Genomic DNA, 112,162 nt, shown 5'->3' on the forward strand with positions numbered 1-112,162 from the left:
TGAGCTCGCCCTTTTCCTGCTCCAACTGCACGGTCCTCTGCTGGAGCTTCTCCACGCTGCCGGGGGCGCCGAGCCCGGAGTCCTTCCAGGTCTGCTCACCCATCAACTGCGACAGCCGCTGTTCGAGCAAGCTGATCCGGCCCATCAGCCGGGCATTGCGCTCACCTGCGGCTGCCAGGTCCGCCATCAGCGAGGCCCGTGAGACCCCGGCTCCCGCCACGGCGCCTTCGGCCGGCGCCTGCTCGGCCGTGTGGACCTGGGCCAGCAGATCGCGGTGGCGGTAGAGGAACGTGCGGTCCACGCCCGCCCGCCGGGCGACCGCGGCCACCGACACTTCCTCGCCGGCGGCCTGCAGGTCGCCGAGCGCCTTTTCGACCCGGACGCGACGTCGCTCGGTGTCGGCCTGCCGGCCACGGACCATCGCCTCGGTGCGGCGGGAACCGGGCTTGCTCATTATGGTCAAGGCCTCTCGATCCGAACGTCCGGCACCGGTTGGCCGACGCGGGGCATGCCGAGCATGACAGCCCGGCTCTTGCGAATGGTCACCATCGCCTCCTGCACCTGGTCCTGCTCATCCGGCTCAAGCTCGGCGAGCGTGTCCTTCACCGTCGCGATCAGCCGCCGGACCCGGGCGATCTCCTCCTGCGAAGGCATCGCCTCCGCTTTCGCCCACTCATCCGCCGTGCTCAGCGCGGCAATACGCTCCCTCGACTGCAGCAGGTCGGACAGGTAGCGCTCCAGGTCCGGCAGATAGGACACATCCGTGGTGTAGTGGTCGCAGCCCATGCAGCGGAACCGGATCGGACACTCGCCCCCTCCGGCCTGGACGTTGGAGGGCTCCTGGCAGCCGCCGAACGCCACAGGCACCGATTCGAGACCCCGCCGCACGTGCTCGGACTCCAGCAGCTGCCTCGCCTCACGCCAGGTGCGGTTGCCGTGCCGGTCGAAGTGGAACCGGGCGACCGTGTCGACGGCCTTGCGGGTCCGTTCCTCCGTCACCCGGTAGTACCGGCGCGTCGACTCCATAAGATCGTGGTCCATGAGCTTGCGGAGCTGGTCGATCGGGACACCGGCGTCCGCGTGGCGCTGGGCATAGCTGTGCCGGTAGGAATACATCACCACCTTGGACCGGTCGAACTGCGTCTTGCCGTCCTCCATCACGATCGGCGGCATCGCCGCGACCCACTCTGAATGCCGTTCCTGGATCGTGCCCAATGCGACCGACCGCGTGCCGCGTGGGTTGCGGATCGAGCCAGGCAGCAGCACGAGCTCCGACAACGGCGTGTCCGGGAACCGGGCGCGGACCCGCTGCTGCTGCTCCCGGATCACATCAGCGGTGGCCTGGGGTATCGGCAGCCGCAGGCCCAAGCGGTTGCACTTGAAGTTCGTCCAGATCAGCTCGTACTTCCCCCTCGGATCGGTGGCCAGGCAGTCCCAAGTCAGCTTGCAGATCTCATCCGGACGCCGGCCGGTGTCGATCATCACGTCGATGGCCACCCGCACCTCCCGTGAAGCGGCCTCCTCCAGCCGGTCCAGCTGCCCGCAAACCTGCCGCAGCACGACGGCCGGCAGATCGCGGGGCTTCCTGCGCTTGTCTTCCTTGGGGATGTCGGACTCCCGCAGCGCGAAGTCCTCCGAGACGCCCGCCATCGGGCCGCCCGGTCGGGAGGCGCCTAGCGCCCGGGTCCGGTTCAGCAGCTTGCGGAGCATCCGCAGCGTGTTGCGCCGCAGGCTCTCGGTCATGTCATCGTCGACCTGGGCGACCTGGAACGTCAGCCGACCCATGAAGTTCTCCATGTCCGCCCGGTCCACTGCCGTCGCGACGTCGCCACCGTCCTCGCGGAAAGCTCGCAGGCTCTTCGACAGCCGGGCCGCCGCGCCAACGTGAGCCTGCAGGAACCGGGTCGCGCTCTTGCCGTAGTGCCGTGGCAACTCGTCCACCAGCCACATCATCACCGCCTCGCGCAGCCACTTCTGGCTGATGCCCTTGAAATCCAGCACCCCGCGGTGACCCCACGCGCGGGCATCCCACTGGTCGGGCTTCCGCCGCTCCACCTCCGGGTCCAGGAAAGCCCGCACCACGTGGTCCCGCAGCAGCCGGGCATGCAGGGCGGCGGTGTTCTTGATCCTCTTGTCGTCCAGATCCGGCACGTCCATCAGAGACGGCACTTCCTGCCGCCGGAGCCAGTTGACCGTCGACCGCAGCTTCTGCGGCGACACCTTCACCTCCTGCCCGATCCGCTCCTGCGTCGCGAACAGCACCTCCACGACCAGCAGCGGGGACAGCCCCGCCAGCGGCACCGCCCCCGGATGATCCGGCGCCGGAGCCTCCGTCCGCGCCCAGCGCGTCTCGTCCGCGGCCTCCGGCTCGCCGTCACGGACCAGCCGTTTCCACTTCATCATGTGCGCCTGGCAGTACGGGCTCGTCGTCAGCTCCCGCTCCCGCGAGCATGCAACCACCCCACAGATCCCCAGTGGCGGCATCGGCTTGACCAGCGGATGAGCGAAGAACTCCTCCCTCGAAAGACCCAGGTTGCGGAACCGGGAGCGGTGCGGTTCACACAGCTTCTGAACGGAACTCGCCCACATCCGGGCGCACTGCGGAACCACGCAGCGCTGCCGCGGCTTCTTCTTATCCGCCTCCACGCTGCCCAAGAACTCCTCGAAGCCCAGCCCGGACCGGTTCCACCTGGTCTGGCAGGCGTGGCACAGCCCCGAGAGCAACGTCGCGCCGGAGACACACGCCGGATTGACGCACCGCGTCCAAGCCAGCAACGGATGACCCGCAGGGATCATCAACGTCAAGGTGCCCTCGTCCCAGCCCGCCTCTGCCAGGAACTGGGGGTCCAGACGCGCCCGCAGCCGCTCCACCTCAGGATCGGAGCCGGTGAGCTGCTCGGCCTCACGCACCGCAGTGATCGTCATCGCGATGTCCTCTCCGCACCGGTGACCAACTGCCGCGGCGAGGGAACCCGCTCGACGGCGTCCCGCAGAACCTGCGAATCAACATGCAAGTAAGGGGTCAAAGACTCCGGCGACTCGTGGCCCATCAGCTCCGACAGCTCATCCCACTCCGCCCCAGCAGCCCGGGCATTGCTGGCAAAAGCGTGACGCAGCTGATGCGGCCGGACCCTGCGCGGCAGGCAGGCCCGCTCGCTGAGCGCAGTCAGCAGCTCGTTCACCGCCCGCGGCGGCATCGGCGCTCCCAGCGGCTCACGCTGCAGGTTCACCAGCACGAAATCGCAGGCCGCCGCCGCGCGGCAGGCCATCCGCTCCATCACATACCGGTCGTGCGCCTGCACCAGCAGCCGATCGACCGGAACCACCCGCTCCCGCCTCGACTTCGCCCACGCCCCGTTCGGATTCAATTCCCGGCGCACCACATGCAGATGCGCACCCGCCACCGAGCAGCCCAGCGACACCGAACTGAGCAGGAAATGCATGTCCTCGCGGCGAAGCCCCACCAGCTCACCGCGCCGCAGACCACCGCGGCCCATGAACAGCAGCATCATCCGATCCCGAGCCGTCCGGCAGGCCCGCAGCAGCCCCAGGATCTCCTCGTCACTGGCCCGGTCCACCGGCCGTTTCGGCTCCCGCATCCGATGCCTCACCCCCAGACGCAGCCCCGTCCCGGCGGCCTCGCCCCGAGCCGCGGCCGGCAGATCCTGCGTCAAGGCGATCTCGAACAGCACCGGCAGCACCGACGCGGGCACCTCACCATGTGTCACCGCGTGCGCGAGCATCCCGCGCACCGCGCTCAACACCCCGTTGACCCGCTTCTCACTGCGGACCGGCTTGCGCCCCGGCCCCGCCATCACCACCGACCCCGACAACGCCTCGACACCCGAAACGCCCTTCGGCGCGTAACGCAGCCACGTCATGAACAGACCCAAGTCCGGCGCCGCCGTACGCCAGTCCCGCTCCGTACGCACACACCACCGTAAGAACAGCGCGATCGCGTACGCGTACGTCTGCGTCGTCGACTCCGCCTTGCCCTTCCCGAACCGCACGTGCTGCAAATACCGATCCGCAGCCGCCACCGGGATCAACTGACCGTCCAACACCGTCCAGTACCGCTGCCCCGACGGCAGGGTCACATGAAACGCCCTCAACCTGGTGCTCTCTCTCATCTGATGTACGCCACGCCACATGCACGACACCCATACAGAGGTGTTGTGTACAGGCCGCGCAAGAGACTTTCATGCAACGTCACACGACAGAGCACCCACCCCAACAAAACGCCGCGCTCACCCGCGGCACGGTCGTGGTCGAGGCGGAGCTGCGCAGCGGCTCCCTCGTCACGGCGCGACGGGCCAGGGAGCTGCACCGGACGGTCATGGGGGTGCCGGGCCCGGTCACGTCGGGGTTGTCCTCGGGAGTGCACCGGCTCCTGCGGGCCGACGGCGCACTCGTCACCGACCCCGACGAGGTGATCGAACTCGTCGGGCACATCGGGGAGCTGGCCCCCGAACGCAGGGGACCGGCCTTGCCCCGCGACCTGCTGCCCCCGGCGGCGGCGCGGGTCCTGGAGGCGATGCCTGCGCGGAACGCCGTTCCGGTGGGGAAATTGGCGCGTGCCGCGGGCACGCCGAGTGAGCTCACGCTCGTGCGCCTCCACGAACTGAGATCACTCGGATTCGTCGAACGGAAGGGCGACCACTGGTGGTTGCTGCCGCCCGCACCGGCCGGGGCCAGACACCCCAACGTGTGACGGTGCGGTCCTTGACCCGCGGCTGCGGGGTGAAAGGGTGAGCGTAGCCCGCTGGTTCAGCCGGTATCCGCTCCGCAACCCATGGAACGTGCCTGCCTGCGGCGTAACCCAGGGGTGCGTGCAGCGGAACGTATCTGCGCATACCTGATCGAGTGCTCATCGCGCATGGCGATCAGGCGGTCACGCTACGCTCACCTCATTCTGACTCCCCAGTAGAACGGCTCAAGGCGACGAATGCCCCAGCACAATTCCGGGCCCGACCGTACGGCCACCGCCGAGGCGCCGGTCGCTGTCGAGGCCGTCGCGCCCAGCACCGGCCCCAGCGCGCTGGACAAGCTGTGGCGGTCGTACAAGGGCACGGGCGACGGTCGGCTGCGGGAACAGCTCATCCTCCACTACTCGCCGCTGGTCAAGTACGTCGCCGGGCGCGTCAGCGTGGGCCTGCCACCGAACGTGGAGCAGGCGGACTTCGTCTCCTCCGGTGTCTTCGGGCTCATCGACGCCATCGAGAAGTTCGACCCGGACCGCGCCATCAAGTTCGAGACCTACGCGATCACCCGTATCCGCGGGGCGATGATCGACGAACTGCGGGCCATGGACTGGATTCCCCGCTCCGTACGGCAGAAGGCGCGCGCGGTCGAGCGGGCGTACGCCACGTTGGAGGCGTCCCTGCGGCGAACGCCCTCGGAGGCCGAGGTCGCCGCCGAGATGGAGATCTCCGTCGAGGAACTGCACGGGGTCTTCAGCCAGTTGTCGCTGGCGAACGTCGTCGCGCTGGAGGAGTTGTCGCACGCGGGCGGCGAGGGCGGGGACGGCCTCAGCCTGATGGACAAGCTGGAGGACACCGCCGCCGACGACCCGGTGGAGATCGCGGAGGACAGGGAGCTGCGGCGGCTCCTGGCGCGGGCCATCAACACCCTGCCGGACCGGGAGAAGACGGTCGTCACCCTCTACTACTACGAGGGCCTCACGCTCGCCGAGATCGGGCACGTACTGGGCGTGACCGAGAGCCGGGTCAGCCAGATCCACACCAAGTCGGTCCTCCAGCTCCGGGGGAAGCTTGCGGAGATGGGTCGCTGAATCGGTACTGCCGTCCGTAGAGTGGACGGGTGCCCAGGATTCGAGCGGCCTCGGTGGCCGAGCACCGGACCTTGCAGCGTGGCGCCCTGCTGGACGCGGCGCGTTCCCTCCTCTCCGAAGGCGGCACGGAGGCGTTGACGTTCCCGGCGCTCGCGCGGCGCACGGGTCTCGCGCGGTCCTCCGTGTACGAGTACTTCCGTTCGCGTGCCGCCGTCGTCGAGGAGCTGTGCGCGGTCGACTTCCCGGTGTGGGCGGCCGAGGTCGAGTTCGCCATGGCGGAGGCCGACGGACCCGAGGCGAAGGTCGAGGCGTACGTGCGGCAGCAGTTGGCGCTCGTCGGTGACCGCCGACACCGCGCGGTCGTCGCGATCTCCGCCGGGGAACTCGACGCCGCCGCCCGCGAGCAGATCCGCGCCGCGCACGGCGGCCTGGTCGCGATGGTCGTCGAGGCCCTCGCCGACCTCGGCCACACCCAGCCCCGGCTCGCCGCGATGCTCCTCCAAGGGGTGGTCGACGCGGCGGTACGGCGGATCGAACTCGGTGCCGCCGAGGACCCCGTACGAGTCACCGAGGCCGCGGTGTCGATGGTGCTGAACGGCGTGCGCGGCTGAACCGTCGCCGGGGCGTCGGGCGCGTGCTGGCTGCGGCCGCGACCGTCGGTCTCCGCCCTTCCCGTAGCTTCCGGCGCGCCTGGAACGCGGCGCCGGCCAGGGCCGCCGCGGCGGTGAGCGGTGCGGCGCCACCGCCCGACGGTGCGCTGGTGCGGGACGTTCTGGCGGTGAGTGAGCCCTCGCCGGAGAGCCGTACGCCGTCCGCGCTCACGTCCGCGCCTCCGCCCCCGTCTCCGGCGTCCTCCCGTGGCTCCGGCACGTCGGCATACGGCAGCAGCCGAGCCGGCCCCCCACGGAGCATGTGCGGTGGCAGCAGCGACAGCGGGTCCAGGTAACGGTCGCCGCGCAGCAGACCCCAGTGCAGGCAGGCGGAGCGGCAGTGGAACGCCACCGGCCGCCCCGGCCGCCCCGACTTCCCGGAGCGTGCCCGCTGCACCGTCCCGACCACGTCGCCCGCCCGCACCCGTTCGCCCTTCGCGACGGACGCGCGCACGGGCTCGTACGTGGTGCGCAGCGGCGGATCGCCCGTGCCCGAGAGCTCGGTCGCGACCACTCCCCGCCCGGCGACCGGCCCGGCGAACGAGACCGTGCCCGCCCCGGCCGCGCGAACGGCCTGTCCCGCGCGGGCCGCGAGGTCCACGCCACGGTGACCCGCGGCCCACGGTGCGGGCGGCGGCTCCCAGCCGCGCACGACCACGGGCCGGACGCCCCCGGCGGCACCCTCGACGGGCCAACCGCGGGACGGTTCACGCCCGTCGGCCTTCGTCGCGCCGACGGATGCGGCGGCGGGCGCGGGCACCCGGGCGGCGCCCGGATCGGTGCCGCCGCGGGACGGTGGCCGCGTCATCGTGAGCAGCGCCAGTGTCGCCACGAACAGCACGGCCAGCGCCAGCGTAAGTGCCGACGGGCGGCAGGCGGGCGAGGACGGCAGATCGGCGCGTACGGAATGTCGGTTTCGCATGGGCAGAGCGTGACGGCTCCGGCGGCCTCCTTGTGGATCATGGTGGGGAACGGTGGACAACCCGCGGGTTGTGGACAACTCGCTCACCCCGGCGCGTGAATCCACCCGGTCCCGGCCGCCTCCGCCGCCACCCCGGGGGCCGCGACCACCGCCCGTGAACGCCCCGTCCCGGTCCTCCCGGAGCCGGTCGCACGCCGCTTCCCCGGTCCCGTACACTTCTGCTGGCGATCCGGGTCATCGGGTCGACTTCGCACGCCCCGCCACCCTCACCCGGTGGCCGCGTACCTCGGTCCTCGGAAGCCTCCCCGCACGTACGGGACTCCGCAGGCACAGCGCGTCAGGGGCGTCAGGCGCGCGGGTCGTACGGCCCGCGTGAGACAACCGAGCACCTCAAGGAGAACGGCCATGGCCGTCGTCACGATGCGGGAGCTGCTGGAGAGCGGCGTCCACTTCGGGCACCAGACCCGTCGCTGGAACCCGAAGATGAAGCGCTTCATCTTCACCGAGCGCAACGGTATCTACATCATCGACCTGCTCCAGTCGCTGTCGTACATCGACCGCGCCTACGAGTTCGTCAAGGAGACCGTCGCGCACGGCGGCTCCATCATGTTCGTCGGCACGAAGAAGCAGGCGCAGGAGGCCATCGCGGAGCAGGCCACCCGCGTGGGCATGCCCTACGTGAACCAGCGCTGGCTCGGCGGCATGCTGACCAACTTCTCGACCGTCTACAAGCGCCTCCAGCGCCTGAAGGAACTCGAGCAGATCGACTTCGAGGACGTGGCCGCCTCCGGCCTCACCAAGAAGGAACTGCTGGTCCTCTCGCGGGAGAAGGCCAAGCTCGAGAAGACCCTCGGCGGTATCCGCGAGATGCAGAAGGTGCCCAGCGCCGTCTGGATCGTGGACACCAAGAAGGAGCACATCGCCGTCGGCGAGGCGCGGAAGCTCAACATCCCCGTCGTCGCGATCCTGGACACGAACTGCGACCCCGACGAGGTCGACTACAAGATCCCGGGCAACGACGACGCGATCCGTTCCGTCACCCTGCTCACCCGCGTGATCGCCGACGCCGCCGCGGAGGGCCTGATCGCCCGCTCGGCCGGTTCCGGTGAGGGCAAGGGCGAGAAGGCCGCCGGTGAGCCGCTGGCCGAGTGGGAGCGCGAGCTGCTCGAGGGCGAGAAGGCCGAGGCCCCCAAGCCGGACGAGGCGAAGGCCGAGGACAAGGCCGACGAGAAGCCGGCCGACGAGGCCGTCCAGGCCGCCGAGCCCGAGGCCGCCGCGGCCCCGGCCGAGGCCGAGAAGCCCGCCGACGCCTGACGCTCCACACGTGTGAACGCCCGGCGGAGGGGACCCGTTTCCCACCGCCGGGCGTACGGCGGACCAGCCCGGCTGAGCGGTGCGAAACCGCTCGCCCGGCCCGCCACCACAGCGACCTCATGACGGACAGCCCCGCCCGGCGCACAGCGCGCGGCGGGGCCGAGTGCACAGAAGGAAAGAAGGATGGCGAACTACACCGCCGCTGACGTCAAGAAGCTGCGCGAGCTCACCGGCGCCGGCATGATGGACTGCAAGAAGGCGCTGGACGAGGCCGAGGGCGACGTCGACAAGGCCGTCGAGTTCCTCCGCGTCAAGGGCCAGAAGGGCGTCGCCAAGCGCGAGTCGCGTACGGCGTCCAACGGCGCGGTCGTCGCCCGTATCGCCGACGGCAACACCTCGGGTGTGCTCGTCGAGCTGAAGTGCGAGACCGACTTCGTGGCGAAGGGTGACAAGTTCACCGTCGTCGCCGACGCGATCGCCCTCCACGTCGACAACACCGACCCGGCCGACACCCCGACCCTGCTCGCCTCGGAGATCGAGAGCGGCAAGACCGTGCAGGCGTACGTGGACGAGGCCAACGCCACGCTCGGCGAGAAGATCGTGCTGGACCGCTTCGCGAAGTTCTCCGACGGCTACGTCGCCACGTACCTGCACCGCACCAGCCCGGACCTGCCCCCGCAGGTCGGCGTGCTCGTGGAGCTGGACGCCGGTTCGGTCTCGGACGACGCCGCGAAGGCCGGTATCGCCAAGGACGTGGCGCAGCACATCGCCGCGTTCTCGCCGAAGTTCCTCTCCCGTGACGACGTCCCGGCCGAGACGGTGGCGAGCGAGCGCCGTATCGCCGAGGAGACCGCGCGCGAGGAGGGCAAGCCCGAGCAGGCCCTGCCGAAGATCGTCGAGGGCCGTGTGAACGGCTTCTACAAGGAGAACTGCCTCCTCGACCAGCCCTTCGCCAAGGACAACAAGAAGTCCGTGGCGAAGGTGCTCGAAGAGGCCGGTGTCTCGCTGAAGCAGTTCGCGCGCTTCCGCGTCGGCGCCTGACCCACCCCGCCGATTCCGGTGCCCCCTACCTGGTCCGCGAGCCGGGAAGGCACCCGTTAGGGTCGGGCACACGGCAGTTCTGACGAGGAGGCCATTGCCAAGAGGAGCCGACAGGGTCCACCGGCAGTGGCCTCCTTCGTATGCACGAGGAGATCTCCATGAGCAATGACACCGACACCGACAAAGACCACGGACGGCGTCGCTTCCTGCTGAAACTCTCCGGCGAGGCGTTCGCCGGTGGCGGGGGGCTGGGGGTCGATCCCGACGTCGTGCACAAGATGGCACGGGAGATCGCCTCCGTGGTCCGCGAGGGTGCGGAGATCGCCGTCGTGATCGGCGGAGGCAACTTCTTCCGCGGCGCCGAGTTGCAGCAGCGGGGCATGGACCGGGCGCGCTCCGACTACATGGGCATGCTCGGGACGGTCATGAACTGCCTCGCGCTCCAGGACTTCCTGGAGAAGGAGGGCATCGACTCCCGCGTCCAGACCGCCATCACCATGGGCCAGGTCGCGGAGTCGTACATCCCGCTGCGTGCCGTACGGCACCTGGAGAAGGGACGCGTCGTCATCTTCGGCGCCGGGATGGGCATGCCGTACTTCTCCACCGACACCACCGCCGCGCAGCGCGCCCTGGAGATCGACGCCGAGGCGCTGCTCATGGGCAAGAACGGTGTGGACGGGGTCTACGACGCCGACCCGGCGACGAACCCGGACGCCGTGAAGTTCGACGCCCTGGAGTACGGCGAGGTCATCACCAGGAACCTCAAGGTGGCCGACGCCACCGCCGTCACCCTCTGCCGGGACAACGAACTGCCGATCCTCGTCTTCGAGCTGCTGGCCGAGGGCAATATCGGCCGTGCGGTGAAAGGTGAGAAGATCGGCACCCTGGTGAGCAGCCGGAGCACCAGGGACTGACCGGCTCCCCGGCCGCGTGACGTCACCTGAAGTCGCCCGCGACGGCGTGCCGTTGGGGTGGCCGGAACGGCGCGGTACGGGGATGGACAACAGCCTGCCGGTCGGACACCGTGCAGGGAATCAGGGCACTGCTCGCCTCCGGCAGCCGTTACCGGAGCAGGCAGGCAGCCCCTCAGGCTCATTCATCGAACCAGGAGCACGTGGTGATCGAAGAGACCCTCCTCGAGGCCGAGGAGAAGATGGAGAAGGCGGTCGTCGTCGCCAAGGAGGACTTCGCCGCGATCCGCACCGGTCGTGCGCACCCGGCGATGTTCAACAAGATCGTGGCGGAGTACTACGGCACGATGACCCCGATCAACCAGCTGGCGTCGTTCTCGGTGCCGGAGCCGCGGATGGCGGTGGTCACCCCGTTCGACAAGAGCTCGCTGCGCAACATCGAGCAGGCGATCCGCGACTCCGACCTGGGCGTCAACCCGTCGAACGACGGGCACCTCATCCGGGTGGTGCTGCCGGAGCTGACGGAGGAGCGCCGCAGGGAGTTCATCAAGGTCGCGAAGACCAAGAGCGAGGACGCCAAGATCTCCATCCGGAGCGTGCGCCGCAAGGCCAAGGAGAGCCTCGACAAGGCGATCAAGGACGGCGAGATCGGCGAGGACGAGGGCCGCCGCGGCGAGCGTGAGCTGGACGACACGACCGCGAAGTACGTCGGGCAGGTGGACGAGCTGCTCAAGCACAAGGAAGCCGAGCTGCTCGAAGTCTGAGGCTGTGATCCGTGACTGACTCATCGCGGGGGTTCCCGCCACCGGGCAGCGGCTTCCGGGGCGCCCCCGACCGGCCACCCGGCATGCCGGGACACCCCCCGCAGCGAAGCGAGGCGGGCGGTCCCGCGCGCCTGGACGGCGACCTGGCGGACGCGTCGCAGACTCGGCCCATGCCCATCGTGCCCGACACGCCTGACCGGGGTGGCCCCGGCGGCGACGACGCAGGACGCCGTGGCCCCGGACCGTGGGACCACGCGTCGCCCCCCGACCCGTCCGGTCGGCCGGGCCGACCCGACGACCCCGGGGGTTCCGGCCCGCCCGCGCCCCCGCCGGGCCGCCGGGCCCGCGCGCGTGCCGGGGGAGCGGAGCAGGAGAAGGAGCAGCGGAAGGCGGCGGGCAAGCAGCGTGCCGGTCGTGACCTGGGGGCGGCGATAGGGGTCGGCCTCGCCCTCGGCGCCCTGATCGTGGTCTCCCTCTTCGTCTACAAGGCGGCGTTCGTCGTCGTGGTCGCCGGTGCCGTCTGCGTCGGGCTGTGGGAGCTGACGACGCGGCTGGCCGAACGCAAGGACATCCGCGTCCCGTTGGTCCCGTTGGCCGTCGGCGGCGCCGCGATGATCTTCGCGGGGTACGCCCGTGGTGCGGAGGGCGCCTGGGTGGCGATGGCCATGACGGCGCTCGCGGTGCTGGTGTGGCGGATGACGGATGCGCCCGACCAGTATCTGCGGGACGTGACGGCGGCGGTGTTCGTCGCGTTCTACGTCCCGTTCCTGGCGACGTTCGTGGCCCTGATGCTCGCGGCCGACGACGGCCCTCAGCGGGTGATGACGTTCCTGGTGCTCACCGTCGTGAGCGACACCGGCGCGTACGCCGTCGGTTGGCGCTTCGGCACGCACAAGCTCGCCCCGCGGATCAGCCCCGGCAAGACCCGCGAGGGCCTGTTCGGCGCGATCGGCTTCGCCATGGTGGCGGGCGCCCTGTGCATGCAGTTCGCCGTGGACGGCGGCGTGTGGTGGCAGGGGATCGTCCTCGGGCTGGCGGTCGCGGTCAGCGCGACCCTCGGTGACCTGGGCGAGTCCATGATCAAACGGGATCTGGGCATCAAGGACATGGGCACGTTGCTGCCGGGCCACGGCGGCATCATGGACCGGCTGGACTCGCTGCTGCCGACCGCCCCCGTCGCCTGGCTGCTGCTGGTGGCCTTCGTCGGCTCCGGCTGACCGGAACCGAACCGTACGGCCGGTCCTCCCGCACCGGCCGTACGGGAGTCGGCCCCCCCGGCCGTCGCGGGCTCGGGCGGCGCCCCTACCCGCTCCGCGCGTCTGCGACACTGGTGGGGTTATGCCTGCACCCGGAGAGTTGACCTTCACCGCGCCCCGCGGCGCCGCCAAGCCGCCGCGGCACCTCGCCGACCTCACCCCCGCGGAGCGCCGCGAGGCGGTCGCGGCGCTCGGCGAGAAACCGTTCCGCGCCAAGCAGTTGTCGCAGCACTACTTCGCGCGCTACGCCCATGACCCCGCGCAGTGGACGGACATCCCCGCGGCCGCGCGCGAGCGGCTCGCGACGGAGCTGCTGCCTCCGCTGATGTCGGTCGTACGGCACATCAGCTGCGACGACGACACCACCCGCAAGACGCTGTGGAAGCTGCACGACGGCACCCTCGTGGAGTCGGTGCTGATGCGCTACCCGGACCGGGTGACCATGTGCATCAGCTCGCAGGCGGGCTGCGGCATGAACTGCCCGTTCTGCGCCACGGGTCAGGCGGGCCTCGACCGCAACCTGTCGACCGCCGAGATCGTGCACCAGATCGTCGACGGCATGCGGGCGTTGCGCGACGGCGAGGTCCCCGGCGGTCCCGCCCGGCTCTCCAACATCGTCTTCATGGGCATGGGCGAGCCCCTCGCCAACTACAACCGCGTCGTCGGTGCCATCCGCCGCCTGACCGACCCGGAGCCGGACGGTGTCGGCATCTCCCAGCGCGGCATCACGGTGTCGACGGTGGGTCTCGTTCCGGCCATGCTGCGCTTCGCGGACGAGGGCTTCACGTGCCGCCTCGCGGTCTCGCTGCACGCGCCCGACGACGAGCTGCGCGACACCCTCGTCCCGGTGAACACCCGCTGGAAGGTACGGGAGGTGCTGGACGCCGCCTGGGAGTACGCGGAGCGTTCCGGCCGCCGTGTCTCCATCGAGTACGCGCTGATCCGCGACATCAACGACCAGGCGTGGCGCGCCGATCTCCTCGGCCGCCTCCTCAAGGGCAAGCGGGTGCACGTCAACCTCATCCCGCTCAACCCGACGCCCGGTTCGAAGTGGACCGCGTCCCGGCCGGAGGACGAGCGGGAGTTCGTACGGGCGTTGGAGGCGCACCGGGTGCCGGTGACCGTACGGGACACCCGCGGCCAGGAGATCGACGGCGCCTGCGGGCAGCTGGCGGCCACCGAACGCTGAGAGCTGACCGGCCGCCGTACGGTCGCGGCCGGGCATCCGTCGGTCACGCGGGTCATCCGCCGGGCGCTGACCGGGGCCGTCACGGCCGGGCTGGTACTGTTCGAAAGAACGTACACACCGACAGGGGAGCGCGAGCAGCGCTGAGAGTGCGGCACCAGCCGCAGACCCTCGAACCTCGCCCAGGTCATGCTGGGTAGGAAGTTCGGCCAATCTCTTGTGCTGCCCACGTGCGCCCGCGTACCCGTACCGAGGGCGGCAGTATGAGACAGACCGTGACCACCGGCCTCGCCGTCGCGCTGGGCGCCTCGCTGCTCGCGGGCTGCGGCTCGGGCGGCTCCGGCGACGGCGAGGCGTCGAAGACCGTCACGCTCGTCACGCACGACTCGTTCGCGGCGTCGAAGAAGGTGCTGGCCGCCTTCACCGAACGCACCGGGTACGAGGTGCGGGTCCTGCGGGGCGGCGACGCGGGCTCGGCCGTCAACCAGGCGGTGCTCAACAAGGACAACCCGCAGGGCGACGTCTTCTTCGGCGTCGACAACACCCTGCTGTCCCGCGCGCTCGACAACGGCGTCTTCACCCCGTACGAGGCGAAGGGCCTCGACAAGGTCCCGGCGGCCCTGCGGGACGGCACCGGCGGGCACCGGGTGACGCCCGTCGACACCGGTGACATCTGCGTCAACTACGACCGCGACTGGTTCGCCCGCGAGAAGCTGGCCCCGCCGCGCTCGCTCGACGACCTGGCGAAGCCCGCGTACAAGGACCTCCTCGTCACCGAGAACGCCGCCACCTCCTCACCCGGCCTCGGCTTCCTCCTCGCCACCGTCGAGACGTACGGCGACGACGGCTGGGAGGGCTACTGGAAGAAGCTCCGGGCCAACGGTGTCGAGGTCGTCGACGGCTGGGAGCAGGCGTACAACGACCGCTTCAGCGGCTCGGCCGCCGGCAAGGGCAAGGGCGACCGCCCGCTCGTCGTCTCGTACGCCTCCAGCCCGCCCGTCGAGGTGCTGGGCAAGGAGCCGCTGCCGAAGGAGGCGCCCACGGGGGTCGCGGAGGGGACGTGCTTCCGGCAGACGGAATTCGCCGGGCTGCTGTCGGGCGCGCGCAACGAGAAGGGCGGGAAGGCGCTGCTGGACTTCCTGCTCGGCAGGGAGTTCCAGGAGGACCTGCCGCTCCAGATGTTCGTGAAGCCCGCGCGCGCGGACGCGAAGCTGCCGGAGCTGTTCACCCGTTACGGTGCGACCGCCGACCGGCCGGTGGTGATGGAGCCGGAGCGGATCGGTGCGGGCAGGGAGCAGTGGGTGAAGTCGTGGACCTCGCTCGTGCTGAAGTGACCGTACGGGGCGCGGAACCGCCCGCCGGAGCGCCCCCCGGCCCCGACGGACCCGCCCCGCGCCCGTACGCCCCCCGCCGCGCCGCCGCCGTACGGCTCGCGCTGATGGCCGTGCCCGCCGCCTTCTTCGCCCTCTTCTTCGGCTACCCCGTCGCCGCGATCGTCGGCCGCGGCCTGCGCGACGGCGGGCACTGGCAGTGGGCGCGCGCCGGGGAGGTGCTGTCCGACCCGGACGTGCTGCACGTCCTGTGGTTCACGGTGTGGCAGGCCGCGGCGTCCACCGGGTTGACGCTGCTGCTGGCGCTGCCCGGCGCGTACGTCTTCGCCCGCTTCGACTTCCCCGGCAAGCGGCTGCTGCGCGCGCTGGTGACGGTGCCGTTCGTGCTGCCGACGGTCGTCGTCGGCTCCGCGTTCCTGGCGCTGCTGGGTCGGGGCGGCGCGCTGGACGAGGCGTTCGGGCTGCGGCTGGACACCTCGGTGTGGGCGATCCTGCTGGCGCACGTGTTCTTCAACTACGCCGTCGTCGTACGGACGGTGGGCGGCCTGTGGTCCCAGCTGGACCCGCGTCAGGAGGAGGCCGCGCGCGTCCTGGGCGCCGGGCGACTCGCCGCCTGGCGGAAGGTGACGCTGCGGGCGCTGACCCCGTCGGTCGCGGCGGCGGCGCTGATGGTGTTCCTGTTCACGTTCACGTCGTTCGGCGTCGTGCAGGTCCTCGGCGGGCCGCGCTACGCCACATTGGAGGTCGAGATCTACCGGCAGACCGCCGGTCTCCTCGACCTGCCGACCGCCGCCGTGCTCACCCTGCTCCAGTTCGCCGCCGTCGGCGCGCTGCTCGCCGTGCACGCCTGGTCCGTACGCCGCCGGGAGACCGCCCTCGGCCTGGTCGACGCCCGGCACACCGCGCGCCGCCCCGAGGGCGTGGGGCAGTGGGCGCTGCTCTGGTCGGTGCTGGCGGTCGTCGCCGTACTGCTGCTGGCGCCGCTCGCCGTCCTCGTCGAACGCTCCCTGCGCGCCTCCGACGGCTCCCACGGGCTGATGTTCTACCGCGCGTTGGGCAGGCTCGACGCCGACGGCACGTTCCTCGTACCGCCCGTCGAGGCGGTCGGCAACTCCCTCGCGTACGCCGCCGTCGCGACGCTTGTCGCCCTCGTCGTCGGTGGTCTCGCGGCCGCCGCGCTCACCCGCCGCGCCGGACGTCTCGTCCGCGGCTTCGACGCGCTGCTGATGCTGCCGCTGGGCACGTCCGCCGTGACCGTCGGCTTCGGCTTCCTCATCGCGCTGGACGAGCCGCCGCTCGACCTGCGTACGTCGTGGCTGCTGGTGCCGCTCGCGCAGGCGCTGGTGGGCGTGCCGTTCGTGCTCCGTACGCTGCTGCCGGTGCTGCGCGCCGTGGACGTACGGCTGCGGGAGGCCGCCGCCGTGCTCGGCGCCTCGCCGTGGCGGGCGTGGCGGGCGGTCGAACTGCCGCTGGTGGGGCGGGCGTTGCTGGTCGCGGCGGGTTTCGCGTTCGCCGTGTCGCTCGGTGAGTTCGGCGCGACGGTCTTCATCGCCCGCCCGGACAGCCCCACCCTGCCCGTCGCCGTGTCCCGTTTCCTGGGCCGCGCCGGGGAGTTGAACTACGGGCAGGCGATGGCCCTGAGCACGATCCTGATGCTGGTGTGCGCGGTGACGCTGCTCGCGTTGGAACGCGTACGCACCGACCCGCGGGGGAGTTCTGATGCTGCGCCTGGAGGGCGTGACCGTACGGTACGGGGCGCGGGCCGCGCTGGACGCCGTCGACCTGACCGTCGCCGCGCACGAGACCGTGTGCGTGCTCGGGCCGAGCGGCAGCGGGAAGTCGACGCTGCTGCGCGTCGTCGCCGGGCTCCAACAGCCGGACGCGGGGCGGGTCCGGCTGTCCGGGCGCGACCAGGCCGGGGTGCCCGCGCACCGGCGCGGACTGGGGCTGATGTTCCAGGACCACCAGCTGTTCCCGCAGCGGGACGCGGGCGCGAACGTCGCGTTCGGGCTGGAGATGCGGCGGCTCGGGCGGCACGCGGTGGAGGAGCGCGTCGTCGAACTCCTCGACCTGGTCGGCCTCCCCGGCGCCGCCCGCCGCGCGATCCCCTCCCTGTCGGGCGGCGAGCAGCAGCGCGTGGCGCTGGCCCGCGCGCTCGCGCCGGAGCCGCGCCTGCTGATGCTCGACGAGCCGCTGGGGCAGCTCGACCGAGGCCTGCGCGAACGCCTCGTCGTCGAACTCCGCGCCCTCTTCCGTCGCCTGGGCACCACCGTGCTCGCCGTGACCCACGACCAGGGTGAGGCGTTCGCGCTCGCCGACCGGGTCGTCGTCATGCGGGACGGGCGGATCGCGCAGGCCGGTACGCCGCTGGAGGTGTGGCGGCGCCCCGCCTCGGAGTTCGTCGCCCGCTTCCTCGGCTTCGACAACGTCGTACGCGCCGACGTCGCGGGCCGCACCGCAGTGACCCCGTGGGGCCCGGTACCGGTGCCGGACGGTACGCCCGGCGGCCCCCGTACGCTGCTGGTCCGCCCCACCGGCGTACGCCTCACCGCGCCCGCCGACGGCCTGCCGTGCCGGGTGACCGGGCGGACGTTCCGCGGTGGCGCGTCGTCGTCGGTGGCGCTGCTGCTGGCGCCGGAGCAGGGGCCGCCGCTGGAGGCGAGCTGCGACCTGCGGGACGCCCCGGACACGGACGCGGAGGTCGGTGTCGCCTTCGCCGCGGACGACGTGGTGGTGCTGCCGGAGGAGCGGTAGGCGCGACCGGCGTCCGGTTACGCGCCGTCGCCGCCGCCGTGCCCCAGCCGCTCCAGGGTGTCCGGCACCTCGTCGACCGAGTCGACCAGCGCGATGCGCCCGGCCATCGGGCGGCCCTCCGCGAGCGCGCACAGCAGCGGCCAGGCGGGCAGCGTACGCGTCCAGTGCTCCTCGCCGACGAGTACCATGGGGGTCGGCCCGCCGCGCGACTGGTAGTAGTTGGGCGTCGCGTTGTCGAAGATCTCCTGCAACGTGCCCGCCGCGCCCGGCAGGAAGACCACGCCGGCGTTGGAACGGGCGAGGAGGCCGTCCTCGCGTACGGCGTTCACGAAGTACTTCGCGATGTGCGACGCGAACACGTTGGGCGGCTCGTGCCCGTAGAACCAGGTCGGGATGCCCACCGAACGCCCGCCGTCGGGCCACCCGTCGCGCACCGCGAACCCGGCCTCCGCCCACGCGCCCACCGACGGCGTGAACGAGGGGGAGCCCGCGAGGATCTCCAGGGCCTTGCCGAGCACGCCGTCCTCGAACGGGGCGGTGTACGCGCCGAGGTTCGCCGCCTCCATGGCCCCCGGTCCGCCGCCGGTCGCGACGGTGAGACCGGAACGCGCCAGGGTGCGGCCCAGCCGGGCCGCGTCCGCGAACGCGTCCGAGCCGCGCTTCAGCGCGTGGCCGCCCATGACGCCCACGACGCGGGCGCCGACGAGGAGTTCGTCGAGGGCGTCGTTGACGGAGTCGTCGTGGATGGCGCGCAGCATGGAGCTGAAGATGTCGCCGTCGCCGCCGGTCTCCCGGAACCAGGCGTACGCGCGGGCGTCCGGCGTCCCCTCGTAGCCCGCGGACAGGTTCTCGAACAGCTCGTGCGCGTCGTACAGCAGCCCGCGGTACGGGTCGAACGGCAGGTCCGGCACGGGCGGGAAGACCAGCGCGCCGCCCGCGCGCGCGGCCGCGGCGGCCTCCGGCTCCATCGGGCAGCCGAGGAAGACGGCGCCGTCGGTGGCCACGCCGCGCAGCGCGGCGGTCCGTTCGCGGAGGTCGACCGACTGGACGCGCCAGCCCGCCAGCGAACCGGCGGAGGCGAGCACCCGGTCGAACTCCTCCAGCGTCTCCATCTCCCAGTCGTGGTCGACGGGGCCGAGTGCTTCGGGAGCGCCCGCGGCTTCGGGGCCGTGCGCGGCGGGGGAGGGGTCGTGGGGCTGCATGCCGTCAGCCTAGATGAATGAGTCCGATGTCTTCAGTGGTCGTAGGCGATCAGTGATCGTTTGATGGGTGCGCCGGTGGTCCAGTTGTGCCAGATGCCGGCGGCGAGGGCGAGGAGTCGTTGTCCGGTGCGGGCGAAGACTCCGGCCGGGGTTCTGCCGCCGTGTTGTTCGAGGCTGAGCTGGCCTTTGAGGGTGTCGATGACGGCTTCGATCCACTGGCGGACCCGGGCGATCTTCCCGTGCCGGACCGGTTCGTCCTTGCGGTCCGGCCGCACCAGGTGTGCGCCGAGCCGCTCGGCGACGAACGCTTCGAACTCCTTGCCCGCGAAGCCCTTGTCCGCGAGGATCACCTGCCCTTGGCGGACGAGGTGGTGTTCGCGTTCCAGGAGCGCGGTCATCACCTCCCGTTCGCCGAGTTTCGGGTTGGCCAGGCACCAGGTGACAGGCATGCCCTCGGCGGTGGTGACCAGGTAGAGGCGGAAGCCCCAGAAGAAGCGGGAGTGGCTGCGGCAGAAGCCGTAGCCGCAGTGCCCGGCCAGGTCGGAGCGTTTGACGGTCTCGCGGGAGGCCGCGCAGGGCAGCGGGGTGGAGTCGATCAGCCGCAGGTCGTCGTTCCAGGTCGGCACCTGCCTGGCCAGTGCCTCGATCACGCGGCTGATGAGCGGACCTGCGGCGTTGAGGCGCTTGTTGTAGGCGGACTGTTGGGGCAGGTAGCGGAAGAGGTGGCCGAGGCGGGCGTGGGCGAAGCGGATCCAGTGCCGGGTCGAGGGGAACCCGAGGAGGACCTGGGCCACGGCCAGGCACATCAGTTCGGCGTCCGTCAGCTTCGGCGGTCGCCCGATCCGGCGACAAGGCGCCACGTGGTCGTCGATGAACACGTACAGTGCCGCCAGAAGGGCGTCCAGGTTTGTCTTCACACACTGACCAACGGGCGCCCTTCGCCATGGTCGCGACCAGGACGGACATCGGACTCACTCATCTAGGGGCTGCCCGGCGAGGGGTTCGGGGAGGGGGAACGTACGGCCGCCGCACGGCACTTGCCGCGCTCCCGCCCCGCGTCGGCTCAGCCCACGGCCTGGTGCAGCGGCAGCGCCGCCAGCACGCCGACGCCCCAGGTCACCGGGGCCAGTACGGCGAGGAGCACCGCGCCGCGCAGCGCCGCCGCCCCGCGCAGCAGTCCGCGCGGGGCGCCGAGCCGCAGCAGCGTCGCGGTGACCGGCGCCCGTTCCGCGCGGCACGCGGTCGCGGCGGTCAGCGCGCTCGCGGTGGCGCAGCACACGACGAGGGCCGCGCCCAGCGCCGTCAGCGGCCCGAACGCCCGCGCGCCGCCGTCCGGCGCCGTGCCGTACAGTTCCGCCGCCGCCAGCGCCCCGGACGCCACCGCGCACAGCACGCCGAGCGGCCGCCCGACGCGTACGGCCTCCTGCTGGAGCACCCGTCCCGACAGCAGCCGCAGCGCGCCGGGACGGCCCAGGCTGATCAACCGGCCGCACAGGTGGGCGAGTCCGGGCCCGGCGAGGACCAGGCCGACCGCAGCGAGCAGCCATCCGCCGAGCACGGCGGGCGGGCTGCCGTCCACGGTGCCGGGCAGCGGCAGCAGCGCCGCGTCGCCGCCCTTCACGGGCGCGGAGCGCCGGGCGAGGGCCACCACCGTGATGCCGGTCGCGGTCAGCGCCGCGCCCCAGGGCAGCCCGGACATCGCCGCCGCGCGGGCCGCCTCCGTCGTACGCGAACCCGTACGCGCCCGGGATCGTACGGCGAGGGCGCTCGCCCCGGCGGCGACGGCCGGGGTCAGGCACAGCAGGGTCAGTACGGCGGCGGCGGGCAGTGGCCGGTCGCCGCCGAGGACGTCGGCGGCGGCACCGTCGAACGGCAGCCTGCCGCTGCCGCCGCGCAGCTGGAGGAAGACGAGCAGCGCCAGCGCACTGCCGAACGCGCCGGTCACCGCCGTCGAACCGGCCGCCAGCAGCGGCAGCCGCGCGGCCCCCACCCCCGCCGTGTCCAGCGCGGACGGCTGCCGTGGCGGTGTCTCCGTACGGGCGACGGCGGCGGCGAACTGCGCGGCGGCCGCGAGCGGTACGAGGCACCACAGGAGGCGTACGGAGGCGTCGCCGGAGTCGCGGGGGTGCGCCAGGCCGTAGCCGAGCGCGCTGAGGAGCAGGAAACCGGCGACGGCGATCGCGCACGCCACGGACAGCCGCCGCAGCAGCGTCCACGGGCGCGCGCCGCGGACTAGGCGGAGAGCGAGCACGCGGCGCTGCCCTCCGCTTCGGTGACCGGGCGGGGAGCGGTGGGGGTGCGGCGGCCGTCGACGAGGGGGACGCACCGGTCGACGAGCGACGTGCCGGTGGAGTCGTCCGTCTCGGCGGGCGCGGGCTCGGGCGAGGTGAGCACCACCGTGATGCCGTGCGAGCGGGCGGCGCTGGTGAGCGTGCGCAGCGCCTGCATACGGTCCAACTGGTGCAGCGGCGCGGTCGGTTCGTCCGCGAACAGCACGGTCGGTCCGGGTGCCAACGCCCGTGCGATGGCGACCCGTTGGCGCTGCGACTGGAGCAGGTCCGCGGGGCGCCGCCGCGCGCAGTCCCCGATGTCGAGGCGGTCCAGCCACTCGTACGCGGCTGCCCGCGCCGTGCGCTGCCGGGCGCCGGTCAGCAGCAGCGGCAGGGCGGCGTTCTCCCAGGCGGTCAGCTCCGGCACCAGCTCCGGCGCGCTGCCGATCCAGCCGAAGCGGTCGCGGCGGAGCCGCTCGCGCGAGGCGCGGCCCAGGGAGTGCAGGGGCACGCCGTCGAACCACACCTCGCCCTCCGTCGGGACCAGCCGCCCCGACAGGCAGCCCAGCAGCGTGCTCTTGCCGCTGCCGCGTGGGCCCGACACGGAAACGATCTCCTCCGGGCGTACTCCGAGGGTGATCCCCTGGAGGGCCGGGGAGCCGTCGTACGAGTAGTGCAGTCCGCGTGCCCAGAGCACGTCGTCGTCCGGCGGGGCAGCCATCGAAGGCACCTCCCACTCACCTCTGCTCCGTCTGCTCTGCTGATCGCCATCCCCCGAGGTGCGAACGACCGGCGGGGGGTTCGGTCACTGGCACCGTAGGGACAGCGTGGCGGGGGAGCGGCGCAGGCTCGGCGCGGGGGCGCGCAGGAACGTCCGTATGGAGGCGTCCGCGCCGAGCCGTGCAGTCGGGGTGACGGGGGTCAGAGCAGCTTCCACGCCTCCGTGAGGACGCCGCGGAGGATCTGCTCGATCTCGTCGAAGACCGCCTGGTCCGCGATGAGCGGCGGCGCCAGCTGTACGACGGGGTCACCGCGGTCGTCGGCGCGGCAGTACAGGCCCGCCTCGAAGAGGGCGCCGGAGAGGAAGCCGTACAGGACGCGTTCGCACTCCTCGTCGGTGAACGTCTCCTTCGTCGCCCGGTCCTTGACCAGCTCGATGCCGTAGAAGAAGCCGTCGCCGCGCACGTCGCCGACGATCGGCAGGTCGAGCAGCTTCTCCAGGGTGGCGCGGAAGGCGCCCTCCTGGTCGAGCACGTGGCGGTACAGGCCCTCGCGTTCCATCAGGTCGAGGTTGGCGAGGCCGACGGCGGCGGACACGGGGTGGCCGCCGAAGGTGTAGCCGTGGAGGAACGTGTCGTCGCCGCGGAAGAACGGCTCGGCCACCCGGTCGGAGATCACGGCCGCGCCGATCGGGGAGTACCCGGAGGTCATGCCCTTGGCGCAGGTGATGATGTCCGGCACGTAGCCGAACTTGTCGCAGGCGAAGACCGTGCCCAGCCTGCCGAACGCGCAGATCACCTCGTCCGAGACGAGCAGCACGCCGTACCGGTCGCAGATCTCGCGGACGCGGTCGAAGTAGCCGGGCGGCGGCGGGAAGCAGCCGCCCGCGTTCTGCACCGGCTCCAGGAAGACGGCGGCGACCGTCTCCGGGCCCTCGAAGAGGATCTCCTGCTCGATCTGGTCGGCCGCCCAGCGCCCGAAGGCCACCGGGTCGTCGCCGTGCAGCGGGGCGCGGTAGATGTTGGTGTTCGGCACCTTGTGGGCGCCGGGTACGAGCGGCTCGAACGGCGCCTTGAGGGCCGGGAGCCCGGTGATGGACAGCGCGCCCTGCGGGGTGCCGTGGTAGGCGACGGCGCGGGAGATCACCTTGTACTTCGTGTGGTTGCCGGTGAGCTTGTGGTACTGCTTCGCCAGCTTCCACGCGGTCTCCACGGCCTCGCCGCCGCCGGTGGTGAAGAAGACCTTGTTCAGGTCGCCCGGCGCGTGCCCGGCGAGCCGCTCGGCCAGTTCGACGGCGCTCGGGTGGGCGTAGCTCCAGATCGGGAAGAACGCCAGCTCCCGCGCCTGCTTCGCGGCGGCCTCGGCCAGTTCCGTACGGCCGTGCCCGGCCTGTACGACGAAGAGTCCGGCGAGGCCGTCGAGGTAGCGCTTGCCGTCGGTGTCGAAGACGTACGCGCCCTCGCCGCGCACGATGGTGGGTACGGGCGCGTGCTCGTACGACGACATGCGGGTGAAGTGCATCCACAGGTGGTCGTACGCGGTACGGGACAGGTCGTTGCTCACGGCTATCGGGTTCCCCATGCGTAGGTCTGCTTGCGCAGCTTGAGGTAGACGAAGCTCTCGGTCGAGCGCACCCCCGGCACGGTGCGGATGCGTTTGGTGAGCATCTCCAGGAGGTGCTCGTCGTCCTCGCAGACGACCTCGACCAGGAGGTCGAACGAGCCCGCCGACACCACCACGTAGTCGACCTCGTCGATCGCGGCGAGCGCGTCGGCCACGGGGTCGATGTCGCCGTCCACCGTGATCCCGACCATCGCCTGGCGCATGAAGCCGACGGTGAGCGGGTCGGTCACGGCGACGATCTGCATGACGCCCTGGTCGAGCAGCTTCTGCACCCGCTGCCGTACGGCCGCCTCGGACAGGCCGACGGCCTTGCCGATCGCGCCGTACGGGCGGCGTCCGTCCTCCTGGAGCTGTTCGATGATGGCCAGGGAGACGGCGTCGATCGACGACGGGCCGTGGGTGTTCTTGGAGTCGCGAGCCACAGGCACACCCTGCACGAGGACTCGACACTCTGGCAACCCTGGAGCGATGTAATCCGTTGTCTTGGTGGCTCTGGGATGCTGAATTCGTTGTACCAGGGTGTTGGGTGTATCGAAAGCGTCACCCTCCTGGTTAGGGTGGTCGTCTCACCCAATGGACAGCGGACAGGAGGGGTGCGAAGTGACCGCCGAGCTGCGTCGACTGCGCAACTACATCGACGGGGAGTTCCGGGATGCCGCGGACGGCCGGACGACCGAGGTGGTCGACCCGGTGACCGGCGAGGCGTACGCGACCGCGCCGCTCTCCGGGGCCGCGGACGTCGACGCCGCCATGGCCGCCGCCGCGAAGGCGTTCCCCGTCTGGCGGGACGCGACGCCCGCCACCCGCCAGCGCGTGATCCTGAAGATCGCGGACGTGCTGGAGGCGCGGCAGGACGAGCTGCTCGCCGCCGAGTGCGAGAACACGGGCAAGCCCCTGGAGCTGACCCGGCAGGAGGAGCTGCCGATGATGCTCGACCAGATCCGCTTCTTCGCGGGCGCCGCGCGGATGCTGGAGGGCAAGTCCGCGGGCGAGTACATGGACGGGCTCACCTCGTTCGTACGCCGGGAGCCGGTCGGCGTCTGCGCGCAGGTCGCGCCGTGGAACTACCCGATGATGATGGCCGTGTGGAAGTTCGCCCCGGCCCTCGCCGCGGGCAACGCCGTGGTGCTGAAGCCGTCCGACACCACGCCCGCGTCGACCGTCCTGCTGGCCGAGGTGATCGGCGGTGTGCTCGCCGAACTGGAGCTGCCCGCCGGGGTGTTCAACATCGTCTGCGGCGACCGCGACACCGGCCGCCTGATGGTCGAGCACGACGTGCCCGCCATGGCCTCCATCACCGGCTCCGTCCGCGCGGGCACCGAGGTCGCGGGCAGCGCGGCCAAGGACCTCAAGCGGGTGCACCTGGAGCTGGGCGGCAAGGCGCCCTGCGTGGTCTTCGAGGACGCCGACATCCCGGCGGCCGTCGAGGGCATCCGCGACGGCGGCTTCTTCAACGCGGGCCAGGACTGCACCGCCGCCACCCGCGTGCTGGTGCACGAGTCGGTGCACGACGACTTCGTCACCGCGCTCGCCAAGGCCGCGGCCGAGGTGAAGACCGGCGACCCGACGGACGAGGACTGCTTCTACGGTCCGCTGAACAACGCCGACCACCTCGCGAAGGTCGCCGGGTTCGTCGACCGGCTGCCCGCCCACGCGAAGGTCGAGGCGGGCGGTGAACGGGTCGGGGACAAGGGCTACTTCTACGCCCCGACCGTCGTCTCCGGCCTCCGTCAGGACGACGAGATCATCCAGAACGAGGTCTTCGGACCCGTCATCACCGTCCAGTCGTTCTCCTCCGAGGAGGAGGCGGTGACCTGGGCGAACGACGTGGAGTACGCGCTGGCGTCCTCGGTGTGGACCACGGACCACGCGCGCGCGATGCGGATGTCCAAGGTGCTGGACTTCGGCTGCGTGTGGATCAACACGCACATCCCGCTGGTCGCGGAGATGCCGCACGGCGGCTTCAAGAAGTCCGGCTACGGCAAGGACCTGTCGGCGTACGGCTTCGACGACTACACCCGGGTGAAGCACGTGATGACGGCGCTGTAGCGGGTGGCGTACGGGCCGGTCCGAGGGGTTCGTTCGGAGTGGTTCGGAGTTGTGACCTTCCGGGCTTGACGCACGGTGTGCGGGCGGTGGTTCCCTTGTCGGGGGCCCCGCCCGTTCCCGTTCCGCCCCCTCCGCTCCCCGAGAGGCACCGTCGTGATCATCTTCGGTATGTCGTCCAAGCTGGTCCAGTTGGCCATGCTCAACCTGCTGTGCGGCTACTGCGGCAACCCGTCCGCGCACGGCCTGCGCAAGCTCGTCCGGAAGTTCTCGCTGTTCTTCGTCCCCCTCTTCCCGGTCGCGCCCGCGAAGTACCGGCTCCAGTGCACCTTCTGCGGCGCGGAGAGCGAGATCAGCAAGGAGAACGCCGAGCAGCTGCTCGCGCAGGCGGGCGGCCAGGGCCCGCAGCCGGGTACGGGCGCGCCCCAGCAGCAGGGCGGCGGCAACCCGTTCGCCGGTCAGCCGCAGCAGCCGGGCGGCCCGTACGGCCAGAACCCGTACCAGTCCTGAGCCGCGCGGGCGCCCGGCCCCGTACGCCGTCCGCGCCCCGTGCGTACGTGCCGCTCAGCGCGTACGGGCCGGCCCCGGCGGGGTGCGGCGCAGCACGCGGCAGAGGGCGTCCACGCGGTTGGTCGTGACGGACTCCACGCCCATCGCGACCAGCGCGCGCATGTTCCGGCCGGTGTCCGGGGTCCAGGCCGAGACGCGGTAGCCGTCGGCCCGCGCGCGGTCGACCAGCTCCGGGGTGAGCAGTGTGAAGCGGAAGTTGAGCCACCGCGGGCGTACGTCCGCCAGCAGCGTCGCGCGGGGCGGCGCCGTACGCGACCAGGTCAGCGCGATCTCCGCGTCCCCGTCGGCCGCCCGTACGCCGCGCATCGCGACGGGCCCGCCGCAGTAGTACACCCGGTCCGCCGCGCCCGCCTCGCGCGCCGCCCGCACGGCGGTGGACGCCGCGGCCGGGTCCGGCAGGTCGACGAGCGTCCGCACGGCGGCCGTCGCCGCCAGCGCCTCCGCCAGCGTCGGCACCTCCCCGCCGGTCAGCTCACGCAGCCGGTCCGCGGTGAGGGCGCCGACCTCCTCCGGGCGCTCCCAGAGCCGTTCCAGGGTGCGGTCGTGCACCACGACGGGCACGCCGTCGCGGGTGAGCCGCACGTCCAGTTCGACGGCGTCGGCGCCCGCGGCGACGGCGGCGGCGAACGACGGCAGGGTGTTCTCCCGCGCGACGTACGGTGCGCCGCGGTGCGCCACCGCCGTGACACGCGCCGTACCCGCTCCCTCCGGCGCGCTCACCGCTGCCACGCGGCCACGTACGCGTCGATCTCGTCGCACAGCGCGCCCTTGGCGGGCGCGTCGAGGAACGACATGCGGACGGCGTTCCGCGCGAGGTCGGCCACGCCGGTCTCGTCCAGGTCGAGCAGCTGCGCGGCGACGGCGTACTCGGTGTTGAGGTCGGTGCCGAACATCGGCGGGTCGTCGCTGTTGATCGACACCTGTACGCCCGCCTCGACCAACCGCCGCAACGGGTGCGCCTCCAGCGACTCGACGGCGCGCGTCGCGACGTTCGACGTGGGGCACACCTCCAGCGGGATGCCGCGCTCCGCGAGGTGCGCCAGCAGCGCCGGGTCCTCCGCGGCGCTGGTGCCGTGGCCGACGCGCTCGGCGCGCAGGTCGGTCAGCGCGTCCCACACGGTCTGCGGGCCGGTCGTCTCGCCCGCGTGCGGCACGCTGTGCAGCCCGGCCGCGAGGGCGCGGTCGAAGTACGGCTTGAACTGCGGCCTCGGCACGCCGATCTCCGGCCCCCCGAGGCCGAACGAGACGAGCCCGTCCGCGCCGAGCGAGCTGTCCGTGGCGATACGTACGGTCTCCTCGGCCGCCTCCAGACCCGCCTCGCCCGGGATGTCGAACGACCAGCGCAGCACCACCCCCAGCTCCTTCTCGGCGGCCCGGCGCGCGTCCTCGATGGCCTCGATGAAGGCGGCGTCGGGGATGCCCCGGCGCACGGAGCTGAAGGGGGTCACGGTCAGCTCGGCGTAGCGGATGTTCTGCCGGGCCATGTCCCGGGCGACCTCGTACGTGAGGAGGCGTATGTCGGAGGCGTCGCGGATCAGGTCGACGACCGACAGGTACAACTCGATGAAGTGCGCGAAGTCCCGGAACGTGAAGAAGTCCCGGAGCGCGTCCGGGTCCTTGGGCACGGGGGAGTCGGGGTGCCGGGAGGCCAGTTCGGCGACGATGCGGGGGGACGCGGAACCCACGTGGTGGACGTGGAGTTCGGCCTTGGGGAGCCCCGCGATGAAGGTGGTGAGGTCGGGCAGCTCGGGCAACTCGGACAACGGGGCCTCCGGTTCGATGGGTCGCGATCATCGTAATCGGGTGCCGTGTCGCGGCCGAGGGGTGGACCGGGCCGCAGGAGCGGCGGTCGTACGGTCCGGGTGGTGGCGGTGCGACCGGCGCGGACGGCGCGTTGCGGGGACGTTTCCGCCTGCTGGCGGCCGGGATGGGTCGCGGCACAGATTCCGTCGCCTGCTCAAACTCAAACGACGGAATCACTTGTTCAACCGTGTGCAGCCTGTCAGGATCGGCAGCCACCACCGGTACAGTCCGCGCCGCAGCGGGGGCAGGAGGCCCGATGACCGACCAGCGCTCCGACGCGCCCGCCCCGGTCGCGCCGTACGACCCGGGAGGCCCGTACGCGTCCCTCGCCCCGCTCGCGGACGGCGCGCAGTACGTCGGCGGCAGGCAGCACCACGGCGGCTCCGGGCGGCGGCACACCCTGGTCGACCCGGCGACGGGCGGGACGGCGGGGGAGTACGCGCTCGCCGGTACGGACGACGTGGACGCCGCCGTCGCGGCCGCGCGGCGCGCGCTGCCCGAGTGGGCCGGGGCCACGCCGGGCGAACGCTCCGACGCGATGCACCGGCTGAGGGCCGTCCTCGACGGCGAGGCCGCGGACCTCGCGCGGGCCGAGTCGGTCCAGTGCGGGAAGCCGACGCGGCTCACCGAGGAGTTCGACGTCCCCGGCTCGCTCGACAACGTGGCGTTCTTCGCGGGCGCCGCCCGCCGCCTCGACGGGGTCGCCGCCGCCGAGTACAGCGCGGACCACACGTCGTACGTCCGCCGCGAACCGCTCGGCGTCATCGGCTCCGTCGCCCCCTGGAACTACCCGCTCCAGATGGCCTGCTGGAAGATTCTCCCGGCCATCGCCGCGGGCAACACCATCGTCCTCAAGCCGTCCGAACTGACGCCCGCCACCTCGCTGATGTTCGCGCGGGCGGCGCACACCGCGGGCCTCCCGGACGGCGTCGTGAACATCGTGACCGGCACCGGCGCGGACACCGGCGAGCACCTGGTGACCCACCCCGACGTGGCCATGACGTCGTTCACCGGCTCCACCGCCGTCGGCAAGCGCGTCGCCGCCCTCGCCGCGCAGACCGTCAAGCGCGTGCACCTGGAACTGGGCGGCAAGGCCCCGTTCCTCGTGTTCGACGACGCCGACCTGACGGCCGCCGTGCACGGCGCCGTCGCGGGCGCCCTGATCAACACCGGCCAGGACTGCACGGCCGCCACCCGCGCGTACGTCCAACGCCCCCTGTACGACGCCTTCGTGAGCGGCGTCGCCGACCTGATGGCCGCCGTACGCGTCGGCCACCCCGCCGACCCGGCCACCGACATCGGCCCGCTCGTCTCCCACGCCCACCGCGACCGCGTCGCCGGATTCGTCGACCGGGCCCGCGCGTACGCCACCGTCGTCACCGGCGGCGAAGCGCCCGGCGGACCGCTCGCCCCCGGCGCGTACTACCTGCCGACGCTGGTTACCGACGCGCCGCAGGACAGCGAGATCGTGCGGGGCGAGGTCTTCGGGCCGGTGCTGACGGTGCTGCCGTTCGACACCGACGACGAGGGCCTCGCGCTCGCGAACGACACCCCGTACGGGCTCGCCGCCTCCGTGTGGAGCCGCGACGTCTTCCGTACGGCACGGGCCTCCCGCGCGATCGCGGCGGGCTGCGTGTGGGTCAACGACCACATCCCGATCGTCAGCGAGATGCCGCACGGCGGCTACCGCGCGTCGGGCTACGGCAAGGACATGTCGGCGTACTCCTTCGACGAGTACACGCAGGTCAAGCACGTCATGTCGGACATCACCGGGGAACCGCGGAAGGACTGGCACCGCACGGTGTTCCGGCTGCCCGCCGCGCCCGACGACCGGACCGGAGGCCGCTGATGGAGCCGTACGACGCGATGCCGCCCGCCGTACGCGCGGCCTGGCGGCGCAGCATGTCCCGCGGCCGGTCCGCGATGAGCCGACGCGCCCTGCTGCGCACCGGCGGCCTCGCCGCGGGCGGCGCGGCCCTCGCCGCCTGCGGCATCCCGCCCGCCGCCTCCACCGGCGACGAGGGCGGCTCGCACCGCAGCAAGGACCACTCGGCGAAGGAGAGGGAACTGACCTTCTCCAACTGGCCGCTCTACGTCGACGTGGCCGACGACGACGAGGACGACCGGCCCTCGCTGCGGGCGTTCGAGCGCGACAGCGGCGTCAAGGTGAAGTACATCGAGGACGTCAACGACAACAACGAGTTCTACAGCAAGATCAAGCCGCAGCTCGCCGCCGGCCAGGACACCGGACGCGACCTGGTCTGCCTCACCGACTGGATGGCGGGCCGCCTCATCCGGCACGGCTGGGCCCAGCGCCTCGACCCCGCGCACATGCCGCACGCCGTGACCAACCTGGAGGACCGCTTCCGTACGGCGGCGCACGACCCGGGGCGGCAGTTCAGCTACCCGTGGGCGGGCACCGCCGCCGTGATCGCGTACAACCGGAAGGCCACCGGCGGGAAGGAGGTCACCAGCGTCACGCAGCTGCTGGAGGACCCCGCGCTGAAGGGCCGCGTCTCGCTGCTCACCGAGATGCACGACACGATGGGCCTGACGCTCCTCGACTCCGGCGCGGACTCCGCCTCGTTCACGGACGACGACTACGACAAGGCCGTCTCCCGTATCCAGAAGGCCGTCGACCGCAACCAGATCCGCAGCTTCACCGGCAACGACTACGTCGACGGCCTCAGCAAGGGCGACATCGCCGCGTGCATGGCCTGGGCCGGGGACATCGTGCAGCTGAGCATCGACGACCCCGACGTCGAGTACGTGCTGCCCGACAGCGGCTACCTCTTCGGCACCGACGACCTCCTCGTCCCCGCCAGGGCCCGGCACCGGGCCAACGCCGAGGCGCTCATCGACCACTACTACCAGCCGAGGACGGCCGCGGAACTCGCCGCCTGGGTCAACTACATCTGCCCCGTCACCGGCGCCAAGGCCGAGATGGAGCGCATCGACAAGGACGTCGCGGCGAACCCGCTGATCTTCCCCGACGCCGAGATGATCGCCAAGGGCCATCCCTTCCGGCAGCTCACGGAACGCGAAGAGGAGCGCTACGAGGGCCGGTTCGCCGACCTCATCGGCGCGTGACGGGACGGAGGCACCCACCCATGACGATCAGGCTCTCCGGACTCGCCAAGGAGTTCGGCGACTTCACCGCCGTCCACCCGCTGGACCTCACCATCCCCGAGGGCTCGTTCTTCGCCCTCCTCGGTGCCTCCGGCTGCGGCAAGACCACGACCCTCCGCATGATCGCCGGACTGGAGGAGCCCACCGCGGGCAGCGTCCTCCTCGGTGACGACGACATCACCGCGCTGCCCCCGCACCGCCGCCCGGTGAACACCGTCTTCCAGAACTACGCGCTGTTCCCGCACCTCGACGTGCACGACAACGTCGCGTTCGGGCTGCGGCGGCGCGGCATCAGGTCCGTACGCAAGCAGGTCGACGAGATGCTGGAGCTGGTCGAGCTGGGCGGCATGGCGCGACGCCGCCCGCGGCAGCTCTCCGGCGGGCAGCAGCAGCGCGTCGCGCTGGCCCGCGCGCTGATCAACCAGCCGCGGGTGCTGCTCCTCGACGAGCCGCTGGGCGCGCTGGACCTGAAACTGCGGCGGCAGATGCAGCTCGAACTGAAGCGCATCCAGACGGAGATCGGCATCACCTTCGTGCACGTCACGCACGACCAGGAGGAGGCCATGACGATGGCCGACACGGTCGCCGTGATGCGCGGCGGGCGCGTCGAGCAACTGGCCGCCCCCGCCGAGCTGTACGAGAACCCGCGCACCGCCTTCGTCGCGAACTTCCTCGGCACCTCCAACCTCCTCACCGCCCGCGTCACCGCCGCCGACGCCGACGAGCTGCGCCTCGACGCGTCCGGCTCCCCGCTGCGGCTGCCCGCCGCCCGCGGCAACGGCGTCGCGACCGACCCCGGCGGGCAACTCCTCGTCGGCGTACGGCCGGAGAAGATCACCGTCACCCACGGCGCCGACGCCGACGGCGTCGCCGCCGGGCGCAACCGGCTCGACGGGCGCATCAGGGACGCCAGCTACCTGGGCGTCTCCACCCAGTACCTGGTCGACACCCCGGCCTGCCCCGCCTTCGCCGTCTACCGGCAGAACACCGACCCCGACCCCCGGCTCGTACCCGGCGCGGACGTCGTCCTGCACTGGGACCCCGCGCACACCTTCGGTCTGGACGCCGCGCAGGACGCCGACGCGGGCACGGGGGAGGACGCGACATGACGGCCGTCGTCACCCCCGGCGCCCCCGCCGCGCCACCGGGCACCCCCGGCGCGGAGCGGCCCCCCGGGCGCCGTCCCCGGCGCCGCCTCACGCCGTACTGGCTGCTGCTGCCCGCCGCGCTCTGGCTCGCGGTGTTCTTCGTGGCGCCGCTCGTCTACCAGGCGTCGACCTCCGTGCAGACCGGCTCCCTGGAGGAGGGCTACCGCGTCACCTGGCACTTCGCCACGTACGGCGAGGTCCTCGAACGGTACGGCGAGCACTTCCTGCGCTCCTTCGGCTACGCCGCCGCGGCCACCGCCCTCTGCCTGCTGATCGGCTACCCGCTCGCGTACATGATCGCCTTCCGGGCCGGACGCTGGCGGAACGTGCTGCTGGTGATGGTGATCGCCCCGTTCTTCACCAGCTTCCTCATCCGCACCCTCGCCTGGAAGACGATCCTGTCCGACGGCGGCCCCGTCGTCGGCGCGCTCGACGTGCTGCACGTCCTCGACGTCACCAGCCGGCTCGGACTCACCAGCGACGACCGGGTGCTGGCCACGCCGCTGGCGGTGGTCTGCGGACTGACGTACAACTTCCTGCCGTTCATGATCCTGCCGCTGTACGGCTCCCTCGAACGCATCGACCCGTCCCTGCACGAGGCCGCCCGCGACCTGTACGCGACACCCGCCACCACCTTCCGCAAGGTGACGTTCCCGCTGTCGCTGCCGGGCGTCGTCGCGGGCACCCTGCTGACCTTCATCCCCGCGTCCGGCGACTACATCAACGCGCAACTGCTCGGCTCCCCGAACACGCAGATGGTCGGCAACGCCATCCAGAAGCAGTTCCTCAACGTCCTCGACTACCCGACGGCCGCCGCCATGTCGTTCGTCCTCATGGCGCTCATCCTCGTCGCCGTGACGGTCTACATGCGCCGCGCCGGAACGGAGGAACTCGTCTGATGGCCCCTCCCTCCGACACCGTCCCGCCACCCCCGCGCACCCCTTCCGCCGTCCCCCGCGCGCGGCGGCCGCATCCGCTGCTGGCGCCCGTACGGCTGCTGCGGCGGCACGCCGTCGTCGTCGCGGGCACGCTCGCCCTCGCGTACCTGCTGGTGCCCAACCTGGTCGTGCTCGTCTTCTCGTTCAACAAGCCCGCCGGGCGCTTCAACTACGAGTGGCGGACGTTCTCCACCGACGCCTGGACCGACCCGTGCGGCGTCGCCGACATGTGCGGCTCGCTGTCCCTGAGCCTGCGCATCGCCGTGCTCGCCACCCTCGGCGCGACCGTCCTCGGCACGCTCGCCGCGTTCGCGCTGGCCCGCTACCGCTTCCGGGCGAAGGGCACCGCGAACGCGTTGATCTTCCTGCCGATGGCCATGCCGGAGGTCGTCATGGCCGCCTCGCTGGGCACGCTCTTCCTCAACATGCGGGTGGCGTTCGGCTTCACGACCATCCTCATCGCGCACGTCATGTTCTGCCTCAGCTTCGTCATCGTCGCCGTCAAGGCCCGCGTGATGAGCATGGACCCGCGCCTGGAGGAGGCCGCCCGCGACCTCTACGCCGGGCCCGTCCAGACCTTCCTGCGGGTGACGCTCCCGCTGGCCGCGCCGGGCATCGCGGCGGGCGCGCTGCTGAGCTTCGCGCTCTCCTTCGACGACTTCATCATCACGCAGTTCAACGCGGGCCCGTCCACGGTGACGTTCCCGATGTTCGTCTGGGGCGCCGCCCAACGCGGCACACCCGTCCAGGTCAACGTGATCGGCACGGCCATGTTCGTGCTCGCCGTGGCGATCGTCCTGGTCGGCCAGGTCACCGCCAACCACCGCAGGAGGAGCCGATGACCGCGCCCGCGGCCGCGGTGGCCCGTGCGCTCCACGGCGCGAGCCCCGTCCCGTACTGGCTGGACGAACCGGACCGCCGCCCCGCCCCGCTGCCCGCCCTGGACGGCGACGAACGGTGCGACCTGCTGGTCGTCGGCGGCGGGTACAGCGGCCTGTGGACCGCGCTCCTCGCCAAGGAACGCGACCCCGACCGGGACGTCGTCCTCGTCGAGGGCAGGCAGGTCGCCTGGGCCGCCTCAGGCCGCAACGGCGGCTTCTGCGCCGCCTCCCTCACGCACGGCCTCGCCAACGGGCTAGCCCGCTGGCCGGAGGAGATCGCGCGGCTGGAGGAGCTGGGCGCCCGCAACCTGGACGCGATCGGCGCCACCGTCGAACGGCACGGCATCGACTGCGACTTCGAGCGCACCGGCGAGATCGTCCTCGCCACCAGGCCGCACCACGTCGCGGAGCTGCGCGACGCCGTCGCGGACGCGGAGGCTGCCGGTCTGGGCGGGCTCACGTTCCTCGACCGGGACGCCGTACGCGCCGAGGTCGACTCGCCCGCCTTCCTCGCCGGGGTCCTCGACCGCGACGGCGTGGCCATGCTGCACCCGGCCCGCCTCGCCTGGGGACTGCTGCGCGCCTGCCGCGAGGCGGGCGTCCGCGTCCACGAACGCACCCCCGCGCTCTCCCTGCACACCGACCCGGGCGCCGGGGCGGGCGGCCCGGCGGTCACCGTCCGCACGCCGCGCGGCAGTGTCCGCGCCCGCCAGGTGGCGCTGGGCACCAACGCGTTCCCGTCGCTCGTACGCCGCCTGCGCCCGTACCTCGTACCCGTCTACGACTACGCGCTGATGACCGAACCGCTCAGCGCCGACCAGCGCGCCGCCCTCGGCTGGCGCGGCCGTCAGGGACTCAGCGACAACGCGAACCACTTCCACTACTTCCGCCTCACCGCCGACGACCGCGTCCTCTGGGGCGGCTACGACGTGGTGTACCACTACGGCAGCCGCATCCGGCACGCGTACGACCAGCGACCGGAGACCTTCGAACGGCTCGCCCGGCACTTCTTCGAGACGTTCCCGCAGCTCGCGGACGTCCGCTTCACCCACCGCTGGGGTGGCGTCATCGACACCTGCTCACGCTTCTCGCCGTTCTTCGGCACCGCCCACGAGGGGCGCGTCGGCTACGCGGTGGGCTTCACCGGGCTCGGCGTCGGCGCCACCCGCTTCGGCGCGGAGGTCGTCCTCGACCTGCTGGACGGCGCCCGTACGGAACGCACCGAACTGCGCATGGTGCGCGAGAAGCCGTTGCCGTTCCCGCCCGAACCGGTGCGCGCGGCGGGCGTCGGCCTCACCCAGTGGGCGATGCGCCGCGCGGACGAGACCGGGCGGCGGAACCTCTGGCTGCGGGCGCTGGACCGGACGGGGCTCGGATTCGACAGCTGACGGCGGGCCGCCGCCGCGGGCGGGCCGGGCGCGTACGGGCGCCGCCGGAAATTCCTCCCGCGAAGTGGTGTAAGGATTCGCCCGCGCGCGCCTCTGCACAGGTGACGGAGCACCACAGCAGAGAGGCGCGCACCATGGACGGCACCGCGGACGTACCCGACCCGGTCGAATGGCTGGCGTCGGTCGCCCCCGACCCGGCGGCCTGCCGCAGCGAATGGGAACGCAACCCGCTCGGCGTGGCACTCCTGCCCGCGGGCCGCCGCTGGGACGTCCTGATCCTCACCGGCGCCCTCGGCTACCCGACGCTCGACATCCTCACCTGCCGCGTCCCCCGGCCCGGCCCCGTGCTCGCGGACTTCGGCGACGCCCGTACGGGCTTCTTCGTACCGCCGGGCACCACCACGCGCTGGCTGGGCACGGGCGTACGCGGCGCGGGCCGCGGCACCTGGATCGTCGCGCCGTACCCGGGGCGTACGACGGGAGGCGTGCGCTGGCTGATCCCGCCCGACGGGACCGGCACCCTCACCGACCCGGACGTGCTGGAGACGGCGATGCACGAGGCGGCCGTACGGATCGCCCGGGGGTGAGCCGCTACCGTTCCCCGGCCCGTTCCCCGGCCTGTTCCCGCCGGGCGCCCAGCCGGTCGCCGAGCGCCGCCAGCGCGTACAGCACCAGACCGGCCAGGGCCCAACTCGCCACCACGTCCGTCGCCCAGTGGTAGCCGCGCAGCACCAGCCCGGCGCCGACGCACAGGTTGACGACGACGGCGGCCGCGACGGCGTACCCGGAGCGGGAGCGGGGCGCGGGGGAGGAGGGGGCGGCGCGCGGGCCGCGCCGTACGTACAGCAGCGCGAGCGTGCCGTAGGCCAGGGCGGCGGTCGCGGTGTGGCCGGACGGGTAGTAACCGGCGTACTCCCCGAGGGGCGCGCCGTCCGGCCCGACGCGCGCGCACACCTCCTTCAGCGGCAGCACCAGCGCGGGCACGGCGAGCGCCGACAGCGCGGCGAGCACGGCCGGGACGGGCGTACGACGCCGCACGCCGAGGAGGCACGCGCCGAACGCCAGCACCGGCAGCGCGACGAGCGCCCCGCCCAGGTCGGCGCAGACCTGCGCCGCACCGCTCACCGCGCCGCCGCCGGGCGCCGCCCGCGCGGCCGCGTCGCGGAGGGCGGTGTCGGCGCGCAGCAACGGGCCGTCGACGGCGACCTGCCAGGTGAGGAGCGCGAAGAGGGCGGCGAGCGCCGTGACGGCGGCCGCGTGCGCCGGGACGCGCACAGGAAACGGCCGCCTCGGAGCAGGGGGGAGAGCGCCGAGACGGCCGTGGGGACCAGATCGCCGCTCGCCCCGGGGGGTATGGGGCGGGCAGCCATCCGATCTGTGAGGAATGTGCGCGAGGGCACGTCCGGACCCGTTCTGGGGAAGAAGGGGTTCGGCTTTCATCTGCTGGAACCGTACGTCAGGGAATCCGGCCCGGACAGGCAGGACACGGACCCGGCATGGTGCTCCCACAGATTCTTCACGGTGCCCCGCGCGGGGTGGCGGCGGGCGGTGCGACGGAGGTGGCGCGCGCCCCCGCCGCGCGCCGTCAGAGCTCCGAGAGGGCGCTCTCCAGGACGTCCAGACCCTCGTTGAGCAGGTCCTCACCGATCACGAGCGGCGGCAGGAAGCGCATCACGTTGCCGTACGTGCCGGTGGTGAGCACCAGCAGGCCCTGCTGGTGGCACGCCTTCGCCAGCGCGGCCGTGGCCGCCGGGTCCGGGTCCTTCGTGCCCGGCTTCACCAGCTCGATCGCGAGCATCGCGCCGCGTCCGCGCACGTCACCGATCACGGGGTGCTGCTCCGCGAGCTTGCGCAGCCGCGGCTTCATGACCTCCTCGATCTGCCGCGCGCGGGCGGGCAGGTCCAGCTCCCGCATCGTCTCGATCGCGCCGAGCGCGGCGGCGCACGCCACCGGGTTGCCGCCGTACGTGCCGCCGAGGCCGCCGGAGTGCGCCGCGTCCATGATTTCCGCGCGGCCCGTGACGGCCGCCAGCGGCAGCCCGCCCGCGATGCCCTTCGCGGTGGTGATCAGGTCCGGCACGATGCCCTCGTCCTCACACGCGAACCACTGTCCCGTACGACAGAAACCGGACTGGATCTCGTCCGCGACGAACACGATCCCGTTCTCCCGCGCGAACTCCGCGATCCGCGGCAGGAAGCCCTTCGCGGGCTCGATGAAACCGCCCTCGCCGAGGAGCGGTTCGATCACGATGGCGGCCACGTTCTCCGCCCCGACCTGCTTGGCGATCTGGTCGACGGCCTGCGCCGCGGCCTCCTCGGCGCAGTTCTCGGGCCCGGTCAGCCAGCGGTACGGGTAGGCCACCGGCACCCGGTACACCTCGGGCGCGAACGGCCCGAAGCCGTGCTTGTACGGCATGTTCTTCGAGGTGAGCGCCATGGTGAGGTTCGTACGGCCGTGGTAGCCGTGGTCGAAGACGACGACGGCCTGCCGCTTCGTGTACGTACGGGCGATCTTGACCGCGTTCTCCACCGCCTCCGCGCCCGAGTTGAACAGCGCGGACTTCTTCGCGTGGTCGCCCGGGGTCAGCTCGGCGAGCCGCTCGCACACCTCCACGTACGGCTCGTACGGCGTCACCATCACGCACGTGTGCGTGAACGCCTGGAGCTGCGCCGTCGCCCGCCGTACGACGGCCTCCGCGCTGTTGCCGACCGAGGTGACGGCGATGCCGGAGCCGAAGTCGATGAACGAGTTGCCGTCCACGTCCTCCAGCACCCCGCCGCCCGCGCGCGCGGCGAACACGGGCATCACGGTGCCGATGCCGTCCGCCACCGCGGCCCGCTTGCGGGCCATCAGCGACTCCGACTTCGGGCCGGGGACGGCGGTGACGACGCGGCGCTCCTGCGGGAGCTCCGAGCCGGCGGGCACATCGGTCATCGTGGTCATAGCGGTCTCCTCAGGAGGAAGTGGTGTGCTCGTCCTCCCGCAGGCTAGGGGCAGCCGAGGGGGCGAGACATGCACCGTCGCGGAGCAGTGGCCGTGTCGTGTTGGCCGCGGCGGACATAGGGCGCCCTCCGCGCGCGCGGAGGGCGGAGAACGTGCGGAGGGACGCGTACGGGCGTTGCGGAGGGAGGGGGCGACGTGCGGAGGGGCGTGTACGGGCGTGCGGAGGGACGCGTACCGGCGGACGTACGCGAGTGGCCGGTCCGTACCGCGTACCGCCCCGGAGCGGCGCAACTCGCCCGGCTGACGGCTAGATTGGGTGAGCAGGCACTGACACTCGCGGGCTGATCAGGGGTAGAGGCACTCGATGGACATGGGCTCACCGCGTCGTGGACACGGGACGGGCGCGGGACACGGCCACGGCGCCGCGGACCAGGGCGGGCCGCCGCAGCCGGAACCGGGGCGGAACGGCGCCGGGGTGCCGCGGCAGGCGGGACCCCCGCCGTCCGCGCCCCCCGCGGCGGGCCCACCGCCGCTGCCGCCCACCACCCCCGCCGTACCGTCCACCGCGCCGCTCCCGCCGGGGACACCGCCGCCGCTGCCGACCGAAGCGCCCGTCACCGGGCCGCCGTTGGCGGACTGGCTGCGCATCCCCCGCCCCGAGGCCGAGCCCGGCATCTGGCGCTGCGGCTACGAGCCGCTGCCCCCCGTGGACCCGGAACGCACCCCCGCGCGGCAGCTGATCAGCGGCGCGCTCGTGTCGTTCCTGATGGGCTGGCTGGTCTGGTCGCTGCTCTACAACAACTATCTCGGCAAGTACTGGATGTGGCCGCTGCTCGCACTCACCCCGGAGTCGTGGCGCACCGGTGACGACATCGGTCTCTACTCGGACGCCACAAATGTCTACTACGTGCTGGTCCTCCTCGTGATCGCGGCGGTCTTCAGCCGCGTCGGCCACTGGGACGAGGTGTGGCGCCGCGTCGTCGCCCGCGTGCGGCGGCAGCGCGCCGCCGCCCGCCGCCGTACGCCCGTCGCCGCGCCCCGGCACGCCCCGGCGCCCGAGGCCGACCCGGCGGAGTGGCCCCAACTGCGCCTCGGCGGCGCCCCCGAGGCCGCCGAGCGGCTGGCGGGCGAGGTGCGCGGCGGGGCCATGGGCGACGTGGACCACGCGCGTATCGAGCGCGCGTGGCAGTCAGCGCGCGGGCGTACGGACCGGCTGCGCGGGTTCGTCACGGAGGTCCTGCGGGACGGCTCCGCCGCCCGCGTCCACCCGTCCGGCGACCGCGACCTGCCGACCCGCGCGGCGCGGCACGACCTGAGCGTGCGCCAGGTGCGGATCGGTACGGCCGCCGACCACGCCCGCAACCCGCAGGAGTACCGCGGTGCGGGCATCGCCCTCGAACCGTCCCTGCTCGGCACGTCGGCGCTGGCCGTCGGCCCGCCCGGTTCCGGCAAGACCACGCGCCTGGTGCGGCCCGTCGTCGAGTCGCTCTGCCTCCAGGCGCTGACCCGCCAGGCGGCCGTGGTGGCCGTGACCGCCTCCGGGGCGCGGCTGGCGCCCGACGACGCGTTCGACGCGGTCGTCCGGCTCGGCAGCCCGGACTCCGTGTACGACCTGGACCTCTACGGCGGTACGGACGACCCCGACGAGGCGGCGGGCATGCTCGCGGAGGCGCTGGTCGGGGACCTCACCGAGACCCTGCCCGGCGGTGACAGCCGTCGGGCGGCGACGGCGCTGGCGCAGCTGATCGGCCCGTTCCGTACGGTGCACGGGCGGTTCCCCGCCGTGCCGGAGCTGCGCGAGCTGCTGGACGGCGCGGGGCACGCGCTGGGCGCGCTCCGGGCGGCTCTGGAGGACGGCGGGCACCGCGCGCAGGTGCGCGAACTCGACGCGTACGAGCGGCAGTCGGGCCGCCCCGGCGACACCGGCGCGCTCCTCGCGGACCGGATCGCGCTGCTCGACCGGCCCGCCTTCGCGGACTTCTTCGCGCCCGCGGCGGCCCCGCCGCCCGCCGATCCCGCCTCCGGGAACGCCGCACCAGGCGCAGCCCAGGGGCCCACCCCGCACCGCCCGTTCTCGCTGCGCGCGCTGGAGCACCCGCTGCGGGTCCGCGTCGACCTCCCGGAACGGGGCCACGCGGAGGCGTCGCGGATCTTCGTACGGCTGCTGCTGGCGCAGTTCGCGGAGTGCGCCGTGGCCCGCGCCGACCAGTCGCTGTTCGCCTGCCTCGTGCTGGACGACGCCGCGCAGGCGATCACGCCGCAGTCGCTGCGCAGCCTCCAGCGGCTCCGTTCCGGCCACGCGGGCGTGCTGCTCACGCTGCGGGCGCTCGACGAGGTGCCCGCGCCGCTGCGCGCGCCGCTGCTGGGGGCGGTCGGCTGCCGCATGGTGTGCGCGGGCGTGACGCCGTGGGACGCCGAGCACTTCGCCGAGGCGTGGGGCACGGAGTGGGTGCAGACCCGGGACGTGACCAACCGTCAGCTGGTGTCGGACGAGCCGTTCACCCGGCTCGTGCACGGCGTGCGCCGGTTGGCGACCGGCAAGCACGTGACGGCGGAGTCGGTGACCGTACGGACCGTGCAGCGGGAACGCTGGTCGGCGTCCGACCTGGCCAACGAGCTGCCGCCGGGGCACGCGGTCGTGTCGCTGACGACCGTGCGCGGGGAGCGTACGCCGCCGGTGCTGGCCAGGCTCGGGGAGTGAGCCGGTCCGTACGTACTCGATGACCGAATTGCGGAGTCCGCCTGTACGGTGAGGACGTTATGCCACCGACTCTTGCCAGCCTCGTCCAGCACTCCTCCCTCCGGCTGTCCGTGCTCGCCGGGCAGGAGCGTCTGGACACGCCCGTGCACTGGGCGCACGCCAGCGAGCTGGCTGATCCCACGCCGTATCTGGACGGCGGGGAACTGATCATGATCACCGCGCTGAAGATGGACACCGACGACCACGAGGCGATGCACGACTACGTGCGGCTGCTCGCCGACCGCGGCGTCGTCGGCCTCGCCTTCGCCGCCGGGGTGCACCACGAGCACGTACCCGAGGCACTGGTGAAGGCCGCGCGCGAGGTGGGGCTGCCGCTGCTGGAGGTGCCCCGGCGCACGCCGTTCATCGCGATCAGCAAGGTCGTGTCCGCCGCCATCGCCGCCGAGCAGTACCAGGCGGTGACCGCGGGCTTCGACGCGCAGCGAGACATGACCACGGCCGCGCTCTCGCAGGAGGGCCCCGCGGCGCTGCTCGCCCGGCTGTCCGGCCATGTGAAGGGCTGGGCCGCGCTGTACGACGCGTCCGGCGCCGTCGTCGCCACCGCCCCCGCGTGGGCCGCCCGCCGCGCGGCCCGCTTCACCGACGAGGCGGAACGCCTCCGGGACCGGCCCGCGCCCGCCAGCGCCGTCGTCAGCGAGTCGCAGGCGGGCGACGACCGGGTGGAGCTCCAGTCGGTCGGCACCGGGCGCCGCGCGAAGGCCGTACTGGCCGTGGGCACCGCCGCCCGCCTCGGCACCGCCGAGCGGTACGCGGTGCACTCCGCCGTCGCCCTGCTGACCCTCACCATGGAACGCTCCCGCGCTCTCCAGGAGGCCGAACAGCGCCTCGGCGCCGCCGTGTTGCGCATGCTGCTGTCCGGCGAGGTCAACCACGCGCGCGCCGTCGCGGGCCGGTTGTACGGCGGTCTGCTGGACGCCCCGATGCGCGTCGTCGTGGCCGAGCCCGCCGCGGGCGCCGCCGCCCGCCAACGCGCGGTGGCGTCGGGCGGCGGCACGTACGCGGACGCCGTCGCGGGCACCGGGCCGGGAGCCGGTCCCGGGCCCGGCGCGGGCGCCACGATCACCCCGTCCGGCGTTCCCGTCGAGGGCCCCGGCCCGTCCTTCGCACCCGGCTCCCGGCACGTCGCGCCCGTCGCCGTCGACGCGCGCCCGCCCGCCGCCGGGCAGCTCGACGACCTCGCCGACGCGGTGGAGACGGCCGCCGCGCGCAACGGCGAGGCCGTGCTCGTCGTCCCCGACGGCGAGCGCCTCGTCGTGCTCGCCACCGACGGGGGAGCGGCCGTCGCGGCCTGCGTGCGGTTCGCCGCGGACGCCACCGTCGACGAGGGCGAGCCCGGCGCCCGTACGGACCCGGGGGCGCGCCACGACGACGGGCCGGTCATCGGGGTGTCGGCGCCCGCCGGACTCCCGGCCACCGCTGTCGCGTTCAAGCAGGCGTCGCAGGCGCTGTCCGTGGCGAGGAGACGTGGCGCGGTGCTGGTGGAGCACGAGGACGTGGCCGCCGGTTCCGTACTGCCGCTGCTCGCGGACGACGCCGTACGCGCCTTCGCGGACGGCCTGCTGCGGAAGCTGCACGAGCACGACGCGCACGGCCGGGGCGACCTCGTCGCCTCGCTCCGGGCCTGGCTGTCCCGGCACGGCCAGTGGGACGCGGCGGCGGCCGACCTGGGCGTGCACCGGCACACCCTCCGCTACCGCATGCGCCGGGTCGAGGAGATCCTCGGGCGTTCGCTCGACGATCCGGACGTGCGGATGGAGCTGTGGCTGGCCCTCAAGGCCACCGGCTGAGGCCACCGCCCGCCCGCCGCCCGCCCGCCGCCTCGTACGCGCCACCGAGTACGGCCCACCTCGTACGCGCCCGCCGGGAGCCGCCGTGGCCGGGCACCTGTAGCGTGAAACGCAGCAGTGCGGCTCCCGCGCGCACCGCGGTGTCCTGCGGACCCGCGGTGCCGGGCGCGCGCGGTGGGCGGGCCGCCCGCGGCGCCCCGCGCTCCGCGCCCGGTGAGGGCATCCGCCCCGCGCCCGGCGGCCGACCGCGTCAGGAGCAGGCAGGGGACGCCTGCCCGCAACCGGCCCCCGGCCCGGGTCCCCGCGGGCCGTCCGACAACTCATGGGGGGAATCCATGACCAGCATCTCGTCAGTCGGAGTCGAAGCACCGTACGAAGCCGTCGCCCGCAGCTTCTTCGACGCCTGGAACGCCAAGGACGCCGACGCGTTCGCCCGCGTCTTCACCGAGGACGTGGAGTTCACCACCGTCAAGGGGGAGACGCAGCGCGGCCGTACGGAGGTCGCGGACGGGCACCGCGCCCTCTTCGCCCAGCTGTTCGCGTCCGCCACCCTGACCTGCACCGGGGTGCGCGGGTGCGGCATCGCGGACGGCGTCGGCGCGATCGACGCCACCTGGTACATCGCCGAGCACGTCACGCCTGCCGGTGACCACGTGCCGCGCAGGGAGGGGAGCCTGCTCCTGATCGCCCGCGAGTGGGACGGGTGGCGGCCGATGAAGGTACTCAACTCCGAGTGCACGCGCGCGTATCGGCGCGGTGCGGACGGCGCGCTCCGCTGGGAGTGACCGCACCGTGGGGGCGCCCCGGCCGGGACGCCGCCACGGTGCGGTCGGAGCGGGTCACCCCGCGTCGCAGTACTCCGCCTCCTTGCCGATGGAGCGGTACATGCAGTCGGCGTTCTCCATCAGCAGCAGCACGGCGTCCTTGTTGCGCGCCGTCTGCTCACCGATGACCTCGTCGGGCGGGTAGAAGCCCTCGTCGCTGTCGGACCCGGGGTACATCTCGAAGGTGTACGAGAAGATCCCCTGGTCCGCCCACATCCAGTCGTTGACGGAACCGTCCGTCACGTACAGGTCGCTGGACTGCTGCGGCGTGTACCCGTTGCTGTCCGCCATCGCCTTCCCGACCGCCGCGAACGCGTCCGCGTCGTCCCGCGTCAGCCCCTCCGCGGTGTCGTCGTCGGTGTAGCCGTACGGCCACAGCACCAGTTCGCTGTACGTGTGGAAGTCGATGTGCGCGCTGATCTGCTGCTCGCCGTCCACGACCCGGCTCCGGGCGAAGTCCATCAGGACCTGCACCTCGGGCGAGGACCCCGCGGACGGGCCGCGGTACACCTCGCTGGCCGGGCTGTCGCTGGAACCGCCGCAGCAGCCCCACTTGTACGGCCAGTTGCGGTTGATGTCGGTGCCGATCTCCGACGAGCCGGAGTCGGGCTGCCGGTTCTTGCGCCACATCCGGTACTCGCCGGTGGCGATGTCGTACTCGCCGCCGTCCGGGTTGGCGTCCGGCACGATCCACAGCTCGCGCTCGTCGACCATCTTCGTGACGCGGTCCTCGCTGCCGTACTTCCCGCCCAGCTCGCCCATCGTGTAGAGCGCCATCTCGACGGTCAGGTGCTCGCGCGCGTGCTGGTGGTGGGTGAAGAGGACCTCCGGCTCGTCCTCGTCCTCGGCGACGTTGTCGCTGATCTTCACGGCGACGATGTCGCGCCCCTCGTGTGAGGTGCCGATGACCTCCTTGCTCATGATCTCCGGGTACTTCTCGACGTACGCGTCGATGGCCGCGTTCGCCTCGTCGTACGTGTGGTAGTCCGAGTCGTCCGACGGGAAGTCCTTCGGCTCCGGACCGGCCTCCGTCCGCGTGGGCGGGCCCGCCAGCGGCGTCAGTTCGTGCCCGAGGGCGCGTACGGCGCGGGCCTGCGCGGCGTCGGCGGTGATGACCACCGAGTGGGCGCGTACGGCGTCGACGGAGGCGCCCGCGGCGGCCACGTCGGTGCGCTGGCCGCGGGTCTCGACACCGGCGACCTCGTACTGCTTCGGCTGCTGCGCGGCCTCCCGCGCGCGCGGCCGCGCCTCGGCGTCGGACGGTGACTCGGCGGCCTGCGCGGCCACGGGGGCGGCCAGCGCGAGGGCCAGCAGTACGGCCGCGGCGGCGTTCCGCCTGGTACGGCGTGTGCGTGTTCTCATCGCGACTCCTGGGGTGTCCAGTGCGACGGGTGGGGGGGTCGTCGTGCTGCTGTTGCGCGCGCATCCTCGCTGCGTGGCATGCGCTGGTCAAGAAGGACGGGGTCCGGCGCGGGCCCCGTACCGGCCGCCCGGCACCGGGCACCCGCCGCTTACCGACAAACAGGTGCGCCCTCCGTACGGACTGTGCCGCGTCGGACAATCACCCTTCCCCCGCCCGACCCCTACGGTGGACGGACAGGCTGTTACGTCCGCACCACTCGGAAGGGCCGGGATCCGCTGTGTCACACCCGAAGAATGCCCCCGTCCACGCGTTCTGGCTCGCCGGTCGGCAGGCCACCGGCGAGGGCACCCTCGACGTCACCTCCCCCTGGGACGACCGCCTCGTCGGCACGGTGAGCGTCCCCACCGACGGCCAGGTCGAGGAGGCCGTGGCCGCCGCCGCGGCGGTCGCCGACGAGTTCGCGGCGACCCCCGCGCACGTACGGGCCGCGGCCCTCGACCACGTCTGCCGCCGTGTCACGGAGCGCTCCGAGGAGATCGCCACGCTGATCTCGGCCGAGAACGGCAAGCCCATGAAGTGGGCGCGCGGCGAGGTCGGCCGGTGCGTGTCGGTGTTCCGGCTGGCCGCCGAGGAGGCGCGCCGGTTCAACAGCGGCGAGGCGCAGCGCCTCGACACCGACGCGGGCGGCGTCGGCCGCCTCGCGCTCACCCGCCGCTTCCCGCGCGGGCCCGTACTGGGCATCGCGCCGTTCAACTTCCCGCTCAACCTGTGCGCGCACAAGGTCGCCCCGGCCATCGCCGTCGGCACCCCCATCCTGCTCAAGCCCGCGCCCGCCACCCCGCTCTCCGCCCTGCTCCTCGGTGAGCTGCTGGCCGAGACGGAACTGCCCGAGGGCTCCTGGTCGGTGCTGCCGGTGCCGAACGACCGGATGCCGGACCTCGTCGCGGACGAGCGGCTGCCCGTCGTCTCCTTCACCGGCTCCGCGCCCGTGGGCTGGTCCATCCTCGACTCGGCGCCGCGCAAGCGCGTCACGCTGGAGCTGGGCGGCAACGGCGCGGCGATCGTCCTCGGCGACTACTCCTCCGAGGCCGACCTCGACTGGGCGGCGCAGCGCATCGCCACCTTCTCCAACTACCAGGGCGGCCAGTCCTGCATCTCCGTGCAGCGCGTCATCGCGGACGCCTCGCTGTACGACCGTCTCGTGCCGCGCGTCGTACGCGACGTGGAGGCGCTGCGCACCGGCGACCCCGCCGACCCGGCCACCGACGTCGGCCCGCTGGTCAGCGAGGACGCGGCCAAGCGCGTCGAGGCGTGGGTCGAGGAGGCGGTGGCCGCGGGCGCGAAGGTGCTCACGGGCGGTACGCGGGACGGCGCCACGTACGCGCCGACGGTGCTGGAGGACGTACCGGCCGACACGAGGATCGGCTGCGACGAGGTCTTCGGGCCGGTCATGTCGCTGACCCGCGTGGACGGCGAGGAGGCGGCGTACGCGGCGGCGAACGACTCGCCGTTCGGCCTCCAGGCGGGGGTGTTCACGCACGACGTCCAGGCGGCGTTCCGCGCGCAGCGGGCGCTGGAGGTGGGCGGCGTGATCGTCGGTGACGTGCCGTCGTACCGCGCGGACCAGATGCCGTACGGCGGCGCCAAGCAGTCCGGAGTCGGGCGCGAGGGCGTGCAGTTCGCGATGGAGGACTACACCTACGAGCGGGTCATGGTGCTCACCGGCCTCGACCTCTGACCGCCGCCGACGGCGTACGGCACGGGGGCGGGGAGCGCACGCGGCTCCCCGCCCCCGGCGCGTCCGCCTCCGGCGCTTCCGGCGCCGGTCAGCTGCCCGCGTCCGGGAAGAGCGAGGTGTACGCCCCCGTCGGTTCCTCCAGGCCGCGCGCGAAGGGCGCGTCGAAGTGCCACACCAGGAAGATCAGGAAGACGACGAGCGCGCTGAACAGCCCCGCGAGCATCACCTCCCGGCGCGAACGCTGGATCTGGAGCGTGAAGACCATCCCCACGGTCAGCGCCCCGCCCGCGATGAGCCCGAACCACACCACCGTCGGCAGCGTCGGCCCCGCCTGCCCGGCGCGCTCGGTCCGCGCGGCGTCCGCCGCCGCCACCTGGTCGACGACGCCCTGGTACGACTGCACCGCGCGCGGGTCGTCCGGCTCCACGGCCATCGCGTCCCGGCGCAGCCGCTCCAGCAACCGGTCGCCCTCGTCGGTCAGTTCGCCGGTGTCGAGCATCTCGGGCCACTCGTCCCGCACCGCGTACCGGACGTAGTCCGTGACGTCCCGGCGGATACGTTCGCGCTCCTCGGCCGGATAGACCTCCACCCGGCTGCTGACCTCGTGCAGCGCCAGGGCCTCCCGCTGGACGACCTCGTCGGCGGCGTTCCGCGACTCCCACACGCCCGCGATGGCCAGGCCCAGCACGATGGCGTACACCACGCCGATCATCATCGTCATGTACTCGATGACGTCCGGTGTCTCGGACGGGTCGTCGTCGTCCCCCACCCGCCGCTGGCGGAGGAAGACGACGCCGACGACGAGGCCGCACGCGACCAGCGTGCAGAGGGCGAGGATCAGCCACTGTGGCATCACGGACTCCTGGGGGTCCCTCAGCGGGACGGCTGCGAAGAGGACGACGGGGGACCACCGCTGCGGCCGCGGGGGCGCAGCGCGGCGGCGGCGAGTACGGCCGGGGCGACGATGAGCAGCGTCCGCGTGATCATCGACATCCCGGCGGGCGGGTCCGTACGGGGCGCCACCGCGTGCGCGACGACGGGCGACGGCGCCGGGTCCGGTGCACGGGTCGGGCCCGGCGCGGGTCGCGCGGACCTCTCCGGCGGGCGCGGGGGAGCGGGCGCGGGCCCGGTGGTGCGCCGTACGGGCTGGGTGGCGGGCGTGCGGGCGGCGGGAGGCGCCGGGGCGGGCGGCTCCGCGCGGGGCGGTGGCGGCGGGTCCGGTGCCGGTGTGGAGGGTGCGGGCGGGGTGGGAGCCGGGGTGGTGGTCGGCTCCGGTGGCGTGGGGGTTGGCGTCGGTGTCGGGCTCGGCGTCGGTGTCGGGCTCGGCGTGGGGGTCGGGGTCGGTGTGGGCGTGGGGGTGTGCGGCGGTCGCGGGCACGGCGGCCCGTGCAGCACGACGTGCGTCCGCAGGCCGCGCAGCCCGGCGCGCACCTCCACGACGCCGCCGCACCCGTGGTGGCCCGGGCGCACGATCACCACGGCGCGCGCGTCCCCGGCGCGCGCCGCGACCCGTACCCCGTCGACGGGGTCGACCCGTACGTCGGCACCGGGCCCCGGCGGGCGCGGCACGGCGGCGGCCGCCACCGGGGCGGATACGGCGGCGAGCACGGCGAGGCCCGCGGCGGCGGCCTGCCTGCGGCGGAGTCGTGTCGTCACAAGCAGAGAATGCGGAAGCGCGGGCGGCACTCCGCGGGAAACCGTCCGTTTGTCGCCCGAAGTGCTGAACTTCCCCGCCACGAGGCATGGTTGGCTGACGCCCGCCGTCGGCGCGGAGGGTCTCGTTCCGGTCCGTTCCGGCGTTCGTCCGACCTCTCGCCCTCTGTACCTACCAGTATGTACGATGCGCTCGTGAGCACCTCCGAGAAGCTCGTCGAGGCCGCCCAGGAACTCCTCTGGGAGCGCGGCTACGTGGGCACCAGCCCCAAGGCCCTGCAACGCCGCTCCGGCGCCGGACAGGGCAGCATGTACCACCACTTCCACGGCAAGCACGACCTGGCCCGTACGGCCATCCGCCGCACCGCCGAGGAGCTGCGCGCCACCGCCGAGGCCGATCTGGGCGGTGGGGGAGGCGCGGTGGAGCGGGTCGAGGCGTATCTCCTGCGCGAGCGCGACGTGTTGCGCGGCTGCCGACTCGGCGGGCTGGCACAGGACCCGGACGTCGCCGCGGACCCGGAGCTGCGGCGTCCGCTGGAGGAGACCTTCGGGTGGCTGCGCGGACGCCTCGCCGAGGTGCTGGAGGAGGGGCGTGCCGGTGGGGAGTTCACCGCCGCGCTCGACGCCCGCGACACGGCGGCGGCGGTCGTCGCCGTCGTACAGGGCGGCTACGTGCTCGCCCGCTCCGCCGCCGACCCCGCCCCGTTCCGGCAGGCGGTGGAGGGGCTGCTCGCGCTGCTCCGCGCGTCCGCCACCGCGCCCCGTCCGTAGCTCCCCGCCGACCGCGCCGCGCACCAGGGACCGTCCGGCGCGACCCGCCGCGGCCCACGGCGCGGACGACGCCGCCGACCCGACAACCCCCAGGAGGGCCGTGCCCGTGCACGCCATGCAGTACGAGATCACCCTGCCCGCCGACTACGACATGGGCGTCATCCGCGACCGCGTCGCCACCCGCGGCCACCTCCTCGACGGCGCCCCCGGCCTCGGCCTGAAGGCGTACGCGGTGCGGGAGCGCGGCCGGGACGGCTCCCCCGTCAACGAGTACGCGCCCTTCTACCTGTGGGACGACCCCGCCGCCCTGACCGGCTTCCTCCGCGGCCCCGGATTCGACGCCCTCAGCGGTGATTTCGGCCGTCCCTCCGTGCGCCACTGGCACACCGTCGCGCGCGAACACGGCTCCGCGCGCGCGGAGCCCCCGAACCGCGCCGAACGGACCGTACGGACGCTGCGTCCGGACACCCCGCTGGACCCGCAGCTCACCGAGGCGACGGAGGCGCTGCGGCGCACCGCGCGCGCGGACGGTGTGCACACGGCCGCGCTGGGGCTCGACCCGTACCGCTGGGAGCTGGTCCGCTTCGTCCTGCGCTCGGGCCCGCCCGCACCCGACGCCGACGAGGACCGCCCGTACGGGGCACCGGACGCGCCCACAGAGCGCTACACCGTGCTGCGCCTGTCCGAGGGCACCCCGGGCCCGCCCGGCTGACCGTCCGCACGGACCACGCCGACCGTACGGACGACACGTGCGGACCGACACGTGCGGACCGACACGTGCGGACCGGCGCCCACGGACCGCCCCGGTGCCCCCGCCGTACGGCCCCGCGCGGGGCGTGGCGCGCGCCGACTCCTCGGCCGGACCGCTGAACACGCCTCGTCCCGGACCAGACACAATGGGAGCATGACCGACTCCCTCGCTGACCCGCACACGCGGTACCCGGCCGGTGCCGACCCCGACGGCCCGGGGGGCCCCGACGGGCCGCGCGACATCGTGATCCTCGGCTCCACCGGTTCCATCGGCACCCAGGCCGTGGACGTGGTGCTGAACAACCCCGGCCGCTTCCGGGTGACCGGGCTGTCCGCGGCGGGCGGCAGGGTCGGACTGCTGGCCGGGCAGGCGCACCGGCTCCAGGTGCGTACGGTCGCGGTCGCCCGCGAGGACAAGGCGGTGGAGCTGCGGCAGGCGCTGCGCGCGGAGTACGGCGCGGGCGAGCCCGTGCCGGAGGTGCTGGCCGGGCCGGACGCCGCCACCGAACTGGCCGCCTCCGAGTGCCACACCGTGCTCAACGGCATCACCGGTTCCATCGGCCTCGCCCCCACCCTCGCCGCGCTCCGGGCGGGCCGACTGCTGGCGCTCGCCAACAAGGAGTCGCTGATCGTCGGCGGCCCGCTGGTCCGCGAGCTGGCCGCGCCGGGCCAGATCGTGCCCGTGGACTCCGAGCACTCCGCGCTGTTCCAGGCGCTGATGGGCGGCGCCCGCCGGGAGGTGCGCAAGCTGCTGGTCACCGCCTCGGGCGGCCCGTTCCGCGGTCGTACGCGCGCGCAGCTGGCCGGTGTCACCCCGCAGGAGGCGCTCGCCCACCCCACCTGGGCCATGGGCCCGGTGATCACGGTCAACTCCGCGACCCTGGTCAACAAGGGCCTGGAGGTCATCGAGGCCCACCTGCTCTACGACATCCCCTTCGACCGCATCCAGGTCGTCGTCCACCCGCAGTCCGCGATCCACTCGATGGTGGAGTTCACCGACGGCTCGACGCTCGCCCAGTGCGGCCCGCCCGACATGCGGCTGCCCATCGCGCTGGCGCTGGGCTGGCCGCGCCGGGTACCCGACGCCGGGCCGGTCTTCGACTGGACGCGGTCCATGTCGTGGGACTTCCACCCGCTGGACGAGGAGGCGTTCCCGTCCGTACCGCTCGCGTGCCACGTGGGGGCGCTGGGCGGCACCGCGCCCGCCGTCTTCAACGCGGCGAACGAGGAGTGCGTCGACTCCTTCCTCGCCGGGAGACTGCCGTTCACAGGAATTGTCGATACGGTCTCCGCTGTGGTCGGCGAACACACCGCGGAGCGCACGGCGACGGACTCCGCCGCGGGAACCGGCCTGACCCTGGACGATGTCCTGGCCGCCGAGGGATGGGCGCGCACCCGCGCCCGTGAGCTGGCGGCCCGGGCCGTAGTGGAGGCGCGCGCATGACGACGTTCATGACCATCCTCGGCATAGTCGTATTCGTCGTGGGCCTGCTGTTCTCCATCGCCTGGCACGAGCTGGGGCACCTCTCCACCGCGAAGATGTTCGGCATCCGGGTGCCGCAGTACATGGTGGGCTTCGGCCCGACGATCTTCTCCCGACGCCGCGGCGACACCGAGTACGGCGTGAAGGCGGTGCCCCTCGGCGGCTACATCCGCATGATCGGCATGTTCCCGCCCGGTGAGGACGGGGCACTGCGGCAGCGTTCCACGTCGCCGTTCCGCGGCATGATCGAGGACGCGCGCGCCGCCGCGTTCGAGGAGCTGCAACCCGGCGACGAGAAGCGGCTGTTCTACACGCGGAAGCCGTGGAAGCGGCTGATCGTGATGTTCGCCGGTCCGTTCATGAACCTGGTGCTGGCCGTCGTGATCTTCCTCGGCGTGCTGCTGACGTTCGGCGTCAACACGACCACCACCACCGTCTCCAGCGTCTCCGAGTGCGTCATCCAGGCGTCCGCCCGCACCGACAAGTGCACCGACGGCGCCAAGGACTCACCGGCCAAGGCCGCGGGCATGAAGCCCGGGGACGAGATCGTCGCGTTCAACGGCCACCCCGTCGAGGAGTGGGACGAGCTGCAGGCCGACATCCGCGACACCATCGGCCCGGCCACCCTCACCGTCGAACGGGACGGGCAGCGCCGGACGCTCCACGCGGACCTGGTCGAGAACCAGGTCGCGAAGTTCGACGGCCGCGGCGGCTACGTCGAGGGCGAGTACGTCACCACCGGCTTCCTCGGCTTCACCCCGGCCAGCGGCATCGTGGAGCAGTCGTTCCCGCAGGCCGTCGACCGCATGGGCGACATGATGGTCTCCGGCGTCGAGGCGCTGATCGATCTGCCGTCCAAGATCCCGGAGTTGTGGGACGCCGCCCTCGGCAACGCCGAGCGCGAGCAGGACTCCCCGATGGGTGTCGTCGGCGCCGCGCGGGTCGGCGGCGAGGTCTTCTCGCTGGACATCCCGCCGGAGCAGCGCGTCGCGACGATGCTGTTCCTGGTCGCGGGCTTCAACCTGTCGCTGTTCCTCTTCAACATGCTCCCGCTGCTGCCCCTCGACGGCGGCCACATGGCGGGCGCCCTGTGGGAGTCGCTGCGCCGCCAGGTGGCGCGCGTCCTGCGCCGCCCCGACCCGGGACCGTTCGACGTGGCGCGGCTGATGCCGGTCGCATACGTGGTGGCGGGAGTGTTCGTCTGCTTCACGCTGCTGGTCCTGGTGGCCGACGTGGTGAACCCCGTACGACTGACGGGTTGACCCCGAATGTCGCACTCCTCCGGGGTCGGTGGAGTGCGACATCGGCCCCGTGCCCGTGGCGTACTCTCGTCGCTGGAGCCCGTCGATCTCGGGACCTCGATTCACACCATGGGGTTGCACGCACGATGACAGCGATTTCGCTCGGAATGCCGTCCGTACCGATCAAGCTCGCGGAGCGCCGCAAGAGCCGGCAGATCCAGGTCGGCGCCGTGGCCGTCGGTGGTGACGCGCCGGTCTCCGTGCAGTCGATGACGACGACGCAGACCGCGGACGTCGGCGCCACGCTCCAGCAGATCGCCGAACTCACCGCGTCCGGCTGCCAGATCGTACGGGTGGCCTGCCCCACGCAGGACGACGCCGACGCGCTCGCGACGATCGCGAAGAAGTCGCAGATCCCCGTCATCGCGGACATCCACTTCCAGCCCCGCTACGTCTTCGCGGCGATCGACGCGGGCTGCGCGGCGGTGCGGGTGAACCCGGGCAACATCAAGCAGTTCGACGACAAGGTCAAGGAGATCGCCACGGCGGCGTCCGCGGCCGGGACCCCCATCCGGATCGGGGTCAACGCCGGTTCGCTCGACAAGCGGCTGCTCCAGAAGTACGGGAAGGCCACCCCGGAGGCGCTGGTGGAGTCGGCGCTGTGGGAGTGCTCGCTCTTCGAGGAGCACGGCTTCCAGGACATCAAGATCTCGGTCAAGCACAACGACCCCGTGGTCATGGTCAACGCCTACCGGCAGCTGGCCGCCCGGTGCGACTACCCGCTGCACCTCGGCGTGACCGAGGCGGGCCCCGCGTTCCAGGGCACCATCAAGTCGGCCGTCGCCTTCGGCGCGCTGCTGTCCGAGGGCATCGGTGACACCATCCGGGTCTCCCTCTCCGCGCCGCCCGCCGAGGAGTGCAAGGTCGGCATGCAGATCCTGGAGTCCCTCGGACTGCGCGAGCGGCGCCTGGAGATCGTCTCCTGCCCGTCCTGCGGCCGCGCCCAGGTCGACGTGTACAAGCTGGCCGAGGAGGTCACCGCCGGGCTCGACGGCATGGAGGTCCCGCTGCGCGTGGCCGTCATGGGCTGTGTCGTGAACGGTCCCGGCGAGGCCCGCGAGGCCGACCTCGGGGTCGCCTCCGGCAACGGCAAGGGCCAGATCTTCGTCAAGGGCGAGGTCATCAAGACCGTTCCCGAGTCGAAGATCGTCGAGACGCTGATCGACGAGGCCATGAAGATCGCGGAGCAGATGGAGCGGGACGGCGTCGCCTCCGGCCAGCCCGTCGTCACGGCGGCGGGCGAGTAACGCCCGTACGCTCCCGGCGCGTCCGCCCGCACGTCCCGTACGTCCGCGCCGTGCGCCCCCGCCGCCCCCGTGCGCGCGGGCGTACGGCAGCGGGGCGGGCGCGCCGGAGGTACAGTGCGGGGAGATCGTTCCCACGCCCACGGACAGCACCGCGAGGCAGCCAGCACGTGTTGACGACTCCCACCACCAAGGTCCTCGATTCCGGCGAACTCGAGGCGACTCTCGACGTGTTGCGCCGCGAGCCGGTCAACAACGCCTTCGTCGCCGCCCGCGTGCAGGACGCCGGGCTCGACCCCTGGCGCCTGGGCGGCGAGATGTGGGGCTGGTACGACCACGGCCGTCTGGAGTCCCTCTGCTACGCGGGCGCCAACCTGGTGCCCCTCTGCGCCGGTCCCGAGGCCATACGCTCCTTCGCCGACCGGGCCCGCCGCCAGGGCCGCCGCTGCTCGTCCATCGTCGGCCCGGCCGGTCCGACGGCCGGGCTGTGGTCCCTGCTGGAGCCGTACTGGGGCCCCGCCCGTGACGTACGCGCCTGCCAGCCGCTGATGGTCACCGACCGCACGGCCCCGGCGGACGTCACCCCGGACCCGGCGGTGCGCCGGGTGCGCAAGGACGAGATGGACCTCGTGATGCCCGCCTGCGTCGCGATGTTCACCGAGGAGGTCGGGGTGTCGCCGCTGGCGGGCGACGGCGGGCTGATCTACCAGGCGCGGGTCGCCGAAATGGTCGGCGCGGGGCGCTCGTTCGCCCGGGTCGAGGACGGCCGTGTCGTCTTCAAGGCGGAGATCGGCGCCGCCACCCCGTACGCCTGCCAGATCCAGGGCGTCTGGGTCGCCCCCGACCGGCGCGGCGAGGGCCTGTCGGTGACGGGGATGGCCGCCGTGCTGCGGTACGCGCTGCGCGAGTTCTCGCCCGTCGCCAGCCTCTACGTGAACGACTTCAACACCGCCGCCCGCGCCGCCTACCGCAGGGTCGGCTTCCGGGAGAACGGCGCGTTCATGAGCGTCCTGTTCTAGCGCCCGGTTCCCGAGCCCTCTTCCCGCGTCCGGTCGGAAGCCGCCGCGACGGGTCGCGTACGGGCCGCCTTTAGTAGCCTCCCCGCCATGAGGCCATTCTCCGGGCACCACGCCCCGGACCCCCGGGAGATCACCGTCGGCCCGCTCGATCTCGCCGCGCGGGTGGACGACGCCCTCGCCGTCCAGGCGCTCGCCTTCGGGCTGACGGACGACGAGATCGCCGTCCGCCACCACATCGTGCTGCGGCACTTCGCCGCCCCGTCGACGCGCGCGCTCGGCGCGACGACGCAGGAGGGGCGGCTGGTGGGCTTCGTGTACGGGATGCCCAACGACCGCACGCAGTGGTGGTCCACCGTCGTCCAGCCGTACCTGCGGCAGGAGGGCAACGACGGCTGGCTCAGCGACTCGTTCGTCGTCACCGAGCTGCACGTGCACCCGGCCTTCCAGCACCGCGGCGTCGGGCGGCGGCTGATCACGGAGCTGGTGTCCGCGGCGACCGAGCCGCGTTCGCTGCTCTCCGCCCTCGACCGGGAGAGCCCCGCCCGCGCCCTCTACCGCTCGCTCGGCTACCACGACCTCGCCCGCCGCGTACGCTTCCCCTCCGCCCCCAGCCCGTACGCGGTGATGGGCGCGTGGCTGCCCCTGCGGTGACCCGCGCGGCCCGCGGCGGGGGAGCGAAGTCCCCGCGTGGGCGCGGAGAACGCGTTTTCGCGACCTGAACGTCAGCGGATATCGTTTCGTCTCAGCTTTCCCCTCAACGCAATCCGCTCGCAGGAGATCCCCATGGCAGCCCGTGTCCAGCGCTTGTCCCGGTCGATGCTGAAGACGCTGCGCGACGACCCGGCCGACGCCGAGACGATCAACCACAAGCTGCTCGTGCGCGCCGGTTACGTCCGCCGCACCGCCGCCGGCATCTGGACCTGGCTGCCGCTCGGCAAGCGGGTCCTGGAGAACGTCACGCGCGTCGTCCGCGAGGAGATGGACGCGATCGGCGGTCAGGAGGTGCTGCTGCCCGCGCTGCTGCCGAAGGAGCCGTACGAGCAGTCGGGGCGCTACGAGGAGTACGGCCCGCTGCTGTTCCGCCTCCAGGACCGCAAGGGCGCCGACTACCTCCTCGGGCCCACGCACGAGGAGATCTTCACGCAGGTCGTCAAGGACCAGTGCTCCTCGTACAAGGACCTGCCGGTGCGGATCTACCAGATCCAGATCAAGTACCGCGACGAGGCCCGGCCGCGTTCCGGCATCCTGCGGGGGCGCGAGTTCACGATGAAGGACTCGTACTCCTTCGACGTGAGCGACGATGCGCTGGCCGCCTCGTACGCGCTGCACCGGGGCGCGTACCAGCGGATCTTCCAGCGGCTCGGCCTCGACTACCGCATCGTGTCGGCCGTGTCCGGCGCGATGGGCGGCTCCGCGTCGGAGGAGTTCCTCGCGCCCGCCGCCGCCGGTGAGGACACCTTCGCGAACTGCCCGAACTGCGACTACGCCGCCAACACCGAGGCCGTCACCGTCACCGTGCCCGCCGTCGACCCCTCCGGCCACCCCCCGGTCGAGGAGCTGGACACCCCGGACACCCCGACCATCGAGTCGCTGGCCGAGCACCTCGGCGTGCCCGCCTCGGCCACGCTGAAGAACCTGCTGGTCAAGGTCGACGGGGAGATCACCGCCGTCGCCGTGCCCGGTGACCGCGAGGTCGACCTCGGCAAGCTCGGCGAGCATCTCGCCCCGGCCGAGGTCGAGTTGGTGACCGCCGAGGACTTCACCGGCCGTCCCGACCTCGTACGCGGCTACGTCGGCCCGCAGGGCGGCATGGCGGGCAAGGCGTTCCGCTACCTCGCGGACCCCCGCGTCGCCCCCGGCACCTCCTGGGTCACCGGCGCCAACAAGCCGGACACGCACGCCCGCAACGTCGTCTGCGGCCGCGACTTCGAGGTCGACCAGTACCTGGACGTCGCCGTCGTCGTCCCCGGCGACCCCTGCCCCCGCTGCGGCACCGGCCTCCAGCTGGACCGCGCGATCGAGATCGGCCACATCTTCCAGCTCGGCCGGAAGTACGCCGACACCTTCGAGCTGGACGTCCTCGGGCAGGACGGCAAGCCCGTACGCGTCACCATGGGCTCGTACGGCATCGGCGTCACCCGCGCCGTCGCCGCGCTCGCGGAGCAGACCTCCGACGAGCAGGGCCTGTGCTGGCCGCGCGAGGTGGCGCCCGCGGACGTGCACGTCGTCGCGGCGGGCAAGGCGACGCAGACGGAGCTGGCGCTGGAGGTGTCGGAACGGCTCGGCGCCGCGGACGTACGCGTCCTCGTGGACGACCGCGCCGGGGTGTCGCCGGGTGTGAAGTTCACCGACGCGGAACTGATCGGCGTGCCCACCATCCTGGTCGTCGGGCGCGGCGCGAAGGACGGGCTGGTCGAGCTGAAGGACCGCCGTACGGGCGAGCGCGAGGAGCTGACCGTGGACGAGGCGGTCGCTCGCCTCACCGCGCTGGTGGCCGCGCCGGAGGGCGCCGGGGCCGCCGCGGAGTGAGCCGCGGAGGGGTACGGGCGCGCGCCGCCCGTACCCCGCGCCCCACCCGGGGCACGGGTCGCCGGGTCACGGCCGCCGGGTCACAGCCACCCGGCGAACTCCAGCAGCGCCTCGCCCTCCGCCCGCCGCCCCCGCGCGAGATGCCGTACGCCCGACTCCACCGCCCGGTAGCGCGTCCAGCCGCGCAGCCGCTCCCGGTCCACGTCGAGCGCGTCGGCCAGCTTGCCGAGCCGCCGCCGGGCGATCGCGGCGGCGCCGCCGGACGCCATCAGGTCGTGCAGCCGGTCGCGCGCCAGCCGCGCCAGGTCGTACGCCCGCTCACCCACGAGCGGTTCGGGCCCCGCCGCCAGCCACGGCGTACGCCCCGTGTCGGACGCGAGTACGGCGCCCTGGCGGAAGTCCCCGTGCAGCAGCACGGCCTCCGCCGGGTCCGCCACGAGCGCCGCGCGCGCCGCCAACGCCTCGTCCACCAGCGGGCGTACGTCGGCGTCGGCTCCCGCGCGCACCCGCTCCGCACCGGCGGCGGTGTGCTTCTCCACGGTCTCGAACGCGTGCCCCTCCGGTGGCGCCACCCACAGCCGCCGCAGCGCCGATGTGGCCTCCAGCGTGGCCTTCGCCTCCGCCAGCGAGCGCAGGGACACCTCCCCGTGCAGCCGTTCCAGCAGCAGCGCGCCGTCGTCGGGCCGCGCGTCCAGCAGCCGTACGGCGCCCCGCCCGTCCCAGTGCGCCAGCGCCGCCGCCTCCCGGGCCGCGGCCTCCCGCGCGGTGCCCCCGACCGGCGTCGCCAGCTTCAGCGCGGCGGGCGTGCCGTCCGCCCGCCGTACGAGCACCACGAGGCTGCCGCGCCCACCCGGCGACACCACCCGCTCCGCCGTCAACCCCCAGTGCGCCAGGGCCCGTTCCCGCAGCTCCGGCAGTTCCGCCAGCCAGCGCGCGGCGACGGCCGGTTCGGGATGCCCCTCCAGCGCGCGTGCCAGCCGCTGCGGAGGGTCGGGGTGCGGGGCGGAGGGCATGCCGTACGGGCCTTTCCGATCGGGCGGGATGCGGTCAGAGCGTCCGGGGCCGAACGTCCGGCGAGCCCGAGGTGCTCGGTCGCGCCTGCGCGGAGCGTTCGGTGAGCCCAGGGAAGGCTACGCCGCCCCCGCGCCACCGCGCCGCCCGGACCGCCGCCTCCCGCAGCGCGCCCGCCGCCTCCCGCCGCCGGTCGCCCCCGCTCGCCCGCACCAGGTCCGCGTAGACCGCGGCGACCCGGTCCTCCAGCTCGGCCGCGAGCCGTACGGCGGCCGGGCCGTCCGGGACGCCGAACGGCAGCGCGTACGCGGCGGCCGCCGGTTCCGGGGTGTCGCCCAGGTCCCGTACGGAGCGCCACAGGGCGTCCCGCCGCGCGCGGTGCGCGTCGTACGCCGCGCGCGCCTCGTCCTGGCGGCCGTCCTCGACGCGCCCGCCGACGACGCCGTAGCCGTACACGGCGGCGTGCTCGGCGGCCAACGCCGCCTGCACCGCGGCCAGTTCGCCGTCCGCCAGCTCCCCGTCGGTCATGAACCGCTCCCCGTCAGCAGGTACGCGTGCACAGCGCCGGAAGCGGCCACGGAGGCCAGCAGCCGGGCCAGCTCGGGCGGCGCGGCGGCGAGCGCGCGGGTGCGCGCGTCGGCCGTACGGCGTTCGGCGGCGGCCACGGCGGCCAGCGCCTCCCCGCGGTCGTCCGGTACGCCGCCCCGACCGGCCGCCGGGTTCTTCGCGTCACCGTCACGGCCCGGCGGCGCGCTCTCCGGGCGCTCCGGACCGTCCAGCTCCCCGACGTGCCGTACGACCTCCGCGCGCAGCGGCTCCAGCCGGTCGGCCAGGTCGGGGTGGGCGGCGGCCGTACGGTCGTACAGCGCCAGCAGCTCCACGCTGTCCCGGGCGGCCGCCCGCCGCAACTTCCGCGCGCCGTCGGACCGTTCGTGTCCCGAGGCGTCGCCGTCGTCGGAGCAGGCGCCGGTCAGCCCCGTGGCACCGACGGCGCACACGGCCCCCGCCAGCAGCGATCTCCGTCGGGGCCGCGCGGCGTCGCGCGGAGGCGTGAGCGGCATGGTCTGCACTCCCTGAGCAGTGGCGCGTCCCCGTGCGGGGAAGGGTGGGGGTCCCGGTCGGTCCCGGTCGGGTGGCTCGGCGCACGGCCCGGCAGCGGCCGTCACGCCAGGTGAGGGTACCTGTGTGATTTCCCGCTTAGCCGTCGGGCCGCCTCCGGCGCGCCCGCGGCGCACTCCAGCGGCGCAACGCGGCGGACCGGCGGCTCCCCGGGCGCGCCGACCGCGCGCGCCGGGGGCGGCCCCGCCGTTCGCGGTCGGCGTCGCACCCCGCAGGCGCTAGGCTTTGACCTCGACACGCGACGTTCCCTACAACAGCACACGCGGCCGAGGAGTCACCCGGATGAGCACCACCCAGAGCGAGAGGCTTCGCGGACTGCTGGAGCCACTCGTCGGCGAGAGGGGACTGGATCTCGAAGAGATCACCGTGACCCCCGCCGGGAAACGGCGCGTGCTGCGCGTCGTCGTCGACTCTGCGGACGGCGTCGAACTCGACCTGTGCGCCGAGTTGAGCCGCGGCTTCTCCCAGGTGCTGGACGACTCGGACGCCATGGGCGGCGCACCGTACGTCCTGGAGGTCACCTCGCCCGGCGTCGACCGTCCGCTCACCGAGCGCCGCCACTACGAGCGCGCCGTCGGCCGCCTGGTCAAGGCGCGGCTGAGCGAGGGCGGGGAGCTGGTCGCCCGGCTCACCGCCGTGGACGACGACGGGCTGGACGTCGAGGTGCCCGGCGTGAAGGGGCGGAAGCCGACGCACCGGCGTCTCGCCTGGGACGAGGTCGCCGGGGCGCGCGTCGAGATCGAGTTCAACCGCAAGGCCGCGGAGCAGCGTGCGGACGACGTGTCCGCGGCGGATCACGACGAGAGCCAGGAGGAGGCGTAGCCGTGGACATCGACATGAGTGCCCTGCGGGGACTGGTCCGGGAGAAGGAGATCTCCTTCGACCTGCTGGTCGAGGCGATCGAGTCGGCCCTCCTCATCGCGTACCACCGCACCGAGGGAAGCCACCGCGACGCGCGCGTGGAGCTGGACCGCAAGACCGGGCACGTGACCGTGCACGCGAAGGAGAGCCCGGACGACCTGGAGGAGGGCGCGGAGCCGCGCGAGTTCGACGACACGCCCAGCGGCTTCGGGCGCATCGCTGCCACCACGGCGAAGCAGGTCATCCTCCAGCGGCTGCGGGACGCCGAGGAGGAGGTCACCTTCGGCGAGTACGCGGGCCGCGAGGGCGACATCGTCGCCGGGGTGGTGCAGCAGGGCAAGGACCCGCGCAGCGTGCTGGTCGACATCGGCAAGCTGGAGGCCATCCTCCCGCCGCAGGAGCAGGTGCCCGGTGAGGACTACGCGCACGGCACCCGGCTGCGGACGTACGTGGTGCGGGTCGCCAAGGGCGTGCGCGGCCCGTCCGTGACGCTGTCCCGTACGCACCCCAGCCTGGTGAAGAAGCTGTTCGAGCTGGAGGTCCCGGAGATCGCCGACGGTTCGGTGGAGATCGCCGCCATCGCGCGCGAGGCCGGGCACCGTACGAAGATCGCCGTACGCTCCACGCGGTCCGGCCTGAACGCCAAGGGCGCCTGCATCGGCCCCATGGGCGGCCGGGTGCGGAACGTGATGGCGGAGCTGCACGGCGAGAAGATCGACATCGTCGACTGGTCCGAGGACCCGGCCGACCTGGTGGCCAACGCCCTGTCCCCGGCCCGGGTCAGCAAGGTCGAGATCGTGGACATGGCGGCCCGTTCGGCGCGCGTCATCGTCCCGGACTACCAACTCTCGCTCGCCATCGGCAAGGAGGGGCAGAACGCCCGCCTCGCCGCCCGGCTGACCGGCTGGCGCATCGACATCCGCCCGGACACGGCGGCGGACGGCGCGGCACCGGACGGCGAGCGGGGCGAGCGGGACCGGGAGCGTACGGCCGAGCAGCCCTGAGCCGGGTGCCGGGAGCGGATCGTACGGGCGCCCGCCCGCGCGGTCCGCTCCCGCCCGTTCGGGAGCACGCGGGCGGGCGCTCGGCCAGTGGCGGCGGCCGGACCCCTGGGGGAGTCGGACGGCCGCGGGGAGGTAGACTTGAGGATGTCTGACCGGACGCGTGCCCGTGCATGCCCCGAACGAACGTGTGTGGGGTGCCGGGAGCGTTCGGCGAAACGTGACCTGCTGCGTGTGGTGTTGATCGAGAGCCGGTGTGTTCCCGATCTTCGCGGTACGCTGCCTGGCCGGGGTGCGTACGTGCACCCTGCACAGACCTGTGTCGATCTGGCGGTCCGCCGCCGGGCGTTCCAGAGGGCCTTCCGGGCCCCGGGCACGCTCGAAACCGCGGAGCTGCAGACCTCACCGCAGGTGACACCGTAAGAGAGACCGGTGCGGGGTTCCCGCACGGGTTCTGGTACCTCGCGAGTCGGAAGTAGGTCGAGATTGCGATGAGCACTCGATGAGTACGCGATGAGTACGCCCATGCACAAGTAGCGAAGGTCCGGCGGACACCCAACCCCGGACCGTAAAGGAGCGAAGTGGCTAAGGTCCGGGTATACGAGCTCGCCAAGGAGCTTGGGGTGGAGAGCAAGGTCGTCATGGCCAAGCTCCAAGAACTTGGTGAATTCGTCCGTTCGGCGTCCTCGACCATCGAGGCGCCCGTGGTCCGCAAGCTGACCGACGCGTTCGACGCGGGCAGCGGCGGCGCCGCCAAGAAGTCCGCCGCGAAGCCCGCGGCACCGAAGAAGCCCGCGGCGCCCAAGCCGGGCGCGAGCGCGGCACCCAAGCCGGGTGCGCCCAAGCCGGGCGTCCCGAAGCCGGGGCAGCCCCCGGTGCGGCCCGAGCCGCAGGCCCCCGCGCCCGCGGCCGAGGCGCCCCAGCAGGAGGCGCCCGCGGCACCGCGCCCCGGGCCGAAGGCGCCCGCGCCGAAGCCGGCGCCCGCGCAGCCCGCGGCACCGGCGAAGCCCGAGTTCACGGCGCCGCCCGCGGCGACGCCGCGGCCCGGCGCGCCCAAGCCGGGTGCGCCCCGTCCCGCCCCGGGCGCCAAGCCCGGCGGCCAGGGCGGCGGCCAGCAGGCACCGAAGCCGGGCGGCGGCCGTCCGACCGGCCCGCGTCCGGGCAACAACCCGTTCACGTCCGGCGGTTCGACCGGCATGGCGCGCCCGCAGGCGCCCCGTCCCGGCGGCGCGCCGAAGCCCGGTGGCGGCCGTCCGCCGCAGCCCGGCCAGGGCCAGGGCGGCGGACCCCGTCCGCAGGCTCCGGGTGGCGGTCGCGCCACCCCGGGCAACATGCCGCGCCCGCAGGGCGCTCCCAGCCAGGGCGGTCCCCGTCCCGGCGGCGGCAACCGCCCCAACCCGGGCATGATGCCGCAGCGTCCGGCCGCGGGTGCCCGTCCGGGCGGTCCCGGCCGCGGCGGTCCCGGCGGCGGTGGCGGCGCACGTCCCGGCGGTGCCGGTGGCGGTCGTCCCGGCGGCGGTGGCGGCGGCTTCGCCGGTCGCCCCGGCGGTCCCGGTGGTGGCGGCGGTGGCCGTCCCGGTGGTGGCGGCGGTTTCGCCGGTCGTCCCGGCGGCGGTGGCCGTCCCGGTTTCGCGGGCCGTCCCGGCGGTCCCGGTGGCCGCGGTGGCACGCAGGGCGCGTTCGGCCGTCCCGGCGGTCCGGCTCGCCGTGGGCGCAAGTCCAAGCGGCAGCGCCGCCAGGAGTACGAGCAGATGCAGGCGCCGTCGGTGGGCGGCGTGATGCTGCCGCGCGGCAAGGGCGAGACCGTCCGGCTGTCGCGCGGTGCGTCCCTCACGGACTTCGCGGAGAAGATCAACGCGAACCCGGCGTCCCTCGTGCAGGTCATGCTGAACCTGGGCGAGATGGTCACCGCGACCCAGTCGGTGCCGGACGAGACGCTGAACCTCCTCGGCGAGGAGATGAACTACGTCGTCCAGATCGTCAGCCCGGAGGAGGAGGACCGCGAGCTGCTCGGGTCCTTCGACATCGAGTTCGGTGAGGACGAGGGCGGTGAGCAGGCGCTCATGCCGCGTCCGCCGGTCGTGACCGTCATGGGTCACGTCGACCACGGCAAGACGCGTCTGCTGGACGCGATCCGCAAGACCAACGTCATCGAGGGCGAGGCCGGCGGCATCACCCAGCACATCGGCGCGTACCAGGCGTCGACGTCGGTGAACGGCCAGGAACGCAAGATCACGTTCATCGACACCCCGGGCCACGAGGCGTTCACCGCCATGCGTGCCCGTGGTGCCAAGTCGACGGACATCGCGATCCTCGTCGTCGCCGCCAACGACGGCGTCATGCCGCAGACGGTGGAGGCGCTGAACCACGCCAAGGCCGCCGACGTGCCGATCGTCGTCGCGGTCAACAAGATCGACGTCGAGGGCGCGGACCCGACCAAGGTCCGCGGTCAGCTGACCGAGTTCGGGCTGGTGGCCGAGGAGTACGGCGGCGACACCATGTTCGTCGACATCTCCGCCAGGCAGGGCGAGAACATCGAGGCGCTGCTGGAGGCCGTCGTCCTCACCGCGGACGCCGCGCTCGACCTGCGGGCCAACCCGGAGCAGGACGCGCAGGGCATCGCGATCGAGGCGCACCTCGACCGCGGTCGCGGCGCCGTGGCGACCGTGCTGGTCCAGCGCGGCACGCTGCGGGTCGGCGACACCATGGTCGTGGGCGACGCCTACGGCCGGGTGCGCGCGATGCTCGACGACAAGGGCGAGCAAATCAAGGAAGCCCTGCCGTCGACGCCGGTCCTGGTGCTCGGTCTCACCAACGTGCCGGGCGCGGGCGACAACTTCCTGGTGGTCGACGAGGACCGGACGGCCCGTCAGATCGCGGAGAAGCGCGCCGCCCGCGAGCGGAACGCGGCCTTCGCCAAGCGGACCCGCAGGGTCTCGCTGGAGGACCTGGACAAGGTGCTCAAGGCCGGTCAGGTGCAGCAGCTCAACCTCATCATCAAGGGCGACGCGTCCGGTTCGGTCGAGGCCCTGGAGTCCTCGCTGCTCCAGCTCGACGTCGGCGAGGAGGTCGACCTGCGCGTCCTGCACCGGGGCGTGGGTGCGGTCACCGAGACCGACATCGACCTGGCGACCGGCTCCGACGCCATCGTCATCGGCTTCAACGTGCGCGCCGAGGGGCGTGCCACGCAGCTGGCCGACCGCGAGGGCGTGGACGTCCGGTACTACTCGGTGATCTACCAGGTCATCGAGGAGATCGAGGCGGCCCTGAAGGGCATGCTCAAGCCGGAGTACGAGGAGATCGAGCTGGGCACGGCGGAGATCCGCGAGGTCTTCCGCTCGTCCAAGCTCGGCAACATCGCGGGTGTCCTGGTCCGTTCCGGAGAGGTCCGCCGGAACACCAAGGCGCGGCTGCTGCGCGACGGCAAGGTCGTCGCGGAGAACCTCAACATCGAGGGTCTGCGGCGCTTCAAGGACGACGTCACCGAGATCCGTGACGGCTTCGAGGGCGGTATCAACCTCGGCAGCTACAACGACATCAAGATCGACGACACCATCGCGACGTACGAGATGCGGGAGAAGCCGCGCGGCTGACGCGGCACGACCGGCGGGCGCGGCACGACCGCGCCCGCCGGTCCCACGGGGCCGGTCGGCGGAGGGAAACTCCGTCGATCGGCCCCGGCGTTCCCCGTACGATCACCGGATGTACGTGGGGACTCTCTCTTTCGACCTGCTGCTGGGCGACGTGCGTTCGCTCAAGCAGAAGCGGTCGGTCGTCCGCCCGATCGTCGCGGAGCTGCAACGGAAGTACGCGGTGAGCGCGGCGGAGGTCGGCGACCAGGACCTGCACCGCAGGGCCGTGATCGGCCTGGCGGTGGTGGCGGGTGACACGGGGCACGTGACGGACGTGCTCGACCGGTGCGAACGCGCCGTCGCGGCGCGGCCGGAGGTGGAACTGCTGTCGGTACGGCGGCGGTTGCACGGCGACGAAGACGAACAGTGAGCGGGACAGGAGACGGACCAGTGGCCGACAATGCGCGGGCGAAGAGGTTGGCTGACCTCATCCGTGAGGTGGTCGCGGAGAAGCTGCAACGGGGCATCAAGGACCCGCGGTTGGGCTCGCACGTGACGATCACGGACACGCGGATCACCGGTGATCTGCGGGAGGCGACCGTCTTCTACACGGTGTACGGCGACGACGAGGCGCGGCAGCAGGCCGCGCAGGGGCTGGAGAGCGCCAAGGGCATGCTGCGTTCCGCGGTGGGCGCGGCGGCCGGGGTGAAGTTCACGCCGACGCTGGCGTTCGTGGCGGACGCGGTGCCCGACAACGCGCGGCAGATCGACGACCTGCTGGCCCGCGCGCGTGCCTCCGACGAGCAGGTGCGCAAGGCGTCGTCCGGCGCGGTGTACGCGGGCGAGGCCGACCCGTACCGCAAGCCCGCGGACGAGGACGCCGACGCGGACTCCGACGTGGAGGCGGACGGCGACGTGGACGGCGGCTCCGACCGGGGCGCGGCTGAGTGAAGCGCGGCAGCCCGTACGAGCCCGGCGGGCTCGTCATCGTCGACAAGCCCGCCGGGCACACCTCCCACGACGTGGTCGCGAAGCTCCGCGGCATGGCCCGTACCCGCCGGGTGGGGCACGCGGGGACGCTCGACCCGATGGCCACCGGGGTGCTGGTGCTGGGGGTGGAGCGGGCCACGAAGCTGCTCGGGTTCCTGGCGCTGACGGAGAAGGAGTACGTCGGCACCGTACGGCTCGGGCAGAGCACCCTGACCGACGACGCGGAGGGCGAGCCGACCGCGTCCCGGGACGCCTCCGGGGTGACCCGGGAGCAGATCGAGGCGGGCGTCGCGGAGTGGACCGGCGACGTGATGCAGGTGCCGTCGAAGGTCAGCGCGATCAAGATCGACGGCAAGCGCTCGTACAAACGGGCCCGGGACGGCGACGACTTCGAGATCCCGGCGCGTCCGGTGACGGTCTCGTCGTTCGTGGTGCACGGCGTGCACGAGGAGCGGGCGGAGGACGGCACGCCCGTGCTGGACGTGCTGGTCTCGGTGGTGTGCTCCTCCGGTACGTACATCCGCGCGCTCGCCCGCGACCTGGGCGCCGGGCTCGGCGTCGGCGGGCATCTGACGGCGCTGCGGCGCACCCGGGTCGGCCCGTACGGGCTGGACACCGCGCGCACGTTGGAGAAGCTCCAGGCGGAGCGGGACGGGTCCGACGCGATCGGGCTGCTGCCGCTGGCGGACGCGGCGTCGGCGGCGTTCCCGCGCTGGGACGTGGACGACCGGCGGGCGGGTCTGCTGGCCAACGGCGTGCAGATCGCGCTGACCGGTCCGGCGGCCGGGGCCGGGGACGGCGTGCCGGTGGCCGCGTTCGGACCGGACGGCCGGTTCGTGGCGCTGGTCGAGGGGCACGCGGGGCGGGCCCGGAGCCTGGCGGTGTTCGCGCCGCCGCGCGACTGAACGGTCGTACGGGCGCGGGGCGGAGACGTTCGGCCCGCACCTTCCGGGGGTGACTCCCCGGCGGGTGCGGGCCGTTCGCGTGCCGGGACGGGGCAGGCCGTGGCCCGGCGTGGTGCGGTGTCCGACGTGGTGTCGCTGAGCGGTGCCGTGCGGTGCGTTGCGGGCGGAGGCGGACCGCCGTGGGGCGGTTGCCGCGGCGCGCGGTCGGGCCGGGGCAGCCGACCCACGGCCCCCCTCCTGGGCCCCCTTTGTCTCTCTGTCCACTCCTCGGCGCGGTTTCACCCTGACGAGCGGGCGCGCGGAGTGAACTGACGGCGTGAAAGGGGGCGCGTTCCGTCGAGTGCCGTTCCCGCTGATCATCCGCGCCCTACGGTCGGGGCACGAGGTCGGTCGGGCGGGGAGGTTCGGCGATGGTTTCGGCGACGGTGCGGACCTCGCTGGTCCGCATCTGCGATCTGGCGGGACGTGAACGCGGCACCGGATTCGCCGCGGACGCCCTCGGCACGCTGGTCACCAGTCACGAGACCGTGGACGGTCTCAGCAGGGTCGTGGTCCACGCGCCGGGCGAACGCACCCGGCTCGTCGAGTCCGCGCACATCACGCCGCTGCCGGAGTGGGATCTCGCGCTGCTCCACACGGAGGGCCTGGGCCTCACCCCGCTCGTGACGGGAGCCGAACGGGCCCGCCCCGAGGGCACCCCCGTACGCCTCTGGGAGGACGGCTGGCTGGACGCCCGGATCAGCGGCACCACCCCCGCCACGTACACCTCGACCGAGCGCTTCCACCCGCTCGACGACGTCCTCGTCCTCGACGTGCCGCGCGAAGCCGCCACCCGGCTGCGGCTGAGCAGGCGGGCCTCGGGTTCGCCGGTGCTCGACGCGGAGACGGGCGCGGTGCTGGCCGTGCTGGGCACGGCGCTGCACGCGCCGGGCGGCGGCTTCGCGGCGTACGGCGTCCAGCCGCGGGTGCTGGCGCCGCTGGAGCCCGGCGGCCCGCTGGCCCGCCTGCTGGCGCGGAACGGCGTCACCGTCCCCGGCTTCGGCCCGGACCTGAACCTGGCCGGGACCCTGCGGCTCACCGAGGGCTGCGCGGGGCCGATCGCGGACGGTGCGCGGAAGCCGACCGTACGGCCCGAAGTCGTCGACGAGCTGCGGTCGTTCGGGAACAGCGGCGCCTCGGTGACGGCGTTGGTCGGTGAGCCGGGCACCGGCCGTACGACGGAGCTGGCCGCGTTCGCCGCCCGGCGCTCGCGGGGCGTGGCGCCCGCGCCGAGCGTCTGGCTGCGCGGCGCCGACCTGCGGGCGGACGACGCCGGGGTGCGGGACGCGGTGGGGCGGGCCCTGACGGCGGCCGACCGCGACGTACGGTCCGGGGGCGGGTCGGAGCGGTCGGGCGGCGGGTCCGTCAACGCGGACGTCGTGGCGCGGCTGGCCCGGGACGCCGGGCGCTCCCTGGTGGTGCTGCTCGACGCGCCGGAGGAGCTGCCGCCGGAGCTGGCGCACGGCCTGCGGCGCTGGACGTTGAGCACGTCGGGCTGGTTGCGGGCGGCGGGGGCGCGGCTCGTGCTGGCGTGCAGGCCGGAGTTCTGGGAGCGGGCGGGCGCGCTCTTCCCGGCGGAGATGCTCCACGTACCGGGCGGGGGCGCGGACGTGTCCGCCGTGGGCGCGCGCGGGCGCAGCGCCGCCGTGCTGCCGCCCTGTCTGCGGATCGGTGACCTGCCGCCCCGACAGGCGGCGCGCGTACGGGCGTACCACGGACTGCCGGACGGCGCGCTCACCCCGGCGGACGCGGGGCACCCGCTCGCGGTGCGCGTGCTCGCGGAGATCCGCGCGGCCCAGCGGCCGGGCGACGACCGGGCCCCGGGCGGTGCCCAGGCCCCGGGCGGCGACGCCGGGGACGGTGCGGCGGCCGACGCCGCCGCCGCGGCGCCCGCGCACGGACGGCGCCCGCCGCCGTCCCGCGGCGAGGTCTTCGCCGTCCACCTCGACCTGCTGGCGCTGCGCGTCGCCGTACGGCTCGGCCGTACGGCCCGACCGGGCGGTGCCGCGCCCGCGGCGGTGCGGCGGCTGGCGGTACGGGTCGCGGGTCAGCTGCACGAGGCGGCGCGGCGCTGTCTGGGGCCGGGCGAGGGGGCGCTGGACCGGGCGGGTTTCGAGGAGCTGTTCCCGCGCGGCGGCGGCTGGGCGGCGGCCGTGCTGGCGGAAGGGGTGCTGACGGCGGCGGGGGACGGGTACCGGTTCGCCGACGAGGAGTTCGGCGAATGGCTCCAGGGCCGGCACCTGGGGCTGGACGCCGCGCTGGAGTCGTTGGTACGTCCCGCCGACAGGCGCGCGGCGTTGCCGGTGACGGTGCCACGGCACCGCATCGGGCCCGTGGTGCAGGCGCTGCTCCAGACCGCCGACCACCCGGGGCCGCTGACGCTCGCCCGCCACCTGCTCGGGCTGGTCCGCGCGCTCCCCGGCGCGGACGCCCCACCGCGCGCCGTCGGCGCGACCGGCGGCCCGTACGCCCCGCGCGCGCCCGGTGGCTCCGGCGTACGGGACGGCGCGGGGCCGTCGTGGGCGGTCGTGCCGTACGGGCCGACCGCGCCCGCCGACCCCGAACGCGCCTGGTGGGCCGCGCACCTGCTCGGTGAGACGCTGCTCCGGCTGCCGGACGCCACCCCGTACCTGCGGGTGCTGACCGCGCTCGCGGACCACATCGCGGCGAGCGGCGGCACGGGCGACTTCGGGCCGTGGTTCTGGCGGCGGCTGCCGCTGGGCACCGCCGACCGGATCGGGCTGCTGCGCCGCCTGCTGCCCACCGACGCGCCGTACGACGCCGCCCGCCCCGGCGGCCGGCACCTGGACGCCGTCGGCGCGCTGCTCGCCGCCGAGCCGCACACCGTACGCCCGCTGCTGTGCGACTGGTTCGACGACGAGCGCCCCCTCGCCGCACCCGTACCCGCCCCCGCGCGGTCCGGGGAGCCCGCGCCGACGGTCGCCGCCGCCGCGCTCGCGCTGCTGCACACCCACCGCAGGCCGGACACCGACGCCCTGGCCGACATGCTCGTCGGTGTGGACCACCCGCGCGCCGCCGAGCTGCTGGCCGAACTCGCCCGCGACGAGCCCGCCTCGATGTGCCGCGCCGTCGAGCGCTGGGCCCGCGACCGGCGCCCGGAGCGGCGGGCGGCGGCCGCGGCGTACGGGCTGCGGACGGCCCGCCACGTACGCACCGACACCGGCCGCGAACTGCTGCGCCTCGCCGCGCTGGAGCTGCTGCGGCGGCCCGGCGACCAGCCGTCGGCCCCCGCGCTGGCGCTGCTCGTCCGCGATCCGGCCAGCCGGGCCCGGCACCTGGACGAGGCGCTGGCCCACTTCGCGGACACCGGCTCGCCCGTGCTCGCGAGCGCGTTCGGCGCGGCGCTGGCCACCCATCCCGAGCCGGTGTTCGCGGCGCTGCGGGACGGTCCGCGCGGCCCGTCCGGCGTCGCGGCCCGGGACGGCGGTGTGGCCCTGCTGCTGCGCGCGCTGGCGGAGCTGCCGGGCGCGGGCGGGCGTACGGGGGCCCGGCCCGGTACGGGTCCGGGGACCGCCGCGCGGCTCGCCGCCCTCGTACGGGAACGCGCGGACCACGGGCGCCCGCGGGGCGCGGGCGAGGCGGTGGCGGCCTTCGTGGGGCGGCGTCTGGACCAGGGCGCGGCGGCGCGTGGCGTGCTCGTACCGTTGGCCGACGCGGTCGCGCGGGCGCGCAACGCCGCCGTACGGGCGCCTCTCGGCGAGGTGCTCGGCGCGGGGCGCGGGCCGCTCCGTGACGAGCTGCTCACCGTCCTGCTCGGCCGTGAGCGCGACCCGGTCGTGCTGGACGGCGTCCTCGACGCGACCGTACGCGCCCACGGCGCCGACACCCCGGCGGAGGAGGTGCGGCGGGCCGGGCTGCTGATGGCGCGTACGCCGCGGGGCGCCGCCCTCCTCGCGCGCCGTACCGCCGCGCTCTCCCGCGACGTGCCCGGCTTCGCGGAGCGGCTGCGGTCCTGGTCGGCGGCGGACCCCGGCGCCTGGGCGGCGCTGGGCGCACCCGGCGCGCCCGCGCTGCCGCCCGCCCCGGCGGGCGCGTAGGCCCACCGGGGGTGCGGGGCCGCCCCGGACGGTACGGGCCGTGTGCGGGTCGGCGCGGTCGCCTCGGTGGCGCGGCCAACACCGGGTCACGTGCGGGGACGGCGCGCCGCCATGGCACCCTTGGACCGGCGGCCGGACGGCCCCCATCGGTTTCGACGAGGAGCGGGCAGAGTGCAGCGCTGGCGTGGTTTGGAGGACATCCCGGAGGGCTGGGGGCGCAGCGTCGTCACCATCGGCTCGTACGACGGGGTGCACCGCGGGCACCAGCTGATCATCGGGAGGACGGTGGAGCGCGCCCGCGCGCTGGGCGTCCCCGCGGTCGTGGTCACGTTCGACCCGCATCCCAGCGAGGTCGTACGGCCCGGCACCCACCCGCCGCTGCTCGCGCCGCACCCGTTGCGTGCCGCGCTGATGGAGCGGCTGGGGGTGGACGCGGTGCTGGTGCTGCCGTTCACGCGGGAGTTCTCGCAGCTGTCGCCCGCCGACTTCGTCGTCAAGGTGCTCGTCGACAAGCTCCACGCGCGTACGGTCGTCGAGGGCCCCAACTTCCGCTTCGGCCACCGGGCTTCGGGCGACGTGGACTCGCTCGCGGAGCTGGGCGGCACGTACGACTACGACGTGCTCGTCGTCAACCTCTACGAGCGCGGCACCGCGGGCGGCGGCGAACCCTTCTCCTCCACCCTCACCCGCCGCCTCGTCGCCGAGGGCGACGTCACCGGTGCCGCCGAGGTCCTCGGCAGGCCGCACCAGGTGGAGGGCGTCGTGGTGCGCGGCGCGCAGCGCGGCCGGGAGCTGGGCTTCCCCACGGCGAACCTGGAGACGCTCCCGCACACCGCCGTCCCCGCCGACGGCGTCTACGCGGGCTGGCTCACGGCGGCGGGCGAACGGATGCCCGCGGCCATCTCCGTCGGTACGAACCCGCAGTTCGACGGCGTCGAGCGGACGGTGGAGGCGTACGCGATCGACCGCGTCGGACTCGACCTGTACGGGCTGCACGTGGCGGTCGCGTTCCACGCGTACCTCCGTGGGCAGGAGCGCTTCGACACGCTGGACGCGCTGACGCGCCGGATGACACGGGACGTCGACGAGGCCCGCGCCCTGGTCGCGGCGGCCGACGAGGCCGCCGCCGGAGCCTGACCGGCGCCCGGCTCCCCGCTCGCGGACCGCGTCGACTCCCTTGCTAGGCACGGGAGTTCGTGTTTCCGTGTGGGCGCAGGGTGACGTTCCCGTGACGACGAAGCGCGGGACTGCCGGGGGGCGGGGGCCGTGGGCGAAGTGGGTCCGGACGTGTTCGTACCGCCGCGCGCCGCGCGCCGGTGGTGGCTGCGGGCCGGGGTGGCCCTGGCCGTCGTGGGCGTCCTGGTGGCGGGCGGACTCAAGGCGTACGACGAGTGGTTCGTGCGGTGCGCCGACGGGGTGCGCGAACGGGGACCCGACAGCGTGTGCGTCGGGGTGACGGACGGCACCTACGTCTTCGGCGGGCGGCCACTGGCCGACGTCAGCGCCCGGATCGCCGCCGAGAACCGCCGGGTGGCGGAGTCCGGACGGCCGTGGGTCTCCGTCGCGTACACCGAGCCGCTCACCCGGGGGCCGGGCGACCGGGGCGCGGCAGCCGTACAGCAGGCGCTCCAGGGCGCGTACCTCGCGCAGCGCGAGCTGAACAGCCACGGCCGGGGCGGCCGGGGCACCCTGCCGCAGATCAGGCTGCTGCTGGCGAACAGCGGACCCGGCGGCGCGTACGGGGAGGAGCTGGCCGCGCAGCTCGGCGCGATGGCCGACGACGGGTCGCGGCCGCTCGTCGGCGTGGCGGGCTTCGGTCAGAGCACGGAGACCACGGGCGCGCTCGTCGCCGCGCTGCGCGAGCGGGGCGTGCCGATGGTGGGCGCGACCGTCGCGGCGGACGAGCTGGCGTCCGCGACAAAGCCCGGCTTCTACCGGGTCAGTTCGCCCAACGCCGACCAGAGCGCCGCCTCCGCGCGCTACCTCGCCGAACGGCAGCGCGACGACGCCGGGTTCCGGGTCGCCGTCGTCAAGGACCGCAAACGGGACGACAGTTACAGCGCCTCGCTGCGCGAGGGCTTCGCGTCGGCCGCCGCACGCCGCGACCTGGAGGTGCGGGGCGGGGACCTCAGCTACGACTCCTCGCTCCCCGGCGTGGAGAACGCCCTCGCCTCGATCGCGGACAAGATCTGCGAACGCCCGCGCGGCGAACGGCCCGACGCGGTGTTCTTCGCCGGACGCGGCCCGCAGCTGCGCGCGTTCATCGAGGCGGCGGGCTCCGGCGGGCGCCGCTGCCCGACCACCGTGCTCAGCGGTTCCAGCGCCGTCGGCCTCTACTTCGGCATCCGGGACGACGAGGGCGCGCGCGCCGGTTTCACCGAGCGCTGGGCGGAGAGCGGGGTGAAGGTGCGCTACACCGCGTTCACCCATCCCGAGGTGCCCGCCGAGGCGTACGCGGGTGGCGACGCTGACCCGTACCCGGGCTTCCGCCGGTCCTACCTCGAGCAGCGCCGGTTCGGCGGGGAGGCGGGGCTGCGCAGCGGGCAGGCGATGCAGGGGCACGACGCGGTGCTCGCGCTGGGGTGGGCGATCCGCGCCGCCGCGTCGGAGACCGGCACGGAGCACGTCGGGCCGGGCGAGGTCCTCCAGATGCTCGACCAGCTGGACGCGTTGAGCGGCGTACGCGGCGTGGCCGGGCCGATCGCCTTCGACGACGCCGGGAACCCGGTGGGCAAGCTGCTGGCCCTCGTCGAGATGGACCCGCGCGACGAGGGCGCGTACCGCTACGTCCGTTCCGTGCGCCCCTGAATGCCTCCACGCGCCACCGTGCGCCCCCGCTGACCTGCGAAAAACGGGAAGCCGACCGGACCGGCAACCCCCGTAAAGCCCTTGTGCGGGCGGCGTTCCGGCCGTTGGATGTACGGAACGCAGGCGTCGGCTGACCGCCCGTCACGCCGCCGCGTTCCGGAGCACGGTGGGGGGTGTGCTGTGGTGGAGGAGACGGAGCCGGCGGGGAAGTCCGAACGGGACCGCGCCGTACGGGAGTTCGTACGGACGCGCCTCGTCCGTACGCCCGAGGCGGAACCGCCGGTCAGCGTGCTGCTGCTGGGGCCGCGCGGCAGCGGCAAGACCACCCTGCTGCGCCATCTCGCCGACTGGGGACGGCTGTTGCCGGTGGCGCACGTGGACCTCGCGACGCGCGGGCGGCACGGCGAGAAACCCCTCAACGTACTGACCCGGCTCGTCTTCCAACTCAACGAGAACAAGCGGGACTTCCCCCGGCTGACGTTCCCGACCTGCGGCCTGCTGCTCATCGCCGTGTCCACGCGCGTCGACCTGTCCAGCCGCGAACGGGCCGTGCAGCAGCTCCGGGAGGCGCTGGAGGCACCGCGCGGACAGCGCGGCGAGCGGATACAGGCCGTGCTGGAGGCGTTCGCGGAGACCGCGGCCACCGTGCTCGGCGCCCCCAGCTTCGCCATCGCGCCCGCCCTCCGCCTGCTGCCCACGAGCCTCGGCGGCCTCGGCCTCGTCTCCCGCCAGCGGCTCGCTCGCCTCAGACGCCGCCAGGACGGGGGAGTCCCCGACGACTTCATCGTCAACCTCAACATGCTCTACAACGAGCGCGAGAGCGCCGAGCGGGAACGGGCCGAGCAGGTCCTCTTCGACGCCTTCGTCGCCGACCTCCAGCAGGCGTACGCGTCCCGCTCCGCGCAACGTAGACGCACCACCAACTGCCTGCTCCTGCTGGACAACGCGGACAGCCCCCTCGGCGGACAGTTCCTCGAACCGCTGCTGCGGGCGCGCGAGAAGGCCGACGGCCGCGACCCGCTGCTGGTGCTCGCCACCGCGGCCGCCCGCCCCGAGGCGCTGGTACGGCGTGAGGCGTACGGGCCGCCGCGGTCCGGCACGTACCTGGAGTGCTGGGACGGCGACCGGCGCTTCCGGCCCGTGCGCGTGGACGGCGTGCTCCAGGTCGGGCAGCTCCGCGACCTGCACCGCCGGGAGGTCAACCGGGCGGCGGACGAGACGCTCGCGCAGCTGCCCGACGACGCCGCCATGCCCGACGCGGACAACGGCGCGCAGTGGCTCGGCTGGCTCGTGCACGAACTGACCCGCGGCCAACCCGCCGCCACCGCCGCCGTGCTGCGCGCGCTACGCGCGCAGACCGCCACCGAACCGTGGGACGAGCGGCTGCGGCGGCTGTTCACCCCCGAGCTGGTGCACGGCATGCTCGACCGGCTGCTGCCCACCGGCACCAGCGTCGAGCTGCGCACGATGCTGGCCCGCGCGGCGGCGGCCGTGCACCTCGGACAGGCGGGCGCCGCGCGTGAGCTGTGGCGCGAGGCCAGCGAGGCCGTGCACGCGGACTACGACCGGTTCTCCGGCGACCCGCTGCGCACCATGCACCTGACCACCGGCGACGCCCTCAGCGACGGGCCGCACGAGACGCTCCACCCCGTGCTGCGCTTCCTCCTGCTGCGCGAACTCGCCCTGGCCGACGCCACCTCCGACACCTGGGACGTCGCGCACACGGCGCTCAGCCTGCGCGCCTCCGCCCGCGCCGACGCGGGACACGACGACGAGAGCTGGGCCGTCGCCTACCACGACCTGGCCTCCGGCCACCTGGAGGCCGCCGCCACGCACCTCGACGGCTGCTTCGGACGGATACCGGCGGAGGAGTGGTGCCGGGGGCTGGCCAGGCTGCGCAGGGCACCCGTACGCACGCGGGGCGGCGGGCTGCCGGGGCCGCCGCGGCGGGAGTTCGAGTCCCTGGTGCGCTTCCTGAACGATCCGGAACGGCCCCGGGACCGGCGGATGAAGGCCATCACCCGGCTGCTGGCCGCGAGTTGGATCGCGCCGGAGCCGCGCGACGAACAGGCCACCGACCGGGTCGGCGACCCGTACCGGAACCCGCTGGGGGACCCGTACGCCGAGCTGTACCCGGACATCAGGGAGGAGTTCCTCACCCTGCGCGCCATGGTCGACGACGAGGCCGACCGGCACGTGTTCCTGCGGAAGTCCGAGCAGTACGGGAGGCAGCCGTGGTGGTGAACGGAGACGACGTCCTGCCCGTGCCGCGGCCCGCGCCGCGCTGGAAGCTGCGCGTCGCACTGGCGTTGGCGGTCGTGGCCGCGCTGGTCGCGGGCGGACTCAAGGCGTACGACCAGTGGTTCGTGCGGTGCGCGGACGGCGTACGGGAGCGGGGGCCCGACGACGAGTGCACCGGGGTGACCGACGGGGCGTACTCCTTCGACGACTCCCTCGACGACGTGACGCGGCGCATCCACGCCGAGAACCGGCGGGTCGGGAAGTCCGGGAAGCCGTGGGTCTCCGTCGCCTACCTCGAACCGATGACCCTCGGCCCCGGCGACAAGGGCCGCGAGAGCATCCGGCAGGAGCTGGAGGGCGCGTACCTCGCGCAGAAGCGGGTGAACGACCCCAGCGGCGGCCAGGGCGACACCCCGCAGCTCAAGCTGCTTCCCGCCAACCCCGGTCGCGGCTCCGAGCAGTGGTCCGCGCTCGTCGACCAGCTGTCGGGCATGACCGGTGGCGACCACCCGCTCGTCGCCGTCGCGGGCTTCGGCCAGAGCCTCGACACGACCCGCAGGGCCGTCGACGCGCTGCGCGAGCGCGGGGTGCCCATGGTCGGCTCGACCGTCACCGCGGACCAGCTCAGCGACCCCGACGAGCTGGGTTTCTTCCGGGCCGTCGCGCCCAACTCGGCGCAGACGTCGGCCATGGCGAAGTACCTGAAGGGGCTCCAGCAGAGCCGGAAGAAGGGCTTCCGTATCCAGGTCGTCAAGGACCGGAACGCCGACGACATCTACAGCGCCTCCCTCCTCGACGGCTTCGACCGAGCCGTACGGCGCGCCGGGCTGGAACTCGACCCCGACGTCCTGCCGTTCGTCTCCCGCGGCGACGCCCTCGCCAACTCCCTGGAGTCCGTCGCGGACAAGATCTGCCGCCAGGCCGAACTGCCCGACGCCGTCTACTTCGCCGGGCGGGGCCGGGACATGAAGGGCCTCATCGAGGCCGTCGAGGGCACCGGCCGCGAGTGTCCGGTCACGCTCTACACGGCGGACGACGCCGTCGGCCTCTTCTTCGACCTGCGCGCGGACGACAACTCGGCGTACGAGCGGTTCCGCCGGAAGTGGGAGCGCACCGGAATCCGCGTCCAGTACACCGCCCTCGCGCACCCCGACGCGAGCGGCGACATCTACCCGGGGGCGCGCGCGAACCCGTTCGAGCCCTTCCGCGACGCGTACGCCGAGGAGTTCGGTGACGCCGACACCCAGCTGCTGAACGGGCAGGCCATGCTCGGCCACGACGCCGTACTCGCCCTGGGGGCCGCCATCCGCGACGCGGCGGGCTCCGACGGGCGGGGGAAGGTGAACAAGAACGCCGTACGGGAGCTGCTCGTGCAGCTGAACGGTGAGCACCGACTGTCCGGCGTCAGCGGGCAGATCGACTTCGACGACGCGGGGAACCCGCGCGGCAAGCCGCTGCCGCTGGTCGAGCTGTGGCCGCGGGCGGCCGACGAGTACGCGTACCTGCGGGTGCTCAAACCCTGACGGGCCACGGGGGCACCGGTCCGGAGGGGACCGGCACGGACGAGGCGGGGGCCGAGCGGTGAGGGGCGGTGCGGAAACGCACCGCCCCTCATCCGTGGCGTCCGTACCCGCCGCCGAGGCGGGTCGCGTCGGCCGGCTACCGCTGCCAGCCCCCCTGCGGGGGCTGCTGCGGCTGTCCGTACGGCGACTGACCGTACGGTTGGCCCTGCCCGTACGGCTGGCCCGGGAGGGGCTGGCCGGGGAGCGGGGGTGCCAACTGCGGCGGCGGGTTGCCGTCCGCCGTCCACAGGCCCTGCTCCTGCTGCACGCGGGCGAAATCCTCCGCGATCATGGCGGACAGGTTGAAGTACGCCTCGCGGGTCTTGGAGCGCATCATCTCCAGGTCCAACTCGGCGCCCGCCGACAGGTGTTCGTCGAACGGGATCGTCACCACGCCGCGGCAGCGCGTCTCGAAGTGGGCGACGATGTCCTCGACCTTGATCATCTTGCCGGTCTCGCGCACCCCGGAGATCACGGTGATGCTGCGCTGCACGAGATCGCCGTAGCCGTGCGCGGACAGCCAGTCGAGCGTGGTGCTGGCGCTGCTGGCGCCGTCGACCGAGGGGGTGGAGATGATGATCAACTGGTGCGCGAGGTCCAGCACCCCGCGCATCGCCGAGTACAGCAGGCCCGTGCCCGAGTCGGTGAGGATGATCGGGTACTGCTTGCCGAGGACGTCGATGACGCGGCGGTAGTCGTCGTCGTTGAACGTCGTCGAGACGGCCGGGTCCACGTCGTTCGCCAGGATCTCCAGGCCCGACGGGGCCTGCGAGGTGAAGCGGCGGATGTCCATGTAGCTGTTGAGGTACGGGATCGCCGTGACGAGGTCGCGGATCGTGGCGCCCGTCTCACGCCGGACGCGGCGCCCGAGCGTACCCGCGTCCGGGTTCGCGTCGATGGCGATGACCTTGTCCTGGCGCTCGGTCGCCAGCGTGGCGCCGAGCGCGGTCGTGGTCGTGGTCTTGCCCACGCCGCCCTTGAGGCTGATCACCGCGATGCGGTAGCAGGACAGCACCGGCGTACGGATCAGGTCCAGCTTCCGCTGCCGCTCCGCGTCGTCCCGCTTGCCCGCGAACCGGAAGAGGGCGGCGCGTGCCGGGTTCTGCGAGCGCCCCCGCTTCTTGGGGTTGACGAGGCGGTCCGAGGACAGCTCGACCGAGGCCGTGTAGCCGAGGGGTGAACCGGCGCCCGCCGCCTGCCGACGCGGGTCCTGCTCCTGTTGAGGAGGGGCCTGCGGCGGTTGCTGCTGGGGCAGCGGCGGCTGCTGCGGTGAGGGCGACGCCGTCTGGTCCTGCCCCTGGACGCGGTGCTGGTGCTGGTGCTGCTCGTGCTGCGGCACGGGGGGCGGCACCGGCGGTGGCGCGTGGCCGGGAGCGCCCTGCGGTTGCGGCGGCTGGGCCGGTGGCGCCGCCGCGGACGGCTGGTGCTGCTGCCCGAGGGCGGCGGCACCGCCCGCGGCGATCTGCGGGCCCTGGGACACCGGCTGGCCGTGGCCGTGGCTCTGCCCCTGGCTGTGGCTCTGACTCTGGCTCGGGGCCGGTCCCGGGGGCGGCGGGGGCGGCATCGGCGGGTAGCCGTAGCCGCCGGGCACCCCCTGCGACGGGGCCTCGGCCGTACCGGTCGGCTGGCCCGGACCGGGAGGCTGCGGATAGCCGTAACCGGCCGGGGGCACGGGCCCCTGCGGCGGGTGGGCCCCCGGCCCGTAGGCGTTCGGGGGGAGCGGGACGGGCACGCCCGGCTGGTAGTACGGCGCGCCCTGGGCGCCCTGCGGCGCGGGGTGCTGCCCCGGCGGCGGCACAGGCGGCGCGAACTGGCCCGGGTAGGGCCCCGGGTACTGCCCCGGCACGCCGGGAGCCGGTGCCGGGGCTCCCGGCACGGCGTCCTGCGCGGGGTGCCACGGTGTGCCGGGCGGGGGCGGCACGGGCTGGCCGTCGGCCCCAGCGGCCGGATGCGCGGGCTGGAAGTCCGGTGGGAGCGGGGGGAGTCCGCCCGGAGCGGCGTGCGGCGGAGGCGCGTCCCAGGGCTGCGGCGGGTTGGTGCCGTAGCCGGGCGGTACGGCGTCCTGCGGCTCGGCGTCGCGCGGTATCGCGTCCCACGGCTCGGCGCCACGCGGAACGGCGTCCTGCGGCACGGCATCTTGGGGAACGGCGTCCTGGGGCACCGCGTCCTGGGGGACGGCGTCCTGCGGCTCCGCGTCGACCGACGCGGCGTTGAAGTCCATCGTCAGCGAACTGGACGCGTCCGTCGGTCGCCCGGCGTCAGCGCTCCCGGGCGTTCCGGCCGCCTCGGCGTCGCTCGAACCGTCCAGGCCGTGCGGCTCGTCGCCGTTCTTGAAGCGGGCGATCTCGCGACGCAGGGCCGCCGAGGAGAAGCGCATCGTCTCGGTGCTGCGGCCGCCGCCGACCGGCGTGCCGACCGACTGAGCGACGCCCACCGGCTCCTCCGCCCCGCCGTCCGCGGGTGCCTCGTCCGCGACGGGGGTGCCGTCGGCGTCCGGGGCCACCGTGTCGGCCGCACCCGTGGCTGCCGCCTCCGGGGTCGCCGACACACTCGCCGAAGCCGCCGACTCCACGTCGGAGACATCCGTGGCGTCCGCATCGCCCGAACCGTCCGTCCCGGCCGGGGCCTTCTCCTCCAGCGGCGAGGACGCGCCCACGGGCGCGGAACCCTCACCCGGGGACGGCTCCTCGTCCACGGCGGCCGACGGCACGGAAGGCGTGCTGTCCACGTCGTCCTCGGACGCGGCGTCAGCCTCGGACGCGGAGGATTCCGCTTCCTGCGTGTACCAGGCCGGAGGCGTGTAGTCGATGGTGAACTGGCCCGTCGACTCCGTATCGTGCTCGGACTCCGGGTCCGCATCGAGCCGATCGGTGTCGGGTGTGCTCCCGCCGACGCGGATCTCGTCCCGATCGCTGCTCACAGTGCCTCCTGCTGCTGTGGTCGTACACCCCGGTCAGGGCTGGGCGTACTCTCCCAGCCTAATCACCCCTACGCAGGACGCGGTCAGCCGTCCAGCCCCCGGAACACGCCGCCACGATGCGGTACTTCACCACGGGAATCCAGCCCTGTGGAAAACGGTGAGCCGGTCCCCGGCCACCGTGCCCCCGCACCCGGGGAGGTCCCCCGACCCGCCTCCGCCCGCGCGGCGCCGTGCGCACACCGGCATGGTAGTTGCCAGGGCCTCCCCGCAGCCATGACGGGAGCCCGACGGGCGGCGCCCACCACCCTCGATCGCGGTCATGGTGGGCCCGACGCCCCGCAGAACTGGACAGACACCTAGGGTCTGCCCGGCCGGAAGGACGCCGTCCACCGGCACACCGCCCGCGGACACCCCGTCCACCGGGACAGCGCTCACTCGTCCACCGGGACAGGGCTCAGCCGGGGGCGGCGCTCAGGCGGGACAGGGCTCAGTCGACGCGCCGCGGAACGCCCAGCAGGCCGGATTCGGCGTCGGTGGGCTGCGTCAACGAGTAGCTGCGGTCACGCCGCGTGCACCACAGGGTCACCCCGTCACCCAGCGTGGACAACGCCTCCTCGTCCACCGCCGGCAGCGACATGATCCGGCCGATCTGCCGTGCCTCGTCCGGCGACACCCGCTGCACCCCGACCAGCGCGGCCCCGCGCAGCAGTCGCGGTGCCACCGGGCTCAGGTACGGCAGCAGCGTCAGCACCGACTGCCACGGCGCCGACGCGACCCGGCCGCGCGGCGGCCGTACCCCGCAGTCCCGCAGCACCAGCACCGGACTGCCCACCGTCGCCCCCAGTGGAGGGACCCGGCCTACGTCGTGCAACGTGATGCATTCGAGGCCGCCGCCCGCCGCCTGCACCATGTTGGTCCACGCCTGGGGACGTCCGGTCTCCACCGCGACACGCGTGCCCGTGCCCGCCGTCCGCAGCGCCAGCGTCTGCGCGGTCCACAGGCCGCCGACCAGCACCACGTCGTACGGCACGGGGTGGTGCAGACCGAGCACCTGCGGGCGCCCGTCCGCGTCGGCGCCGACGACCACGCCGTCGTCACCGATCGGTACGGACAGCGCGGCCAGTTGCTCCGCGGGCAGCGCGTGCCGCGACCCGCGTGGACCCCGCAGCCGTCCCAGCTGCTTGATGCCGAGCGCCATCAGCGCGCACCCCCCAGCGGCAACGTGGCCAGCACACCGGGCAGTTGCTCGCGGTCCAGCCGTACGAGCGTCACCTTCGCGTCCTTGGCGACCCGCTCCAACTGGTGCCGCGCGGCCGTCAGTTCCGTGTCCGAGCCCCCCGTGACCCGGATGTGCCCGTCCATCGACACCGACCCCCGGCGCAGGCCACTCGCGAGGGTGAGGCTGAACGTGGTGGTCAGCGCCGGTATGGCGGTCAGCAGCGACACCAGGCGCGGCAGCGGTGTCGCCGCGAGCCCCAACTCCGGCCAGCGCGCCACCCCGTACGTGGTGTGCCAGCGGTCGTCGCACCGCCAGGCCCGCTGCGACTCCACCGTGCGCCGGGTCGGCGGGGTGTCCGGCTGACCGGCCCGCGCGGTCGCGATCGGGTTGACGCACGTCGAGGTGGCGACGGCGGCGATCAGCTCCTCCTCGTTCAGCAACGTGGCCCGGAAGCCCGCGCCCGTGGCCCGGCTCGCCAGCTGGTCCGCCGTACGCAGCAGGGTGCGCTGCGCGCCCGCCAGCCCGCCGCCGCGCGCCTCCACGGCCTCCCGGCACAGCTCCGGGTCGAGCTTCAGCGCCACCCACGTCAGCCGCAGCGCGGGCGAACCGGCCTGTGCCTGCAACGGCGCGTAACTCCGTCTCGCGACGGCCTGTTCGGGCAGGTGCGGCGCCGGGGCGGGCTGGGTGTGCTGCACCAGCTGCACCGACTCCAGCCGTATGCCGTCCACTTCGAGCGCGTCGTGCAGCAGCCCCAACGGCAGCGCGCGGGCGCCGTACGCCGGGCGCAGCGCCGTGTCACCGGGCTCCAGCCGCAGCAGGGCGGTGAGGAAGCCCCCGTCGCCGATCATGCCCACGGTGCGCCGGTCCCGGTCGACGAACGCGTACGTCCGCAGGCCCGGCGCGCACTCCACAGCCGGTGCCAGGCCGGGGTCCACCCGCTCGGTCAGCGGCGCCGCCGCCCGCCGCTGGCGGGCCCGCAGCTCCAGCACGGTGGACAGCCACTCCCGTAGCGAACGCTGCCGCCTGCGCATCAGCGCCAGCACCACCAGCCCCACGGCCACCACGCCAGCGGGCACCAGCATCAGCTCGTCGATCGCGGCGCCGACCACCAGGGCGGCCAGCGCCAGCTCGACGAGCACGAGCTGTTGCAACCGGAACGGTCCGATCCGGCTCGTACGCGTCTCCGCCCGGAGCGTCGTCGAGGCAGGGGGCGGTGCCGGGGAGACGTTCGCCACGGCATCGGGGGCGGTCGCTCCCGGAGCTGTGGAACGGGCCGCGGTTCCGCGGCTGCGCGTCGCACCGACCATCGCCGCAAAGCCCCCTCATGTCCGAATTCGCCCTGGTTATCAGGGGCGTTGACCGACCGGTCACCCTACCGGAGCAGCGGGGGAGAATCGGCTACGGGCATAGTAGGTGCCCGGTCCGACAATCGGGTATCAGCGGCGGGACGGGGACACGGGAGACCGCCGGTGGGGAGAAGCATCCAGACATGGCATCACGGCGGGACGAGCTCAACGCCTACACCTTCGCGAAGAAGCGGTTGCTCGCGGCGTTCCTCCAGCCCACACCCAGCGGTACGGAGGAGGGGGCGCCGCGCCCACTGCGCGCGGTCGTCCCGGGCGTGGTCATCGGAGTGGTGATCATGGCGGGCTTCGGCGCGTGGGGCATGTTCAAGCCCAAGGCGCCCGAGGGCTGGGACGAGGTCGGGGCGAAGGTCATCATCGGCAGCGACTCGACGACGCGCTACGTCGTCCTGGAGACGGGCGACAGCGGTCAGAAGCAGCTGCACCCCGTACTGAACCTCGCGTCCGGCCGACTCCTCGTCGACCCGGACAAGTTCGGCATCGTCAAGGTCGACGAGGCGACCCTCGACAACGGCGACATCCCGCACGGCGCCACCATCGGCATCCCGTACGCGCCCGACCGCCTGCCTGACGCCGGGGAGGCGTCGAAGAAGAAGCGCTGGGCCGTCTGCACCCAGCCCGACGGGCGGGGCCGGAGCGTTCAGGAGGCCGGGTTCGTCTTCTCCGACCGGGAGAAGGGGAAGGTCGAGGGGCGCGACCGGCTGGCCGGTGGTGAGGTCATGTACGTGGAGGGGCCGGACGGACTGCTCTACCTGGTGGACCGCAGTGGTACCCGCTACCAGATCAGGAACGACCCGAACCTCCTGCTCACCGTTGTCGGCGGCAAGAGCAGGGACGAGCCCCAGAAGGTCACCAAGGACTGGCTGGACACGCTCAAGAAGGGTGACCCGATCCGGTTCCCGCCCATCGACGGCATCGGCGGACCCGCCGGAACGTCGGACGGCCTGGACGCGAACGTGAACAGGGTCGGCATGGTGCTCAGGGCCGAGACCGGCGACGGGCCCCAGCACTACGTGGTCCTGCGCGGGGAGGTCCGGCCGATCTCCCCCTTCATGGCGAATCTGCTCCTGACCAGCAAGGCTGCCGTGCCGCTCGGGCAGAACGGCCAGCCGGAGGAGGTGAGTTCGGCCGCGATCGCCCCCCTCGACGAGGAGTGGGGCGGCAGCCTGACCTGGCCGGAGGCGGAAGCCGTGACCGTCAACAAGGCGGGCAGCGGCCGGAAGACTCTCTGCAACGTCCTGCGCGACGTCGACGACAAGGGCCGGACCACCCTCAGCACCTGGGTCGGCGACGACTACCCCGCAGCTCTCCCCAACGGCGCCACCAGCGCGTACGTCTCACCCGGCACCGGGCTGCTGTACCGGCAGTTCCAGGGCAGTTCGACCAACACGGGAGCCACCTTCCTCGTCACCGACACCGGTCTGCGCTACGTGGTACAGGGCAACAGCGACAGCGGCGGGGATGACTCCGGCATCGGCACCGACAAGAAGGCCAAGCAGGAAGAGCAGACGACGGAGGGCAACAAGGCACAGATCCGACTCGGCTTCGAGGACGCCGACCCCGTCAGCGTGCCCGTCGCCTGGTCCGAGTTCCTCCCCACCGGACCGCGGCTCAGCACGGGCGCTGCCCGTCAGCCGCAGGGCTCGTGATGGGCGCGCGGAAGGGGCGTACGACCCGTACGGACGCCTGCCGGGCGCGTACGGTCGCGGTGCTCCTGGGGCTAGTACCCCTGACCGGGCTCGGCGTACTCGTCCCGGCGGCGCCCGCGGCGGCGGACAGCGGGCAGTGCACGATGCCGGCGAAGACGTACAAAGGGCGGCCCTGGGCGCTGCAACGTGTGCTCCTGGACGAACTCTGGAAGGAGACCAAGGGGGCGGGCGTCAAGGTCGCCGTCATCGACACCGGCGTCGACAACAAGCACCCGCAGCTCAAGGACGCGGTCGACACCAAGCTCGGGAAGAACGTCCTGTCGAAGGTCCCGAAGAAGGACGCCGACGGTGAGAGCCTGCCCCGCGGCAAGGAGAACGGGACGTCGGACCCCGTCGGCCACGGCACGAAGGTCGCCGGGATCATCGCCGCGCGGCCGGACGCGCGTACCGGCTTCGTCGGCATCGCCCCCGCGGCGACCATCATCCCGATCCGGCAGAACGACGGGCAGGGCGGCGGCAACGTCGGCTCCATGGCCCAGTCGATCGACCTCGCCGTGAAGGCGGGCGCGGACGTCATCAACATCTCGCAGGACACCGACGAGCCGCTGAACGCGGACTCCTCCCTGGAGTTGGCTGTGGAACGGGCGCTGGCCAAGGAGATCGTCGTCGTGGCCTCCGCCGGCAACGACGGACTCGACGGCAACGTCAAGACCACGTACCCCGCCTCGTACGAGGGCGTCCTCGCCGTCGCCTCCTCCGACCGCAACAACGAGCGGGCGGTCTTCTCCCAGTCCGGCGAGTTCGTGGACATCGCCGCGCCCGGCGTCGACATGGTCTCCACCATGCCCGGGGGCGGCCACTGCTCCGACAACGGCACCAGCTTCTCCGCCCCGTACGTCGCCGGGGTGGCCGCGCTGCTCCGCGCGCAGCACGACGGCTGGACGGCGCGGGAGATCGTCGCCCAGATCGAGCAGACCGCGGAACGCTCGATCGGTGAACACGACCGGCACGTCGGCTGGGGCATCGTCGACCCCGTACGCGCGCTCACCGAGGACGACCAGCCGGTGCAGGAACCGGAAGCTCGAGAGGGCGTCACGCAGGCCGAGAAACCCACTCCAGCAAAGCTCGAACTCGGTGAGACCACGCAGGAGCGGAACGAACGGCTGGGCACGTACGCGGTGGTGGGCGGCGGCGTACTGGTGGCTGTTATCGGCGGTGGATCACGCGTCCACCGTGACTGGCGACGCCGTACCGTGCGTGAGTGACAGTCACGGAAACCTTACGGTACGGGGCAGTTGGCCCGGCAAAGCCGGACAAGCCGGGCCGCTGGCGAGGAGGAGTGGTTGCCCTCCGGACGGTCAGCCGCGAGGATGAATTCCGGTCGTTTCCACGTGCGGGTTGACCACCCGCCGGAGACCGGCCGACCACCGGGGGGAGCGCGCCCCGTGGTCCAAGTCACCTCTGCTGATTTGCAGTTGGAACAGCGGACGTGAATGGCTAGAGTGTCTGCGGTTGTCGCGAGGATCGCGACTGCCGTCACGGGGTGGAGGGGAAGCCTGATGAGGGCGCCGATGTACGGGGGAGTTCCGACCAAGGACCTACAGGTCGAGGCGAAGGACCTGCAGTCGTTCAAGAAGAGGGTCGACGACATCCTCACGGAGCTGGAGAAGTCGCCCGCGTCGCGGGGCAGGATCGCCGACCAGGAGGTGCCCCGCAGCTCGTTCGGGGGCCAGTTCGCCGAAGCTGACGCGCTCTACGGCCAGTACAACCGTGTCCACACCCTCCTCACCACGCTCTCGCAGACGCTCAGCGACCAGATCGAGGCGATGGGCATCGCGGTGATGGGCGCGAAGAACGGCTTCGACGGCCTGGAGGAGGACGTCAGACGCCGCTTCTGGCAGATCCAGTCGCGCGCCCAAGAGCGTTACCAAGGCCAGCGGGAACGCCACGACAAGCGCGAGCGTGAGGAAGCTCAGCGCCTGGGCAAGGGCGATGAGCAGCGCACCGACGACAGCACCGGTGACTTCGACTGACGGGGGAGGGACCCGTATGGGCGACAACGACAATCCGCCGCCGCAGGACGCGCTCGCCGAGCGGCAGCTTCTCTTCACGGACCTCCGGAGAATGGTCGCGCCGTTCTTCGGGCAGCAGAGCTTCGGCGACAACAAGGAGACGGCGTTCAACAAGACGTCGTTTGACGGCTTCGACTTGAACGACTTGGTCGACTTGGTCGACAACGCCAAGCCGGATGACATGGAGGCCGTCGGTAACGCGCTCTACCAGGCGGCCGAGAAGATCGAACAGGTCGGTATCGACCTCGCCAAGCACATCGAGGGTGTGCCATGGGAGGGCGAGGCGGGCGAGGCGTTCCGCAAGTGGGGTGGCGACCTCGCGAAGAACACGAAGAAGCTGGGCACGTTCACCGGCTCTGCCGGCGTTCAGATCAAGGCGGCAGGCATCGGCCTCACGGAGGTCCGGAGCGCGATGCCGCCCCGGGACGACGGTGGCGTCGGCCCTAAGGTGGCGGACATCAAGTCCCCGGCTCGCGTCAAGTCGAACCCCGACTTCGTGAAAGCGGAGAAGGTCGACGCTGCGAAGCGCGAGTCCGTACGGCAAGAAGCCATCATCCAGATGGACAAGCTCAGTTCGTACTACCAGGTGTCACACGACACGATGTACGCGGCTGAGGAACCGATGTTCAAGCCGATGCCGACGACGATTCCCGTACCGAAGCCATCCGGTAAAGGCTCGCGCTTCGGCCTTGAAGCCGGGTGGTCGGATCAGTCTTCCGCAAGGCAGGGAGTAGCTTCCTCTGCCAGCGAACCACGGGGAGCGGAAAGCTTCTCTGGAGGTGGGGGCCATGAGGTAGGGGCGGCTTCCGCAGGCCTGGGTAACGTCGCTTCGCCCATTGTGCATGACCAACACGTGGGCACCGAGATCGACAGTGTGGAGGCGCCGTCAGCTCCCACAGTTGGAGAAGCGACGACGCGTCCGGTCGGCCCCAACGGCCCGGCGGGTCCTCACTCCATGCCTACTGCCGGCCCCTTGATAAATGCTGCGCCAGTACGCCATACAGGGCCGAAGCCGCCTAGCGTTACGGGAAGTCCCCGACCAATGGCGCCTCCGGGACGCCCGGACTCGGCAGGGCCGCTGGGGCGTGCGCCTACGGCCGCCACGGGACCAATCGGACGTCCTGTCACGCCAACGACACCACAACCCTCCGGTCGGAATGGGATCGTTGGTGGTCAGCCCATCTCCCGTACGGGGCAGACGGCAGGCTCATCCCGGTTCCCAAGTGGAACAGTTGTAGGCAACGAAACAACTGGACGAGCACCGATGGGGAGAAGCCCCATGATCCCCGGAGGGGGGAACGCCAGTACTCCGGGCGCCGCTCATTCGGGCCGCAGGCTGACTTCAACGCCAGGTGGCATCGTGGGCAGCCCTCGTTCGTCCGTGAGCGGCCAAGGGGGCCAGACATTCACTCCTGGCGGAACCGGCCTGGTACGTCGCACTGGGGCGGATAGTCGTAATGCCATTGGGGCGGCGCCACGCAGCCAGATCCCGAGTGGTCCCAAACGCGAGGACTCTCGTCGCCCGGACTACTTGGTCGAAGACACAGAGGCCTGGACCACTGGGCGGCGCGACAGTGCTCCGCCCGTAGTCGAATAGTCCCCGACGAGAGAACAGTGATGACGGTACGACTCAAGCGAGGAAGCGGGATATCGCGGCAGCGGCGCAAGCGTGCAAGCGTCCTTCCCCCGCTGACTATTGTCGGGGCGCTCACGCTGAGCTCTGTAGCCTTGACTTCCGCCGCTACCGCTGACTCCGGCCCCGAGCAGTGGTATCTCGATGCCATGCAGGCGGAGGAGATGTGGAAGGTGAGCACGGGTGAAGGCATCACGGTTGCGGTAGTCGACGGTGGTGTCCGTGAAGACACGGCGGCTTTGAAAGGCCGGGTTCTGCCGGGCAAGGACGTCAGTGAGCAGCCGGGTGGCGTGAACGATGATCCAGACGGTCACGGTACGTCAATGGCTGAATTGATCGCGGGGTCAGGCAAGAACGGTGGCATCAAGGGCCTCGCTCCAGGCGCAAAAATTGTCCCTTTTCGCGTACAGTCACTAGCTCCCGGCGAGGCCATAGATTGGTCGGAAGAGGAGAAGGGCGGCACCGATAAGGGAATCCTGGCTGCAGCCGAGAGTCCGGCACAGATCATCAATGTGTCCATGGGGGGCGAAATTTATGATCCAGCTTCCGAGGACGCAATTAAGTACGCCCTCAGGAAAGGGAAGTTGGTATTTGTTGCAGCCGGCAATGATGGCGACGGAAAAAATGCCAGAAGCTACCCGGCTGATTCTGATGAAGCAGTAGCTGTGGCTGCCGTGGATAAGTCAGCGAAGGCTGCCAAGTTCTCCCAGCATGGGGCTTATATCGACCTGGCGGCCCCAGGTACTGATATTCCTGGATGGTGCCGTGGAAATTTTGACCAGTACTGTCTTGGTTTGAACGGCACGAGTGCATCCGCAGCCATCGCATCCGCCTCCGCGGCGCTCATTTGGTCCGAGCACAAGGACTGGACCGCCAACCAAGTCCTGCGTGTGATGTTGGAAACGGCTGGCAGGGCCGACAAGAAGGCACAGGGCAGTAGCGAGTACATTGGTTATGGCACTGTGCGCCCGAGTCGGGTTTTGCTCAAGGGTGAAGGTGACCCCGGTGACCCCGACAAGTTCCCGCTTGCCCTGAAGTACCCTCTTGAATCACCGTCGCCGACTCCCTCTCCTGCCGGTGAAAGCTCCGAAGACGAGAAGGGTGCGGCCGAGAAGGTGAATGTCGCCGAATCCAGTGAGTCGGGCGACGACAGTAACCTAGGGCTGATCATCGGAACGGGCGCCGCTGTGGCCGTTCTGGCAGGTGGCGCTTTCGCTTTCATGAGAATGCGCCGGAAATAGTTCGTCGTTTGGTGTCGCAGAAAAAAAGAATGGCACCGAAGGGCAAACCAGCATCACACACTGAAGGAGGAACGAAGTGGCCAGCCTACAGACACATGACGCAGAACTTGCGGCGCTCATCACCGACGTGCAGAGGATGCAGCAGACGCTGAAGAGCAAGATCAGCAACCTGAACGCGGTGGTCGACGCGATCGAGGCCGCTTGGCAGGGCGAGGCCCACAAGTCGTTCGACGCGACTCAGCGCAAGGCCAACGAGTACGCCCGCAGCCTCGACCTCAAGCTCCAGATGATGGAGGAGGCGTTGCAGGCTTCGAAGGACGGGTTCACGCGCGAAGAGATCGACCAGCTCGAGAACTTCAAGAAGATCGACAACCAGAGCCCGATCAGCGACTTCAGCGGTGTCAGCTCGACGCCGACGGCAAGGTAACGGGGGAGGAGAAGCATGACGATCAAGATCACGTACGGCACCGTCACCGCTGCGGCCGATGACATCAACAGTGCTGCGACGACTATCGAGGGGGAACTCGAAGCGCTCAACAGCCGCGTCAAGAAGGTCGTGGCGAACTGGGATGGTAACGCCAAGGCCGCCTACGACGCCAAGCACGCTGGCTGGGACTCCAACGTCAAGGGTCTCACCAGCACCCTCCGCGCGCTGTCGCAGGCGGTGCACGGCGCAGCCAGCGGCTACCAGCACACCGACAAGAAGGCTGCGCAGCAGTTCGACTTCTGATCATCCAAGTTACGGCCTGGGCGGGCGCCTCCGGTGGAGATGCCCGCCCAGAACTTTGCGTTTCGCCGCATGACGTGCCAGCTTGCTTGCTCTGTCGCTTCTCGAATCTTCCCTTATTTGACGTGGAAGCCTTTCCCATGACTACGCACATGCCGCCCGGATGGTATCCAGACCCCGAATGCCGCATTCACGGAAACACGGCTGCTCGTGAGCGATGGTGGGACGGCAACCAGTGGACGACGCAGACTCGACTTGCTGCATCTGAAGCAGGAGTTCATCCAAATCAGTTCACGCCGATGGCTCCCTCCCCTCAGATGGCTGAGAGTGTTTCGGGTACTGGCGCGCGTTCCTCGCGTCCGCGTTCGCTCGCTCTGGTAGCCATGGGCGTGGTGATCGGCGTTGCCTTGACCGCCTCTGCGACTCTGTTCTTCGATGACGCCGACGGTGCGAAGAAGAGAGCGAGTTCAACGCCACGGGTCAGCGATGGAGGTGAAGAAGAGACTCCAGGACCTCGACCAGGACTGGACTCCCCGAAGCCGGAGAAGGAAATCCTCAATCCTACCTCCGGGGTCAAGCTCCCCGTCCTGGACGGTTGGAAGCAGGGCACCCCTAACGAAGCCGGTGGTGATGTCATCGAGTTCGGCAAAGAGTCGCCATGCCGGGATGACAAACAGGCTTCTTGCGTGATGGGTCACGCCTCTATCCACAGGAGTCAGGAAGATAGAGGTAAAACCACCATGACACTCAAGTCGATCGCCTCACGCGACTTGGGGAAGTTCGCCGAGAATACTTATGGCGGCTCTGGAGTCACGCGCAAAGTCGTAAAAAGGGAGTCACTGGACCTTATGGGCCAGGATGCCTACCGGACACGCTGGCAGATCTCCGATAGGTCGGAAACGTTGGGTTTCCTCGAGTCCGTGGCCTTTGCCTCACCGCATGAAGACGGCTCGATACTCATACTGCGTATGGGCTCGGATGCTGCCTCGGAAGCGCCGTCGATCGAATTCACAGAGTTGATACTCAAGCGCATCCAGGAGGTACCGCGAACCGACCGCGGCTATGAGGGAACAACCATCTGACGCCGTGAATCTCTTTTCACGCATCAACGTGACCCATGGCTTCTGGTCCAACGCCTCAAGCTCCGCCTCACGAGCACTACGGTCGGTACGCGTCCGGCTCCACAGTCGCCACCCGGTTCAGGACTCGAGGTCGAACTCTCCGTCGCGCGCGCCCAGTACGAACGCGCGCCACTCCGCCTCCGTGTAACGGAGCACCGTGTCCGGGTCCTTGGAGTTGCGCATCGCCACCGCGCCGCCGGGAAGGTGTGCGATCTCGACACGCTCGTCTTGCGGGCCGTCGGGCGAGCCCTCCCAGACGGCATCCGAGATGTCCATCGCGTACAGCTCCGCCTTCTCCTGCTCACTTGCCACGAGTGACTGGTCCCTTCGTTGAGTGCGGCGGTCAAGTCCCCACGCCGTCAAGGTTTTCCGCTCCCAGACTACTTCGCTTGCGATCCTGCTGCGGGCGCCTCCTCGATCCCGTACGGGAACGTGGCAAGAGGCTGCCGAAAGCACGCGCGCAGGGGCGAGCAGTTGCGACGGTCGTGCTGTTAAGGAACGAGCGGGCGGACGCGTTCCGCTACGAACCGGACGAACCCTTCGGGATCCGGCTCGTCCGCCGTCGGCTGCAGGATGACGGTGTGTGCACCAGCGTCCGCCATCCGCTGCACGGCTTCCGCGACCGCTACCGCGTCGCCCGCGACGCCGAGGTCGGGTACGGAGCCGTCGCCCGTGGCCTCGAGTTCGGCTTGGAGGCGTTCGGCGCCGTCTGCGCCGGTAGCTGTCAACAGGTACACGACCACCTGGTGCTCGCCCTCGCCCGTACGACCCGTTGCCGTACGACCCTCCTGCGCGAGCGTGCACGCCTGCCGTACGTCGTCCGGGGTCACGCCCGCGTCCAGGATCGTCCCGTCGGCTGCTTCGCCGGTGAGGCGCAGAGTGCGAGGGCCTCGTGCGCCGGCGAGTACGGGCGGTGGGGTGGCCGGAGGCCAGTCCAACGCGACGTCGCGGAGCTTCACGTAACGGCCGTCCACGGTGACCCGTTCGCCGCGGAGAAGGGCGCGCATGGCGTCCAGGTGCTCGCGCAGCAGCGTCATGGGCGACTCGACGCGCGCGCCCACCTGCCCCATCCAGCTCTGGACGCCATGGCCCATGCCGAGGACGACACGTCCGGGGAACAAGCGGTGCAGGGTCGCGGCCTCCATCGTGGCCAACGCGACGTTCCGCAACGGGACGGGGAGCAGGCCGACTCCGACGTGCAGGCGCTCGGTCCAGGCGAGTGCGGCGGAGGCGCTGGCGATGCCGCTCTCGAGGAAGCAGTCCTCCCAGAGCCAGAGTTGTTCCAGGCCCGCGTCGTCCGCGGCACGGGCGACGGCGCGGAGCCGCTCGGGGGGCAGTTGGGGCCGGAACACGGCGCCGAGAGCAGTCACGGGGTCCTTCCTACGGTTCGCTCACGAGAAGAGAGGCGGCGTCAGCAGCTGAGCTCGGCAACGCCTCGTCGGATGAGCAGTCTCCAATTGATTTCGTGAGCCGGATTCAGCGGGCAACTTTCCCGGTTGTCTCTTCTGGTTCTGGGGGCGATGTGACTGAGTCCGGCTCTGGGAAAACGACTCGGTCCCGACAGTCCATTTTTGATATAACCTTGCTAGCGGCTTTTGTGAGTAGTTTCGTATGGGAGTACGTGCTCATGGGAAACGAGTCGGTAATCTTGAACTGAAGGGCATACTCACGGCTAATGGGATGCTCATCCAAGATGCAGCCGACTTCAAGTCTGGAGCTGTAATTTGTTTCGGATCCTAGGGCGTATGCGAATGGTTTTCCTCCCGGAACGTGATGACTGGTCCAGATGACATCTATTTCTGCGAGTCCTGCACCCTTTTCGTCCTTGAGATTGCATAGTTTGTATCCTACTCCACCCCAAGTATCCTTTTGGTTTGTGAGTTCAGTGGCGGATTTTGTGTATCCCTCGACGAGGGCGGAATGGACCCGCTTGTGTCGCGCATTTTCTTCTACCTCGGCGGTGATTTGCTTGTCGAAGATGCCCTCACAGGTGTCTTCGACGCCCATGAGTTTTCTATTTTTGCTCGATTGGTTATTTGGGGTTTCCTTGGGGCTCTCGTTCTGGGTGCTGCAAGATGCGAGGGTGATGCTGAGAACGGCCAAGGATGCAGCGGAAATGCTGATGTTTCGTGGCATCGCTAGTCATTGCTCCTGTGTGGTTTACTGGAAAATCTGGGAAGTTACTATGCCCCGCTACCTGTTTGCTTATTGTCTGTAACTCCATTGTTGTATCGGCTTGTGATCCGGTCTTGGGTCTCCCAATACCAGTCGGTCTTCTCCACTTCGGGGTTCGCCAGTACGTATGAGTCAAAGTTCACTCCCGCGCGCTGCTGGCCCAGGGCGATGAAGCTCTTAAGTTTGTCGCTGGATTCGTTGTCGATTTTTTCGCTGCGCACTTCCAATTTCTTCTCGATCTCTCGGTCGATTGCCAAGCCTGTTTCGGTGTCGATAGCCCCGGTGAGAGCATCGGCAAATGGTGCAACGAAAGGGAACGCGCGTGCTGATTCAAGGGGGACTTGAATCAGTGAGGTTGCTCCGCCGAGGCCGGCCGATTTCTGGTACTTCTGCCATTCTCCGGCTTCCGTAAGAGCGCGCGCTTGCTCCTCCTTGGTGGCTTCTGCGTCCGAGAGGATGGCGCTTGTACGAGACTCGTCCAGGATCCCCTGTGTCTCAGCTCCGATGCTGAAGATGTCGCTGAGGGCGCGGTCGGGCGTAGGATGGGCTTTCATGGCGCTCACGGTGAATTCCTGTTGAGCTGCCGAGAGGATCGCATGGCTTCCTTCTTCACGCGCTACGGAAGCCATGAAGTTCTTTGCTGACTCGTTCTGGACCTTGATGTCAGAATCCCCGAGGCTGCCGAACGCGGCGTCACGTGCTGCCTCGCCGGACCTGTACTCGTTGCTGTTCGCCGTGGCCCAGTCCAGGTTGTCGATGTAGCCCGCGCCCATTCTGGCCAGGCTGTTGCTCAGGCCCGGCTTGTCCGCCACCAGGCCCGAGTTGTCGTCGACCGTCGCCACCACCTGCGTCATCACGTTCGCCCCCTCCGGCGTCCGGTGCAGGCCCAACTCCGGCTGGTCGTACGGGTGGCCCAGGGTGGCCGCCTGGAGGGCGTGGCCGAGTTCGCCGTAGCCGTACGCGTCGGGGTCGTCCGCGAGGGAGTCGTTCGGCCACTCGCGGTCCTTCAGCAGGTACGTGAGGTCCGCGTTCGGCTTCATGTCGTGGGACGTGGTGTAGCCGTCCTGGTTGAAGAGTTCCCGTGCCGCCTCCGGGTTGCGGCCCAGTGCTTCCATGTAACCGGCCATCGGGTCCAGGCCGTGGTCGCCGCCGGGGCCGAGGTTGAGCATCGCCTGGTAGCGGTCCTCGTCGCCGCCGCGCCAGAAGTCCTCCAGGGAGCCGTCCTTGGCGGCTTCGCGGTCGAACTCGATGAGCCCGGGTACGTGGTTCTTCCCCTCCCCGAAGCCCTTGCCGTAGTCGGTGAGGAAGTCCTTGTCGTACTGGCCGTACCGCATCAGGCTGCTCATGATCTGGAAGCCGTACGGGCCCTTGCTCGGGGGCCCGGCCACGGAGTGGTTCGTGTCGTCGAACCGTTGGCTCCCGAGCCGGATCGCGTCGTGCTTCCACTTCTCCATCGCCGCGCTGTCCGAGTGGGAGGCGGTGGCGAGGGTGAGGCCGAGGTTCTTCTGGAGGGCCGCGGTCGTCTTCGTCTTGTCGTCGCCGGTCTGCTGTTCGTCGGCGACGCGCTGCCAGAACGAGAGGGTCTCCTTCGCGCCCAGGCTGGTGGCGAAGCGTTCGGCGAAGAACGGGTCGCCGCTGTGCCGGGAGAGGAGCGAGTTGGACTTCTTCAGCTCCTCCGGGGTGAGTTCCCGGGTGTCGATGCTCGCGAGCCGGGTCAGTTCCTTGGCGTCCTTGATGGCCAGTTCGCGTCCGGCCTCGGCGGCCTTCATGCTGTTCAGCCCGTCGTCGCTGAAGCCCTTGCCGCGGGCGTCGGGGTCGACGCGGAGGGCCCAGTCGAGGAGTTCGTCGGCCTTGGTGGCGGCGTCGAGGACCTCGCGGATGTAGCGGTTGTAGTCCAGGGTGACCTGGCTGTAGTTCTTCGCCTGGACGCCCTGTGCCTGCGGGCTCAGCTCGGAGAGGTTGGCGGGCGCGTACGTGACCTTCCCGGAGCCGTCGACGGTGAGGTTCTCGTCCGCGTCGATGGCCTTCTTGTAGCCCTTGAGCTTGTCCTGGAGGCTCTTGAACTTCTTGTGCGCGGTCTGGAGCAGCGTGTGGACGTCCGCCGCCTCGCCCGCGGCCTCGTCGAACTGCGCGGAGACCTTGCGGATCTTCTCCCGCGCGGCGTCCGCCGCCTCGCCCTCCCAGTCGGAGTGCGCGAGCGGGGACCGTACCTCGGTGTCGAAGTTGGTGCCGATCTGGCGGAACTGGCCGGGCAGGTTGCGCCACTTGGTGACGGCTTCCGCGAGCGGTTCCAGGTCGACGTCGAGGAGGTTCTGGTAGGTGACCATGTCTGCCTTCGGAGTCCGGGTCGGTGGGGAGCGTACGACTTCGGCGGGCCCGTGCCCGGGTCAGCGCGCCACTTTCTCGTCCCCGCCGCCCTTGAGGGGGAACTTGTCGCTCGCCTCGAAGTTCGTCGCGGCGCTGCGCAGCCCGTCCGCCACGCCCTCCTTCAACGCCCCCTGGACGTGCCGCATCTGGGCCTTCCAACGGTCCTGGAAGACCTCGAACGCGCCCGCGCAGGCGAAGCCCTTGAGGCTCGCGCCGACCTGGCCGGTCTCGGTCATCGTCTTGTTGTCGGCCTTCATGAAGTCGCCCGCGGTCTCGTCCGTCCTGGTCGCCTTCCCCCGCAGCACGTTCGGGGTGACCTTCAACTTCGGCCCGCCGCCCCGCTTGTCGGAGCCCGAGCCGCTGCTCGCCAGCCGCATCCGCGCGGCTCCGTCCCGGGCCGCGGTCTCCTCGGCCGCCGCGGCGTGGAGCCGCGCCCACTGCTCATCGAATGACGTGGTCATGTGAATCCGTCCGTCCCCGTACGGCCGCGCGCGCCTCTGGTCCCGTAACGCGTGGTCCCGTGACGCGCGCCGCGCCGCCTGCCGATCTGTCCGCCCGTCCGTCTGCCTGAACCGTCATACCCGTCGCCCCCGGCCGGTTCACCCCGGCGCGGGAGCGCGAAAACGTCCCCGTCGCCGGTGGTCTAGCCGTCCACCCGCCCCAGCTGGACGAGTGGCGTTCCCCGCTTCCGCGACGCGAAGAAGCCGCGCCCCGGTGGCATCGGCCGCGCCCGTACGCTGCCGATGATGTCGCCCTCGCTCGGGTCGCCGGAGAGGACGACGCCTTGCGCGCCCAGTTCCTTGAGCCGCTGCATGAACGGTTCGAACGAGGCGCGCGAGGCGCCCGCCGCGCTGCGGGCGATGATGAAGCAGACGCCGATGTCCCGCGCGAACGGGAGGTGTTCGGTGAGGACCGCGAGCGGGTTGCCGCTGGAGGTCGACACCAGCTCGTAGTCGTCGACGATCACGAACATCTTCGGCCCGTCCCACCAGCTGCGGTCCCGCAGCTGCTGCGGTGTGACGTCCTCGGGCGGCCTGCGGGCCTCCATCAGGCCCTGGAGCGCCGCCATGTGGGTGTCCATGGCGTGGGACATCGCGGCGTACACGATCATGTGCGATTCCGGGATGGTGCCCAGCAGCGAACGCCGGTAGTCGGCGACGACGATGCGGGCCTCGTCCGGCGTGTAGCGCTCGGTGATCTGCTTGGCGAGCAGTTGTACGAGGTTGGACTTGCCGGACTCGCTCTCGCCGAAGACGAGGAAGAACGGGTCGGTCTCGAAGTCGACGAAGACCGGTTCCAGGCTGTTCTCGTCGATGGCGAACGCGATGCCCCGCTCCGGGTGGTCCGCGCCGCCCGGCAGCCGGTGCGCGGGCAGGTCGCGCGGCAGCAGCCGTACGGCCGGTGCCACGGGCCCCTGCCAGGCGGCGGCGACGGAGCGGGTCAGTTCCTCCATGGCCTCGGAGAGGTTGTCGTCGGAGCCGACGCCGTCGATGCGGGGTACGGCCGTCATGAAGTGCAGCTGCTCGGGCGACTGGCCGCGACCGGGTACGTCGGCGGGTACGTTCGCCGCGACCTTCCGGTTGAACTCCGAGTCCATGGTGTCGCCGAGCCGCAGCTCCAGCCGGTTCGCCAACTGGTCCTTGAGCGCGGGCCGTACCTCCATGGTGCGGGAGGCGGCGACGACGACGTGCACGCCGTAACCGAGGCCGCGCGACGCCATGTTCGTCACGACCTCCTCCAGCATGTCGTACTCCTGCTTGAAGTTGCCCCAGCCGTCGATGACGAGGAAGACGTCCCCCCAGGGCTGGTCGGCGAGTTCACCGCGGGCGCGGCGGCGCCGGTACGTGGCGATGGAGTCGATGCCCTGGGCGCGGAAGAACTCCTCGCGCTGGTTGAGGATGCCCGCGACCTCCGCGACCGTACGCCGTACGCGCTCCGGGTCGAGCCGGGAGGCGATGCCGCCGACGTGCGGCAGGTCCGCGACGGAGGACATGCCGCCGCCGCCGAAGTCCAGCCCGTAGAACTGCACTTCGGCCGGGGTGTGCGTGAGCGCGAACGACGTGATGAGGGTGCGCAGCAGCGTCGACTTGCCGGACTGCGGGCCGCCGAGGACCATCATGTGCCCGGCCGCGCCCGAGAAGTCGCAGTGCAGCGCGTCGCGGCGCTGCTCGAACGGCCGGTCCACCAGGCCCATGGGGACGACGAGCCGCCCGGCGCCCGGGTAGTCGGCGCGGGTCAGGCCACGGCCCGGTACGGGGGCGAGGCCCGGCAGCAGCTCGTCCAGCGGCGGCGCGGTGTCCAGCGGCGGCAGCCAGACCTGGTGCGCCGGCGCCCCCTGGCCCTCCAACCGCCGTACGACGACGTCCAGCACGGTGTCCGCGAGCGCGTCGTCGTCCCCGGCGACGGCCGGTGCGGGCGCGGGCGCGCCGGGTGCGGGTTCGACGTGCGGTACGGGCACGGGGGCCGCGGTGAACGGCACGGGCCGGCGGTCGGCGGGCAGCGGCCCGCCCGTCGCGTCGTCGTCGGCGGCGCCGGTGCGGTAGACGCCGGAGACGTACGCCGCCTTGAAGCGCGTCATCTCGTCCGTGCCGAACTTCAGGTAGCCGGAGCCGGGGACGGACGGCAGGTGGTACGCGTCGGGTACGCCCAGCGCCGAACGCGACTCGGCGGCCGAGAAGGTGCGCAGCCCGACCCGGTACGAGAGGTACGTCTCCAGGCCGCGCAGCCGCCCCTCCTCCAGGCGCTGCGAGGCGAGCAGCAGGTGCACGCCGAGGGACCGGCCGATGCGGCCGATCTGGATGAACATGTCGATGAAGTCGGGCTTGGCGGTGAGGAGTTCGCTGAACTCGTCGATCACCAGGACCAGCGACGCGATGGGCGCCAGCGGGGCCCCGGCGGCGCGCGCCTTCTCGTAGTCCTTGATGTTGGCGTAGTTGCCCGCGTCGCGCAGCATCTCCTGGCGCCGGTTCAGCTCGCCGCGGATCGAGTCGCCCATGCGGTCGACGAGCGTCAGGTCGTCGGCCAGGTTCGTGATGACGGCGGCGACGTGCGGCATCTGCGACATCCCGGCGAACGTCGCGCCGCCCTTGAAGTCCGCGAGGACGAAGTTGAGGGTCTCCGACGAGTGCGTGACGGCGAGCCCCAGCACGAGCGTGCGCAGCAGCTCCGACTTGCCGGAACCGGTGGCGCCGACGCACAGGCCGTGCGGCCCCATGCCGTCCTCGGCGGCCTCCTTCAGGTCGAGCATGACGGGCTGCCCGTCCTCGCCCACCCCGATCGGCACCCGCAGCCGCTCCGCCTGCGAACGCGGTCGCCAGGTGCGCCGTACGTCCACCGACGCCGCGTCGCCCAATCCCAGCAGGTCGGTGAACTCCAGCTTCGCCAGCAGCGGTTCGTCGTCGTCGCCCCCGGTGCCCATGCGCAACGGCGCCAACTGCCGGGCCAGCGCCTCGGCCGCGGGGAGGGACAGCGCGTCCGGCTCGCCCTCGTACACCAGGCCGTGGCCCGACTCCAGGCGCAGGCTCCCGGGCCGTACGGTCACGGCCAGCCCACCGCGCGGGTGGTCGATCTCGCCGGGCACCACCTCGACGACGGTGACGCCCTGGAGGCCCTCCGGGGACGCCAGCATCGAACCGGCCGACACGGTGGCGCCCCCGTCCATCACGACGAGTACGTGCGGTTGGTCGAGCAGCGGCTGCCCGCCCGCCTGGAAGCGGGGGCGGCCGTCCAGCCGGGCGGCCAGCAGCCCGTCCAGCTCGTGCGCCTCGGCGGCGATCAGCCGACGGGTCCCGGCGCCGTCCACGGTGCCGGGCGCCTGCGCGTGCGGCAGCCACTTCGCCCACTCCCACCGCTCGGCCGCGCCACGGCCGGTGACGACGGCGACCACGAGGTCGTCGGGCGAGTGCAGGGAGACGAGGGAGGCGACGAGGGCGCGGGCGGCGCCGTGCACCGACTCGGCCTCGCCGCTGACGGTCATGTGGTAGAAGGCGCGCAGCGAGACGGCCATCGGCAGCCCGTCCAACGTGCCGTGCGTCGCGAGGAACTGGTGCATCGCGCCCGCCGTCAGCGGCTCCAGCTCGTCCACGGGCGCCGTCTCCGGCGCGACCAGGGGAGTGGCCAGCTGCTGCGCGCAGAGCCCGACCCGCACCTGCCCGAAGTCGTCGTCGCCCGGCCGCCGTTCCCACACCCGGCTGCCCTCCGCGACGAGCGCCCACAGCTGCTCGGGGGAGGGGTGGAGGTAGAACTGCGCGTCACGCTGCCGCCGCGCGGTCTTCCGTACCTTCCGCCGCGTCTGCGCGAGGTACTTCAGGTAGTCGCGGCGCATGTCGGACATCTGGCCCTGTGTGCCCCTGCGAAACCGCACCACCATCGCGATGACCATGGCGATCGTCGACGCCACCATCACCAGACCCATGATCCGCATGAACGGGTGCGCGCCCGGCATGAAGAAGAAGACCACCGAACCACCCATGCCGAGCATGGGCAGCACCTGCATCAGCATGCCCTCCTGCTGCCCGCGCGGCAGTTCCGGCGGCGGCTCCAGGGTCAGGTCCTCGCTGGGTACGCTGGGGGGCAGGGCCCGCGGCGGGCGCTTGACGACGATCTGGCTCACGGCGTCCAATCCCTCGTGTGTACGGGACGGTTCCCGGCCGACGCCCCCGTGGCGACGGAGCCCGCCCGCGCGGGCCGATCCTACTGGCATGACAAGCGCACAAGGGCGGTAGGGTGTCGCGCGGTGCCCGCGCGGCAGCGAAGCGTAGGCGTACGCGGCCGCGAACAGCGGCCGGACGGCGGGCGGTCCGCGTCAGCGGCGGACAACAGGCAGTGCATGAGGGGGACTTCCAGGTGAGTACGACGGCATCGGCACCCGCCACCGGCTTCTGCCGGGTCACCATCGTCGCGCCGGACAGCCGTATCGACGTGGCGCTGCCGGAGGACATCCCGGTCGCGGACGTCTATCCGGAGATCCTCCGACTCAGCGGCCAGAGCCCCGCCGAGGGCGCCCCCGTCGGCTACCACCTGGTGCGCCGCGACGGCACCGTCCTCGACGGCGCCCGCTCGTTCGCCGCGCAACGCGTCCTCGACGGGGACGTGCTCAGCCTCCGCCCGTTCGCGGAGTCGCTGCCGCCCGCCGTCTTCGACGACGTGTCGGACGCCGTGGCCTCCGCCGTCACCAGGGACCGGCGCCTGTGGGGCGACGGCCTGATGCGCGCCGCGGGCCTGGCCGCCGGCACGGTGCTGCTCCACCTCACGGCGTTCGTGCTGTGGTTCGCCGACCCCGTACGGCACGACATGCACAGCCTGCCCGGCGTCCTCGCGGCCGTCGCGGGCGTGCTGCTCGTCGCGCTCGCGGCCGTACGCGCCCGGGTGTACGACGACCGGGCGTCCGCCGTCGCGCTCGGTCTGGGCGCGCTGCCGCACGTGATGCTGGCGGGGTCCGGGCTGATGGCGCCGGAGGACGGGCACGGCATCGGGCGGCTCCAGTTCCTGCTGGCGTGCGTGGCGGTGCTGGTGGCGTTCGTCCTGCTGCTGGCGGTGACGCCGGGCGGCGACGGGCCGTTCGTGGCCGTCGCGTCGGCGGCGGCGGTCGGCACCGTGCTCACGTTCGTCGCGATCCTCGCGGACCTGCGCGCGGTGGAGACCGCCGCGGTCTGCGCGCCCGTCGCGGTCGGCATGGTCGCGTTCCTGCCCGGCCTGTCCTCGCGCTTCGCCCGCCTCCCCGTCGGCTACACCGCGCCCCGTACGTCCCCGATGCGCTACGACGAGGACCCGGACGCCGCCCCCGCCCACGCGGGCCCCGTCGACGGCGAACGCGTCGCCGCGCAGGCCCGCCGCGGCCACGAGATGCTCGTCGGTCTCGTCGGCGGCTGCGCCCTGCTGGTCCTCGGCTCGACCGCCGTGCTCGGCTTCTCCGACTCCGGCTGGGGCCAGCTGCTCGCGCTCGCCACGGGCCTGTCGATGCTGCTGCGCGCCCGCCTCTTCCGCTACACCTCGCAGGTCGGCTGCGCCCTCGCGGCCGGGCTCGGCGCCCTCGTCCTGCTCGGTCTCGGGCTGGCGTTGAACACCCCCGGCGGGCTCGTCGCGGACATGCTCGACGGCGACCGTACGGACCTGGACATCCGTACGGTCTGGCTGACGGCCGCCTTCGCGGGCGCCGCCGCGGTGGTCACCGCGATCGGGCTGATCGTGCCGAGCAAGGGCGTGACACCCTTCTGGGCGCGCTTCCTGGAGATCTTCGAGACGTTCGTGCTGCTCACGCTCGTCCCGCTGTGCCTGGCGGTGCTGGGGGTCTACTCGGCCGCGCGCAGCATGACCAGTTGAGGCTGGTAGGATCGCCGGGCCTCCCGCGTGTGAACAGACTCCCCTGTGAAGCAGACCAGGGGACACCGGGCGGGCCGAACCCCTGAGGAGTACGTGTGTCGTCGCTCGATGCCGCCACGAAGAAGCAGATCATGTCCGAGTTCGCCACCAAGGAGGGTGACACCGGCTCCCCGGAGGTCCAGGTGGCGCTCCTGTCCCGGCGTATCTCGGACCTGACGGAACACCTCAAGACCCACAAGCACGACCACCACTCGCGCCGTGGCCTGCTGCTGCTCGTCGGCCAGCGCCGCCGCCTGCTGCAGTACCTGGCGAAGAAGGACATCCAGCGCTTCCGTGCCCTCGTCGAGCGCCTCGGCATCCGCCGCGGCGCGGCGGGCGCCCGCTAGCGAACGGAGAGGGAGCGGTCCCGCGTACGACGGGGCCGCTCCCTTCGCCGTATCTCGCCCGGTGTGGAACCTTTGTAGGGTGGTTCCACGACGGCGCGTGCGGCACGGCTCCGGGCCGCACGGCGTCCACGTCCGCGGACGTGGACACGGGCGCCGGACGAGCGGCCGCACGTACGGGCCGCGGCGCGCACGAGGCGCGCGGACGAGTACGACCAGCAGTCGAGCACACCAGTACAGAGCACGAGGCGGGCGCACCCGCACGACGCCGGTCCTCGGTAGTGGCTCCCGGACACAGACACGGTTCCGGGTGCTTCGATCGAAGACCGGCACCGCAGGGGTGCGCTCCGCCACCGACGGTCCGCCGCCACACGGGTGGTGGACGCAGACGAGGAGATATCCCGAGTGGAGAACGAGACCCACTACGCCGAAGCCGTCATCGACAACGGTTCCTTCGGCACCCGCACCATCCGCTTCGAGACGGGCCGGCTGGCCAGGCAGGCCGCCGGATCCGCCGTAGCGTACCTGGACGACGACACCATGGTGCTGTCGGCCACCACCGCCTCCAAGAACCCCAAGGACCAGCTCGACTTCTTCCCCCTCACGGTGGACGTCGAGGAGCGGATGTACTCCGCGGGCAAGATCCCCGGTTCCTTCTTCCGCCGCGAGGGCCGCCCCAGCGAGGACGCGATCCTCACCTGTCGGCTGATCGACCGGCCGCTGCGCCCCTCGTTCAAGAAGGGCCTGCGGAACGAGATCCAGGTCGTCGAGACGATCATGGCGCTGAACCCGGACCACCTGTACGACGTGGTCGCCATCAACGCCGCCTCCTGCTCCACCCAGCTCGCCGGGCTGCCCTTCTCCGGGCCCATCGGCGGCACCCGCGTCGCGCTGATCAGCGGCCAGTGGGTGGCGTTCCCGACGCACACGGAGCTGGAGGACGCCGTCTTCGACATGGTCGTCGCCGGCCGTGTGCTGCCCGACGGCGACGTCGCGGTGATGATGGTCGAGGCCGAGGCCACCGAGAAGACCATCGAGCTGGTCAAGGGCGGTGCGGAGGCCCCCACGGAGGAGGTCGTCGCCGCCGGTCTGGACGCCGCCAAGCCGTTCATCAAGGCCCTCTGCAAGGCGCAGGCCGACCTGGCCGCCAAGGCCGCCAAGCCCACCGGCGAGTTCCCGATCTTCCTGGACTACCAGGACGACGTGCTCGACGCGCTGAGCGCCGCCGTACGCGACGAGCTGGCCCAGGCGCTCACCATCGCCGGCAAGCAGGAGCGCGAGGCCGAGCTGGACCGCGTCAAGGGACTGGCGGCCGAGAAGCTGCTGCCGCAGTTCGAGGGGCGCGAGAAGGAGATCTCCGCGGCGTACCGCTCGCTGACCAAGTCCCTGGTCCGTGAGCGCGTCATCAAGGAGAAGAAGCGCATCGACGGCCGCGGCGTCACGGACATCCGTACGCTCGCCGCCGAGGTCGAGGCCATCCCGCGGGTGCACGGCTCCGCGCTGTTCGAGCGCGGCGAGACCCAGATCCTGGGTGTCACCACGCTGAACATGCTCCGCATGGAGCAGCAGCTGGACACCCTCTCGCCGGTGACCCGCAAGCGCTACATGCACAACTACAACTTCCCGCCGTACTCCACCGGTGAGACCGGCCGCGTCGGCTCCCCGAAGCGCCGCGAGATCGGCCACGGCGCCCTCGCGGAGCGCGCCATCGTGCCGGTGCTGCCCGCGCGCGAGGAGTTCCCGTACGCCATCCGGCAGGTGTCGGAGGCGCTCGGCTCCAACGGCTCCACGTCCATGGGCTCCGTCTGCGCCTCCACCATGTCGCTGCTGAACGCGGGTGTGCCGCTGAAGGCGCCCGTCGCCGGCATCGCCATGGGCCTGATCTCGCAGGAGATCGACGGCGAGACGCACTACGTGACGCTCACCGACATCCTCGGCGCCGAGGACGCGTTCGGCGACATGGACTTCAAGGTCGCGGGCACCCGCCAGTTCGTCACGGCGCTCCAGCTCGACACCAAGCTCGACGGCATCCCCGCCTCCGTGCTCGGCGCCGCGCTGAAGCAGGCCCGCGACGCGCGGCTGCACATCCTCGACGTGATGAACGAGGCGATCGACGTTCCGGACGAGATGTCCCCGAACGCGCCCCGCATCATCACGGTGAAGATCCCGGTGGACAAGATCGGTGAGGTCATCGGCCCCAAGGGCAAGATGATCAACCAGATCCAGGAGGACACCGGCGCCGACATCTCCATCGAGGACGACGGCACCATCTACATCGGCGCCTCCGACGGCCCCGCCGCCGACGCCGCCCGCAACACGATCAACGGCATCGCCAACCCGACGATGCCCGAGGTCGGCGAGCGGTACCTGGGCACGGTCGTGAAGACCACCACCTTCGGTGCCTTCGTCTCGCTCCTCCCGGGCAAGGACGGCCTGCTGCACATCTCCCAGATCCGCAAGCTCGCCGGTGGCAAGCGCGTGGAGAACGTGGAGGACGTGCTCGGCGTCGGCCAGAAGGTCCAGGTCGAGATCGCGGAGATCGACCAGCGCGGCAAGCTGTCGCTGATCCCGGTCGTCGAGGACGAGGACGGCGACTCCGCCGACGGCGACGAGAAGGACTCCGCCTCCTCGTGACACGTACGCCCCGTACGACGACGGCCCGCCACTCCGCTGAGAGGCGGGCCGTCGCCCGTACCCACGCACCGGCCACGGCCGCCGTCGGCGGCGAACCCGTCCGCCGGACCGTCCTCCCCGGAGGGCTCCGCGTCCTCACGGAACGGGTGCCCACCGTCCGTTCCGTCACGTTCGGCATCTGGGCCCGGGTCGGCTCCCGCGACGAGACGCCCGCCCTCAACGGCGCCACCCACTACCTCGAACACCTGCTGTTCAAGGGCACGGAGCGGCGTTCCGCGCTGGACATCTCGGCGGCCGTGGACGCCGTCGGCGGGGAGATGAACGCCTTCACCGCGAAGGAGTTCACCTGCTACTACGCGCGGGTCCTCGACTCCGACCTGCCGCTCGCCATCGACGTCGTCTGCGACATGCTCACCGGCTCCGTCATCGACCCGTCCGAGGTCGAGTCCGAGCGCGGGGTCATCCTCGAGGAGATCGCGATGACGGAGGACGACCCCGGGGACTGCGTGCACGACCTGTTCGCCGCCACCATGTTCGGCGACTCCCCGCTGGGCAGGCCCGTCCTGGGCACCGTCGACACCGTCAACGCCCTCACCCGCGACCGCATCGCCCGCTTCTACCGCAGGCACTACGACCCCACGCACCTGGTCGTCACCGCCGCGGGCAACGTCGACCACGACACGGTCGTACGGGAGGTGCACGCCGCCTTCGCCCGCGCGGGCGCGCTGCCCGGCCCGGACGCGGCCCCCGGTACGGGGGACGCCGCCGAGCCGGTGGGGCCGCGCGGCGGCACCCGCGCCGTACGGGCCAGCGGACGCGTCGACGTCGTGGACCGGCGTACGGAGCAGGCGCACGTGGTGCTCGGCCTCCCCGGCCTCTCCCGCAACGACGAACGCCGGTGGGCGCTCGGCGTGCTCAGTACGGCGCTGGGCGGCGGCATGAGTTCGCGGCTGTTCCAGGAGATCCGGGAGAAGCGGGGCCTCGCGTACAGCACGTACGCGTACACCTCCGGCTTCGCGGACTGCGGCCTCTTCGGCGTCTACGCGGGCTGCCGCCCGGCCCAGGTGCCGGACGTCGTGCGGATCTGCCGCGACGAACTCGACCGGGTCGTCCGGCACGGCCTCACCGACGAGGAGGTACGGCGGTCCGTCGGCCAGCTGTCCGGCTCGACGGTCCTCGGCCTGGAGGACACCGGCGCCCTCATGCACCGCATGGGCAAGAGCGAACTGTGCTGGGGCGAGCAGCTGTCCGTGGACGACCTGCTCGCGCGGATCGCCGCGGTCACCCCGGACGACGTCCGCGCGGTGGCGCGCGACGTGCTGGGGGCCCGGCCGTCGCTGTCGGCGCTCGGGCCGTTCACCGACCGGCAGGAGTCCCGGCTGCGCGAGGCGCTCGCCTGACGCCCGTGGCACGGCGGCGGTCGGTGGAGCGGTCAGCAGAGCAACCGGCGGAGCAGCAACCGGCGCGGCACGTGGCCCGCGTCGGCGACGAGAAGCGGAAGGAGCACGGGATGGGCGAGCGGATCAGGGTGGCGGTCCTGGGCGCGCAGGGGCGCATGGGCAGCGAGGCCGTCCGGGCGGTGGAGGCCGCGGACGACATGGAACTGTCGGCGGCGGTCGACCGCGACGACAGCCTCGACGCCCTCACCGAGGCGGGCACCGACGTCGCGGTGGACCTCACCCACCCCGAAGCGGTCCTCGGCAACCTGGAGTTCTGCGTACGCAACGGCATCCACGGCGTCGTCGGCACCACCGGCTGGACGGCGGAACGCCTCGACCGGCTGCGCGGCTGGCTCGCCGGGTCGCCGGGCACGGGCGTGCTGATCGCCCCCAACTTCGGCATCGGCGCCGTCCTCACCATGCGTTTCGCGCGGGAGGCCGCGCGGTTCTTCGAGTCCGCCGAGGTCGTCGAGCTGCACCACCCGAACAAGGCCGACGCCCCCAGCGGCACCGCCGTACGCACCGCGCAGCTCGTCGCGGAGGCCCGGCGCGAGGCCGGGCTTCCGCCGCAGCCCGACGCGACCAGCACCGCGCTGGACGGGGCGCGCGGCGCGGACGTCGACGGGGTCCCCGTGCACGCCGTACGGCTGCGGGGGCTCGTCGCGCACCAGGAGGTGCTGTTCGGGGACGAGGGCGAGACGCTGACGATCCGGCACGACTCCATGAACCGGGGCTCGTTCATGCCGGGCGTGCTCCTCGGCGTACGGCGGATCGGCGCGACGCCGGGGCTGACCGTCGGTCTGGAGCACTTCCTGTTCGACGGGTCGGACGCCGCGGGGGCCGGTGCGGTGGCGCCGGAGGCGGGGAACGGCTGACGTGCGCGCCCGGCTCACGTACTGCGCGCTGGCGGCCGTCCTCGTCGTGTACTTCGTGCTGGTCGGCAGCCGCGGGGTGCTCCTGATCCGGCAGGGCACGCTCCTCACCGTGCCCTTCGGCATCGCCGTCCTGGTGCTGCCGGGGATCGGTGCCTGGTTCCTCTGGCAGACCACCCGCTTCGCCCGTCGCGCGAACCGGCTGGCCCGCGAGCTGGAGGCCGAAGGCGGCCTGCCGGTCGACGAGTTGGAGCGTACGCCGAGCGGGCGCGTCGACCGGGCGTCGGCGGACGCGGTGTTCGCGAAGCGGCGGGCGGAGACGGAGGAGAGCCCGCGCGACTGGCGGAGCTGGTTCCGGCTGGCGGTGGCGTACTACGACGCGCGTGACACCCCGCGTGCCCGCAAGGCGATGCAGCGCGCCATCGCGCTGCACGCGGCCGAGCGGCCCTGACCACGGCGGGGGCGGCGACGGGCCTCGGCCGGGACGGTCACGCCCCGCGCGACTCGTCGTGCCACGCCTCTATGACGTCGGCCGCCTGCTCGAAGGCGGGGACGCGGTTCAGGAAGTCGGCGTTGTGGTCGGTCAGCAGCGTCCGCAGCGGCTCACCTTCCGCCGTCGGGCCCGCGGCCCCGGCCCGTACGACGACCAGCGCCTGACCCTGCACGGTGCGCGGCAGACCGAGCCACCGTACGGGCTGCTGCGCGGTCCGTACGGCGGCGACCTCGCGCCACGGCAGCGTCACGGTGGAGAACAGGCCGGTCTGCCGCAGCCCGTGGGCGCTGACCCAGACGCCCACGCGCAGCAGCCGCAGGGCGAGCGTGATCACGACGGCGGACAGCACGGCGCAGACGGCCGCGGCCGGGTACGCGCCCGCGAAGGCGATGATGACGGTGGATATCAGCAGGTACGAGGAGAGCAGCAGGATCAGCGCGCCTCCGGCGACCCGCCAGGGCCCGGGGCGGTACGGCCGACGCCACTCGTCGCGTTCCTCGAACGGCTGCGGTGCCTCCCCGGAGTGCGCCGCGGGGTCGGCGTCCTGCTCACGGTCGGCCGTCAGGAAGGTCAGGGGCACGGCGGGTCCTCGATCACGGGGGCTGTGGTGTCGGTGTGCCCGGTGAGATTAGCGAGGTGCGGCGGGAGCGACCACCCCTGGGGCCTCCCGCGGGCCCTCCCGCCGTTCGTACGGGAGGGCCTGAGGGGGCGTCAGCGGTTCTCGCCGGCCGCCTGCTTGCTGTGCCCCGACTGCGTCTCCTGGTCGAGTGCCGGAAGACCCATCAGCAGGGATCCGAACAACCCGGACGTGATCGTCAGGCTGAACAGGACGGCGCCCGCTCTCCGACGGGCGTCGGGACGCGGCTTGGGGGGCGGGGTGACGTTGCTGCGGAACCGGTCGGCTTCGGCGACGAAGCTGAAGGGCACGGGCTCTCCGCGGCGCGGGGACATGCTTGTGACTCCTGTGGATAGTTCTGGGCTGTATCAGGAACAACGCGTCAGCTCCCGGATTGGTGCCCGGTCGGGGCAACTTGTGAGAAGGAATTCGGGAGGCGGCGTCGATTCATCCCCAAGGGTCTCCTTTGCGGGCTGGGCGACCCGCTGTCGTGGGCGGCCCGTAGGCTGAACGCCGCCCGCCCCGCACGTACGTGGAAGGAACCGCCGGTGACCCGCCCCGACACCCCCGCCCCGACCCCCCGCTTCCGCAGCGACATGACGGTCGAGCTGGTCAAGCACAGCGCCTCCGACACCGACGTGCTGTGGGCGGCGCGGGTCTCGACCGCGGGGGAGCAGTCCCTGGAGGAGCTGGGCAAGGACCCGGAGCGATCCAAGGGCCTGATCAACTACCTGATGCGGGACCGCCACGGCAGCCCCTTCGAGCACAACTCCATGACCTTCCTCGTCAGCGCGCCGCTGTTCGTCTTCCGCGAGTTCCACCGGCACCGCGTCGGCTGGTCGTACAACGAGGAGTCCGGCCGCTACCGCCGCCTCGACCCCGTCTTCTACGTCCCCGACACCTCGCGCAGGCTCGTCCAGAAGGGCCGCCCCGGCAAGTACGTCTTCGTCGAGGGCACCCCCGCCCAGCACGAGCTGGTCAGCAGCGCGATGGCGGACTCGTACCGGCAGTCGTACGCCGCGTACGAGGAGATGCTCGCCGCCGGTGTCGCCCGCGAGGTGGCGCGCGCGGTGCTGCCCGTCGGGCTGTACTCCTCGATGTACGCGACGTGCAACGCCCGTTCGCTCATGCACTTCCTCGGCCTCCGCACCCAGCACGAGGACGCGCGTACGCCCTCCTTCCCGCAGCGGGAGATCGAGATGGTCGCGGAGGGGATGGAGGAGCAGTGGGCGAAGCTGATGCCCCTCACCTACGCCGCGTTCAACGCCAACGGGCGCACGGCCCCGTGACGCCCCTCTTCGCCGGTGTCCGTATTGCGACATTTCGGGAAGTTCATCTAGGCTGATTGAACGGTCCCGGCACTGTCTGAACCCCCGAGCAGGCAGTGCCGGGCTCCGTGTCGGGCGGCCCCGAGGGAGCGACCGACCGCTGGCTGCGAGTAGCGTGGGACCCATGCCTCCGACCTCCACACCGCAGACGCCCTTCGGGCGGGTCCTGACCGCGATGGTCACGCCGTTCACCGCGGACGGCGCGCTTGATCTCGACGGCGTGCAGCAGCTCGCCGCCCACCTGGTCGACGCCGGGAACGACGGTCTGGTCGTCAACGGCACCACCGGTGAGTCCCCGACCACCAGCGACGCGGAGAAAGCCCGCGTCGTACGCGCCGTGGTGGAGGCCGTCGGCGACCGCGCGCACGTGGTGGCCGGAGCGGGCACGAACGACACGGCGCACAGCCTGGAGCTGGCCCGCGCCGCCGAACAGGCGGGCGCGCACGGACTGCTCGCGGTCACGCCGTACTACAACAAGCCCCCGCAGGAGGGCCTCTACCGGCACTTCACCGCGATCGCGGACGCGACCGGACTGCCGGTTATGCTGTACGACATCCCCGGCCGCAGCGGCGTACCGATCAACACGGAGACGCTCGTACGGCTCGCGGAGCACCCCCGCATCGTCGCGAACAAGGACGCCAAGGGCGACCTCGGACGCGCCAGCTGGGCCATCGCGACGAGCGGCCTGGCCTGGTACAGCGGGGACGACATGCTCAACCTGCCGCTCCTCTCGGTCGGCGCGATCGGCTACGTGTCGGTGGTCGGCCACCTCGTCACCCCTGAGCTGCGCGCCATGCTCGAAGCACACGTGAGTGGCGACGTCGTCAAGGCGACGGAGATCCACCAGAAGCTGCTGCCCGTCTTCACCGGGATGTTCCGCACCCAGGGCGTCATCACGGCCAAGGGCGCGCTCGCGCTCAAGGGGCTGCCGTCCGGGCCGCTGCGGATGCCGCTGGTCGAGCTGTCGCCGGAGGAGACCGAGCAGCTCAAGCACGACCTGGCAGTCGGCGGAGTGCAGCTCTGACCCCAGACTTCACAACTGAATACCGACACACAACTGCAAGTGAACGAAGATCGCTCGCGCCACGTGACCGCTCACCGGTCGCGTGGCGTGCGTGGTGAGGAGAGTCTTTTGAGTCATCCGCATCCCGAGCTGGGCTCCCCGCCGAAGCTCCCCGAGGGTGGCCTGCGCGTCACCCCGCTCGGCGGCCTGGGCGAGATCGGCCGCAACATGACGGTGTTCGAGTACGGCGGCAGGCTGCTGATCGTCGACTGCGGCGTCCTCTTCCCGGAGGAGGAGCAGCCCGGCATCGACCTGATCCTTCCGGACTTCACGTCCGTACGGGACCGCCTGGACGACATCGACGGCATCGTGCTGACGCACGGCCACGAGGACCACATCGGCGGCATCCCGTACCTGCTCCGCGAGAAGCCGGACATCCCGCTGATCGGCTCCAAGCTCACGCTGGCCCTCATCGAGGCCAAGCTCCAGGAGCACCGCATCAGGCCGTACACGCTGGAGGTCCACGCGGGCCACCGGGAACGCATCGGGCCGTTCGACTGCGAGTTCGTCGCCGTCAACCACTCCATCCCCGACGCGCTGGCCGTCGCCATCC

Annotated in this window: 90 protein-coding genes, 3 pseudogenes and 1 riboswitch (2 of these 94 running past the window's edge); of the genes and pseudogenes, 62 read left to right on the top strand and 31 right to left on the bottom strand. The window is 72.3% G+C overall.

Annotation, left to right across the window (positions count from 1 at the left end):
* The 3 genes in view from D7M15_RS22260 to D7M15_RS22270 are tightly spaced (at most 5 nt apart) and all read right to left on the bottom strand, a layout consistent with a single transcriptional unit that may run on beyond the window.
* A protein-coding gene (locus tag D7M15_RS22260; protein ID WP_240649425.1) for a DUF6262 family protein crosses the window boundary here: on the bottom strand, positions 1 to 454 show its 5' portion. 89 nt of this gene lie to the left of the window's left edge; 454 of the gene's 543 nt are visible here — the first part of the coding sequence; it begins with the start codon at positions 452 to 454; its stop codon lies beyond the left edge, outside the window.
* Between the two features lie 5 nt (positions 455 to 459).
* Positions 460 to 2,925, bottom strand: coding sequence for a tyrosine-type recombinase/integrase (locus tag D7M15_RS28780; protein WP_206337404.1), 2,466 nt, complete (start codon positions 2,923 to 2,925; stop codon positions 460 to 462).
* On the bottom strand, positions 2,922 to 4,097 hold the full coding sequence (locus tag D7M15_RS22270) for a tyrosine-type recombinase/integrase (protein WP_206337405.1): 1,176 nt from the start codon (positions 4,095 to 4,097) through the stop codon (positions 2,922 to 2,924). The genes D7M15_RS28780 and D7M15_RS22270 overlap by 4 nt, the downstream gene beginning before the upstream one ends.
* A 143-nt stretch (positions 4,098 to 4,240) precedes the next feature.
* Between D7M15_RS22270 and D7M15_RS22275 the strand changes: the two are divergent.
* The 3 genes and pseudogenes from D7M15_RS22275 to D7M15_RS22285 form a co-directional block, all read left to right on the top strand.
* Positions 4,241 to 4,711, top strand: a pseudogene (locus tag D7M15_RS22275) (DNA-processing protein DprA); the annotation flags it as partial.
* A 234-nt stretch (positions 4,712 to 4,945) separates the two neighbouring features.
* Entirely contained in the window at positions 4,946 to 5,791 is an 846-nt protein-coding gene (whiG, locus tag D7M15_RS22280; protein ID WP_121519118.1) for an RNA polymerase sigma factor WhiG, read from the top strand.
* A 53-nt stretch (positions 5,792 to 5,844) separates the two neighbouring features.
* Positions 5,845 to 6,402: a TetR/AcrR family transcriptional regulator gene (locus D7M15_RS22285; RefSeq protein WP_121519119.1), complete on the top strand. Its 558-nt coding sequence runs from the start codon at positions 5,845 to 5,847 to the stop codon at positions 6,400 to 6,402.
* A 250-nt stretch (positions 6,403 to 6,652) separates the two neighbouring features.
* Here D7M15_RS22285 and D7M15_RS22290 read toward each other — a convergent pair.
* A pseudogene (locus tag D7M15_RS22290) lies at positions 6,653 to 7,249 on the bottom strand (M23 family metallopeptidase); the annotation flags it as partial.
* Between the two features lie 519 nt (positions 7,250 to 7,768).
* On the opposite strand from D7M15_RS22290, the gene rpsB reads away from it, so the two are divergent.
* The 9 genes and pseudogenes from rpsB to D7M15_RS22335 all read left to right on the top strand — a co-directional run bounded on the left by rpsB (position 7,769) and on the right by D7M15_RS22335 (position 17,920).
* The gene (gene rpsB / locus D7M15_RS22295; protein WP_121519120.1) at positions 7,769 to 8,677 is read left to right on the top strand and encodes a 30S ribosomal protein S2; all 909 of its coding nucleotides are present in this window, start codon (positions 7,769 to 7,771) and stop codon (positions 8,675 to 8,677) included.
* A 183-nt stretch (positions 8,678 to 8,860) separates the two neighbouring features.
* Positions 8,861 to 9,718 (top strand): translation elongation factor Ts, encoded by an 858-nt coding sequence (gene tsf, locus D7M15_RS22300; RefSeq protein ID WP_121519121.1) that lies wholly within the window; start codon positions 8,861 to 8,863, stop codon positions 9,716 to 9,718.
* A gap of 158 nt (positions 9,719 to 9,876) precedes the next feature.
* Positions 9,877 to 10,632 (top strand): UMP kinase, encoded by a 756-nt coding sequence (gene pyrH, locus D7M15_RS22305; protein WP_121521225.1) that lies wholly within the window; start codon positions 9,877 to 9,879, stop codon positions 10,630 to 10,632.
* A gap of 203 nt (positions 10,633 to 10,835) precedes the next feature.
* Positions 10,836 to 11,393 (top strand): ribosome recycling factor, encoded by a 558-nt coding sequence (gene frr, locus D7M15_RS22310; RefSeq protein ID WP_121521227.1) that lies wholly within the window; start codon positions 10,836 to 10,838, stop codon positions 11,391 to 11,393.
* Between the two features lie 11 nt (positions 11,394 to 11,404).
* Complete coding sequence (locus D7M15_RS22315) at positions 11,405 to 12,610, top strand: phosphatidate cytidylyltransferase (protein WP_121519122.1); 1,206 nt, start codon at positions 11,405 to 11,407, stop codon at positions 12,608 to 12,610.
* A gap of 121 nt (positions 12,611 to 12,731) precedes the next feature.
* Positions 12,732 to 13,838, top strand: coding sequence for a 23S rRNA (adenine(2503)-C(2))-methyltransferase RlmN (gene rlmN, locus D7M15_RS22320; protein ID WP_121519123.1), 1,107 nt, complete (start codon positions 12,732 to 12,734; stop codon positions 13,836 to 13,838).
* A gap of 112 nt (positions 13,839 to 13,950) precedes the next feature.
* Positions 13,951 to 14,056: riboswitch (TPP riboswitch) on the top strand.
* 42 nt (positions 14,057 to 14,098) lie between these two features.
* The gene (locus D7M15_RS22325; RefSeq protein ID WP_121521229.1) at positions 14,099 to 15,169 is read left to right on the top strand and encodes a thiamine ABC transporter substrate-binding protein; all 1,071 of its coding nucleotides are present in this window, start codon (positions 14,099 to 14,101) and stop codon (positions 15,167 to 15,169) included.
* Positions 15,170 to 15,273: 104 nt separating this feature from the next.
* A pseudogene (locus D7M15_RS22330) lies at positions 15,274 to 16,869 on the top strand (iron ABC transporter permease); the annotation flags it as partial.
* 16 nt (positions 16,870 to 16,885) lie between these two features.
* Positions 16,886 to 17,920, top strand: coding sequence for an ABC transporter ATP-binding protein (locus tag D7M15_RS22335; protein ID WP_121519124.1), 1,035 nt, complete (start codon positions 16,886 to 16,888; stop codon positions 17,918 to 17,920).
* Positions 17,921 to 17,937: 17 nt separating this feature from the next.
* Here the strand turns inward: D7M15_RS22335 and D7M15_RS22340 are convergent, their stop codons facing one another.
* From D7M15_RS22340 to D7M15_RS22365, 6 genes are all read right to left on the bottom strand, one after another.
* The gene (locus D7M15_RS22340; RefSeq protein WP_240649712.1) at positions 17,938 to 19,032 is read right to left on the bottom strand and encodes an LOG family protein; all 1,095 of its coding nucleotides are present in this window, start codon (positions 19,030 to 19,032) and stop codon (positions 17,938 to 17,940) included.
* A gap of 122 nt (positions 19,033 to 19,154) precedes the next feature.
* Complete coding sequence (locus tag D7M15_RS22345; RefSeq protein WP_121517663.1) at positions 19,155 to 20,039, bottom strand: IS982 family transposase; 885 nt, start codon at positions 20,037 to 20,039, stop codon at positions 19,155 to 19,157.
* Positions 20,040 to 20,185: 146 nt separating this feature from the next.
* The gene (locus D7M15_RS22350; protein WP_121519126.1) at positions 20,186 to 21,373 is read right to left on the bottom strand and encodes a hypothetical protein; all 1,188 of its coding nucleotides are present in this window, start codon (positions 21,371 to 21,373) and stop codon (positions 20,186 to 20,188) included.
* Positions 21,355 to 22,113 (bottom strand): ATP-binding cassette domain-containing protein, encoded by a 759-nt coding sequence (locus D7M15_RS22355; protein WP_121519127.1) that lies wholly within the window; start codon positions 22,111 to 22,113, stop codon positions 21,355 to 21,357. The genes D7M15_RS22350 and D7M15_RS22355 overlap by 19 nt, the downstream gene beginning before the upstream one ends.
* Before the next feature lie 200 nt (positions 22,114 to 22,313).
* Positions 22,314 to 23,693 (bottom strand): aspartate aminotransferase family protein, encoded by a 1,380-nt coding sequence (locus D7M15_RS22360; RefSeq protein ID WP_121519128.1) that lies wholly within the window; start codon positions 23,691 to 23,693, stop codon positions 22,314 to 22,316.
* On the bottom strand, positions 23,678 to 24,157 hold the full coding sequence (locus tag D7M15_RS22365) for an Lrp/AsnC family transcriptional regulator (protein WP_206337406.1): 480 nt from the start codon (positions 24,155 to 24,157) through the stop codon (positions 23,678 to 23,680). Before D7M15_RS22365 ends, D7M15_RS22360 begins: the two co-directional genes overlap by 16 nt.
* Before the next feature lie 178 nt (positions 24,158 to 24,335).
* Between D7M15_RS22365 and D7M15_RS22370 the strand changes: the two genes are divergently transcribed.
* Both D7M15_RS22370 and D7M15_RS22375 read left to right on the top strand, forming a co-directional pair.
* Positions 24,336 to 25,784: a gamma-aminobutyraldehyde dehydrogenase gene (locus D7M15_RS22370; RefSeq protein WP_121519129.1), complete on the top strand. Its 1,449-nt coding sequence runs from the start codon at positions 24,336 to 24,338 to the stop codon at positions 25,782 to 25,784.
* 153 nt (positions 25,785 to 25,937) lie between these two features.
* A complete protein-coding gene (locus D7M15_RS22375; protein WP_121519130.1) occupies positions 25,938 to 26,291 on the top strand; it encodes a zinc-ribbon domain-containing protein in 354 nt (117 codons plus the stop codon).
* A 54-nt stretch (positions 26,292 to 26,345) separates the two neighbouring features.
* On the opposite strand, the gene D7M15_RS22380 is transcribed toward D7M15_RS22375, so the two are convergent.
* Together D7M15_RS22380 and D7M15_RS22385 are read right to left on the bottom strand one after the other, a co-directional pair.
* The gene (locus tag D7M15_RS22380; protein WP_240649426.1) at positions 26,346 to 27,080 is read right to left on the bottom strand and encodes a glycerophosphodiester phosphodiesterase; all 735 of its coding nucleotides are present in this window, start codon (positions 27,078 to 27,080) and stop codon (positions 26,346 to 26,348) included.
* The gene (locus tag D7M15_RS22385) at positions 27,068 to 28,096 is read right to left on the bottom strand and encodes an adenosine deaminase (RefSeq protein ID WP_206337509.1); all 1,029 of its coding nucleotides are present in this window, start codon (positions 28,094 to 28,096) and stop codon (positions 27,068 to 27,070) included. The genes D7M15_RS22380 and D7M15_RS22385 overlap by 13 nt, the downstream gene beginning before the upstream one ends.
* A 314-nt stretch (positions 28,097 to 28,410) precedes the next feature.
* Between D7M15_RS22385 and D7M15_RS22390 the strand changes: the two genes are divergently transcribed.
* The 7 genes from D7M15_RS22390 to D7M15_RS22420 all read left to right on the top strand — a co-directional run bounded on the left by D7M15_RS22390 (position 28,411) and on the right by D7M15_RS22420 (position 36,225).
* Positions 28,411 to 30,003 carry a gamma-aminobutyraldehyde dehydrogenase gene (locus D7M15_RS22390; RefSeq protein ID WP_121519131.1) on the top strand — a complete coding sequence of 531 codons (1,593 nt, stop codon included), beginning with the start codon at positions 28,411 to 28,413 and terminating at the stop codon, positions 30,001 to 30,003.
* Positions 30,003 to 31,244, top strand: a complete 1,242-nt coding sequence (locus tag D7M15_RS22395) for a spermidine/putrescine ABC transporter substrate-binding protein (RefSeq protein WP_121519132.1) — start codon at positions 30,003 to 30,005, stop codon at positions 31,242 to 31,244. Before D7M15_RS22390 ends, D7M15_RS22395 begins: the two co-directional genes overlap by 1 nt.
* A gap of 20 nt (positions 31,245 to 31,264) precedes the next feature.
* The gene (locus tag D7M15_RS22400; protein ID WP_121519133.1) at positions 31,265 to 32,392 is read left to right on the top strand and encodes an ABC transporter ATP-binding protein; all 1,128 of its coding nucleotides are present in this window, start codon (positions 31,265 to 31,267) and stop codon (positions 32,390 to 32,392) included.
* Entirely contained in the window at positions 32,389 to 33,330 is a 942-nt protein-coding gene (locus D7M15_RS22405) for an ABC transporter permease (protein ID WP_121519134.1), read from the top strand. The genes D7M15_RS22400 and D7M15_RS22405 overlap by 4 nt, the downstream gene beginning before the upstream one ends.
* The gene (locus D7M15_RS22410) at positions 33,330 to 34,211 is read left to right on the top strand and encodes an ABC transporter permease (RefSeq protein ID WP_121519135.1); all 882 of its coding nucleotides are present in this window, start codon (positions 33,330 to 33,332) and stop codon (positions 34,209 to 34,211) included. The genes D7M15_RS22405 and D7M15_RS22410 overlap by 1 nt, the downstream gene beginning before the upstream one ends.
* The gene (locus D7M15_RS22415; protein WP_121519136.1) at positions 34,208 to 35,638 is read left to right on the top strand and encodes an FAD-dependent oxidoreductase; all 1,431 of its coding nucleotides are present in this window, start codon (positions 34,208 to 34,210) and stop codon (positions 35,636 to 35,638) included. The genes D7M15_RS22410 and D7M15_RS22415 overlap by 4 nt, the downstream gene beginning before the upstream one ends.
* 134 nt (positions 35,639 to 35,772) lie before the next feature.
* On the top strand, positions 35,773 to 36,225 hold the full coding sequence (locus tag D7M15_RS22420; protein ID WP_121519137.1) for a hypothetical protein: 453 nt from the start codon (positions 35,773 to 35,775) through the stop codon (positions 36,223 to 36,225).
* 4 nt (positions 36,226 to 36,229) lie between these two features.
* On the opposite strand, the gene D7M15_RS22425 is transcribed toward D7M15_RS22420, so the two are convergent.
* Positions 36,230 to 36,913, bottom strand: coding sequence for a phosphatase PAP2 family protein (locus D7M15_RS22425; RefSeq protein ID WP_240649427.1), 684 nt, complete (start codon positions 36,911 to 36,913; stop codon positions 36,230 to 36,232).
* 310 nt (positions 36,914 to 37,223) lie between these two features.
* Positions 37,224 to 38,573, bottom strand: coding sequence for a 4-aminobutyrate--2-oxoglutarate transaminase (gene gabT, locus D7M15_RS22430; protein WP_121521237.1), 1,350 nt, complete (start codon positions 38,571 to 38,573; stop codon positions 37,224 to 37,226).
* A gap of 373 nt (positions 38,574 to 38,946) precedes the next feature.
* On the opposite strand from gabT, the gene D7M15_RS22435 reads away from it, so the two are divergent.
* From D7M15_RS22435 to D7M15_RS22445, 3 genes are all read left to right on the top strand, one after another.
* A complete protein-coding gene (locus D7M15_RS22435) occupies positions 38,947 to 41,283 on the top strand; it encodes an ATP-binding protein (protein ID WP_121519139.1) in 2,337 nt (778 codons plus the stop codon).
* A gap of 59 nt (positions 41,284 to 41,342) precedes the next feature.
* Entirely contained in the window at positions 41,343 to 43,130 is a 1,788-nt protein-coding gene (locus tag D7M15_RS22440) for a PucR family transcriptional regulator (RefSeq protein ID WP_121519140.1), read from the top strand.
* 335 nt (positions 43,131 to 43,465) lie between these two features.
* Entirely contained in the window at positions 43,466 to 43,915 is a 450-nt protein-coding gene (locus D7M15_RS22445; protein WP_121519141.1) for an SgcJ/EcaC family oxidoreductase, read from the top strand.
* Between the two features lie 54 nt (positions 43,916 to 43,969).
* On the opposite strand, the gene D7M15_RS22450 is transcribed toward D7M15_RS22445, so the two are convergent.
* Positions 43,970 to 45,316, bottom strand: a complete 1,347-nt coding sequence (locus D7M15_RS22450; protein WP_121519142.1) for a M14 family metallopeptidase — start codon at positions 45,314 to 45,316, stop codon at positions 43,970 to 43,972.
* A 278-nt stretch (positions 45,317 to 45,594) separates the two neighbouring features.
* Between D7M15_RS22450 and D7M15_RS22455 the strand changes: the two genes are divergently transcribed.
* On the top strand, positions 45,595 to 47,055 hold the full coding sequence (locus D7M15_RS22455; RefSeq protein WP_121519143.1) for an aldehyde dehydrogenase family protein: 1,461 nt from the start codon (positions 45,595 to 45,597) through the stop codon (positions 47,053 to 47,055).
* Between the two features lie 88 nt (positions 47,056 to 47,143).
* Here D7M15_RS22455 and D7M15_RS22460 read toward each other — a convergent pair whose 3' ends face one another.
* Both D7M15_RS22460 and D7M15_RS28600 read right to left on the bottom strand, forming a co-directional pair.
* The gene (locus D7M15_RS22460) at positions 47,144 to 47,908 is read right to left on the bottom strand and encodes a DUF4239 domain-containing protein (protein ID WP_121519144.1); all 765 of its coding nucleotides are present in this window, start codon (positions 47,906 to 47,908) and stop codon (positions 47,144 to 47,146) included.
* A 20-nt stretch (positions 47,909 to 47,928) separates the two neighbouring features.
* Entirely contained in the window at positions 47,929 to 48,711 is a 783-nt protein-coding gene (locus D7M15_RS28600; RefSeq protein ID WP_165906173.1) for a hypothetical protein, read from the bottom strand.
* A 177-nt stretch (positions 48,712 to 48,888) separates the two neighbouring features.
* Here D7M15_RS28600 and D7M15_RS22470 point away from each other — a divergent pair, with 177 nt between their 5' ends.
* From D7M15_RS22470 to D7M15_RS22505, 8 genes are all read left to right on the top strand, one after another.
* Positions 48,889 to 49,479 carry a TetR/AcrR family transcriptional regulator gene (locus D7M15_RS22470; protein ID WP_121519146.1) on the top strand — a complete coding sequence of 197 codons (591 nt, stop codon included), beginning with the start codon at positions 48,889 to 48,891 and terminating at the stop codon, positions 49,477 to 49,479.
* Positions 49,480 to 49,594: 115 nt separating this feature from the next.
* Positions 49,595 to 50,191, top strand: coding sequence for a DUF4865 family protein (locus D7M15_RS22475; RefSeq protein WP_346428836.1), 597 nt, complete (start codon positions 49,595 to 49,597; stop codon positions 50,189 to 50,191).
* Positions 50,192 to 50,383: 192 nt separating this feature from the next.
* Positions 50,384 to 51,673: a 1-deoxy-D-xylulose-5-phosphate reductoisomerase gene (dxr, locus tag D7M15_RS22480; RefSeq protein WP_206337407.1), complete on the top strand. Its 1,290-nt coding sequence runs from the start codon at positions 50,384 to 50,386 to the stop codon at positions 51,671 to 51,673.
* A complete protein-coding gene (locus D7M15_RS22485) occupies positions 51,670 to 52,974 on the top strand; it encodes a site-2 protease family protein (protein ID WP_121519147.1) in 1,305 nt (434 codons plus the stop codon). Before dxr ends, D7M15_RS22485 begins: the two co-directional genes overlap by 4 nt.
* Positions 52,975 to 53,099: 125 nt before the next feature.
* On the top strand, positions 53,100 to 54,260 hold the full coding sequence (ispG, locus tag D7M15_RS22490; protein WP_121519148.1) for a flavodoxin-dependent (E)-4-hydroxy-3-methylbut-2-enyl-diphosphate synthase: 1,161 nt from the start codon (positions 53,100 to 53,102) through the stop codon (positions 54,258 to 54,260).
* 167 nt (positions 54,261 to 54,427) lie between these two features.
* Positions 54,428 to 55,276: a GNAT family N-acetyltransferase gene (locus D7M15_RS22495; protein WP_121519149.1), complete on the top strand. Its 849-nt coding sequence runs from the start codon at positions 54,428 to 54,430 to the stop codon at positions 55,274 to 55,276.
* Positions 55,277 to 55,363: 87 nt separating this feature from the next.
* Positions 55,364 to 55,927, top strand: a complete 564-nt coding sequence (locus tag D7M15_RS22500) for a GNAT family N-acetyltransferase (protein ID WP_121519150.1) — start codon at positions 55,364 to 55,366, stop codon at positions 55,925 to 55,927.
* Between the two features lie 132 nt (positions 55,928 to 56,059).
* Positions 56,060 to 57,805: a proline--tRNA ligase gene (locus D7M15_RS22505; protein ID WP_121519151.1), complete on the top strand. Its 1,746-nt coding sequence runs from the start codon at positions 56,060 to 56,062 to the stop codon at positions 57,803 to 57,805.
* A gap of 80 nt (positions 57,806 to 57,885) precedes the next feature.
* Here the strand turns inward: D7M15_RS22505 and D7M15_RS22510 are convergent, their stop codons facing one another.
* Genes D7M15_RS22510 through D7M15_RS28265 form a run of 3 tightly spaced genes read right to left on the bottom strand, consistent with a single transcriptional unit; the run spans position 57,886 to position 59,877 of the window.
* A complete protein-coding gene (locus D7M15_RS22510) occupies positions 57,886 to 58,818 on the bottom strand; it encodes an aminoglycoside phosphotransferase family protein (RefSeq protein ID WP_121519152.1) in 933 nt (310 codons plus the stop codon).
* 34 nt (positions 58,819 to 58,852) lie between these two features.
* On the bottom strand, positions 58,853 to 59,344 hold the full coding sequence (locus tag D7M15_RS22515; protein WP_121519153.1) for a ferritin-like domain-containing protein: 492 nt from the start codon (positions 59,342 to 59,344) through the stop codon (positions 58,853 to 58,855).
* Positions 59,341 to 59,877 carry a hypothetical protein gene (locus tag D7M15_RS28265; RefSeq protein ID WP_127201783.1) on the bottom strand — a complete coding sequence of 179 codons (537 nt, stop codon included), beginning with the start codon at positions 59,875 to 59,877 and terminating at the stop codon, positions 59,341 to 59,343. Before D7M15_RS28265 ends, D7M15_RS22515 begins: the two co-directional genes overlap by 4 nt.
* 340 nt (positions 59,878 to 60,217) lie before the next feature.
* Here D7M15_RS28265 and rimP point away from each other — a divergent pair, with 340 nt between their 5' ends.
* The 12 genes from rimP to D7M15_RS22580 all read left to right on the top strand — a co-directional run bounded on the left by rimP (position 60,218) and on the right by D7M15_RS22580 (position 77,933).
* Positions 60,218 to 60,757, top strand: coding sequence for a ribosome maturation factor RimP (gene rimP, locus D7M15_RS22525; RefSeq protein WP_121519155.1), 540 nt, complete (start codon positions 60,218 to 60,220; stop codon positions 60,755 to 60,757).
* Between the two features lie 2 nt (positions 60,758 to 60,759).
* Complete coding sequence (nusA, locus tag D7M15_RS22530; protein ID WP_121519156.1) at positions 60,760 to 61,800, top strand: transcription termination factor NusA; 1,041 nt, start codon at positions 60,760 to 60,762, stop codon at positions 61,798 to 61,800.
* 144 nt (positions 61,801 to 61,944) lie between these two features.
* On the top strand, positions 61,945 to 62,220 hold the full coding sequence (locus D7M15_RS22535; protein ID WP_121521243.1) for a YlxR family protein: 276 nt from the start codon (positions 61,945 to 61,947) through the stop codon (positions 62,218 to 62,220).
* Positions 62,221 to 62,378: 158 nt separating this feature from the next.
* Positions 62,379 to 65,390 carry a translation initiation factor IF-2 gene (gene infB, locus D7M15_RS22540; protein ID WP_121519157.1) on the top strand — a complete coding sequence of 1,004 codons (3,012 nt, stop codon included), beginning with the start codon at positions 62,379 to 62,381 and terminating at the stop codon, positions 65,388 to 65,390.
* A 109-nt stretch (positions 65,391 to 65,499) separates the two neighbouring features.
* Entirely contained in the window at positions 65,500 to 65,799 is a 300-nt protein-coding gene (locus D7M15_RS22545; protein WP_121519158.1) for a DUF503 domain-containing protein, read from the top strand.
* Positions 65,800 to 65,819: 20 nt separating this feature from the next.
* A complete protein-coding gene (gene rbfA, locus D7M15_RS22550) occupies positions 65,820 to 66,320 on the top strand; it encodes a 30S ribosome-binding factor RbfA (protein WP_121519159.1) in 501 nt (166 codons plus the stop codon).
* Positions 66,317 to 67,264 carry a tRNA pseudouridine(55) synthase TruB gene (gene truB, locus D7M15_RS22555; RefSeq protein ID WP_121519160.1) on the top strand — a complete coding sequence of 316 codons (948 nt, stop codon included), beginning with the start codon at positions 66,317 to 66,319 and terminating at the stop codon, positions 67,262 to 67,264. Before rbfA ends, truB begins: the two co-directional genes overlap by 4 nt.
* A gap of 410 nt (positions 67,265 to 67,674) precedes the next feature.
* The gene (locus D7M15_RS22560; protein WP_121519161.1) at positions 67,675 to 71,361 is read left to right on the top strand and encodes a trypsin-like peptidase domain-containing protein; all 3,687 of its coding nucleotides are present in this window, start codon (positions 67,675 to 67,677) and stop codon (positions 71,359 to 71,361) included.
* A 171-nt stretch (positions 71,362 to 71,532) separates the two neighbouring features.
* Positions 71,533 to 72,498, top strand: a complete 966-nt coding sequence (locus tag D7M15_RS22565; protein WP_121519162.1) for a bifunctional riboflavin kinase/FAD synthetase — start codon at positions 71,533 to 71,535, stop codon at positions 72,496 to 72,498.
* Between the two features lie 129 nt (positions 72,499 to 72,627).
* Complete coding sequence (locus D7M15_RS22570; RefSeq protein WP_240649428.1) at positions 72,628 to 74,169, top strand: hypothetical protein; 1,542 nt, start codon at positions 72,628 to 72,630, stop codon at positions 74,167 to 74,169.
* Between the two features lie 183 nt (positions 74,170 to 74,352).
* Positions 74,353 to 76,413, top strand: a complete 2,061-nt coding sequence (locus D7M15_RS22575; protein WP_240649429.1) for an ATP-binding protein — start codon at positions 74,353 to 74,355, stop codon at positions 76,411 to 76,413.
* Positions 76,404 to 77,933 carry an ABC transporter substrate-binding protein gene (locus D7M15_RS22580; protein WP_121519164.1) on the top strand — a complete coding sequence of 510 codons (1,530 nt, stop codon included), beginning with the start codon at positions 76,404 to 76,406 and terminating at the stop codon, positions 77,931 to 77,933. The genes D7M15_RS22575 and D7M15_RS22580 overlap by 10 nt, the downstream gene beginning before the upstream one ends.
* Before the next feature lie 136 nt (positions 77,934 to 78,069).
* On the opposite strand, the gene D7M15_RS22585 is transcribed toward D7M15_RS22580, so the two are convergent.
* The 3 genes from D7M15_RS22585 to eccE all read right to left on the bottom strand — a co-directional run bounded on the left by D7M15_RS22585 (position 78,070) and on the right by eccE (position 83,418).
* Complete coding sequence (locus D7M15_RS22585; protein WP_121519165.1) at positions 78,070 to 80,892, bottom strand: SCO5717 family growth-regulating ATPase; 2,823 nt, start codon at positions 80,890 to 80,892, stop codon at positions 78,070 to 78,072.
* 487 nt (positions 80,893 to 81,379) lie between these two features.
* Positions 81,380 to 82,090: a hypothetical protein gene (locus tag D7M15_RS22590; RefSeq protein ID WP_121519166.1), complete on the bottom strand. Its 711-nt coding sequence runs from the start codon at positions 82,088 to 82,090 to the stop codon at positions 81,380 to 81,382.
* Positions 82,090 to 83,418: a type VII secretion protein EccE gene (gene eccE, locus D7M15_RS22595; RefSeq protein ID WP_121519167.1), complete on the bottom strand. Its 1,329-nt coding sequence runs from the start codon at positions 83,416 to 83,418 to the stop codon at positions 82,090 to 82,092. The genes D7M15_RS22590 and eccE overlap by 1 nt, the downstream gene beginning before the upstream one ends.
* Positions 83,419 to 83,600: 182 nt before the next feature.
* Between eccE and eccB the strand changes: the two genes are divergently transcribed.
* The 8 genes from eccB to D7M15_RS22635 all read left to right on the top strand — a co-directional run bounded on the left by eccB (position 83,601) and on the right by D7M15_RS22635 (position 91,879).
* Positions 83,601 to 85,124: a type VII secretion protein EccB gene (gene eccB / locus D7M15_RS22600; RefSeq protein ID WP_121519168.1), complete on the top strand. Its 1,524-nt coding sequence runs from the start codon at positions 83,601 to 83,603 to the stop codon at positions 85,122 to 85,124.
* Positions 85,124 to 86,389 carry a type VII secretion-associated serine protease mycosin gene (gene mycP / locus D7M15_RS22605; RefSeq protein WP_121519169.1) on the top strand — a complete coding sequence of 422 codons (1,266 nt, stop codon included), beginning with the start codon at positions 85,124 to 85,126 and terminating at the stop codon, positions 86,387 to 86,389. The genes eccB and mycP overlap by 1 nt, the downstream gene beginning before the upstream one ends.
* Positions 86,390 to 86,683: 294 nt before the next feature.
* Positions 86,684 to 87,157, top strand: coding sequence for a hypothetical protein (locus D7M15_RS22610; RefSeq protein WP_206337408.1), 474 nt, complete (start codon positions 86,684 to 86,686; stop codon positions 87,155 to 87,157).
* Positions 87,158 to 87,173: 16 nt separating this feature from the next.
* Positions 87,174 to 88,793: a WXG100 family type VII secretion target gene (locus D7M15_RS28270; RefSeq protein ID WP_127201784.1), complete on the top strand. Its 1,620-nt coding sequence runs from the start codon at positions 87,174 to 87,176 to the stop codon at positions 88,791 to 88,793.
* Positions 88,794 to 88,813: 20 nt separating this feature from the next.
* Entirely contained in the window at positions 88,814 to 90,070 is a 1,257-nt protein-coding gene (locus D7M15_RS22620; RefSeq protein ID WP_121519171.1) for a S8 family serine peptidase, read from the top strand.
* A 76-nt stretch (positions 90,071 to 90,146) separates the two neighbouring features.
* Positions 90,147 to 90,497 carry a WXG100 family type VII secretion target gene (locus D7M15_RS22625; RefSeq protein WP_121519172.1) on the top strand — a complete coding sequence of 117 codons (351 nt, stop codon included), beginning with the start codon at positions 90,147 to 90,149 and terminating at the stop codon, positions 90,495 to 90,497.
* A 15-nt stretch (positions 90,498 to 90,512) separates the two neighbouring features.
* Positions 90,513 to 90,800: a WXG100 family type VII secretion target gene (locus D7M15_RS22630; protein WP_121519173.1), complete on the top strand. Its 288-nt coding sequence runs from the start codon at positions 90,513 to 90,515 to the stop codon at positions 90,798 to 90,800.
* 137 nt (positions 90,801 to 90,937) lie between these two features.
* Positions 90,938 to 91,879 carry a DUF2510 domain-containing protein gene (locus D7M15_RS22635; protein WP_121519174.1) on the top strand — a complete coding sequence of 314 codons (942 nt, stop codon included), beginning with the start codon at positions 90,938 to 90,940 and terminating at the stop codon, positions 91,877 to 91,879.
* A gap of 117 nt (positions 91,880 to 91,996) precedes the next feature.
* On the opposite strand, the gene D7M15_RS22640 is transcribed toward D7M15_RS22635, so the two are convergent.
* The 6 genes from D7M15_RS22640 to eccCa all read right to left on the bottom strand — a co-directional run bounded on the left by D7M15_RS22640 (position 91,997) and on the right by eccCa (position 101,072).
* Entirely contained in the window at positions 91,997 to 92,230 is a 234-nt protein-coding gene (locus D7M15_RS22640) for a DUF397 domain-containing protein (protein ID WP_121519175.1), read from the bottom strand.
* A gap of 179 nt (positions 92,231 to 92,409) precedes the next feature.
* Positions 92,410 to 93,288 (bottom strand): LLM class flavin-dependent oxidoreductase, encoded by an 879-nt coding sequence (locus D7M15_RS22645; RefSeq protein ID WP_121519176.1) that lies wholly within the window; start codon positions 93,286 to 93,288, stop codon positions 92,410 to 92,412.
* Positions 93,289 to 93,394: 106 nt separating this feature from the next.
* Complete coding sequence (locus D7M15_RS28275) at positions 93,395 to 94,054, bottom strand: hypothetical protein (RefSeq protein ID WP_127201785.1); 660 nt, start codon at positions 94,052 to 94,054, stop codon at positions 93,395 to 93,397.
* A gap of 47 nt (positions 94,055 to 94,101) precedes the next feature.
* Positions 94,102 to 96,420 (bottom strand): hypothetical protein, encoded by a 2,319-nt coding sequence (locus D7M15_RS22650; RefSeq protein ID WP_121519177.1) that lies wholly within the window; start codon positions 96,418 to 96,420, stop codon positions 94,102 to 94,104.
* Between the two features lie 60 nt (positions 96,421 to 96,480).
* The gene (locus D7M15_RS22655; RefSeq protein WP_121519178.1) at positions 96,481 to 96,921 is read right to left on the bottom strand and encodes a WXG100 family type VII secretion target; all 441 of its coding nucleotides are present in this window, start codon (positions 96,919 to 96,921) and stop codon (positions 96,481 to 96,483) included.
* A 182-nt stretch (positions 96,922 to 97,103) separates the two neighbouring features.
* Positions 97,104 to 101,072: a type VII secretion protein EccCa gene (gene eccCa, locus D7M15_RS22660; RefSeq protein WP_121521247.1), complete on the bottom strand. Its 3,969-nt coding sequence runs from the start codon at positions 101,070 to 101,072 to the stop codon at positions 97,104 to 97,106.
* A gap of 233 nt (positions 101,073 to 101,305) precedes the next feature.
* Between eccCa and eccD the strand changes: the two genes are divergently transcribed.
* The 6 genes from eccD to D7M15_RS22690 all read left to right on the top strand — a co-directional run bounded on the left by eccD (position 101,306) and on the right by D7M15_RS22690 (position 108,560).
* Positions 101,306 to 102,781 carry a type VII secretion integral membrane protein EccD gene (gene eccD / locus D7M15_RS22665; protein WP_121521249.1) on the top strand — a complete coding sequence of 492 codons (1,476 nt, stop codon included), beginning with the start codon at positions 101,306 to 101,308 and terminating at the stop codon, positions 102,779 to 102,781.
* A 95-nt stretch (positions 102,782 to 102,876) separates the two neighbouring features.
* Positions 102,877 to 103,167 carry a 30S ribosomal protein S15 gene (gene rpsO, locus D7M15_RS22670; RefSeq protein ID WP_121519179.1) on the top strand — a complete coding sequence of 97 codons (291 nt, stop codon included), beginning with the start codon at positions 102,877 to 102,879 and terminating at the stop codon, positions 103,165 to 103,167.
* A 402-nt stretch (positions 103,168 to 103,569) separates the two neighbouring features.
* Positions 103,570 to 105,798, top strand: a complete 2,229-nt coding sequence (locus D7M15_RS22675; RefSeq protein ID WP_121519180.1) for a polyribonucleotide nucleotidyltransferase — start codon at positions 103,570 to 103,572, stop codon at positions 105,796 to 105,798.
* Positions 105,795 to 107,198: a pitrilysin family protein gene (locus D7M15_RS22680; protein ID WP_121519181.1), complete on the top strand. Its 1,404-nt coding sequence runs from the start codon at positions 105,795 to 105,797 to the stop codon at positions 107,196 to 107,198. The genes D7M15_RS22675 and D7M15_RS22680 overlap by 4 nt, the downstream gene beginning before the upstream one ends.
* 110 nt (positions 107,199 to 107,308) lie before the next feature.
* Positions 107,309 to 108,112 carry a 4-hydroxy-tetrahydrodipicolinate reductase gene (dapB, locus tag D7M15_RS22685; protein ID WP_121521251.1) on the top strand — a complete coding sequence of 268 codons (804 nt, stop codon included), beginning with the start codon at positions 107,309 to 107,311 and terminating at the stop codon, positions 108,110 to 108,112.
* A gap of 1 nt (position 108,113) precedes the next feature.
* A complete protein-coding gene (locus D7M15_RS22690; RefSeq protein ID WP_121519182.1) occupies positions 108,114 to 108,560 on the top strand; it encodes a tetratricopeptide repeat protein in 447 nt (148 codons plus the stop codon).
* 37 nt (positions 108,561 to 108,597) lie between these two features.
* On the opposite strand, the gene D7M15_RS22695 is transcribed toward D7M15_RS22690, so the two are convergent.
* Entirely contained in the window at positions 108,598 to 109,182 is a 585-nt protein-coding gene (locus tag D7M15_RS22695) for a hypothetical protein (RefSeq protein WP_121519183.1), read from the bottom strand.
* 131 nt (positions 109,183 to 109,313) lie between these two features.
* A complete protein-coding gene (locus tag D7M15_RS22700; RefSeq protein WP_121519184.1) occupies positions 109,314 to 109,553 on the bottom strand; it encodes a hypothetical protein in 240 nt (79 codons plus the stop codon).
* 261 nt (positions 109,554 to 109,814) lie between these two features.
* Here D7M15_RS22700 and thyX point away from each other — a divergent pair, with 261 nt between their 5' ends.
* From thyX to D7M15_RS22715, 3 genes are all read left to right on the top strand, one after another.
* A complete protein-coding gene (gene thyX / locus D7M15_RS22705; RefSeq protein ID WP_240649715.1) occupies positions 109,815 to 110,507 on the top strand; it encodes an FAD-dependent thymidylate synthase in 693 nt (230 codons plus the stop codon).
* Positions 110,508 to 110,670: 163 nt separating this feature from the next.
* A complete protein-coding gene (gene dapA, locus D7M15_RS22710; RefSeq protein WP_121519186.1) occupies positions 110,671 to 111,570 on the top strand; it encodes a 4-hydroxy-tetrahydrodipicolinate synthase in 900 nt (299 codons plus the stop codon).
* Between the two features lie 108 nt (positions 111,571 to 111,678).
* A protein-coding gene (locus D7M15_RS22715; RefSeq protein ID WP_121519187.1) for a ribonuclease J crosses the window boundary here: on the top strand, positions 111,679 to 112,162 show its 5' end (the start). It continues 1,202 nt past the right edge of the window; only the first 484 of its 1,686 coding nucleotides appear in the window; its start codon is at positions 111,679 to 111,681; its stop codon lies off the right edge, out of view.

The sequence above is a fragment of the Streptomyces sp. Z26 genome (genome assembly GCF_003665095.1).
Classification (GTDB): Bacteria; Actinomycetota; Actinomycetes; order Streptomycetales; family Streptomycetaceae; genus Streptomyces; species Streptomyces phytohabitans.

What these genes read in the sequence shown, in the direction of transcription:
- D7M15_RS28780 (WP_206337404.1), bottom strand. Translation starts at nt 2,925, where the DNA reads ATGACGATCACTGCGGTGCGTGAGGCCGAGCAGCTCACCGGCTCCGAT.
- whiG (WP_121519118.1), top strand. Translation starts at nt 4,946, where the DNA reads ATGCCCCAGCACAATTCCGGGCCCGACCGTACGGCCACCGCCGAGGCG.
- rpsB (WP_121519120.1), top strand. Translation starts at nt 7,769, where the DNA reads ATGGCCGTCGTCACGATGCGGGAGCTGCTGGAGAGCGGCGTCCACTTC.
- tsf (WP_121519121.1), top strand. Translation starts at nt 8,861, where the DNA reads ATGGCGAACTACACCGCCGCTGACGTCAAGAAGCTGCGCGAGCTCACC.
- pyrH (WP_121521225.1), top strand. Translation starts at nt 9,877, where the DNA reads ATGAGCAATGACACCGACACCGACAAAGACCACGGACGGCGTCGCTTC.
- rlmN (WP_121519123.1), top strand. Translation starts at nt 12,732, where the DNA reads ATGCCTGCACCCGGAGAGTTGACCTTCACCGCGCCCCGCGGCGCCGCC.
- D7M15_RS22325 (WP_121521229.1), top strand. Translation starts at nt 14,099, where the DNA reads ATGAGACAGACCGTGACCACCGGCCTCGCCGTCGCGCTGGGCGCCTCG.
- D7M15_RS22335 (WP_121519124.1), top strand. Translation starts at nt 16,886, where the DNA reads ATGCTGCGCCTGGAGGGCGTGACCGTACGGTACGGGGCGCGGGCCGCG.
- D7M15_RS22340 (WP_240649712.1), bottom strand. Translation starts at nt 19,032, where the DNA reads ATGGAGACGCTGGAGGAGTTCGACCGGGTGCTCGCCTCCGCCGGTTCG.
- D7M15_RS22355 (WP_121519127.1), bottom strand. Translation starts at nt 22,113, where the DNA reads ATGGCTGCCCCGCCGGACGACGACGTGCTCTGGGCACGCGGACTGCAC.
- D7M15_RS22360 (WP_121519128.1), bottom strand. Translation starts at nt 23,693, where the DNA reads ATGGGGAACCCGATAGCCGTGAGCAACGACCTGTCCCGTACCGCGTAC.
- D7M15_RS22390 (WP_121519131.1), top strand. Translation starts at nt 28,411, where the DNA reads ATGACCGACCAGCGCTCCGACGCGCCCGCCCCGGTCGCGCCGTACGAC.
- D7M15_RS22395 (WP_121519132.1), top strand. Translation starts at nt 30,003, where the DNA reads ATGGAGCCGTACGACGCGATGCCGCCCGCCGTACGCGCGGCCTGGCGG.
- D7M15_RS22400 (WP_121519133.1), top strand. Translation starts at nt 31,265, where the DNA reads ATGACGATCAGGCTCTCCGGACTCGCCAAGGAGTTCGGCGACTTCACC.
- D7M15_RS22405 (WP_121519134.1), top strand. Translation starts at nt 32,389, where the DNA reads ATGACGGCCGTCGTCACCCCCGGCGCCCCCGCCGCGCCACCGGGCACC.
- D7M15_RS22410 (WP_121519135.1), top strand. Translation starts at nt 33,330, where the DNA reads ATGGCCCCTCCCTCCGACACCGTCCCGCCACCCCCGCGCACCCCTTCC.
- D7M15_RS22415 (WP_121519136.1), top strand. Translation starts at nt 34,208, where the DNA reads ATGACCGCGCCCGCGGCCGCGGTGGCCCGTGCGCTCCACGGCGCGAGC.
- D7M15_RS22420 (WP_121519137.1), top strand. Translation starts at nt 35,773, where the DNA reads ATGGACGGCACCGCGGACGTACCCGACCCGGTCGAATGGCTGGCGTCG.
- gabT (WP_121521237.1), bottom strand. Translation starts at nt 38,573, where the DNA reads ATGACCGATGTGCCCGCCGGCTCGGAGCTCCCGCAGGAGCGCCGCGTC.
- D7M15_RS22435 (WP_121519139.1), top strand. Translation starts at nt 38,947, where the DNA reads ATGGACATGGGCTCACCGCGTCGTGGACACGGGACGGGCGCGGGACAC.
- D7M15_RS22440 (WP_121519140.1), top strand. Translation starts at nt 41,343, where the DNA reads ATGCCACCGACTCTTGCCAGCCTCGTCCAGCACTCCTCCCTCCGGCTG.
- D7M15_RS22445 (WP_121519141.1), top strand. Translation starts at nt 43,466, where the DNA reads ATGACCAGCATCTCGTCAGTCGGAGTCGAAGCACCGTACGAAGCCGTC.
- D7M15_RS22450 (WP_121519142.1), bottom strand. Translation starts at nt 45,316, where the DNA reads ATGAGAACACGCACACGCCGTACCAGGCGGAACGCCGCCGCGGCCGTA.
- D7M15_RS22460 (WP_121519144.1), bottom strand. Translation starts at nt 47,908, where the DNA reads ATGCCACAGTGGCTGATCCTCGCCCTCTGCACGCTGGTCGCGTGCGGC.
- D7M15_RS22470 (WP_121519146.1), top strand. Translation starts at nt 48,889, where the DNA reads ATGTACGATGCGCTCGTGAGCACCTCCGAGAAGCTCGTCGAGGCCGCC.
- D7M15_RS22475 (WP_346428836.1), top strand. Translation starts at nt 49,595, where the DNA reads ATGCAGTACGAGATCACCCTGCCCGCCGACTACGACATGGGCGTCATC.
- dxr (WP_206337407.1), top strand. Translation starts at nt 50,384, where the DNA reads ATGACCGACTCCCTCGCTGACCCGCACACGCGGTACCCGGCCGGTGCC.
- D7M15_RS22485 (WP_121519147.1), top strand. Translation starts at nt 51,670, where the DNA reads ATGACGACGTTCATGACCATCCTCGGCATAGTCGTATTCGTCGTGGGC.
- ispG (WP_121519148.1), top strand. Translation starts at nt 53,100, where the DNA reads ATGACAGCGATTTCGCTCGGAATGCCGTCCGTACCGATCAAGCTCGCG.
- D7M15_RS22500 (WP_121519150.1), top strand. Translation starts at nt 55,364, where the DNA reads ATGAGGCCATTCTCCGGGCACCACGCCCCGGACCCCCGGGAGATCACC.
- D7M15_RS22505 (WP_121519151.1), top strand. Translation starts at nt 56,060, where the DNA reads ATGGCAGCCCGTGTCCAGCGCTTGTCCCGGTCGATGCTGAAGACGCTG.
- D7M15_RS22510 (WP_121519152.1), bottom strand. Translation starts at nt 58,818, where the DNA reads ATGCCCTCCGCCCCGCACCCCGACCCTCCGCAGCGGCTGGCACGCGCG.
- D7M15_RS22515 (WP_121519153.1), bottom strand. Translation starts at nt 59,344, where the DNA reads ATGACCGACGGGGAGCTGGCGGACGGCGAACTGGCCGCGGTGCAGGCG.
- D7M15_RS28265 (WP_127201783.1), bottom strand. Translation starts at nt 59,877, where the DNA reads ATGCCGCTCACGCCTCCGCGCGACGCCGCGCGGCCCCGACGGAGATCG.
- rimP (WP_121519155.1), top strand. Translation starts at nt 60,218, where the DNA reads ATGAGCACCACCCAGAGCGAGAGGCTTCGCGGACTGCTGGAGCCACTC.
- D7M15_RS22535 (WP_121521243.1), top strand. Translation starts at nt 61,945, where the DNA reads ATGTCTGACCGGACGCGTGCCCGTGCATGCCCCGAACGAACGTGTGTG.
- D7M15_RS22545 (WP_121519158.1), top strand. Translation starts at nt 65,500, where the DNA reads ATGTACGTGGGGACTCTCTCTTTCGACCTGCTGCTGGGCGACGTGCGT.
- D7M15_RS22560 (WP_121519161.1), top strand. Translation starts at nt 67,675, where the DNA reads ATGGTTTCGGCGACGGTGCGGACCTCGCTGGTCCGCATCTGCGATCTG.
- D7M15_RS22590 (WP_121519166.1), bottom strand. Translation starts at nt 82,090, where the DNA reads ATGGCGCTCGGCATCAAGCAGCTGGGACGGCTGCGGGGTCCACGCGGG.
- eccE (WP_121519167.1), bottom strand. Translation starts at nt 83,418, where the DNA reads ATGGTCGGTGCGACGCGCAGCCGCGGAACCGCGGCCCGTTCCACAGCT.
- eccB (WP_121519168.1), top strand. Translation starts at nt 83,601, where the DNA reads ATGGCATCACGGCGGGACGAGCTCAACGCCTACACCTTCGCGAAGAAG.
- mycP (WP_121519169.1), top strand. Translation starts at nt 85,124, where the DNA reads ATGGGCGCGCGGAAGGGGCGTACGACCCGTACGGACGCCTGCCGGGCG.
- D7M15_RS22610 (WP_206337408.1), top strand. Translation starts at nt 86,684, where the DNA reads ATGAGGGCGCCGATGTACGGGGGAGTTCCGACCAAGGACCTACAGGTC.
- D7M15_RS28270 (WP_127201784.1), top strand. Translation starts at nt 87,174, where the DNA reads ATGGGCGACAACGACAATCCGCCGCCGCAGGACGCGCTCGCCGAGCGG.
- D7M15_RS22620 (WP_121519171.1), top strand. Translation starts at nt 88,814, where the DNA reads ATGACGGTACGACTCAAGCGAGGAAGCGGGATATCGCGGCAGCGGCGC.
- D7M15_RS22630 (WP_121519173.1), top strand. Translation starts at nt 90,513, where the DNA reads ATGACGATCAAGATCACGTACGGCACCGTCACCGCTGCGGCCGATGAC.
- D7M15_RS22635 (WP_121519174.1), top strand. Translation starts at nt 90,938, where the DNA reads ATGACTACGCACATGCCGCCCGGATGGTATCCAGACCCCGAATGCCGC.
- D7M15_RS28275 (WP_127201785.1), bottom strand. Translation starts at nt 94,054, where the DNA reads ATGCCACGAAACATCAGCATTTCCGCTGCATCCTTGGCCGTTCTCAGC.
- D7M15_RS22650 (WP_121519177.1), bottom strand. Translation starts at nt 96,420, where the DNA reads ATGGTCACCTACCAGAACCTCCTCGACGTCGACCTGGAACCGCTCGCG.
- D7M15_RS22655 (WP_121519178.1), bottom strand. Translation starts at nt 96,921, where the DNA reads ATGACCACGTCATTCGATGAGCAGTGGGCGCGGCTCCACGCCGCGGCG.
- dapB (WP_121521251.1), top strand. Translation starts at nt 107,309, where the DNA reads ATGGGCGAGCGGATCAGGGTGGCGGTCCTGGGCGCGCAGGGGCGCATG.
- D7M15_RS22700 (WP_121519184.1), bottom strand. Translation starts at nt 109,553, where the DNA reads ATGTCCCCGCGCCGCGGAGAGCCCGTGCCCTTCAGCTTCGTCGCCGAA.
- thyX (WP_240649715.1), top strand. Translation starts at nt 109,815, where the DNA reads ATGACGGTCGAGCTGGTCAAGCACAGCGCCTCCGACACCGACGTGCTG.
- dapA (WP_121519186.1), top strand. Translation starts at nt 110,671, where the DNA reads ATGCCTCCGACCTCCACACCGCAGACGCCCTTCGGGCGGGTCCTGACC.